87 protein-coding genes, 1 tRNA gene and 1 pseudogene (2 of these 89 only partly in view) are annotated in these 115,343 nt (G+C 39.5%); 54 read left to right on the plus strand and 35 right to left on the minus strand.

Annotated elements, in window-relative coordinates; translation table 11 throughout:
* From metA to AC27JP_RS14385, 3 genes are all read left to right on the plus strand, one after another.
* Positions 1–544, plus strand: the 3' portion of a protein-coding gene (gene metA / locus AC27JP_RS14375; RefSeq protein WP_487116255.1) for a homoserine O-succinyltransferase MetA. It extends 407 nt beyond the left edge of the window; the window shows 544 of its 951 coding nt (coding positions 408–951); its start codon lies off the left edge, out of view; it ends in the stop codon at positions 542–544.
* Positions 545–578: 34 nt separating this feature from the next.
* Positions 579–4,271, plus strand: coding sequence for a methionine synthase (gene metH, locus AC27JP_RS14380; protein ID WP_487116539.1), 3,693 nt, complete (start codon positions 579–581; stop codon positions 4,269–4,271).
* A 539-nt stretch (positions 4,272–4,810) separates the two neighbouring features.
* Positions 4,811–6,658 carry an SUMF1/EgtB/PvdO family nonheme iron enzyme gene (locus AC27JP_RS14385; RefSeq protein WP_487116257.1) on the plus strand — a complete coding sequence of 616 codons (1,848 nt, stop codon included), beginning with the start codon at positions 4,811–4,813 and terminating at the stop codon, positions 6,656–6,658.
* A 139-nt stretch (positions 6,659–6,797) separates the two neighbouring features.
* Here AC27JP_RS14385 and radA read toward each other — a convergent pair whose 3' ends face one another.
* Complete coding sequence (radA, locus tag AC27JP_RS14390) at positions 6,798–8,183, minus strand: DNA repair protein RadA (RefSeq protein ID WP_487116259.1); 1,386 nt, start codon at positions 8,181–8,183, stop codon at positions 6,798–6,800.
* Between the two features lie 578 nt (positions 8,184–8,761).
* Here radA and AC27JP_RS14395 point away from each other — a divergent pair.
* The gene (locus AC27JP_RS14395) at positions 8,762–11,233 is read left to right on the plus strand and encodes a PilZ domain-containing protein (protein ID WP_487116261.1); all 2,472 of its coding nucleotides are present in this window, start codon (positions 8,762–8,764) and stop codon (positions 11,231–11,233) included.
* Between the two features lie 29 nt (positions 11,234–11,262).
* Here AC27JP_RS14395 and serB read toward each other — a convergent pair whose 3' ends face one another.
* Positions 11,263–12,309, minus strand: coding sequence for a phosphoserine phosphatase SerB (serB, locus tag AC27JP_RS14400; RefSeq protein ID WP_487116263.1), 1,047 nt, complete (start codon positions 12,307–12,309; stop codon positions 11,263–11,265).
* A 125-nt stretch (positions 12,310–12,434) separates the two neighbouring features.
* Here serB and AC27JP_RS14405 point away from each other — a divergent pair, with 125 nt between their 5' ends.
* Entirely contained in the window at positions 12,435–13,043 is a 609-nt protein-coding gene (locus AC27JP_RS14405) for an AhpA/YtjB family protein (RefSeq protein WP_487116265.1), read from the plus strand.
* Between the two features lie 13 nt (positions 13,044–13,056).
* Here AC27JP_RS14405 and AC27JP_RS14410 read toward each other — a convergent pair whose 3' ends face one another.
* The 4 genes from AC27JP_RS14410 to prfC all read right to left on the minus strand — a co-directional run bounded on the left by AC27JP_RS14410 (position 13,057) and on the right by prfC (position 18,491).
* A complete protein-coding gene (locus tag AC27JP_RS14410) occupies positions 13,057–13,860 on the minus strand; it encodes a TatD family hydrolase (protein ID WP_487116267.1) in 804 nt (267 codons plus the stop codon).
* A gap of 33 nt (positions 13,861–13,893) precedes the next feature.
* Positions 13,894–15,009: an HDOD domain-containing protein gene (locus AC27JP_RS14415; protein ID WP_487116269.1), complete on the minus strand. Its 1,116-nt coding sequence runs from the start codon at positions 15,007–15,009 to the stop codon at positions 13,894–13,896.
* A gap of 34 nt (positions 15,010–15,043) precedes the next feature.
* Complete coding sequence (argS, locus tag AC27JP_RS14420; RefSeq protein ID WP_487116271.1) at positions 15,044–16,783, minus strand: arginine--tRNA ligase; 1,740 nt, start codon at positions 16,781–16,783, stop codon at positions 15,044–15,046.
* 127 nt (positions 16,784–16,910) lie between these two features.
* A complete protein-coding gene (prfC, locus tag AC27JP_RS14425) occupies positions 16,911–18,491 on the minus strand; it encodes a peptide chain release factor 3 (RefSeq protein ID WP_487116273.1) in 1,581 nt (526 codons plus the stop codon).
* Positions 18,492–18,745: 254 nt separating this feature from the next.
* Between prfC and AC27JP_RS14430 the strand changes: the two genes are divergently transcribed.
* The 10 genes from AC27JP_RS14430 (at position 18,746) to AC27JP_RS14475 (ending at position 26,963) form a co-directional block, all read left to right on the plus strand.
* Entirely contained in the window at positions 18,746–19,132 is a 387-nt protein-coding gene (locus AC27JP_RS14430) for a BlaI/MecI/CopY family transcriptional regulator (protein WP_487116275.1), read from the plus strand.
* A complete protein-coding gene (locus tag AC27JP_RS14435; RefSeq protein ID WP_487116277.1) occupies positions 19,125–20,417 on the plus strand; it encodes a M56 family metallopeptidase in 1,293 nt (430 codons plus the stop codon). The genes AC27JP_RS14430 and AC27JP_RS14435 overlap by 8 nt, the downstream gene beginning before the upstream one ends.
* 328 nt (positions 20,418–20,745) lie before the next feature.
* Positions 20,746–21,249 (plus strand): ferredoxin-type protein NapF, encoded by a 504-nt coding sequence (gene napF / locus AC27JP_RS14440; protein ID WP_487116279.1) that lies wholly within the window; start codon positions 20,746–20,748, stop codon positions 21,247–21,249.
* Positions 21,242–21,379, plus strand: a complete 138-nt coding sequence (locus tag AC27JP_RS14445; RefSeq protein WP_487116281.1) for a TIGR02808 family protein — start codon at positions 21,242–21,244, stop codon at positions 21,377–21,379. Before napF ends, AC27JP_RS14445 begins: the two co-directional genes overlap by 8 nt.
* Positions 21,380–21,443: 64 nt before the next feature.
* Complete coding sequence (locus tag AC27JP_RS14450; protein ID WP_487116283.1) at positions 21,444–21,746, plus strand: chaperone NapD; 303 nt, start codon at positions 21,444–21,446, stop codon at positions 21,744–21,746.
* Positions 21,743–24,232, plus strand: coding sequence for a nitrate reductase catalytic subunit NapA (napA, locus tag AC27JP_RS14455; RefSeq protein WP_487116285.1), 2,490 nt, complete (start codon positions 21,743–21,745; stop codon positions 24,230–24,232). Before AC27JP_RS14450 ends, napA begins: the two co-directional genes overlap by 4 nt.
* 49 nt (positions 24,233–24,281) lie before the next feature.
* Positions 24,282–25,043, plus strand: a complete 762-nt coding sequence (napG, locus tag AC27JP_RS14460) for a ferredoxin-type protein NapG (protein ID WP_487116287.1) — start codon at positions 24,282–24,284, stop codon at positions 25,041–25,043.
* Entirely contained in the window at positions 25,043–25,909 is an 867-nt protein-coding gene (gene napH, locus AC27JP_RS14465) for a quinol dehydrogenase ferredoxin subunit NapH (protein WP_487116289.1), read from the plus strand. Before napG ends, napH begins: the two co-directional genes overlap by 1 nt.
* A gap of 20 nt (positions 25,910–25,929) precedes the next feature.
* Positions 25,930–26,361, plus strand: a complete 432-nt coding sequence (locus AC27JP_RS14470) for a nitrate reductase cytochrome c-type subunit (RefSeq protein ID WP_487116541.1) — start codon at positions 25,930–25,932, stop codon at positions 26,359–26,361.
* Between the two features lie 26 nt (positions 26,362–26,387).
* The gene (locus AC27JP_RS14475) at positions 26,388–26,963 is read left to right on the plus strand and encodes a NapC/NirT family cytochrome c (protein ID WP_487116291.1); all 576 of its coding nucleotides are present in this window, start codon (positions 26,388–26,390) and stop codon (positions 26,961–26,963) included.
* Positions 26,964–27,107: 144 nt separating this feature from the next.
* Here the strand turns inward: AC27JP_RS14475 and AC27JP_RS14480 are convergent, their stop codons facing one another.
* The 6 genes from AC27JP_RS14480 to aceK form a co-directional block, all read right to left on the minus strand.
* Positions 27,108–27,965 carry a delta-class carbonic anhydrase gene (locus AC27JP_RS14480; RefSeq protein ID WP_487116293.1) on the minus strand — a complete coding sequence of 286 codons (858 nt, stop codon included), beginning with the start codon at positions 27,963–27,965 and terminating at the stop codon, positions 27,108–27,110.
* Between the two features lie 224 nt (positions 27,966–28,189).
* Positions 28,190–28,462: a hypothetical protein gene (locus AC27JP_RS14485; protein WP_487116295.1), complete on the minus strand. Its 273-nt coding sequence runs from the start codon at positions 28,460–28,462 to the stop codon at positions 28,190–28,192.
* 109 nt (positions 28,463–28,571) lie between these two features.
* Positions 28,572–29,033, minus strand: a complete 462-nt coding sequence (gene rimI, locus AC27JP_RS14490) for a ribosomal protein S18-alanine N-acetyltransferase (RefSeq protein WP_487116297.1) — start codon at positions 29,031–29,033, stop codon at positions 28,572–28,574.
* Complete coding sequence (locus AC27JP_RS14495) at positions 29,030–29,491, minus strand: hypothetical protein (protein WP_487116299.1); 462 nt, start codon at positions 29,489–29,491, stop codon at positions 29,030–29,032. The genes rimI and AC27JP_RS14495 overlap by 4 nt, the downstream gene beginning before the upstream one ends.
* A 111-nt stretch (positions 29,492–29,602) precedes the next feature.
* Positions 29,603–29,679, minus strand: a tRNA-Trp gene (locus AC27JP_RS14500).
* Between the two features lie 156 nt (positions 29,680–29,835).
* A complete protein-coding gene (gene aceK / locus AC27JP_RS14505) occupies positions 29,836–31,566 on the minus strand; it encodes a bifunctional isocitrate dehydrogenase kinase/phosphatase (protein WP_487116301.1) in 1,731 nt (576 codons plus the stop codon).
* A gap of 345 nt (positions 31,567–31,911) precedes the next feature.
* Between aceK and AC27JP_RS14510 the strand changes: the two genes are divergently transcribed.
* From AC27JP_RS14510 to AC27JP_RS14550, 9 genes are all read left to right on the plus strand, one after another.
* Positions 31,912–32,436, plus strand: coding sequence for a type II secretion system protein (locus AC27JP_RS14510; protein ID WP_487116303.1), 525 nt, complete (start codon positions 31,912–31,914; stop codon positions 32,434–32,436).
* A 178-nt stretch (positions 32,437–32,614) separates the two neighbouring features.
* Positions 32,615–33,670, plus strand: coding sequence for a tRNA preQ1(34) S-adenosylmethionine ribosyltransferase-isomerase QueA (gene queA, locus AC27JP_RS14515; RefSeq protein ID WP_487116305.1), 1,056 nt, complete (start codon positions 32,615–32,617; stop codon positions 33,668–33,670).
* Between the two features lie 120 nt (positions 33,671–33,790).
* Positions 33,791–34,933, plus strand: a complete 1,143-nt coding sequence (tgt, locus tag AC27JP_RS14520; RefSeq protein ID WP_487116543.1) for a tRNA guanosine(34) transglycosylase Tgt — start codon at positions 33,791–33,793, stop codon at positions 34,931–34,933.
* Between the two features lie 58 nt (positions 34,934–34,991).
* Complete coding sequence (gene yajC / locus AC27JP_RS14525) at positions 34,992–35,327, plus strand: preprotein translocase subunit YajC (RefSeq protein WP_487116306.1); 336 nt, start codon at positions 34,992–34,994, stop codon at positions 35,325–35,327.
* Between the two features lie 161 nt (positions 35,328–35,488).
* Complete coding sequence (gene secD, locus AC27JP_RS14530) at positions 35,489–37,336, plus strand: protein translocase subunit SecD (protein WP_487116308.1); 1,848 nt, start codon at positions 35,489–35,491, stop codon at positions 37,334–37,336.
* Between the two features lie 15 nt (positions 37,337–37,351).
* On the plus strand, positions 37,352–38,299 hold the full coding sequence (gene secF, locus AC27JP_RS14535) for a protein translocase subunit SecF (RefSeq protein ID WP_487116310.1): 948 nt from the start codon (positions 37,352–37,354) through the stop codon (positions 38,297–38,299).
* Between the two features lie 335 nt (positions 38,300–38,634).
* Complete coding sequence (locus AC27JP_RS14540) at positions 38,635–40,305, plus strand: hypothetical protein (protein WP_487116312.1); 1,671 nt, start codon at positions 38,635–38,637, stop codon at positions 40,303–40,305.
* 76 nt (positions 40,306–40,381) lie between these two features.
* Positions 40,382–43,075 (plus strand): TonB-dependent receptor plug domain-containing protein, encoded by a 2,694-nt coding sequence (locus tag AC27JP_RS14545; RefSeq protein ID WP_487116314.1) that lies wholly within the window; start codon positions 40,382–40,384, stop codon positions 43,073–43,075.
* Between the two features lie 231 nt (positions 43,076–43,306).
* On the plus strand, positions 43,307–44,062 hold the full coding sequence (locus AC27JP_RS14550) for a hypothetical protein (protein WP_487116316.1): 756 nt from the start codon (positions 43,307–43,309) through the stop codon (positions 44,060–44,062).
* Between the two features lie 61 nt (positions 44,063–44,123).
* Here the strand turns inward: AC27JP_RS14550 and AC27JP_RS14555 are convergent, their stop codons facing one another.
* From AC27JP_RS14555 to AC27JP_RS14565, 3 genes are all read right to left on the minus strand, one after another.
* Positions 44,124–44,759 (minus strand): MAE_28990/MAE_18760 family HEPN-like nuclease, encoded by a 636-nt coding sequence (locus tag AC27JP_RS14555; protein WP_487116318.1) that lies wholly within the window; start codon positions 44,757–44,759, stop codon positions 44,124–44,126.
* A gap of 2 nt (positions 44,760–44,761) precedes the next feature.
* The gene (locus tag AC27JP_RS14560) at positions 44,762–45,838 is read right to left on the minus strand and encodes a DUF262 domain-containing protein (RefSeq protein ID WP_487116320.1); all 1,077 of its coding nucleotides are present in this window, start codon (positions 45,836–45,838) and stop codon (positions 44,762–44,764) included.
* Between the two features lie 433 nt (positions 45,839–46,271).
* Entirely contained in the window at positions 46,272–46,583 is a 312-nt protein-coding gene (locus AC27JP_RS14565; RefSeq protein ID WP_487116322.1) for a hypothetical protein, read from the minus strand.
* Between the two features lie 70 nt (positions 46,584–46,653).
* Here AC27JP_RS14565 and AC27JP_RS14570 point away from each other — a divergent pair, with 70 nt between their 5' ends.
* Positions 46,654–46,833 carry a hypothetical protein gene (locus AC27JP_RS14570; protein ID WP_487116324.1) on the plus strand — a complete coding sequence of 60 codons (180 nt, stop codon included), beginning with the start codon at positions 46,654–46,656 and terminating at the stop codon, positions 46,831–46,833.
* Between the two features lie 75 nt (positions 46,834–46,908).
* Here the strand turns inward: AC27JP_RS14570 and AC27JP_RS14575 are convergent, their stop codons facing one another.
* Both AC27JP_RS14575 and AC27JP_RS14580 read right to left on the minus strand, forming a co-directional pair.
* Positions 46,909–48,711: a sensor histidine kinase gene (locus AC27JP_RS14575; protein WP_487116326.1), complete on the minus strand. Its 1,803-nt coding sequence runs from the start codon at positions 48,709–48,711 to the stop codon at positions 46,909–46,911.
* 24 nt (positions 48,712–48,735) lie between these two features.
* A complete protein-coding gene (locus tag AC27JP_RS14580) occupies positions 48,736–49,431 on the minus strand; it encodes a response regulator transcription factor (RefSeq protein WP_487116328.1) in 696 nt (231 codons plus the stop codon).
* 321 nt (positions 49,432–49,752) lie between these two features.
* Between AC27JP_RS14580 and AC27JP_RS14585 the strand changes: the two genes are divergently transcribed.
* The 4 genes from AC27JP_RS14585 to AC27JP_RS14600 all read left to right on the plus strand — a co-directional run bounded on the left by AC27JP_RS14585 (position 49,753) and on the right by AC27JP_RS14600 (position 55,216).
* Positions 49,753–50,916, plus strand: coding sequence for an efflux RND transporter periplasmic adaptor subunit (locus AC27JP_RS14585; RefSeq protein WP_487116330.1), 1,164 nt, complete (start codon positions 49,753–49,755; stop codon positions 50,914–50,916).
* Positions 50,917–50,925: 9 nt separating this feature from the next.
* Positions 50,926–51,696 (plus strand): ABC transporter ATP-binding protein, encoded by a 771-nt coding sequence (locus tag AC27JP_RS14590; RefSeq protein WP_487116332.1) that lies wholly within the window; start codon positions 50,926–50,928, stop codon positions 51,694–51,696.
* 14 nt (positions 51,697–51,710) lie between these two features.
* On the plus strand, positions 51,711–54,221 hold the full coding sequence (locus tag AC27JP_RS14595) for an FtsX-like permease family protein (protein WP_487116334.1): 2,511 nt from the start codon (positions 51,711–51,713) through the stop codon (positions 54,219–54,221).
* Between the two features lie 176 nt (positions 54,222–54,397).
* Positions 54,398–55,216, plus strand: coding sequence for an alpha/beta hydrolase fold domain-containing protein (locus AC27JP_RS14600; RefSeq protein WP_487116336.1), 819 nt, complete (start codon positions 54,398–54,400; stop codon positions 55,214–55,216).
* Between the two features lie 51 nt (positions 55,217–55,267).
* On the opposite strand, the gene AC27JP_RS14605 is transcribed toward AC27JP_RS14600, so the two are convergent.
* The 5 genes from AC27JP_RS14605 to AC27JP_RS14625 form a co-directional block, all read right to left on the minus strand.
* Positions 55,268–56,542 (minus strand): sensor histidine kinase, encoded by a 1,275-nt coding sequence (locus tag AC27JP_RS14605; RefSeq protein WP_487116338.1) that lies wholly within the window; start codon positions 56,540–56,542, stop codon positions 55,268–55,270.
* Positions 56,532–57,233, minus strand: coding sequence for a response regulator transcription factor (locus AC27JP_RS14610; RefSeq protein WP_487116340.1), 702 nt, complete (start codon positions 57,231–57,233; stop codon positions 56,532–56,534). Before AC27JP_RS14610 ends, AC27JP_RS14605 begins: the two co-directional genes overlap by 11 nt.
* A 66-nt stretch (positions 57,234–57,299) precedes the next feature.
* A complete protein-coding gene (locus tag AC27JP_RS14615) occupies positions 57,300–58,418 on the minus strand; it encodes a type 1 glutamine amidotransferase domain-containing protein (RefSeq protein WP_487116342.1) in 1,119 nt (372 codons plus the stop codon).
* 78 nt (positions 58,419–58,496) lie between these two features.
* A complete protein-coding gene (locus AC27JP_RS14620) occupies positions 58,497–60,980 on the minus strand; it encodes an ABC transporter permease (protein WP_487116344.1) in 2,484 nt (827 codons plus the stop codon).
* Entirely contained in the window at positions 60,974–61,672 is a 699-nt protein-coding gene (locus AC27JP_RS14625) for an ABC transporter ATP-binding protein (protein WP_487116346.1), read from the minus strand. Before AC27JP_RS14625 ends, AC27JP_RS14620 begins: the two co-directional genes overlap by 7 nt.
* 383 nt (positions 61,673–62,055) lie before the next feature.
* Here AC27JP_RS14625 and AC27JP_RS14630 point away from each other — a divergent pair, with 383 nt between their 5' ends.
* From AC27JP_RS14630 to AC27JP_RS14710, 17 genes are all read left to right on the plus strand, one after another.
* A complete protein-coding gene (locus AC27JP_RS14630) occupies positions 62,056–62,691 on the plus strand; it encodes a hypothetical protein (RefSeq protein ID WP_487116348.1) in 636 nt (211 codons plus the stop codon).
* A gap of 234 nt (positions 62,692–62,925) precedes the next feature.
* Complete coding sequence (locus tag AC27JP_RS14635; RefSeq protein ID WP_487116350.1) at positions 62,926–70,752, plus strand: RHS repeat-associated core domain-containing protein; 7,827 nt, start codon at positions 62,926–62,928, stop codon at positions 70,750–70,752.
* Positions 70,746–71,159 carry a hypothetical protein gene (locus AC27JP_RS14640; protein WP_487116352.1) on the plus strand — a complete coding sequence of 138 codons (414 nt, stop codon included), beginning with the start codon at positions 70,746–70,748 and terminating at the stop codon, positions 71,157–71,159. The genes AC27JP_RS14635 and AC27JP_RS14640 overlap by 7 nt, the downstream gene beginning before the upstream one ends.
* A gap of 132 nt (positions 71,160–71,291) precedes the next feature.
* Positions 71,292–71,621, plus strand: a complete 330-nt coding sequence (locus tag AC27JP_RS14645; RefSeq protein WP_487116354.1) for a hypothetical protein — start codon at positions 71,292–71,294, stop codon at positions 71,619–71,621.
* Between the two features lie 42 nt (positions 71,622–71,663).
* Positions 71,664–72,008 carry a hypothetical protein gene (locus tag AC27JP_RS14650; RefSeq protein WP_487116356.1) on the plus strand — a complete coding sequence of 115 codons (345 nt, stop codon included), beginning with the start codon at positions 71,664–71,666 and terminating at the stop codon, positions 72,006–72,008.
* Positions 72,009–72,603: 595 nt separating this feature from the next.
* Complete coding sequence (locus AC27JP_RS14655) at positions 72,604–72,819, plus strand: hypothetical protein (protein ID WP_487116358.1); 216 nt, start codon at positions 72,604–72,606, stop codon at positions 72,817–72,819.
* Between the two features lie 58 nt (positions 72,820–72,877).
* Complete coding sequence (locus tag AC27JP_RS14660) at positions 72,878–73,219, plus strand: hypothetical protein (protein WP_487116360.1); 342 nt, start codon at positions 72,878–72,880, stop codon at positions 73,217–73,219.
* A gap of 120 nt (positions 73,220–73,339) precedes the next feature.
* Positions 73,340–73,654, plus strand: a complete 315-nt coding sequence (locus tag AC27JP_RS14665) for a hypothetical protein (protein WP_487116362.1) — start codon at positions 73,340–73,342, stop codon at positions 73,652–73,654.
* A gap of 46 nt (positions 73,655–73,700) precedes the next feature.
* Entirely contained in the window at positions 73,701–74,036 is a 336-nt protein-coding gene (locus AC27JP_RS14670) for a hypothetical protein (RefSeq protein ID WP_487116364.1), read from the plus strand.
* A 33-nt stretch (positions 74,037–74,069) separates the two neighbouring features.
* Positions 74,070–74,387 carry a hypothetical protein gene (locus tag AC27JP_RS14675; RefSeq protein ID WP_487116366.1) on the plus strand — a complete coding sequence of 106 codons (318 nt, stop codon included), beginning with the start codon at positions 74,070–74,072 and terminating at the stop codon, positions 74,385–74,387.
* 150 nt (positions 74,388–74,537) lie between these two features.
* Positions 74,538–74,870 carry a hypothetical protein gene (locus AC27JP_RS14680; RefSeq protein WP_487116368.1) on the plus strand — a complete coding sequence of 111 codons (333 nt, stop codon included), beginning with the start codon at positions 74,538–74,540 and terminating at the stop codon, positions 74,868–74,870.
* A 45-nt stretch (positions 74,871–74,915) separates the two neighbouring features.
* Positions 74,916–75,263: a hypothetical protein gene (locus AC27JP_RS14685; RefSeq protein ID WP_487116370.1), complete on the plus strand. Its 348-nt coding sequence runs from the start codon at positions 74,916–74,918 to the stop codon at positions 75,261–75,263.
* A 119-nt stretch (positions 75,264–75,382) separates the two neighbouring features.
* Positions 75,383–75,724 (plus strand): hypothetical protein, encoded by a 342-nt coding sequence (locus AC27JP_RS14690; RefSeq protein ID WP_487116372.1) that lies wholly within the window; start codon positions 75,383–75,385, stop codon positions 75,722–75,724.
* A 209-nt stretch (positions 75,725–75,933) separates the two neighbouring features.
* Entirely contained in the window at positions 75,934–76,092 is a 159-nt protein-coding gene (locus AC27JP_RS14695) for a hypothetical protein (protein WP_487116374.1), read from the plus strand.
* Between the two features lie 371 nt (positions 76,093–76,463).
* Positions 76,464–83,696 (plus strand): toxin TcdB middle/N-terminal domain-containing protein, encoded by a 7,233-nt coding sequence (locus tag AC27JP_RS14700; protein WP_487116376.1) that lies wholly within the window; start codon positions 76,464–76,466, stop codon positions 83,694–83,696.
* Positions 83,697–84,599: an SEL1-like repeat protein gene (locus AC27JP_RS14705; RefSeq protein WP_487116378.1), complete on the plus strand. Its 903-nt coding sequence runs from the start codon at positions 83,697–83,699 to the stop codon at positions 84,597–84,599.
* Between the two features lie 165 nt (positions 84,600–84,764).
* Positions 84,765–85,523: an ABC-three component system protein gene (locus tag AC27JP_RS14710; RefSeq protein WP_487116380.1), complete on the plus strand. Its 759-nt coding sequence runs from the start codon at positions 84,765–84,767 to the stop codon at positions 85,521–85,523.
* Positions 85,524–85,555: 32 nt separating this feature from the next.
* Here the strand turns inward: AC27JP_RS14710 and AC27JP_RS14715 are convergent.
* From AC27JP_RS14715 to AC27JP_RS14725, 3 genes and pseudogenes are all read right to left on the minus strand, one after another.
* Positions 85,556–86,407: pseudogene (locus AC27JP_RS14715) on the minus strand (IS3 family transposase); the annotation flags it as partial.
* A gap of 10 nt (positions 86,408–86,417) precedes the next feature.
* Entirely contained in the window at positions 86,418–86,702 is a 285-nt protein-coding gene (locus AC27JP_RS14720; RefSeq protein WP_487116382.1) for a transposase, read from the minus strand.
* A 95-nt stretch (positions 86,703–86,797) separates the two neighbouring features.
* On the minus strand, positions 86,798–87,619 hold the full coding sequence (locus AC27JP_RS14725) for a mechanosensitive ion channel family protein (protein ID WP_487116384.1): 822 nt from the start codon (positions 87,617–87,619) through the stop codon (positions 86,798–86,800).
* Between the two features lie 347 nt (positions 87,620–87,966).
* Between AC27JP_RS14725 and AC27JP_RS14730 the strand changes: the two genes are divergently transcribed.
* From AC27JP_RS14730 to AC27JP_RS14750, 5 genes are all read left to right on the plus strand, one after another.
* Positions 87,967–88,704 (plus strand): SIMPL domain-containing protein, encoded by a 738-nt coding sequence (locus tag AC27JP_RS14730; protein ID WP_487116386.1) that lies wholly within the window; start codon positions 87,967–87,969, stop codon positions 88,702–88,704.
* A gap of 44 nt (positions 88,705–88,748) precedes the next feature.
* Complete coding sequence (locus AC27JP_RS14735; protein ID WP_487116388.1) at positions 88,749–89,276, plus strand: AAA family ATPase; 528 nt, start codon at positions 88,749–88,751, stop codon at positions 89,274–89,276.
* A 220-nt stretch (positions 89,277–89,496) separates the two neighbouring features.
* The gene (locus AC27JP_RS14740) at positions 89,497–90,396 is read left to right on the plus strand and encodes a DUF2167 domain-containing protein (RefSeq protein WP_487116390.1); all 900 of its coding nucleotides are present in this window, start codon (positions 89,497–89,499) and stop codon (positions 90,394–90,396) included.
* A gap of 159 nt (positions 90,397–90,555) precedes the next feature.
* On the plus strand, positions 90,556–90,762 hold the full coding sequence (locus AC27JP_RS14745; RefSeq protein ID WP_487116392.1) for a hypothetical protein: 207 nt from the start codon (positions 90,556–90,558) through the stop codon (positions 90,760–90,762).
* Positions 90,763–90,954: 192 nt separating this feature from the next.
* The gene (locus tag AC27JP_RS14750; protein ID WP_487116394.1) at positions 90,955–91,737 is read left to right on the plus strand and encodes a 3-hydroxybutyrate dehydrogenase; all 783 of its coding nucleotides are present in this window, start codon (positions 90,955–90,957) and stop codon (positions 91,735–91,737) included.
* A gap of 106 nt (positions 91,738–91,843) precedes the next feature.
* Here AC27JP_RS14750 and AC27JP_RS14755 read toward each other — a convergent pair whose 3' ends face one another.
* Both AC27JP_RS14755 and AC27JP_RS14760 read right to left on the minus strand, forming a co-directional pair.
* Positions 91,844–92,815, minus strand: a complete 972-nt coding sequence (locus tag AC27JP_RS14755) for an alpha/beta hydrolase (protein ID WP_487116396.1) — start codon at positions 92,813–92,815, stop codon at positions 91,844–91,846.
* Between the two features lies 1 nt (position 92,816).
* A complete protein-coding gene (locus tag AC27JP_RS14760) occupies positions 92,817–94,001 on the minus strand; it encodes an MFS transporter (protein WP_487116398.1) in 1,185 nt (394 codons plus the stop codon).
* Positions 94,002–94,165: 164 nt separating this feature from the next.
* Here AC27JP_RS14760 and AC27JP_RS14765 point away from each other — a divergent pair, with 164 nt between their 5' ends.
* Positions 94,166–97,642, plus strand: a complete 3,477-nt coding sequence (locus AC27JP_RS14765) for a PAS domain-containing hybrid sensor histidine kinase/response regulator (RefSeq protein ID WP_487116400.1) — start codon at positions 94,166–94,168, stop codon at positions 97,640–97,642.
* A 162-nt stretch (positions 97,643–97,804) separates the two neighbouring features.
* Complete coding sequence (locus AC27JP_RS14770) at positions 97,805–98,197, plus strand: VOC family protein (RefSeq protein WP_487116402.1); 393 nt, start codon at positions 97,805–97,807, stop codon at positions 98,195–98,197.
* A gap of 209 nt (positions 98,198–98,406) precedes the next feature.
* Here AC27JP_RS14770 and AC27JP_RS14775 read toward each other — a convergent pair whose 3' ends face one another.
* The 6 genes from AC27JP_RS14775 to bglX all read right to left on the minus strand — a co-directional run bounded on the left by AC27JP_RS14775 (position 98,407) and on the right by bglX (position 108,361).
* Positions 98,407–99,075, minus strand: a complete 669-nt coding sequence (locus tag AC27JP_RS14775; protein WP_487116404.1) for a response regulator — start codon at positions 99,073–99,075, stop codon at positions 98,407–98,409.
* Between the two features lie 75 nt (positions 99,076–99,150).
* Complete coding sequence (locus AC27JP_RS14780) at positions 99,151–101,433, minus strand: TonB-dependent receptor (RefSeq protein WP_487116406.1); 2,283 nt, start codon at positions 101,431–101,433, stop codon at positions 99,151–99,153.
* A gap of 206 nt (positions 101,434–101,639) precedes the next feature.
* Positions 101,640–102,560, minus strand: a complete 921-nt coding sequence (locus AC27JP_RS14785; protein WP_487116408.1) for an extracellular catalytic domain type 1 short-chain-length polyhydroxyalkanoate depolymerase — start codon at positions 102,558–102,560, stop codon at positions 101,640–101,642.
* Positions 102,561–102,834: 274 nt separating this feature from the next.
* A complete protein-coding gene (locus AC27JP_RS14790; protein WP_487116410.1) occupies positions 102,835–104,160 on the minus strand; it encodes a glycoside-pentoside-hexuronide (GPH):cation symporter in 1,326 nt (441 codons plus the stop codon).
* 44 nt (positions 104,161–104,204) lie between these two features.
* Positions 104,205–106,040: a glycoside hydrolase family 3 protein gene (locus AC27JP_RS14795; RefSeq protein WP_487116412.1), complete on the minus strand. Its 1,836-nt coding sequence runs from the start codon at positions 106,038–106,040 to the stop codon at positions 104,205–104,207.
* Positions 106,041–106,138: 98 nt separating this feature from the next.
* Complete coding sequence (gene bglX, locus AC27JP_RS14800) at positions 106,139–108,361, minus strand: beta-glucosidase BglX (protein ID WP_487116414.1); 2,223 nt, start codon at positions 108,359–108,361, stop codon at positions 106,139–106,141.
* Between the two features lie 413 nt (positions 108,362–108,774).
* On the opposite strand from bglX, the gene AC27JP_RS14805 reads away from it, so the two are divergent.
* A complete protein-coding gene (locus tag AC27JP_RS14805; protein WP_487116416.1) occupies positions 108,775–110,307 on the plus strand; it encodes an MFS transporter in 1,533 nt (510 codons plus the stop codon).
* Between the two features lie 778 nt (positions 110,308–111,085).
* Here AC27JP_RS14805 and AC27JP_RS14810 read toward each other — a convergent pair.
* Positions 111,086–114,088: a TonB-dependent receptor gene (locus AC27JP_RS14810; protein ID WP_487116418.1), complete on the minus strand. Its 3,003-nt coding sequence runs from the start codon at positions 114,086–114,088 to the stop codon at positions 111,086–111,088.
* Between the two features lie 89 nt (positions 114,089–114,177).
* Positions 114,178–115,343, minus strand: partial view of a family 16 glycosylhydrolase gene (locus tag AC27JP_RS14815; RefSeq protein ID WP_487116420.1) — the final stretch only. Its footprint extends 2,023 nt past the window's final position; the window shows 1,166 of its 3,189 coding nt (coding positions 2,024–3,189); its start codon lies off the right edge, out of view — the gene reads right to left on this strand; the stop codon is at positions 114,178–114,180.

Consider the following 115,343-nt stretch of genomic DNA (forward strand, 5'->3'; position numbering starts at 1 on the left):
CTCTACCATGTTTTCCTGTTGGGCAGCGCATGCAGCTTTATACCACCATTACGGTTTGAAACGACACTTACGTGAGCAAAAGCTATCCGGGGTTTATCAACATCGTTGCTTAAAGCCAAAAGAGCAATTAACCCGAGGCTTTGACGAAAGCTTTAATGTGCCTCATTCTCGTTATGGCTATATTGATAAAGCTGATTATCAAACCTTAGATAATTTAGAAATACTGGCAGAGTCAAAAGATGCGGGCGTTTATCTTGTTGCCAGTAAAAATAAGCAACAAGTCTATTTAACTGGCCATCCTGAATACGATGCGTCAACGTTAAGCGAAGAGTATTTTCGAGATCTTGAGTCAGGAGCTAATCCTTCTCTGCCTGACAATTATTTCACCTGTGATGATCCAAACACAGAGGCCGCAAACACTTGGCGCAGTCATGGCAGTTTATTATTTACCAACTGGCTAAATTATTACGTTTATCAAATAACGCCGTATCAATTAGATGCAGACCATATTCAAGCAATTCATCCGGGAAAATCACGTGGCTAAGCAAGTAAACTCTCATTCTTTATCATCAGCAAAGGTGCTGAAATCGCCGTCTTACTCTTTGTTACAGGCTCAGCTAGAAAAGCGTATTCTAATTTTAGATGGTGCTATGGGCACTATGATCCAAGCGTATAAATTTGAAGAGCAAGACTATCGCGGCGAGCAATTTGCTGATTGGCATTGTGATGTCAAAGGTAATAATGACATGTTGGTGCTGACTCAGCCTGAGGTGATTAAAGCAATTCATCGCGAATACCTAGAAGCTGGCGCTGATATTCTTGAAACCAATACCTTTAATGCCACCACCATTGCTATGGCTGACTATGATATGGAAGCTCATAGTGCCGATATTAATTTCAAAGCAGCGCAACTAGCCCGTGAAGTTGCAGATGAATTCAATGCCCAAAACCCAGCAAAACCGCGCTTTGTTGCTGGTGTGTTAGGACCGACTAACCGCACGTGTTCAATATCGCCTGATGTTAATGATCCAGCATTTCGTAATGTCACCTTTGATGAATTGAAAGACGCATATATTGAGTCAACCAGCGCCTTAATTGACGGTGGTAGCGATATTATTTTAATCGAAACTATTTTTGATACCTTAAATGCCAAAGCCGCTATTTTCGCGGTTGAAACGGTATTTGAAACACGTGGTGAACGTTTGCCTGTGATGATCTCAGGTACTATTACTGACGCTTCGGGCAGAACCTTATCGGGGCAAACCACCGAAGCTTTCTATAACTCGCTACGTCATGCCAAGCCTATTTCCTTTGGTTTGAACTGTGCTTTAGGGCCAGTTGAGCTTAGGCAATATGTTGAAGAATTAAGCCGAATTTCAGATGTTGCTGTTTCTGCCCATCCAAATGCTGGTTTGCCTAATGCCTTTGGCGAGTACGACTTTACCGTTGAAGACATGGACAGGCATGTTGCCGAGTGGGCAAATGCCGGCTTTTTAAATATTATCGGTGGCTGTTGTGGTACTACGCCGGCGCATATTAAAGGTATGGCAGATGCCGTTGCTAATATAACCCCCCGTGAAATTAAACCAAGAGAAATCGTGTGTCGTTTATCTGGTTTAGAGGCGCTAACCATTAAAGACGATACCTTATTTGTTAATGTTGGTGAGCGTACTAATGTTACTGGCTCGGCTATTTTCAAGCGTTTAATTACCGAAGAAAACTATGACCAAGCTATAGCCGTTGCGCTGCAACAAGTTGAAAACGGAGCACAAATTATTGATATCAACATGGATGAAGGCATGTTGGATTCAAAAGCCGCGATGATCCGATTTTTGAATTTAATTGCTGGTGAGCCTGATATCGCGAAAGTACCGATCATGTTGGACTCGTCTAAATGGGATATTTTAGAAGAAGGCTTAAAGTGTATTCAGGGCAAGGGCGTTGTTAACTCGATAAGTTTGAAAGAGGGCGAAGACAACTTTCGTCAGCAAGCTGAGTTGTTACGTCGTTATGGCGCTGCGGTGATTGTTATGGCTTTTGATGAAACTGGCCAAGCTGATACCCGTGCCCGAAAATTTGAAATTTGTCAGCGTGCCTACCATATTCTGGTTGATGAAATAGGTTATCCGGCAGAAGATATTATTTTTGACCCGAATATTTTCGCCGTCGCTACCGGTATTGATGAGCACAATAATTATGCCGTAGACTTTATTGAAGCGGTAGCTGATATTAAGCAAAATTTACCGCACGCTATGATCTCTGGTGGCGTTTCTAATGTCTCATTTTCATTTCGCGGTAACAACCCTGTTCGTGAAGCAATTCACGCGGTGTTTTTATATCATGCAATAAAAAATGGCATGGATATGGGCATTGTAAATGCGGGTCAACTCGCCATTTACTCTGATATTCCTGAAAACCTGCGCTTAGCCGTTGAAGACGTTATTCAAAATTCGGATGATGGCGCAACTGAACGCTTACTTGATGTTGCTGAAGAGTATCGAGGGCAAGCGGGCAGTAAAAATAATAAAGCCGATTTAAGCTGGCGAGAACTGCCGATAAATAAGCGTTTAGAATATTCACTGGTAAAAGGCATTAATGAATTTATTGTTGAAGATACTGAAGCAGCAAGACTAGAAGCAACTCGACCACTCGATGTTATTGAAGGGCCATTAATGGATGGTATGAACGTAGTCGGTGATTTATTTGGCGCCGGTGAAATGTTCTTACCACAAGTGGTGAAATCAGCGCGGGTAATGAAACAAGCGGTTGCCCATTTAAATCCATTCATTGAAGCTGAAAAAACGGAAGTAAAATCTAACGGCAAAGTGTTGTTAGCAACGGTAAAAGGCGATGTACACGATATTGGTAAAAATATCGTTGGTGTAGTTTTACAGTGTAATAATTATGACATTATTGACTTAGGCGTGATGGTGTCGTGTGAAGATATATTACGGGTTGCCCGTGAAGAAAGCGTCGATATTATTGGCCTATCAGGTTTGATCACGCCATCTTTAGATGAAATGGTGCATGTTGCTAAGGAAATGACCCGACAAGAGTTTGATTTACCTTTGCTAATTGGTGGTGCAACAACTTCAAAAGCACACACTGCGGTAAAAATTGAACCACAATTTCAGCACCCAGTTGTTTATGTTCCTAATGCCTCGCGCTCGGTATCAGTTGTTAGTACCTTATTGTCTGAAGAACACAAAGCTGCTTTTGTCGAGCGCCAAAAAGCGGAATACGTGAAAGTTCGTGAACGTCACTATAAAAAAGGCCCGCGTTCAAGCTTAATTCCTTTAGCTGAGGCGAGAGCAAATGCAGTACCGATAAGCTTTGACAACTATACCCCTAAAGTACCGAATAAATTGGGTGTTACGGTGTTAGACAATATTGATTTAAATATTGTTCGCAATTACATCGATTGGACGCCATTTTTTATGACTTGGCAGTTATCAGGTAAGTATCCGTTAATATTGCGACATGAAGTGGTTGGTGAAGAAGCGACTAAATTGTTTAACGATGCTAATGCCATGCTTGATGATGTTATCAACAATAAAAAGCTAGCGGCTAAAGCGGTATTTGGTTTATTTCCAGCGAACCGTGAGCAAGATGATTTACAGCTTTATACTGATGAGTCACGTACTGAACCGCTTATGAAACTTCATCAGTTGCGCCAGCAAAGTAAAAAACCTGCAGGGCAGTTCAATCGCTGTTTGTCTGACTATGTGGCAGATAAAGACTCAGGCATTAATGATTACGTTGGGGCATTTGCGGTGTCAGCAGGCTTTGGGGTTGAAGCCTTGGTAAAAGCTTTTGATGCTGAGCATGATGATTACAATAGTATTTTAATTAAAGCGGTTGCTGATAGGCTAGCAGAAGCCAGCGCTGAATATTTGCATGAACAAATTCGCAAAGAATATTGGGGTTATGCGCCAGATGAAAGCTTAGATAACGACGATTTAATACGAGAAAAGTACCAAGGCATTCGCCCCGCGCCAGGTTATCCAGCGTGCCCTGAACATACAGAAAAAGGCTTGTTGTGGGAGCTGCTCAATGTTGAAGAAAATATAGGCATGGAGCTCACCTCAAGTTTTGCTATGTGGCCGGGTGCCGCTGTTAGTGGTTGGTATTTTGCTCATCCTGATTCTAAGTATTTTGCTGTGGCAAAGGTAGCGGAAGATCAAGTGGAGAGTTATGCCGCGCGTAAAGAAATGACCATGCCACAAGCAGAGCGTTGGTTGTCTGCTAATTTGGATTACGAGCCAAGTTAATTAGTCGGTATATTGTTATTAAAAAGCGTGGCTTGATGGAAGTCACGCTATTTAGTTGCGAATGAAATCTCGTCTCGAATGCATTTGAATCCACTGAAAGTAGTAATGCAGCCTAATGTATACCGTCCTCGGGATTCTCTTATTAATAAATATTCTCATCAAATAATAAATATTCTCATCAAATAGTGCTGAAAGGGCCCGTATTGGTGAGATAAATGTTTATTATGTTGTGTTTAGGATATTATGCTCGTCGATTTATTTTGCTTAGGTAGTTATCGACAGTGCTAGTCTCTTTAAACATGCCCAAGCTGATTTTAATCAAGTTAATCATTAGGAAACCGAGTTTTCCACTTGCGATTTTACCGTTGAGCAAATATGATGAATGTATTAAAATTATATTAATAATAAATTGAAATAAATCTTTATATATTCAGTGTTTTTTTATTTGATAGGTCACTGAAATTAAAACTAATTTCTATTGTTTGGGAATATTACACATGCGCTTGGCTGTACTCGCTCTTACCATAAGTTGTCTTTCAATGAGTTCGTATACTCATGCATTTGAAAGCACTCCACTAAAAAGCACCACTGTTGAAAGTTTAGAAATTGAATTAAGTAATAAAGAAATTGAATATGACGCTTTTGTCGCTTCTTTAAATAACTTGAACTCGCAAGTTGCCAATGAAGAAGCTAATTTAGGCGATTTACGTGCTCAAGGGAAAAAGCTGCAAATACTTCGTCAAGAAGCTCTACTCAGTATGAATGAGCAGTATGAAGCTATGGTGGATAATCCTGATCAAGATATTGCACAAGCACAAAATAATTATCGTCAGTCCATTTTAAATCAAAAGCTAAATAAAGATGCGATAAAAAATAGTGTTGAAAATTTATCGTTAGCGAAAGCCGAATTTGCACAAGCAAATATTGACCTATTTACTTTAGCCAATGCTAGAGAAGGCTTAGTAGAAAGAATACGTTTAGCGCGAGTGAAACGTTTACGCAGTGAGTTTGAACAGCAAGATGAGCTAGAAGTACATCAAGTTGTCACATGTGATAATCAGGAAACTTTTAATAAGTGTATTACACGAGCTAATCGATTAGCGAAACAAAAAGCCTCAAAGATTTTCTTAGATAAGTTGTTTAATGCGGCCACAGAGTCAAAGTTAATCAATCAAAATAAAAGTGATTCAGCAGCGCATGTGCGCTTAGTAAAACATAAAGTGAATTCAGGTGAATTTAGCGGCCAAGGAAACTACGGCACTAAAGTTCTGGTTGAGTTACAAGCTTCGTTACCTAACAATGAAGCTTGTGCGTTATTAGATCTTTCTCCGCGTTATTGTGGCCAGCAAAAAGGGCAGCCTGAAGTTTCTGTAGTTGATGTTGATGCCAACCCAATGACAGATGAAGGTTTGAATGACGACACCTTATTGTATGAGTTAACGGTACGTTCTGATCAGTATGATGATGAAGTTTTCATTGATGGAGTAAGCTATGGCTCTACAAAACTTTCTGTCATGTTGTCAGCGGGTCATCACGATATCAGTGTAACTAAGCCAGGTTATACGGATTATCAAGAATCTATTCGCTTATCAAAAAATACGCTGATAAAAGCAGAATTAGTAAAAGCAGCACTTAATTTTGCTAATGGTGAAAAAGTACAAGATATTCTTCCGGGTGATGAATTAGGTCCTGAGCTTATTGGTATTCCTACTGGCCGTTTTCAAATGGGCGATTTAAAGGGCTCAGGTTTAAGTAATGAAAAACCAGCTCGCGATGAGCAGATCTTAAAAGCATTTGCCATTGGTCAAACGCAAATTACCGTTGGTGACTTTAAACACTTCGTTAAAGAAACAAATTATGTTACTGAAGCGGAAAGTGACAATGGTTGTGCGGCATTTGTTGATGGTGAGCCAAAATATAATAGTGTTTTGAATTGGCGAAACCCTGGTTTTAGTCAATCAGACGAGCATCCTGTTGTTTGCATTAGTGAAAAAGACAGTAATGCTTATTTATCTTGGTTATCGAAACGAACTGAGCGTAAGTATCGCTTACCGAGTGAAATTGAGTGGGAATATGTTGCTCGTGCCGGCAGTGCTGATAATTACTGGTGGGGTAATGATATTGGCAATGGAAAAGCAAATTGTGCTTATTGTGGTAGCAAGTGGTCAAATCGCAGTACCGCGCCAGTTAAGTCATTTCGAGCAAACAAGCTAGGTTTATTCGATACCGTAGGCAATGTATGGGAATTAACCAATGGACAAAAAATCGTCGCTCGTGGCGGCGCTTGGAACTTTGCTCCAAAACTTGCCAGAACCTCTGTTCGCTTAGAGTTATCTCCTAACTTTCGTTCTAATTATGTTGGTTTTAGAGCATTACGCGAAAATTAATTGGTTATGTTAAAGTCATTAAAAAAGGAGCTTAATAGCTCCTTTTTTATTTTCGATGGGCTGAAACTTAATGTGTTGCGTGTTAGTGAATAGTTTAGATAACGGTTGAACAATTAAATGTTGATATTGGCGTTAACTACTAAGCTTTTATTAGTGCTATTAATTCATGAATAGTCTTAACAGGATTAATTTTTACGCCTAATTCTTCCATGGATTTATGGTAATTTCGAAAAGGAATAAAAATCTCGGAAAAACCATGCTGGGCGGCTTCTTTCACTCGAGGTACACCGCTGTCAATTGGACGAACATCACCATTTAAACTTAATTCCCCCATAATGCAGGTTGTTCGTGGGATAACAAAGTCATTTAAACTGCTTAATAACGCGGTCACTAGTGCTAGATCAATACAGGTTTCTGACTCATCTATTTTTAAGCCGCCGACAATATTAAAGAAGGTATCGTGGTAGATTTTTGTTTTGGTATGTTTGCGTAAAATGCCGGTTAACATCTTAATGCGGTTCATATTGAGGCCAACACAGACTCTTTGAGGAAACTCTGCTTCTGTTTCTGTGGTTAGGCACTGGATTTCTAATAACAGGTTTCTGTTACCTTTGCGTATGCAGGTGATGGCCGAACCAGGTGACTCAGTTGTTGAGCCAGATAAGAAAATCTCACTTGGGTTGTCGACACTTAACATGCCTCGTTCGCACATTCTAAATATGCCAACAGTGTCAATGTCACCAAAGCGATTTTTGTTGGCTCTTAAGGTACGTATTTGCCCATCGTTAGTATCAATATGAAGTAAGGCGTCAACGATATGCACTAAGGTTTGTGGACCGGCAATTTCATTGTTTTTATTGACGTGGGCAATAATAAACATGGTGACGTTATTTTGCTTACAGTATTGTGTTAACGATTGTGCGGCACTTTTTACTTGCGAAGGTGAGCCAGGGCTGCCGTTAGCGTGCTCAGTTACTACCGCCTGAATTGAGTCAATAACGGCAAACTTGATCTGATTTTTTTGTAATTCTTCGATAATCGCTTCAACACTTGTTTCAGATAACAGGTGGAGCTCATCAGGGTTATAACTTAGTTTAAGGCGATGTACTCGATTTTTGAACTGAGAGAGTGACTCTTCAGCAGTACAGTAAAGTGATGGTGTGCATTTTGACATGCGAGCAACTAAATCAGAAAGTAATGTTGTTTTTCCTGCTCCGGGGTCTCCAGAGATGATATTCACAGACCCTGTTGTTACCCCTCCACATAACACCCGGTCAAGCTCCCCGATACCCGTTAGTTGTTTTTCAGCTTCTGTTGTTTCTACATCATTAATTTTTTTTGAACCACCACCTATGCCACCCGCGTAACCTGAAGTGATAGCTCCTTTTTTGACTGACTTTTGATTGGCTGAAATTTTCATCTCCGCCAATGTATTCCATGCGCCGCAACGACACTGGCCTTGCCAGCGCGCATAATTCATTCCACAATCTGTGCAAACAAACTCTATTTTTGAAGACTTTGCCATCTTGGTTTACCTACTCTTTATATGTTGCTGGGAGTTTGTTAACTATTAGTTGTAACGATAATAACTGAAAATGCTGGTATGCAAATTAGTGAGCAACTGAATTTTTATCATAATCTAGGCTGGCGGGGAACTACCCTAAAAGCCAGTACATTGTTATATGGTAGAAATACTAAGTATTTTACTGGAAGCATTTCTAGCTTGTGCTCAATCGCCGCGAAACTATAACCTAAATGCTTAACAAGCCCTAGTCAAAATTATGACAAAATATACAAAGTAATTAAGCACATCGAGTCATTTTATTCGCTTATCCTTTTTAGGTTTCATCTGTGCAGCCCTCATTTTTCCTATCTTTAGACGATAACTTTATGGCATAGTCTCTAGATGAATAAAAATTTTCTTAACCGGAAGTACCTAAATAGGTATAGTTTTTGCCTCCATAAACAGCTAAATACTAAAATTAGTATACTTATCGACAATAATCTCAATGTGGTATTAGTGTTAATTTTTAACTAACACATTTATACTTAAGGTTGTATACGGTGAGTAGTTTTCTTTATTGTAAAGATATTAAAGCGTAAATGAATAAAGATTTTTCAAAATACCAAAAAATTATTGATGATTTTAGTGGCCAAGTTTTAAATACTGACTTTGAAGCCCGGTTTGCTGCTGTTGCTAAAAATATGCCGCAAACAGAACGATTTTTACTTAAAATGGAGTTAAAGCGCCTTGCTGCACCTTGCACACGATTAATTGACTTGCGGGGACATGTTGATGGCGAATGTAAGCCTTTTGTTCATGAAGAAAGAACGCACTTTTTAGATGAAGTGGCGATCAATGTTTTTACCGAGGCTTTTGCTCGTTACGCTAGTTATACCTTTGGTGTTTATGAAGCGGTAATGAATACCGAGAATAATTTTCGTGTTATTTATCAAAAAGAAAAAAATGCCGTTAGTAGTATAAGCCAGGAAGGTACCTCCAAGGTTTTTGAAAAAACGCAATATCCGGCTAAATTTTATAGCTTTGGCCCTTACCATGATCGCAATGAAGAACGGATGAACTTTGCGATACCTTTACAAGTGTCTATTGATAATAAGAAACCCTTTGATTGTACTAGTTCTGATCTAAGTGTTACCGGCTGCAAGTTTAGAATTAATAGCATTAAGCCGATTCATGTTGGCCAACAAGTGACAATACGCTTTGCGGGCTTAGAAGAAGAGTTTCAGTTTGGTCGCGATAGTAACTTCACCTATGAAATAAAAAATCTAACGGTACTAGACAATATGCAGTTAGTAGGTGTACAAAGAGTTTACTCACCAGATAAACGAAAGGACGGCTTTAGCCAGTTTTTAAAGGGCTTTATTCAAGGTAATAAACGTCGTTATAAAATTAATTTAGATAACACCATCAGCGCACTGCAATCGAGAGGATTTGAGCAATTTATTCTGCCTAAGTCTAATGAGTTGCCTGTTTTTATTGAGGATGGTGCAGAAGGTTGTATCCCAAAATACGCGTTGACATGTAATAATAATCAAGCGATATATCAGTATTGGCAAGATGAAAAACGCTATTCAACGTTATATTGTTTGATCTCGCCCGAGCGATTAGCAAGGTTAAAAAAAGCTACTGTTTCTGGCAAACAACTATTGGTTTTTAGTTTTATTCATAAAAGCCAAGGAAAATTATATTTTTATACCGCAGATGAGCAACAGCTCGCTGAAGATAAAGAATTTATGCAGCAATTTTTAGGCTTTGCGGCATCAAAAGAAAATTTTTCCATTAGTCAGCTGTCCTTGTTAGATGTTTATCCTAAGCGTGCAGATTCGCCGTTAACCTTATCAAATAGCATTGCCAAAAAAGATGAATATTTGAATGAGCCAGTACCAGACGAAATCAAGCTCATACTTGAGAATATGCCGTATATAGTCGTTGTTAGCGATGTTACTAAAAATGAATCATTGCAAGCTTATCAAAAACTGCCTTTTGAAGGCATTAATACCAGCAAATTGAAAAACTTTGGTCATAAACGTTTAAGTAAGCCCTATAGTGTCGATGAAATAGGCATCAATTACAGAAACCAACGTCAAGAATTGCGTTTTAAGTATAAAACTCCCACCAAAGTTGAGATAGATAAAGTGCAATGGCAGGGGGTTTCACATGACTTCTCTACTTCTGGCCTTAAAGTTGAATTAGATGAGAGTACCGTATTAGTTAAAGGTGACATTGTTTACATTAGCTTCCCTGGGCTACAAAAAATCACCTCGGCATTTGAGTTAAAAGCTTTACCTTATGAGGTGATCCGAGTTAACCGAAGTAAAACGATTGTTAATTTACGAGTTTTTGTCGAACGGCATCAACATATTGGTCGTAAGTTTTTCAAAGCCTTGATTGATAAAAATCGTGATAAGTTGACACCTGATGAATATGCCATGTCTAGTCCTGGGCTAGCCAAAGCATTACGTAATATTTACAGCTCTTCCTCGAAAATTCCATCTATGGTAATTCAAACCAGTGGTAGCCGATACAAGTTTGAAGCGATTGCTGGGGGAGAAAGTAGCGGAAAATTAATGGCGGAAATGCGCAGGTTAAGTGACCGGAGTCAGCACCTCAACTTATATCCGTTAATTGGCCATGCTGGCGTAGTAACTAGACTCACGGCCAGTTTAAAGAAAATGCAGCGTACTGATATCGCGAAAACTGAACTACTTTACATTGCCATTAATCACAGTGTTGAAATGGTTGATGAAGCGGTGACAACAAAATTAGCGTCAGAGTTAGGCTCAGACAAGCTGAAGCAGATATTCATTCACCAAGCATTGAAAAAAGGCGACTTTTTTTGTGTGATGATAAAGTTATCACGAGCGGCTGAACCTGATATGGAACACCTGAATCATGAACTTAGCTATATTGGCTCATACGCGATACATCGGGGTAAACAAATTGAACAAGAAATTTGGAGTGTTGCCGGGGTAGCGCAAATATTTGACGCAACTCAAGAAGTGCTTTTTCGCCATCAATTAACTCGCCAAGGTAGCGTTAGCCAATCAGCCTAATTGTCTAACGCCGGTGGTTAACTAACTTCTTATGCCAACCAATGGATGAGGCAATCTAAGCCTTGAGTCGTGATGCAAGAGTCTGCTTGTGCAAGTACCAATGGCTTGGCATGAAAAGCTACGCCTAAATGTGCAGCGGCCATCATCACTAGGTCATTAGCACCATCGCCCATGGCAACGGTTTGTGTCGAAGCAATATTAAATTCTTGTTGTAAGCTGGCTAAACAATCCGCTTTTGCTTGAGCATCGATAACCTCACCAAGCACGTTACCGGTTAATGTTTGATTTTTGATTTCCAAAACATTGGCAACCGCGGCATCTAACTTAAGCAGGGCTTTAAGATGATCGGCAAAATAGGTGAAGCCACCTGAGGCTATTGCGACACGCCATTGATGTTTTTTAAGCTCTGTTATTAAGCTTTCTAAGCCTTCCATCAGAGGGATGTTTTTTGCCACCTCAGCAAGTATATCTTCCGATGCACCAGCAAGTTTTCCGACGCGTTGGTGCAAGCTTTCGCTAAAATCTAACTGTCCCTGCATGGCAAGTTCAGTCACCGCTGCCACTTCTTCACCAACATCTGCAAGTGCGGCTATTTCGTCAATACATTCAATTTTGATGGTTGTTGAATCCATATCCATAACCAACAAGCCCGGCTTGGATAATGTTGGTGCATTGACCAATAACGCTGCTTCAATATTTTTAGCGACGGAGAATTCGGCAAGTTGTTTTCGGGCATGTTTTAAATCAGTTACTTGTACTGAAAATCGATAACTTATTGCATTATTGCGCTGGTTTATTGCTTGTAATTGACATTTTTCGAGCTGACAAGTTGTCATTAACTTGGCGAAGTTTGCTATTTTTATATCACTAAAGACAACGAGTTCTATCGACTCTGCAAGCGAATTTGGCACTAAGTCTTCGGCGATGTTATCATTCGTTGTTGAACAAATAAATGCTTGTTGGCTCTGATCAAATGCGAGCGTTAAACCGATTAAGTTGGCCTCAAGAGGTAACCATTGCGTTAATGTAAACTGCTGGATAGTGCTTAAATATTCAACTTCTTTTAGACTCGTCACTGCATTGCCTTATGTGAAATAGGGTAACTTATTTAAAAACATGCTATAAAACATTTTCGTCAGGACAAATAGTCATTATCTCGTTCTATAGTTTAGTTATAGAAGTATCAGGACCATAATATTTTATGAAGCAAATAGAACAGCCTTTATACCCTAAATTATCATCGATTTATAATAAAATATTGCAATTAGCTATAGCTATTTTTTTGATCATAGTGGTGATGAATTTTTGGGTGACTAGCCGTGATGCACAGCAAGTACAAATTCAACAGCATGCTGATACTATTGGTAAAATGTATTTAGCACAGGCGGCGGCAAATTCTTATGCTCATTTAACAAAACCACAAGCTGAGCTGCAAGACTACGTAGATAGCTTAGCACAACAACCTTTAGTAAAAAGTGTCCATATTTATGGTAAAACAGGGCAAGTAATCGCTGCTTCTGAAAATAATGAATCTATTAATGATTTGTTTGGCTTATCTGCCATGAAGGTAAACCAAACCAAAGGCATAACGCCATTTGTACAAGAATTACGACTAGGGGAATTACAGGGCTATATTCGTTTGTCTTTGCATCGCTCTTTATTAGCCGATGAGTTAGCGGCAAACAGCACATCACAATACGATATTATGCGTTTATTGATGATAGTGACGGGGATTATCGGTTTTTTATTAACCCGAGGATTGAACCGTTTTAGCCGACAAGGTTTTCGTTTACCGAAAACCAGCAAGTAAGTTTAGGTTGCAGCTATTGTGTTAACAGCGGTTGAATATTCTGTTCTAGTACTCTGGCTATATAATCAGTTGTTTCGCTACGAATATTGACTAAAGTTTGGAAGACTTTACTTACTTGTAATGGCGAATTATCTTGCCCTTGAAAACCATAAAGCGGCATTGAAGGTGCGTCGGTTTCCAATACTAAGCTCTCAAGTGGTAATCGTTTTATTGCTTTAATGGTTTTTTCTGCTCGAGGGTAAGTAATAGTGCCGCCAACACCGAGCTTAAAGCCTAAATCAATATACTGGCATGCCTGTTGGTAACTACCAGAGAATGCATGGATTATTCCCGCCTTATTGAGCTGATACTTTTTTAGTAATGGCGTGATATGTTGATGAGAGCGACGATTATGAATAATTATCGGTAAGTGATATTTTTCTGCTAACTGTAGTTGCGCTTCGAAAACATCAAGTTGCTGATTTAGGTTATTTTGCTCTTTATCAATAACGCCATCAATGCCGGCCTCACCTACTGCAATAATAGTTTTACGATGTTGTACGATTAATGCTTCTAGGCTTGCCAAACTATCTGATTTCAATGCATCGAGAAACCAAGGGTGTATGCCTAAACAAGGATACAAGCTAACCGGTTTATTGTTATAGCGTTTGCTCAGCTCAATCACTTTTAACCAGTTGCTTGGACCTATGGTGGGAATGATAATATTATGAATATGCGCTTGCTGGCACTGGTCTAGTAAATTTGGCAAGCTGTTAGAAAAAGCATCAAAATCAAGATGACAGTGACTATCGGTAAATTGTAAGGTCTTTGTCATCATCTGCTCCTATCTAAAGAGAATTTCTTGCTTTGACTAAATGAGTTTATCGGCCCTTTTACTTAGCGCTTCAATAACATTTTCGAGCTTAAAGTGCTGAATAAACTCTGGCGAAGGAGCTTGTTTGTGAATCAGGACATTTGCGAGGTATACCGCCTGAGCTATGCCAAAATTATTCTGCAGTAACTTTTCAGGTTTATGATGCAAAATAATTGCTTCAATAATTTGATAAGAAAAGCCCCAAGTATGCAATAAGTAGCCGCCAACATGACAATGATCTATGGCAAAAATTTTATTTTCCAATGCCATATTGTTGCCATTTTTTACACGATGTTTAAAAAACAAAGCAGTAGACTTTTCATTGACTTCAAAGAGAACCACTTTCCCCAGATCATGCAAAAGTCCGGCGATCATGGCATCTTGCTTTAACTCAGGTTTTACCATTGAAGCAGCAAGCTTAGCCGTTGCTAAGCAATGTAGCTGCTCATCAAGTATCGAGAAGTCTTTAATTTTAGGGTTGTAGGAGAACAACTCCGCAGTCATTACGATACAGCATAAAGTATCTAGGCCCATTTTAGTGATGGCATCACTAATGTTCAGCATGGGCTTGCCGGCTGTGGCAAAGGTGTTATTTGAAAACTGTAATACTTTTGCCGTTAATGCCGGGTCTTGCTGGATTATCTTGGCAATTTTACTTGAGTCAGTATTGGTTTCTTTCAGCACGGCATTAAGTTGCATATAGACTTTTGGTGGACTAGGCAGCGTTTTAATACTAGCAACGGTTTTTACAATAATATCTTTAGTGATTGATTGGTTATTATTAGCCAACTTACCAATAGTGCTGATAATGGTTTTACTCTCTATTGGTTGAGCAAAACTATAATGTGCAATGCTATGCGCTTTTTGCTCGTCATTATCAATTAATATTCTGACTATTTTAGGAAACTTTTTCGCCACCATTTCCAGTACCGCGCTACCATCGTTTCCGTCAATTTCCGCAATGCAAACAACAATATTGAATTGGTGCTGCGATAATGCAGAAACGGCAGCGTGTAGGCCAGTCACATGGGCAAATTTTGCCCGTGACTTAAGGAGTTCCTGCTTAAGGTCGAGCAATTGGTTTGCTAAATTATCAATTAATAAAATTTTCATTTACAACACTGGTTCCTGAGTGTTTATTTTATGATTACATGCGTTCCATAACGTCGATGCCTAAAATATCTAAACCTTGTTTCAAGGTACTGGCGATAATTTGACAAAGGGCTAAACGAGACTGTTTTACTTCAATGCTAATATCGTCTTTTAAAATAGGGCAGGCTTCATAAAAGCTCATATATAGGCTTGCTAGCTCGTATAGGTAATTACATAGCAAGTTCGGCGTACATTCGCTAATAACAGCGTCTAGTACGTTTTCCAATTGCAATAATTTTAATGCTAAGGCTTTTTCTTGTGGTTCGATAATCGCAATCGTTTGCGCGTTATCAGTAATGCTGTAACTTGCTTTGGTAAAGATACTTTGAATACGAGAGTAAGCATATTGCAAGTAAGGTGCTGTTGCACCCTCAAAGCTCAACATGGTTTTCCAGTTGAAGATGTAGTCACTGGTGCGGTTTTTTGATAAGTCAGCGAATTTAACTGCGCCAATACCCACTTTTTCAGCAATTTCAGATAATTTTTCATCTGAGTAATCCGGGTTTTTCTCAGCGATAACATCTTTCGCACGAACAATCGCTTCATCAAGTAACTCAGCAAGCTTAATTGTGCCGCCGGTGCGGGTTTTAAACGGCTTGCCGTCGTCGCCCATCATCATGCCAAATGGGCAATGATCGTAACCCACGTGCTCAGGTAAGAAGCCAGCTTTACGGGCAACAATTTCTACTTGTTTAAAGTGTAATGCTTGACGAGCATCGGTGAAAATAATGATGCGATCTGCATTTAGCTCGCCACTACGGTAACGACATGCTGATAAATCGGTTGTGGCGTATAAGTAGCCACCGCCAGATTTTTGTACGATAAATACCGAAGGGTCGCCGTCTTTATTTGCCATCTCGTCAATAAAAACTACCTTCGCACCTTGGTCTTCAACGGCAATTTTTTGCGCCATTAATTCATCAATAACGTTTGATAAATCGTCGTTGTAAGCACTTTCACCCATAATGTCATCACGGCTTAAGGTAACATTTAATTTTTGGTAAATATCTTCACTGTGAGCAATTGAAATATCAATAAACTGCTGCCAAAGTTTTGCACACTGTGCTTCACCGCTTTGCAGTTTCACCACATAATCACGGGCACGGTCAGCAAAACCGTCTTCGTCATCAAAACGAACTTTAGCTTCACGGTAAAAGTTTTCTAAATCAGCAAGGGCTGTTTCTGCTACTTCGTTCGAAGCAAGTTTGTCGCTTAAGTGCGCCAGCAACATGCCAAATTGTGTACCCCAATCGCCCATATGGTTTTGGCGAATAACATGCTCACCGCGAAATTCTAATGCACGTACTACGGCGTCACCAATAATGGTTGAACGTAAGTGACCGACATGCATTTCTTTGGCTAAATTTGGCGCTGAGTAATCGACAACCACGTTTTGTGGTTTAACCGCTTGGCTTACACCGAGCTTTTCGTCATTTGAAATTTGGTTTAATTGGCTCGATAACCACTGTTGATCTAAATGAATATTGATAAAGCCTGGGCCAGCGAGTTCAACTTTTTCCGCAATACCTGCTAGATCAAGTGCTGCAACAACTTTTGTTGCTAACTCTCGAGGATTAGTTTTTAGCTTTTTAGCTGCACCCATAACACCGTTTGCTTGGTAATCACCAAAGTTGGCGCGGTTTGACAAGCTAATTGCTGGGTTTGTCCCTTCAGGTAAACCTGCTGCCGTCATGGCCGCACTAACTTTTTCACTTAGGATGTTACTAATATTCATGTAAATAAACTCTTTATTAGGTTGTCAACTCAAGCCTAGCTTTAAGCTTGAGAATATAAGCGTAACTTAGATGATTACGCTTATGAATAAATTACTTGATAGATTCTTAATTGTCACGGCTAGGCAGTTAATGCTCGCGAGTTTTGTGAAATTCAATATCAGGGTGACGCTCTTGCGCTAAACTTAAGTTAACCATAGTTGGTGCGATGTAAGTTAAATTATCGCCACCATCAAGTGCTAAATTATCGTAAGCTTTCTTTTGGAACTGCTCTAAAGTGCGTTCGTCGTCACAGGTACACCAGCGCGCAGTTGCCACGCTGATCGGTTCATAAATAGCGTCTACATTGTATTCAGTTTTTAAACGCTGAACCACCACTTCAAACTGCAATACACCAACGGCGCCAACAATCATATCGTTTGAGTTGAACGGTCTAAATACTTGCACTGCACCTTCTTCAGATAATTGAATTAGGCCTTTTTGCAATTGCTTAGCTTTCAGTGGATCACGTAAGCGAATACGGCGGAACATTTCAGGTGCGAAGTTTGGTATGCCGCTAAATTTCATGTTTTCACCGGCAGTAAAAGTATCGCCAATTTGGATACTGCCATGGTTATGTAAACCAATAATATCGCCAGCGTAAGCTTGTTCTACGTTGGAACGATCACCCGCCATGAAAGTTACGGCATCGGCAATTTTTACGTCTTTACCAATACGAACTTGTTTCATTTTCATGCCTTTTTCGTATTTGCCTGAACAAATACGCATAAAGGCGATACGGTCGCGATGTTTTGGGTCCATATTCGCTTGAATTTTAAATACAAAACCTGAGAATTTTTCTTCCTCTGCGTTGACTGTGCGAGTGTCGGTTAAGCGCGGTAAAGGCTTTGGTGCCCATTTGGTTAGGCCGTCAAGCATATGGTCAACGCCAAAGTTACCTAATGCCGTACCAAAAAATACTGGTGTTAATTCACCATTTAAAAACTCTTCATGGTTAAATTCGTGTGACGCGCCAACAACAAGTTCAAGTTCTTCTCGTAAATCTTCAGCATAGTTACCAATTTCAGCATCTAATTCTGGATTATCTAGGCCTTTAATAACGCGTTTTTCTTGAATGGTATGGCCTTGGCCTGACTGATACAAAAATACCTCATCGGTCAAAATGTTATAAACACCTTTAAATTCTTTACCCATGCCAATTGGCCAAGTAATAGGTGCACATTTTATTTTTAATACGTCTTCAACCTCATCCATAACTTCCATTGGATCACGTACATCACGGTCCATTTTGTTCATAAAGGTAATAATGGGCGTATCGCGTAAACGGGTAACTTCCATTAATTTAATGGTTCGTGCTTCTACACCTTTTGCCACGTCAATTACCATCAAACATGAGTCAACTGCCGTTAAAGTACGGTAAGTATCTTCCGAGAAATCTTCATGGCCGGGAGTGTCGAGTAGGTTGACTAAACAATCGGCATAAGGAAATTGCATAACTGAGGTGGTAATCGAAATACCACGATCTTTTTCCATTTCCATCCAATCAGATTTTGCATGTTGGCCTGATTTTTTACCTTTTACGGTACCGGCTTTTTGTAACGCTTGACCAAAAAGTAAAACCTTTTCAGTGATCGTCGTTTTACCCGCATCAGGGTGACTAATAATTGCGAAGGTGCGTCGTAAGTCGACTTCCTGCTGTTGTACAGACATGCAAATTACCTGTTAGTAAGTGGATGAAAAAAATTAGCTTAAATTTTAAAGCGCAACATTATAGCGAAAACGAGGGCGAAGGGCAGTAACTATATCTTAAGAAATGCGCTTTATTTTCTATTTTTCTCTGCTGAATGGAAAATTAGTCGATGAAAGCTTGACTTTAATGATTACGGCTGTAATTCTTTAGCTATGGATTACATTTGTAATCAATGTGTTTTTTGTTTCTCAATATAGTTTTGGAGTTAGGTTTAATGGAACAACAAATGGTCGATATCAGTAAAGCAGAATTTGAAGTGTTGGAAGTGCTATGGCAAGAACATCCTGCGGCGGCAGCTGATATTGTCACACGCTTAAATGAGAAAAAAACTTGGCATGAAAAAACGGTGAAAACCTTATTGAATCGTTTAGTGAAGAAGCAAGCGGTAAGCTTTGTTAAAGAGCAACGACGCTATCTGTATTCGCCATTATTTGAACGAGAACAATACACGCAACAGGCCAGCAAAAGTTTAGTTGAGCGCTTATTTAGTGGTGAAATATCTCCTTTGGTCGCTGGATTTGCTAAAAACAAAACGCTTAAGCGAGATGATGTAGAAGCCCTTAAATCCTTAATCGATCAGTGGGAAAATGAACATGATTGAATCGATATTGAGTCGTGTTGTTGAGTCGTTAGTTCCGTTAACGCTAGTGTTAAGCATTTTATTAGTTATGCGGCCATTATTGCTCAGGTATTTAGGCGCTAATACTATGTATTTTACTTGGTTGATTGTGCCAATCACACTGGCTAGTTATCACTTTTCTCCTATGCTATTCCCTGCAACAGAAACGTTGTTAGTGGCAAGTGAAATTGACCGAGTCATTGTTACTTCTAAACAAACATTGGCACAGATAAACGATGTTAATTGGTTGATTATTTTAAGTATTTTTGTCTCTGTGTTTTTATTACTACTTACCATGATAGATCATTGGCAGTTTAGACGAACATTATTACCCGCACCTAAGTATTTAGCTGCTGATATTACCAAAACGTTGAAAACCACTATTGGTGCTCGTAGATTAACTCTAGTTGTAAGTGACAATGTCGAAAGCCCAATGCTTGTTGGTTTTGTTTCAGCCAAATTAGTACTACCGAGTAACTTTCTTAATTTATATAACCATGAACAACAGCAACTTATTGTTGCCCACGAAATTTGTCATTTTGATCGCAATGACATTTATTGGAACCTAGCCGCATTTATATTAATCGCGTTATTTTGGTTTCACCCTTTGGTTTGGCTAGCTTATATAAGATTTCGCCGTGACCAAGAACTTTCCTGTGACCAAACCACGCTGGCGCGCAAGCAGTTAGATAGCAGGATTAACTATAGTCGAGCATTGTTAATTACCGCTCAACAAAAGCAGCGATTCGCTTTTGCTCACTTATCGTTTAATGAATATGGAGATAAAACTGTAATGTTAGAAAGAATAAAGCAAATAAAAAACCTTAACGCACTAGGTAAGCCAGCACTGAGCCTTTATGGTGTTGTGATGGCAGCATTGGTAACCAGCGTAAGCTATGCAGGTCATGTTGGTCAGCAAGGCATAGCAGGAGATAGTGCCAAACATAAGAAATCGGTAAACGATGTTTATCCTATTATGCGGGTTGAGCCAAAGTACCCCATTCAAGCGGCAAAAGATGGTGTAGAAGGTGCTGTGCTGCTTAAGTTTGATGTTGATAGTCATGGTATGACAAATAACATTCGTGTTGTTGCGGCAGAGCCTGAAAATGTTTTCGATAAAGCAGCCATGGATGCACTGGCAAAATGGCAGTATGGTTCGAAGAATAGCATGGCGAAATCAGGACTGGTTGTGCAACTTGATTTTCGAATGGAAAAAAACTCTGATAAAGTTTTTCATCTCATTGAACGCATTGAAGTTTCTAAATAAGAATCATTAGCAATTAGGTAAAAAAAGACCACATAGTTGGTCTTTTTTTGTTATTGGACTATAAAAAAGTAACGGCTTTGTCTTTTTGATTAAATAAAACAAAAAATGATTAAAAAACAATGGATAGTCTATGCTTTATATTGATTGATTTTTGTTTTTAAATGTTAACCTTAGTTTAAATAGGGTTTTATTTGTAACGTACTTAAGTATTTTGATTTACATCAAGTTATTTGACTAATAGATATTGTATTGTCGTCACATAATGTTTGGCATTGATAAGTTCTGGTAAGGATAAAAGCCTTACAGGCAAATGTAGTAATAGGTTTCCATGGTTGATTTACGTCGTCGCAACTTTATGCGAGCAAAAAAAGTTTCAACTCCTCCTGCAATTAGGCTGCCTTGGACAGCTGACGAAGCTTTATTTACTCGCGGTTGTACGCAATGTGGTAAATGCCAAACTGCTTGCGAAGAAAATATTATTATCAAAGGTGATGGCGGCTTTCCAGAAATAAACTTTAACGCTGGTGAATGTACCTTTTGTCAACAATGTGTTTTAGCTTGTGATGAGCCATTATTTAACGCTTTCGATACCTCTCCTTGGCAACTTAATATAGAAATTAGCTCAGGTTGCCTAGCAACGAAGCAAATACATTGTCAAATCTGCCAAGATAGCTGCGAAACAGAAGCTATCGTTTTTAAATACCTTCAGGCCTCGGTGCCTCAACCCAATATTATTTTAAATGACTGCAATGGCTGTGGCGCTTGTGTTTCGGTATGTCCCGAGTCTGCAATCAAACTATCAACGTCTTCTTTAGGAGCACAAAATGAGTGAATTAGAACAACTAATATGGAATGTATTGGGGTACTCCTCAATGCCATTTATTTTCTTATTTGGTTTTATTGCCACGGCGATTGTTGCAGTAATTATTTTGAAAATGTTTGGTGCCAAGCCAACCGAGTAACACAGTTTATCTAGGTTTTTGATAAACCTAACAGAATAGAATTTAAATAAAGAGGGCGAATAATGTGATTAATCTTTTAGAAGAAAGCCCCGTAAATATAGCAGGAGTTATGTTTATGGCTCATCCAGAGAAGGCAGAGAAAGTGGCTGCTGATTTGGGCGAGTTCCCTGGCGCAGAAGTTCATGTCAAAGGGGAGAATGGTAGCTTAGTGGTTACTGTTGAATCGATTGAAGGCGAGAAAAATCAAGCACAACGTATTATTGAGACGATTACTGACATGGGTAATGTACCTGGTGTTATTTCATCATCATTAATATTTCATCACAATGACGCTGGCTTACCTCAGCATCAGGGGGAAAAACAATGACTTTAACAAGACGTGATTTTATCAAAGCAAATGCGGTTGCAGCGACAGCTGTTGCGGCAGGTGTTGCGATTCCAGCTTCGGCATCGAATCTGATCACAAAATCTTCAGACAGTGCCATCAAATGGGATAAAGCACCGTGTCGATTCTGTGGTACCGGTTGTAGTGTCTTAGTGGGGACGCAACAAGGCAAAGTAGTTGCTACACAAGGTGACCCAGATGCGCCAGTAAACAAAGGCCTTAACTGTATTAAAGGTTATTTCTTATCAAAAATTATGTACGGTAAAGACCGTTTAACTCAACCGTTATTAAGAATGACCGATGGTGAGTTTGATAAAGAAGGTGATTTTACCCCAGTGAGCTGGGATAAAGCCTTTGATGTCATGGCGGATAAATTTAAAGCGGCGATCAAGAAAAAAGGCCCTACTTCCGTTGGCATGTTTGGCTCAGGCCAATGGACAGTGTGGGAAGGCTATGCTGCTTCTAAATTAATGAAAGCAGGTTTCCGTTCAAATAACATCGATCCCAATGCCCGTCACTGTATGGCGTCTGCTGTTGGTGGCTTTATGCGTACCTTTGGTATCGACGAGCCTATGGGCTGTTATGACGATTTAGAACATGCTGACGCATTTGTGCTTTGGGGCTCAAATATGGCAGAAATGCATCCTATTCTATGGTCACGTTTAACTGATCGTCGTTTAAGTGCACCGCATGTCAAAGTACATGTATTATCTACCTTTAAACATCGTAGTTTTGAACTTGCTGATAACGGTATGGTATTTACGCCACAAACCGACTTGGCCATTCTAAACTTTATAGCTAACTACATTATTCAAAATAATGCCGTTAACGAAGACTTCTTGAAAAAGCATGTCAATATTCGTGAAGGTGTTACCGATATTGGTTATGGTTTACGTCCAACGCATCCATTAGAGCAAGCTGCGAAAAACCCAGGTAAGGGTGGTTCTAAGCCGATGAGCTTTGAAGCTTATGCTAAATTTGTTAGCACCTATACGGTTGAGTATGCCTCAAAACTATCGGGTGTACCTGAAGCTAACTTAATTGAAATGGCGAAACTTTACGCTGATCCAAAAGTAAAAGTCACGTCTTTCTGGACTATGGGCTTCAACCAGCATACTCGTGGTGTTTGGGCCAATAACCTAATGTATAACGTGCATTTGTTAACCGGTAAAATTTCTGAGCCAGGTAATAGCCCGTTCTCATTAACCGGTCAACCGTCAGCGTGTGGTACCGCGCGTGAAGTAGGGACCTTCTCACACCGTTTACCGGCTGATTTAGTGGTTAAAAACCCTAAGCACAGAGCAACGGCTGAGAAAATTTGGAAACTTCCAGAAGGTACTATTCCACCAAAACCAGGTTATCACGCGGTATTACAAAACCGTATGCTTAAAGACGGTAAGTTGAATGCTTATTGGGTGCAATGTAACAACAACGTGCAAGCTGCGGCAAACATGAATGAAGAAACTTTGCCGGGCTATCGTAATCCTGAAAACTTCATTGTGGTTTCTGACCCATACCCAACCGTTACTGCACAAGCAGCTGATCTGATTTTACCAACAGCAATGTGGGTAGAAAAAGAAGGTGCTTACGGTAATGCCGAGCGTCGTACGCAATTTTGGCATCAACAAGTTAGTGCGCCAGGCGAAGCTCGTTCTGATTTATGGCAGTTAGTAGAATTCTCTAAACGCTTTAAAATTGAAGATGTTTGGCCTGAAGAGTTAATTGCTAAGCAACCAGAAGTACGTGGTAAAACCATGTATGACGTACTATACGCTAACGGTAGTGTTGATAAGTTCCCAACGTCTGACTGTAAAGGTGATAGCAACCAAGAAGCTGACCATTTTGGTTTTTATATTCAAAAAGGTTTATTTGAAGAATATGCTAGCTTTGGTCGTGGCCATGCTCATGATTTAGCTGATTTTGACGTCTATCATGAAGCACGTGGCTTACGTTGGCCGGTAGTTGATGGTAAAGAAACATTATGGCGTTTCCGTGAAGGATATGATCCATATGTGGCTAAAGGCAGTGAAGTGCAGTTTTATGGTAAAAAAGATAATAAAGCGAATATCTTTGCCTTACCTTATGAGCCACCAGCTGAGTCTCCAGATGAAGAATTTGACTTGTGGTTAAGTACCGGTCGTGTGCTTGAACATTGGCATTCAGGTTCAATGACTGCTCGTGTACCTGAGCTGCATAAAGCCTTCCCTGATGCGGTGATATTTATGCACCCAGAGGATGCTAAAAAACGTGATTTACGCCGTGGTCAAGAATGTATTATTCAATCTCGTCGTGGTGAAGTACGAACACGTGTTGAAACCCGAGGCCGTAACCGTCCGCCTAAAGGCTTAGTATTTATGCCTTGGTTTGACGCTAAGCAGCTAACCAATAAATTAACACTTGATGCAACTGATCCGCTTTCAAAAGAAACGGACTTTAAAAAGTGTGCCGTTAAAATTATCAAAGCTTAATTACTTTGATGTTTAACGAATCATTTTAATCGGATAACAGAGACGTAACATGACTGCTGATAAACGCCACCAACCAAGGAAAATGTCTAGACGCCAGTTTATAACTGACGCTGGCCGTGGTGTTTGTGGCACTAGCCTTTTAGGGCTAGGGTTGGCTGGCTATGCCAAGCAATCACAAAGTTTATCAGCACAATGTTTACGTCCGCCAGGAGCATTAACAGAAGAAGATTTTCTAGCCGCGTGTGTACGTTGTGGCTTATGTGTAGAAGCCTGTCCTTACGATACGTTAAAGTTAGGCAAGATGTTTGAACCAGTAACCACTGGAACACCTTATTTTGATGCGAGTTTAATTCCGTGCGAAATGTGTGAGGATATTCCTTGCCAAACCGCATGTCCAACCGGGGCAATTTCGCCTGAGTTGGAATCAATTAACGATGCAAAAATGGGGCTTGCCGTCCTTATCGATAGGGAAACATGTCTTAATACGCAGGGCTTACGTTGTGATATCTGTCATCGGGTTTGCCCCTTGATTGATGAAGCCATTACGTTGGAAATTGAGCGTAATACCCGCACCGGCCATCATGCGATGTTTATTCCGACCGTGCATTCAGATTTGTGTACTGGTTGTGGTAAATGTGAACATGCTTGCCCGCTAGAAGATGCTGCGATAAAAGTACTACCACGAGAAATAGCTAAAGGTGAATTAGGCCATCATTACCGTTGGGGTTGGATTGAAAAAGACAAAGCCGGTGGTTCATTAATAGATGAAGTGCTTGATTTGCCTGATCGCTTACCTGGCGGAGGTTCATAATGAAAGCCTCAGTCGGACAAGAAGCTATTGAGTTAAAAGGTTGGTTTGGTGCGCATAAATTTTTGCTGCTACGAAGACTTAGTCAACTCGGCATACTTGCCCTGTTTTTATTAGGTCCTCTGGCTGGGATCTGGATTTTAAAAGGGAATTTGAGCGCAAGTGTTTTATTGGACACTGTGCCCATGACCGACCCTTTTATGTTGTTGCAATCATTTGCAGCAGGTCATATTCCAGAGCTAACGGCAATTATTGGTGCTGTTATTGTTGCCGCTTTTTACTTTTTTGTCGGTGGGCGCTTTTTCTGTGCTTGGGTTTGTCCGGTCAATTTGATTACTGATAGTGCGCATTGGTTGCGTAGAAAGTTAAAAATTAGAACGTCAACTAAGCTATCTCGTAAAACCCGTTTCTGGGTGTTAGCTATGTCATTAGTGCTACCAATTATACTCGGTACTATGGCATGGGAACTGATAAACCCAGTATCAATGTTTCACCGCGGTGTGATTTTTGGTATGGGCTTTAGTTGGATAGTATTAATTGGCATTTTCTTCTTTGATTTATTGCTCGTAGAGCACGGTTGGTGTGGTCATGTTTGCCCATTAGGCGCATTTTACAATATTTTAGGTCGTTATAGTCCGGTTAAAGTTTCTGCTTATCAACGTGAAAAGTGTGATAAGTGCATGGATTGCTTTACCGTATGTACTGAGCCGCAAGTATTGAAAATGCCACTGTTTGGCGAAAATAAGGGTTATGGCCCGATGATCACCTCAGCTGATTGTACAAATTGTGCGCGTTGTATTGACGTGTGTTCGCAAGATGTTTTTAAAATAACGACAAGATTGCCTATTAAGGCGGAGGTAAAACAATGAGAATATTACCGATTATAGTGATGGCATTAGCTACATTCTTAACGGGCTCATCATTAGCTGAAGAAGTTAACCCCGGCGGTTTAGCGACCATTCGTGGGGCTGCAACCCTAGATGAAACCCGTAAAGCAGAAAACCTGAAACGTGTACCAAAAGATTTAAATCCTATAGCGCGTAATTATGTTCATCAACCCCCTATGGTTCCGCATCAAACGCGTGGTTATCGTGTTGATTTAAATAGTAACAAATGCTTGAGTTGTCACAGCTGGAAACATGCGGCTGAAACAGGCGCAACAAAAATTAGTTTAACGCATTTTGAAACGCGTGACGGTAAAACACTATCGGATGTTTCTCCGCGTCGTTACTTTTGTTCACAGTGCCATGTAACACAAGCTGATGCCGCTCCTTTGGTTGAGAATACCTTTAAACCGGTTGAATCATTGGGTAATGAATAAGCCGCTATCACGCGAAGGGGTATAAAATGCTAAAGAGTATGTGGACGTTTTTAAAATCGCCAAGTAGTGCCGCTATGTGGTTTATTCTGGCAATCGGTTTTGCTGGTGGGATTATTTTCTGGGGTGGCTTTAACACCGCGTTAGAGGTAACCAACACGGAAGAGTTTTGTATTAGCTGTCACGAAATGCAAGACAATGTTTATGAAGAGTATAAAGAAACTATTCATTATTCGAACCGTTCCGGTGTACGTGCTACGTGTCCAGATTGTCATGTTCCGAAAAAGTGGACTGACAAAATTGTTCGTAAAATTGCTGCCAGCAAAGAGGTTTGGGGCGCGCTGACCGGTTTAATTGACACTCGTGAAGAGTTCGTTGAACACCGTCGTTCTATGGCTGAACGCGAATGGAAACGCATGAAAGATAATGATTCATTAGAATGTCGTAACTGCCATAACTTTGAATACATGGATTTCTCTGAGCAAGGTAACCGTAGTGTTAAAATGCACTCCGATGCTCTGGCATCAGGTGAAAAAACCTGTATTGATTGTCATAAAGGTATTGCTCATGAATTACCTGACATGAAAGGTGTTGAAAACTGGTAGTAGCGAGATTGAATTAAGTTGTTGCTCGTTAAATTGAAAGGCCAGACGCGTTCGCGTCTGGCCTTTTTTGTGCCCTTATTTCAGCTTTCGTTTTGAGGTTAAGCGAAATATAAGGCTATTGTCATTTTACTAGAAACAAAGCGACTATTTGATTACTGAAAGCAGCTCTGTATTGGTGACTAAGTTCCGAACACCATGGGCGTGATCTTCATTAAATTCATTGCCTTGACACCAGTTAGCAACGGAATTGATATCAACCTTTGCTACTTCTGGGCGTACATTCCAAGTGACCTGCAATGGTGAGCCTGCTTCATTGTAACTCGGGCCTGTTGTTGAACCGCTGTAACTTACCGGATTGCCGGTATTGCTAGGAATATTAGTCGCTTGGTAATAGTTACCTTGTTTAGAAAATGACGTTAGGGCGTCGAAATTTAACGCATCGCTGTTGTTGACTAAAACATAGACTTGGGCTTCAACACGTAATTGTGGATTTTTAATCGACTCACTTAAACATGCACCTAAAGTTGCCCCTGGTGTTACTTGAGCTGAAGAGTGCACGTAATGAACTTCTATGGTATCACCAGCTTGCAAGCCACCATGTTTGCTAGGGCAAGCTGGCGCTGCAATAGGTTGGCTTTCTTTTACCGTTAGCGAGCCTGAATAAACATAGCCACTTTGAAAGCCATGGCCGTCGCCATTACCGGCATATTTTGCAAATTGTCCACCGGCATGCTCGGCATTTTTATGAAAGTGTATGTTGCACAAGTTCATACGATTAGATGCTGGTGCTGCGTTAAAAATTCGGGGGTTAGTGCCAGCTTTAACATCGATATTACGTGGTGATTGTGGGCCGAAACCTTTACCTTTTGTGTTAGCAGCGAGAGCAGCTCGTTGTTTGGCAATAACGTCGTCATCAACAGCGGTTAATTGGTTAGACTTTGCCACAGCAGATAGCGTTAAAGCCAATGGGATGATAGCTAGAACGTAATTTACTTTATTCATATGTACTCCAAAACTTAAATTAAGGCAGCGACAAAGCCACTACCTATTCGGTGGGTGCAAACAAGGAACTTAACGAATTTCTAGAACAACACATTAAAGAAAACACGCGCTACTAACTTAGAGGTGAAGACATAATATGTCAAGAGGTGTTGGGAGGATAATATATTGACGCTTTACGCCATTGTGTATCATGCGTACTGATTTATAGATTGCAAAGGAAGTTGTTAGTTGAATAGCTGTCCAATAAATTGGCTCTCATCATTGTTTAGCAAAGGGCTATGATTATTTTGTCGAGGTTTCTCGATTTGACTGGCGTACTTATTGGCTAGTAACTCTATCACTTGGTTTTGTTCTAAACCCGTAAGGGCACTAAGCTGCTGTAGCGCATCAGTCATCACTTGATCAATAATATTGTTGGTGTCGATAACGGCCATATTGGCTCCCGCAGAAAAATAATGACTAACACAGTTATCCGTGTGTGTTTGACTACTTTGCATAATGAACAGCGTAATAGTAAAGGATAATTAAAGTGTAATTTTGTTTGCGACAAAGAAATAGCTTGGCTAGGTAATATTATGTAGTTAAGTGTTATTACAGTAATAGTTGCTAGAGTTTTTTTGACATTACAATGGCATCTTCATAGCCAAAGCCAGTGTTACTAGGGTAGTAGCCGGTTCTGCGTGAAATTTCGCTAAAACCTTGATTGATGTACAGCATTTGCGCACTGATGTTTTTTGCTCGCACTTCTAGAAAAATGCTTTCGGTTGATAGCTGTTTACAGTGTTGAAAAAACTGCAATAATAAAACTTTACCTAAGCCTTTCCCTTGTTGCTCAGGTGCAACACAAATGTCCATTAGCGTTGATTCACCCGCAACATGCTCGCCAACGTAAAACCCGACAATGGTTTTGTCGACGGTTAAATATTCACCAAAGTAACGGCCACCAATACAACTTTTAAATGTTTTTTCACTCCAAGGATGAACATGACATGCAAGCTCGATAGGCATCAGTTCATCAACACTGTCTTGGCTAATAGGCGTAAAAATATGATTTAAATTCTGAGTCATGATGAGCTTAATGGTCCTATTGATTGCCAAAGTGCTTTTTTTAACTGTACTGATTTGGCTAAGGTTTTTAAATTTGGCGTTTTTAGACAATTATGCCCAAACTCAATTTGTTCATTGTCAGTGAATTGCCAATTAATCAGCCCTAAATCAACTTGATCACTTTGCACAGATAAATCTGCTCGGCTTGCCCCAATACAAAGCAACACGTCATTGAACAATTGTTGATTTAATAACTCTGTCAGATTGAGGTTAATGCTCTTATTTGGTGAGGGTTGATGAGCTTCGTCTGTCGCCATTGCCTGTGCTTTAGCATTATTTTCAATAGCCTGTTGAGTAGGTGCAATGCTTGCAATACCTGACTGCTCAGATTGTTGGGCAAGAGTCGATAACTCACGTCTTTGCCAAACGGTAATATCCATCGCTTTTAATAAATCAAATTGTCTTTTGGTAATACTCATATGGTTCTAGGCATCTTAAAAATCATAGATATCATGACAGAATTTAAAGCTAGGAAAAACTAGAAAATTGAAAAGTTTGCTAAAAATAAACAATAACACAAGAAAGGAAAATGGCAGGGGTGGAGAGATTCGAACTCCCAACCGTCGGTTTTGGAGACCGCTGTTCTACCAATTGGAACTACACCCCTGCAACGGATTCGAATTATACTGATGCAAAGCCAAAGGTAAAGACTAATTTAAAAAAAAATGACTGTTCGCTTAAATAAACAGCGGATCAGTCGTTTTTAAAGCAATTAACTCATTTTTTGCTCTTTTACATCATGTTGTTATAGCAATGCAAAGCTTTAATTATTTTGCCAATGGCAAAATCGTGATTGTTCAGGGTAAGGGTAAACATCGGCGACAATCCCTTTGGCAACATCACTTTGACATGCTTGCCAATATTTTGCTTCTAATAAGTTTGCATGATGGCGCAAAAATGCTTCCCGATAACGTTTGTTTGCTAACGCGAAGGTCGCAATTTCTTCAGGAAAAACATCGCCGGGATCGACCGAATACCATGGCTCAGACGCATAAATTTGCTCTTCCGTCATAGGCTCAGGTTTAACACGAAAATTCACCTCGTTCATATAGGTAATTTCATCGTAATCATAAAATATGACTCGACCATGACGGGTAACACCGAAATTTTTTAACAGCATATCACCGGGAAATATATCGGCGGCAATCAATTGCTTAATCGCTTTACCGTAGCCATACATAGCATTATCAACTTCTTCATCGCTGGCTTTGGCAAGATATAAGTTTAGCGGTGTCATTTTGCGTTCAATATACATGTGCTTGATGATCACTAAACCATTTTCAAAGCGCAGCAGTGAAGGTGCTACGGTATTAAGTTCGGTTAGTAGTTCTTCACTGAACCTGTCTTTAGGGAAGGCAACTTCTGAATACTCCATAGTATCTGCCATGCGACCAACGCGATCATGGAGTTTTACTAAGCGATATTTTCCCTTTACATCTGCGCGGGTCATGTTCTTACTGGGCGAAAATTTATCTTTAATAATTTTAAATACATAAGGGTAAGAAGGTAAGGTAAATACTGACATTACCATGCCCTTGATGCCCGGAGCGAGATCTAGCTTGTCTTCACTGTTGTCTAAGTGATTTAAAAAATCACGGTAGAATTGAGTTTTGCCTTGCTTGTGAAAACCAATAGCGGAATACAAATCCGCTTGAGTTTTGTGAGGAATTAAGCGATTTAGAAATTCAACCAAGGCATGAGGATGCTGACAATCAACAAAGAAATAGGCGCGGGCAAAACCAAACACTACCGCCATATGCTCACCTTCAGTGATTAACGCATCTATAAATAGGCCGTCTTTTTCATTATTGAGCAGTGAAATAATAAACGGCGTTTCACCAGCAGGAGAAATGACTCGGCCAATAATGTAGGCACCTTTATTGCGATAAAACACAGAATCTAAAATATCAAATTGCAAGTCTGATAGTTGATAACGAGTTTTATGGGCTTGCTGACGAAATTTTGCAATTAGGGTATTAACGTCTTTTTTCAAATGCGTAAATGGCACGGAAAAATTTTGCTTTTTCATGATGTGGCTAATGGTTTGAAAAAGCCCATTTTCTGCCGGATGATAACTGGTGAATATTTTCGGCGTTGGTAAAGCATCTAATCGTGTTGCGGTTGATTGCACGAAAATGTATGCGTTGTGGTAGTACTTACGCTCAAACAAATGACAAAAAACTGAGTTATAAAAACTTTCTGCTAACTCAGGTTGCGGATGTTGGTTTAACAATTCGATATAGCAATTTTTAACATATTGCCAAAGTTCGTCGTCGAGTTCAGCGATAAAAAAATCTTGTTTGATGGTATCTAAAGTTTCTTCAACCCGCAGTTCATAAAAGTCGGTGCGGGCTTTTGCCGCTTCCTGTACTTGAGACCACTGGTACTGTTCAAAACGTTGTTTTGCCGTTTGGGTGATTTCGCTATAAAGATAAATATGGCGTTCGAAGCCGTTAATGATGGTTTTAGCTATCGCGAAAGCAAGATTTTTCATGGGCTTACCTAACAGAGTCGTATAGTTTCAGCATACGTTAAAATGATGGTTTTAGGTGATTATTTTTAAATTATAGTCACTATTAATTTTGGTGATAGCGCCTTGGTATTAATGGCTATATTCTTGCTGACTGCGATGAAAGGTTAAATATTAGCTGTTATGTTGGTGCCGTGAATTTTTTCAGCAATAGGCTTACCGCTTAGTGTTAATGGATTGTGTGAAATTGTTATCTTGAGGGAATTTTGCTTTGATGTCGCGGTTAATACGTTAAAATAGCAACCTATTGTTGCCAAAAATATGAACTAAGTTTCGGCAACCAGTTTTAAATATAGGTAGTTAAAGAAGATGGTTAAAAACAAAGGTTTTACTCTGATCGAGCTTGTTGTTGTTATTGTTATCCTTGGAATTCTTGCTGCTGTTGCTGCTCCGCGTTTTGTTAACTTGCAATCGGAGGCTCAGACGGCAGCATTACAGGGATTAAAAGGAGCCTTAGAATCGGCCATAAGTACAACACATGCAAAATTGTTGGTTAAAGGTGTTGATAAGCAAATATTAAACTCTGGCACAACACCAAAAGCGGAAGACATTATTACCGGTTGCGCAGGTTGTACCTTTGGCTTTGGCTATCCGGCACCCGATAATAAAACCTTATCGGTTTTAGTTGATGGCATCGGCCTTAGCTTTGAAGATGATTTTGTCGTCACAACATTTACTGATAATGGTAGTGATAATTATAGTGCTGAAATTACCGTTGCTGACAATGTTGATTCGTCGACTAATAAACTATTGAATAATTTTTGTTATGTAAAATACACCATGAGCATGGTTGGTTTAGATGAACCAAGTGTTGAATTAGTGGAATGTGAGTGATCAAAAACTCTCATTTTTAACTTAATTACTTAGTTTCAAAAAGGTAAACACAAGTGCTATCTGTTGTTACCTTTTTGAATTAGATTATTAGCACAAGCAAAGTGCTATTTTACTTGCTATTCATGGCGTGCAGCACTAAAATTACGCGTTTTTTCATCTTTAAACTAGTTAATTTATCATGCGTGTTGCCGATTTTTCATTTGATTTACCTGAAGAGCTAATAGCTCGATATCCTAAAGCCGATCGTTCAGCCAGTCGTTTAATGACGCTTAACGGTAATAGTGGCGAACTCGCGGATGAAACTTTTACTGATTTAATTGATCATGTTAACGCAGGTGATTTACTGGTATTTAACAATACCCGAGTGATCCCAGCGCGTATGTTTGGCCAAAAGGCCAGCGGTGGCAAGCTAGAAGTTTTGGTTGAACGATTATTAGATGAACAGCGTGTGCTAGCTCATATTCGTTGTAGTAAGTCGCCAAAGCCAGGTAGTGAAATACTACTTGAAGGTAAAGTAAAGGCGACTATGGTAGCAAGGCACGATGCGCTATTTGAGCTTGAGTTTGCGGGTGAAGATTCGGTACTAACGGTACTTGAAGAAATAGGCCATATGCCATTGCCGCCGTATATTGACCGCCCAGATGAAGACAGCGATCGCGAACGTTATCAAACAGTCTACAATGAAAAGCCTGGGGCGGTTGCCGCGCCAACGGCAGGTTTGCATTTTGATGATGAATTAATGGCAAAGCTTAAAGCCAAAGGAGTTGATTTTGCTTTTGTCACTTTACATGTTGGCGCCGGTACCTTTCAGCCAGTTAAAGTTGATGAAATAGCTGACCATATTATGCATGCAGAATATGTTGAAGTGCCAACAAAGGTTGTCGAACAAATTAATCAAACTAAAGCTAATGGCGGTAAAGTGATCGCGGTTGGCACTACCTCGGTACGTTCCTTAGAAAGCGCTGCAAAAGCCGCAAAAGAGCAGGGCAAAGCATTTGGCGAGTTTTATGGCGACACTGATATTTTTATTACCCCAGGCTATGAATTTCAAATAGTTGATGCCTTAGTCACTAATTTTCACTTATCAGAATCAACCTTGTTGATGTTAGTTAGCGCTTTTGCTGGCTACGATAATATTATTGCGGCGTACCAACATGCCGTGGCTGAGCAATATCGATTTTTTAGTTATGGTGATGCGATGTTTTTAACGAAAAAACTACACACCGATAATTAACCTTAAAGAGTAAAACATTATAGTTAGCTAGAACCTCTAGCAGCTAAAACAGAAAACCGCTAGCCTGTTTCGCTAGTAGGTGAAGGAAGTAAAATGACAGACAAAACAGAAAAAAAAGCCATGCAGTACGAACTGTTAACAACTGACGGTAAAGCACGACGTGGCCGTTTAACATTTGCCCGTGGCACAGTGGAAACTCCAGCATTTATGCCGGTTGGTACCTACGGCACAGTAAAAGGTATGAAAACCGAAGAAGTAGCTGATACTGGTGCAGAAATCCTTTTAGGTAACACCTTTCACTTAATGTTACGTCCGGGCACTGAAATTATAGAGCAACACGGTGACTTACATGATTTTATCAATTGGGATAAGCCAATTCTTACCGACTCAGGCGGCTTCCAAGTATTTAGTTTAGGTAAAATGCGAAAAATCACTGAAGAAGGCGTGAAGTTTAGCTCGCCGGTTAACGGTGAAAAAATCATGTTAACACCTGAACGTTCAATGGAAGTGCAACGCAGCTTAGGCTCAGATATTGTGATGATATTTGACGAATGTACGCCGTATCCTGCTAGTCATGAAGAATCAAAAGTGTCGATGGAATTGTCGTTACGTTGGGCTCAGCGCTCTAAAGATGCTCACCAAGGTAACCCCAATGCGCTGTTTGGCATTGTTCAAGGTGGCATGTATGAAGACTTACGTGAAGTCTCGGTCAACGGCCTAACTAGTATCGACTTTGATGGTTATGCTATTGGCGGATTATCAGTAGGTGAGCCGAAAGAAGATATGATTCGCATATTAGATCATACCACCCCCTTGATCCCAGAAAATAAACCCCGATATCTTATGGGAGTAGGCAAGCCTGAAGACTTAGTTGAAGGTGTGCGTCGTGGTATTGATATGTTTGATTGTGTGATGCCAACGCGTAACGCTCGAAATGGACATTTATTTGTCACCAATGGTGTGATAAAAATTAGAAATGCTCGTCATAAAACGGATACAGGGCCATTAGATCCTGACTGTGATTGTTATACTTGTAAAAACTATTCGCGTGCTTATTTGCATCATTTAGACAAGTGTAATGAGATTTTAGGCTCGCAATTGAATACTATGCATAACCTACGTTTTTATCAACGTGTTATGAAAGGATTGCGCGATGCTATAGAGCAAGGCAAACTAGATGAGTTTGTTACCGAATTCTATGCATTACGCGATTTACCTGTACCGCCATTAGCTGGCTCACCAACAGGCAATGAAACAAATTAAAACTTTAACCGGTTTAAATTCACCAAGCATTAATTAGAAAAAATAATAAGAGGAATTTATGAGTTTATTTATTAGCCAAGCCCACGCTGCTGCAGCACCTGCTCAACAAGCTGACGGTACGTCAATGTTAATCATGTTAGCAGTATTTGGTTTAGTGTTTTATTTTATGATTTACCGCCCACAAGCTAAGCGTGTAAAAGAGCATAAAAGCTTAATGGCTGAATTATCAAAAGGTGATGAAGTATTAACGCAAGGCGGCATTGTTGGGAAAATTGTGAAAGTTTCTGACGAAAAAGACTTTATCGTAGTAAGCATAGCTGAAGGTACAGAAGTGACAGTACAAAAAGGTGCTATTAATGCGGTATTGCCAAAAGGCACAATGAAGTCTCTATAACGAGATTTTGTTGTTTTAAGCTGTAGTTATATTAAAAGTGCTTAATTGGTAGATCATCAATTGGCACTTTTGCGTAACTAGAGCAATGAAATACTCATAAACTTTGTTCCGATATTATTGCAATATATTAGAGCGATTCAAAAAGAAGATAGGATGAACTTGTGTTAAACAAATATCCATTGTGGAAGTCACTAATGGTGCTATTTATAGTTGCTATTGGTGCTTTGTATGCGTCTCCAAACCTTTATGGTGAAGACCCCGCGGTACAAATTTCGGGCTTGCGTGGTGTAGAAACCACCATGACAACATTAGATAATGTAAAGTCGCAATTAGATAGTGAAAGTATTTCATACGCTAGCATTGTCTTAGAAAAAGGCCAAATTTTGGCTCGATTCAATGACACTGAACAACAATTACGTGCGCGTGATTTGCTTGACGAAAGCATTGGTGACGAGTATTCAGTGGCGTTAAACTTGACTCCTGCAACGCCTGAATGGCTAGCAAGCCTTGGCGGCACGCCAATGAAGTTAGGTTTAGATTTAAGTGGCGGTGTTAGCTTCTTAATGGAAGTGAACATGAACGAAGCTATTGTTAAAGCACAAGATAGTTTAGTTGATGATTTTCGTAGCGGCTTACGTGGTGAAAAAATTCGTTATCGCTCAGTGAAAAAATCCAATGATTCAATTAATGTTCAATTTCGTAATGCTGAAGACTTAGATAAAGCAGAGTCGTTTCTTGAAAAGCAAAATCGTGATTTATTAATCGAAACGGATGAAAGCACACTAACTTTATCGGCAAAAATGACCGAGCAAAAGTTAAAAGAAACACGTGAATATGCACTGCAACAGAACATTACTATTATTCGTAACCGTGTTAATGAACTTGGTGTTGCCGAGCCGCTAGTGCAGCGTCAAGGTAAAAAGCACATTGTTATCGAATTACCGGGTGTTCAAGATACCGCTAAAGCGAAAGAGATTTTAAACGCCACGGCAACTATTGAGTTTCGTTTAGTTGATACAGATGGCGATTTAAGTGCGGCACTTAATGGTCGTGTTCCTGGCAGCTCACAATTGTTGAAAGAGCGCAATGGCCAACCAGTATTATTGAAAAAACGCGTAATGCTAACCGGTGATCATATTGTTGATGCGGGTTCTAGCTTTGATGAATACAGCCGCCCACAAGTTAATATTACCTTAGACTCTGCTGGTGGCAGCAAAATGTCAAACGGCACTAAAAACAGTATTGGTAAGCCAATGGCAACCGTATTCATAGAGTACAAGCCAACTGATCGTGTTGATGCACAAGGCAATACTATCTTTGAGAAAATTGAAGAAGTGATCAGTGTTGCTACCATTCAAGCCCGTTTAGGTAAAACCTTCCGTATTACGGGGGCGGGTAGCCAAGCAGAAGCACATAATTTAGCGTTATTGTTACGTGCAGGTGCATTAATAGCACCAATTCAAATTGTAGAAGAACGTACTGTTGGCCCAACCTTAGGTGCTGAAAACGTACAGTTAGGCTTTCAAGCAATTATGATGGGCTTCGGCTTAGTGTTCTTATTTATGCTAGTTTACTACCGTGCTTTCGGTGTTGTTGCCAACTTAGCGCTAGGGGCAAACTTAGTGTTGATTATTGGCGTTATGTCGATGATCCCAGGTGCAACTTTAACTTTACCTGGTATGGCAGGTATTGTATTAACCGTTGGTATGGCGGTTGATGCGAACGTACTTATATTTGAGCGTATTCGTGAAGAAATGCGAGAAGGTAAATCAATTCAGCAATCAATTCACCAAGGTTATGACGCTGCGTTTTCAACTATTATTGATGCCAACATTACCACCTTAATTGCTGCATTAATTCTATTTGCAGTCGGCACTGGCCCAATCAAAGGCTTCGCTGTGACGTTATCAATCGGTATCATTACGTCAATGTTTACTGCTGTTGTTGGTACTCGTACCGTTGTTAATGCTGTTTGGGGCGGTAAGCGTCTCGACAAATTGTCTATATAGTAAGGCTTCAAGACTATGCAAATTTTAAAATTAAAAGAAACTGTTGCCTTTATGAGCTACCGCAAGGTAGCCATGTTATTCAGTATTTTGTTGATGGCGGGTTCTATCTTTTCATTAGCAACTAATAAGCTAAATTTTGGTTTAGACTTTACTGGCGGTACCTTAATCGAAGTCGGTTTTGAACAAGCGGCTGACTTGAACCAAATTCGTAGCATAATGGACTCGAATGGTTTTGATGATGCTGTTGTGCAGCTATACGGCTCAAGCCGCGATGTGGTTATTCGTTTAGCAACCCGTGAAGATGTGAAAGCCGAAATGCTAGGTAACCAAGTGCTCGACGTTCTCCAGTCAGGTACCGGACAAGCTATCGATATGCGCCGTATTGAGTTTGTTGGTGCCAGTGTTGGTGATGAACTAGCAGAGCAAGGCGGTTTAGCTATGCTAACAGCGCTTATTTGTATTCTAGTGTATGTTGCCTTTCGCTTTGAATGGCGCTTTGCACTCGGTTCAGTTATCGCACTTTTCCACGATGTTTTGTTAACCTTAGGTTTATTCTCGGTATTGCAACTTGAATTCGATTTAACGGTATTAGCGGCGATACTCGCGGTTATAGGGTACTCACTCAACGATACTATTGTTGTTTCTGACCGTATTCGTGAGAACTTTAGAAAAGTACGTGTTGGTGGCCCAGAAGAAGTAATTAATATTTCTTTAACACAAACACTATCGCGTACCTTTATAACCTCAATTACTACCTTACTAGTATTAGCAGCCTTGTTCTTTAAAGGTGGAGCGCTAATTCACGGTTTTGCTACTGCATTACTGTTAGGTGTTTTTGTTGGTACATACTCTTCAGTTTACGTTGCCAGCTCGGTTGCTTTAGCCTTAGGTATTTCGAAAGAAGACTTAATTCCTGAAGTTATCGAAAAAGAAGGTGCTGATCAGGAAGAAATGAGACCTTAATATTTATTCAATAATCTTTATGTAAATAAAGCTGATTGAACTTTAAAACCGAGCGGTAATGCTCGGTTTTTTATTTTTTAAATTAGCAATGTTATCTATATGACATAACTAACCACGCTTAGCGCTGTCGTCTACTCTCTTTATCATTTGTTGAATTTCTCAAGTTTAGTATGTGTATAAGGCTTACATGCTTTGTCATACTCCTGACTTGTTTTTGTCATCTCTTCGTCAAATTAACGAAATAAAAACTACACATTATTTCAACAATTTTGTCATTTTTGCTCCGTACTATTATCGCAAATTTTTTAATAATAAATCTGCGGAGCAGAACTGTAATGAGTATCAAAAATCTATTTAAAGTAAGTGTAATTGTAAGTGCTATGGCTTTAGTTGGTTGTGGTGGTGACATTAAAATTAAGCCAACCGTAAATGACAATAGTGTTGATAATAGTACCAATAACTCAAATAACACTGATGGCGGTGGTAACACGGGTGATACAAACCCTTGTGCTACTCGTGGCGACTTACAAGGCTCGTATGACGGCCGCGATTGTAATTACACAGCAGCATTTGCCAGTAAGAATATTGAAATAGAAACTGACTTAACCTTCACCGAATTACCTGACGACGGCGTTCATGTATTTAACGGCGCACTGTTGATGGGTAAAGATTGTGATACCACAACCGGTTGTGCAGTGGTAGCTAACGGCCCAACATTAACCGTTGTTGAAGGTGCTAACTTAGCGTTTACGTCTGGTGAAGCGATTATTCGCATTGGTCGTGGTGCTAAAATTAACGCTATTGGTACCCTAGAAAAACCAATTACTTTCACTTCTGCTAATGCTTACGAGCGTTTAGATGTAGTAGGTAACGGCGCACAGTTTGCTGACTGGGGCGGAATTATCATTAACGGTTTTGGTATTACTAACCAATGTACCGACGCACAACGCGCAGCAAGCACGTGTAACGTAACCACTGAAGGTGTTACTAGCTACTTTGGTGGTAACAACAACGCTGACAACAGCGGTACTATTCAATTTGCCAACATTTGGTACGCAGGCTCTGGCCCACGTTCAGGTGGCGAAGGTGATGACCTTAACTCACTCACATTGAACGCTGTAGGTTCAGGCTCAGCATTTGACTACATTCACATTCACCAAGGTTTTGATGACGGCATTGAATTCTTCGGTGGCGCAGCAGACATTAGCCACATTGTGGTAACCGATACTCAAGATGACGCCATTGATATTGATGCAGGTTGGCAAGGTAACGGCCAATACATTTTTGTTAAACACGGCACTGTGCAAACAAAGAAGGAAGTTGTGATCCCTGCCGTAATTGAAAATGGTGTGGTTGTAGAAGCTGAAAGAATAATTCCTGCTGGCTCAGACGTATTCATGGGTAACAATGGTTTCGAAACTGACGGTGAGAAAAACGGCGGTGCAGAATATTCTGAAGCACCAACTTCAAACCCAACGTTTGCTAACGTAACTGTGATAACTACCGACGGTAGCTCAGTACGTGATGATGACCCATCACAAGCATTCAAATTCGATGATGCCATTAAATCAATGTACTACAACACCCTTATCGTTAAAACTGATGGCACTAACGGTACTAACTGTATCGAACATAAGTCAGACGGTGAAATCAACGTTGATGAAGTTTCATTCTCTAACTCAGTAATGGCCTGTGTAAATGAGTTTAAAGGCGAACAAACCTTTGTTTCAGGCAAAGAGCCAACAGCATTAACAGGCACAGCAAAAGCTGATTGGTTCGACAACAGTGGCGCAAACCAACGTATTGCTAGCACTTCAAATGTATTGGCAAATGCTTTCGCAACCGATGTTGATTCAGCCGACATTACAGTAACGGCTAACGACTTATCAGGCTTAGGTGCTTTCTTCCAAGCGGGTAACTACATCGGCGCAGTATCAGAAAACGATACTAACTCAGACTGGTACAAGTGGGTTGAAGCGGCTGTTACAGCAGCAGATCAAGATTAATTAACGGTTTAAAACCAGTTTAGACGCAGTGAGTGCTGCGTCTTTTTTTAACTTGATTTGAAAGCAGGATTTAAACATGACAACTCAACATAGACTTAAAAGAGTTTCTCTTGCCGTTGGTCTGGGGTTATTAGCCAATGTCCCAAGTGTATTAGCACAAGGCACACCAGAAGAGAGCGACGTAATGGAAGAGGTTGTAGTTAAAGCAACCCGATTACAAGGTAGTGCCGCGGCAGTTATTGAAGAACGTCGTAATCAAGCGTTTGTTGCTGATATTTTAGGTTCACAACAAATTTCAAAAACTGGTGATAGTGATGCTGCATCGGCATTACGACGAGTTACTGGTTTAACATTAGTCGACGGTAAATTTATTTATGTGCGTGGTTTAGGTGAGCGTTATTCAAGTGCCCGTTTAAACGGCGCCAATATTCCAAGCCCTGATTTAACCCGAAATGTGGTACCGCTTGATATTTTCCCCGCCAGCATTATCGAAAGTTTGTCAGTGCAAAAGTCATATTCTCCGTCCATGCCAGCGGCATTCGGTGGTGGCGCAATCGACATTCGAACTAAGTCAGTTCCTAAAGACTTTGTTGCCAGTGTTGAAGTGGGCTTAGCTTTTGATGAAAACTCACAAGACGGCTACACCTACAACCGCCAAGGCAATGGTTTACCAAGCGAATTACAAAACGCCATAGTACAATACAAAGGTGACTTTTCGCTGCGTAATATTATCTTAACCGATAACTTAACTGACAACGACAGTGCAACACGTGGTGAACAAGCCACTGCCATTAACCAAGGTTTACTAAAATCATTACCGCGCAATATGGTGATGAAAGATGAATCGCTCGACCCGACGTATAACATCAAAGCGAGCATAGGTAATTCATTTGACGAAAACTACTTTGGCGGCCAAATAGGTTTCTTAGCAGCGGTTTCTTACGATAACAAATGGCAGTTTGCTAATAAAAAATCAGCGGTGGTAAGCGAAAACTTCTCTGACGATTGTAGTGAAACGTTACTGAACGACGAGCAAATCGCCAATGCCTGTTACAACACGGTAAAGTCTTCACAAGTTACTACCGAAAACGAACGCCTAAGCGCAGTATTTAACCTTGGTTATCAGCTTGATAATCACGAACTAGCTTGGACAAATATTTACCTTGAAGACAACGAAGACGAAAGTGTTATCGGCATAATCGAAAGCCCGAACGGCAGTACCGTTGACACTATTTTCGGAAACGGCCAAGCACAGCGTTCACATGAATTTAATTACGAAGAGCGCAGCCTAGAAATTATGCAGTTTATGGGTAAGCATACCTTTACTGACTACGCAGGTTTAGGGGTTGACTGGCAATATACGGAATCAACCGCAGAAACAGAAATTCCAACCGATGTTAAATATAAGTTTATCGACACCTATGTTGATGGCGCTTATCAAAAATCTGACATTACAGGTGATGACAACCGTGTGGTTTATTCATACTTAGCGCTTGAAGATAACGTGAAGTCTTACAGTGGTAACGTAACACTACCGCTTTATTTCAAAGACATCGAACTTGAATTTAAAGCTGGTTACGACTTCTCTGATAAAGGCCGTTACTACACCACCTCAAGTTTTACCGTTAACAACGACAGTGGCGTGAAAATTCCAGTGAATTCAGGTGCTGATTCAGTGCTAGGTGTAACTAGTTATTTAACCGATGAATTGCTTGATAACAACAGCATTTTAGTTGATTTTAACGAACCAACAGCACCAGACGCCGACGATTACTTAGCAGGGCAGAAAATTGATGCTGGTTACGGTGCTTTCGACTTAATTTATCAAGGAAAGTGGCGTGTTAGTGGTGGTGTACGTTATGAAGAATTCAAACAAACTTCATTAGCCACTTCTAGCTTAATTTTCAAAAAAGAAGACTTAGATGTATTCTTTTCAGAAGATAAAATTAAAGACGGCAGCATCATAGCAGATGACTTCTTCAGCGCGTTATCGTTTACCTATATTGGTGGTGACGATTACCAAATTCGTTTCGGTTACGGTGAAACCGTAGTACGACCTGACTTACGTGAAGTGGTACCTGTTGCATACTACGACCCATTAACGGATATTCGCACCATAGGTCGTGTGGGTTTAGAAAGTAGCCCAATTAAAAACTACGATGCCCGTTACGAGTATTACGCTAGCAATGGCGACAACTACTCAGTCGGCTTATTCTACAAAGATATCGAAAAACCAATCGAGTCAGTATTATCAATTGGTGATGAAGACTACACCTTATCGTTTGTTAATGGTGAAACGGCAGAAGTTTATGGTATTGAAGCAGAATGGTTGCACGACTTAACCTGGTTAGCCGATGGCTTCTTTACCTCAGGTAACATTACCTTAAGTGATTCTGAAGTCTCGATTGACCCAGCCTTTGCCGGCAACTTAACCAATCCGAAAAAACGCATGACAGGGCATTCAGAATACGTAGTTAACTTACAGCTAAATTATGACTCTGCCAACGGCAATCATAGTAGCTCATTAGTTTATAACGTATTTGGTGAACGTATTATCGCCTCAGGTGTTGGCGGCAGGGAAGACGCGCTAGAGCAACCATTCCACTCTCTTGATGCGGTTTATACTTATTATCCAGACTTCAACTCGAAAGTAAAAGTGAAGGTGAAGAACTTACTCGGTGAAGACCAAGAAGTTACTCAGTCTGATATTACCGTACGTTCAAAAGAAGTGGGTACTATCTTCAGTGTTAGCTACACCTATGATTTCTAATTGAGTGTTAAAAGTTAAGTGCTTTAACTAAGCGCTCTTGCTTTAAAACCTTAAAAGTCAAATTTTAAAAGCCAGTGAGGAAACTCACTGGTTTTTTTATTGGTGATAAGTGCTACAGATAAAGCAGGGTTTCACAAAGTTTTCACAGCAGCAGCGATAAGCTCTCAGCATTAATCCGGCAGTTAATTACTAAAAAATACTGCAAAATATTGAGAAATACCGTGAGAGTTTATGATGAATACTAAGTGTAGTTTGGCTATTGCTGTTTTTATATTTGCTGTTTCCAGTGCCTTTGCCAATGGTAACAGCGTTGAAAAGCACAACATATTGAAAGAGAAAGTCCATCAGGCAATTGTTAAGTTTGAACAAACCGAACGAAAACATTGGGGCTTTACTGTCAATCGTTTCGAGAATGAAGAAGGCGATATTACCGAAAGTATTGAGCAATTTACCCCAAATACTGATATCAATAAACGATGGTTATTGATCAGCGCTAATGGTGAAAAAGCGACAAAAAAACAGCAAGAGAAATTCCTTAAAACCAAGCGTGAGCAAGCTAAGGGCAGCAACAGCTATACCGTTAAACTAAGGGAAATCATTAATCTAAACACACTGGCCTTTCAATCTGAAACTAGCAGCCATATTCAAATAAGCTTTCAGGTTACCTTAAGCCAATTTGGTGATGAAACCAAAGGCAAGCTAGACGGCTTATTGTCGTACAACAAACAAGGCGCATTTATTGAAACCATCACCATCACCAACAATGCGCCATTTTCGCCGATGTTTAGCGCGTCGATTAATGAATTGCACTTAACCTTTAGCTTTGCACAAATTGATGACGCTATTTTGTTTAGTGAACATGCCTTGCAAATGAAAGGCACTTTTGCTTATTTTGTTGAGATAGATGAAGTGTCTAAAGATACTTATTTTGATTATAAATTTGGGCAGCGCGGCTGCTCATCAAATGGATTAAAAAGTTGGTTATAATCGTGAAGAGATAATTAACTGTATTTTATTCAGCCTAGACACTAACAATGAAGTTTTTCATTTAGGTTTCAATCATGTATCTACGTTCTCTCAAAAAAGCATCAACAAGTTCAATGAACTTTTCAAGCATCCTTTCTAAACTATCACCTAACTCTTGCAACTCTGATAGAGTATATTGTCGGCAAGAATCTCTAAATGACTCTTCACCATGGGCTAGTTTATTTCTTTTATTTTTTATAGTTAGAATATTTTCAGGATTCCTTCCTCTAAGATCAACCTTACCAATTCCATAGTTTTTACTAATATCGTTTAATGATCTAAGGTCAATATTTCCAGAGAATACTGTAATTCGCTTACAATATTCCTCAAAATTAGGGAATTTAAACTCACCGCTAACGGTGCTGTCTAAATGGTCTTTTACTTTTCGCTTAGAAATATCAAAGTGATAAAAACTTGCATACAACTTTTTAAACTCTTCAGATAGTTCCTCATACTTACAATGGGAAGCTCTGTCATGAATGTTAGTTATTGATGAAGATACTGTTGCTTCTAGATTGTTATAGAGTAATAACGTATAGCTAGACTTTAAGATTGAAGATTCAATAACCCCACCGTTTTCGGAAAGTAAGGCAATATGCTCTAACAGTTTTTTAGCCTCATCATTTCTATCTCGAAAGGCTGACTTTACTGATAGCATAATTAAAGCTCCAACACCTTGTTTTTGACAAACTCTATACGTTGCCTTACTTTATCTGGATTGTGGCTTCGATATTTTCCAGATATAAGAGTTTTAAATTCATAGTTTCTTAACCATAATCCTGGGTTTGCTTTCTTTGATAATTTCAGCTTATCATTTTCACATAAAGCCTTTGCAACGCCTACAGATAAGGCTTCAAAGAACATTCGAGAAACGCCTTGATTAGCCTTTTTGCAGAATCCATTTATAAAATTATTTTCTACAAAGTTCAAAACACTATCTAATTGCTGTTTTTTAAGCGCCATTTCCTCATCTGGAAAATCCTCGTTTTTTTCTGCCATATACTGATCTAGAATCGAAATTATTCCTGAACTGAAGCCCTGATATTGTGGAAATGCATCGAATAAAGCAAAAAACCTTAAGACCAACTCCTCATGCTCTTGCCGTTTAGCCACGGTTTTTGATAATGGTGCAATTTTATTCAATAATTCTTTATTTTCTAATGTGTACGAATAAATGAAGTCAGTAAAACTACCTGAATAGATCCCCTTTCTTTTTTCCATATTCCTTAATAGGTCACTGCCTTTATTGATTCTTTCAAATAAATCATTTTTTACTTTTTCTGTTGCTGATTCTGATAGAACTATTGTTCTTATAGAAGTATTGACTATTTTTCTCTGTCTGGCCTTAGGTAAATATGAGAATTTTACTTCATTCATATTTTTTAATTTTTCAAGCCCTTTTAAAGTTAATTTGTCTTCAACAAAGGCTACTATTGTTCTAATCCTTTGAGAGCCATCCACTATTTCTAATCTTCCCTCACTATCCTCGGCTAGAAAAATAACTGGGATAGGTAAGCCTAAAACTATGGATTCAATTAATGTTGATTGTCTGATATCATCCCATACGAATTCTCTCTGATAATCAGGTACATAAATGTCATTTTCATCTTTTTCAATACCATTTACATACTTTTGAACCAAGTGCTCGATCGTAAATTCTTTTGTATCAAAGTCTACAGTTTTTTTCTCTTCGTATATCTCATTTTCAATTAGCTCAATTTGTTCTATTTGTAACACTTATTTTTCTCCAGATTTATGCTGGGATATACTATATTTAAGTATTTGCACAACAACTCATTACGAGGGAATAACCTATGTTTAAATGTAGATTATGTCCATCTGTGAGCTTTATTTTTATCACGTCACTGAAATATACCAGAGTCATCAAATAATTAGTGTTACAGAATTGAAACAAGCTTGCGCAAAATCATGAAATAACTTCTTAATTGCAAGCAAGGTTTTATTCACTTCAACTGCAAGTTGCCACATAAGGGAATGTCACTTTAGGACACTAGTTTTATAAGTTACATAATGAAACAGAAACACTTGGCTTAGTATTTCTTTAAGCGCGGCTTTCAGTATGTTTTAGTTGATTGTTACCAGCTTCATTTTCATAAACTGGTGCTGACAATATTGAAAAAGGTAGGTTGTTAACTTGTCCTAATTAATTTTAGCTTTCTTGCTTTTCTCGACGATAAACCACCGCCCAAAAGTAGACTAAAATCGCTATCCAATGCAGAAAAAATAAACTCAGACCGATTAATATGCGGTGCTGTTTAGTTTTGTTTTCAATAAAGTCTTCTAACATCATTATCCAAAAACCAATGAAGGTAATAAAGGTTAGCGGAATGCCAATTTTTGCCAACAATGGCGCGTTGTTCCAGCCACCGACATAATAGAATTGCTGAATGGTTCCTGTTAAGAAGCCTATCGATAATACAACGACAAGGAAGGTATACCAAAAACCTGCAACAATTTTCATAACTACTTAATAATATAAGGACGAAATTAAGGGTGCGATATTACCAGTAGTATTGGGCAATTTACAGCCCATGTTTAGTGCTTTGATTAGTGAACTGTTATTAACCTTTAGCTTTATCACCATTGGTAATGCTATTTTGTTTCGCGAACAAACATTAGCAATGAAAGGTCGTTTTGCAATATTTGTTGAGATAGATGAAAACGCTATCGACACTTGTTCAAATTACCCATATCAGCCACTTGAAGAATAAATGTCGGCTAAGCTAACAAGGTTGATGAAATGAGTCCCTTTAGCTTAGCTAAAGTATGCTTTTCCGGTGTGAGGTTTAGTCTTTAGTTTTAAATGACAGCAGCATCGAGAGACCAGGGTCTCGCCTTTGTACTGCTATTGTTCCTTTTTGCGCCAACATAAGTTCATTAACTAAGGCTAATCCTATGCCTGTACCTTGGGTGGTACGGGTTAATTCATTACCGCCACGGTAGAACAGCTCAAAAATTTTACTTTCTTGCTCTGGCGTTATCCCTTCACCATAATCACGAATTTCCATTTGGATCATATGTTTGTGCTTGGGATGCTGGCGAAATATAAAATCAATTTTTTGTCGGTTAATATTGTTGATTTTTGCTGAATCAAAAAATTTCACAGCATTGTCTACAATATTAATAACTACTTGGGAAAAGGCATCTTTCTCAACCCAAATAAGCGTGTTCCCGGCGTCCGAAATTTCTAAAACTATATTTTGCACAAAATTATTTTTATCAATTATCGACGATGTTTTCGAACGAATGATGTCGAGTAAAACGCTTAGTGGTACACATTCCGACTGGACATTTTGTTGTTGATTGCCAAGTTTGGCTAACTGCAAAATATTATTGATCAGTCGTGTTAGGCGTTCACTTTCACCAAAAATAAATTCGTAATATTCTTGCTGATAGTCTTTAGAGATGACCGTGCCTTCTTTGAGCATTTGTGAATACATTCGAATTGACGTTAATGGTGTTTTTAGCTCATGACTGACTGATGAAACAAAGTTAAGTCTTTGTTCTCCCAATACTAACTGTTTAACTCCTAAGCGATAAAAACCATAGCAAGCCGATAGTATTGCGGCAATTAAAACTAGCATAAGTATGGCGCTATACAGCATTGCTGGCGTCATAGGTAGTGAGTCTGTTGTCAGTGATACGGAATAACCATCAAAAGGCCATTGAAGTTTTGTTTGGTAAATAGCTTGCTGTTGAAAAAGTGTATTTAATGTTGGCGGTTGGCTTACTTGTACCTGACCATCAGGAAGCTTTTGGTAGAAAAAATATTCCTTGTGATTAGCACCATTTAGCTGTTCTAAGGTCATTAGAATCGGGCTGTCAAAGTGCCTTTGTGCTAATGATTCTGAGAGTAATTTTGATAGGTAAGCATTTCGCTCTACCAGATAGCCTTGTAGGTGGTTGTTTTTACCGACAGTGGCAATTCGATAAAAAATGAGGTGATCAGAGACATCAAAAACAACGCTGAATAAATGTTTCTTTTCTTTGAAGCCTTGCTTAATTAATTGTTGTATTGATTTTGATTGTGACAAAAGTTGCTTGATTTTAAGTGCGGTTTTTTTTCGGATCTCAAGTTCTGATGCTATGTCAGGCATATTGCTCTGAGCTGAAAACTCTTGCTGAGCGTTTTCAGTAAGTTGTTTGGCTGTATCGCCACTGTCAGTTAAAGGGGACGGCCAAATAGGACTGTTAAAATGCCCTTGGCTATTATATTGAAAGAAGCCAACTAACCCTTGTACTTGCTGAGATATTTTAGGCAGCGCGAAGTCTATTTGAGAAAGAGGCGAGAGCACTTGTTGTGACTGGCCGGTGATCGGGTTATGCCGGTGTTGATAATAGCTAAATGCGTCAGCCGATAATGCGTTGGTTAATAATCGCCTTTTGAATAAATTTTTATCAATGGTTTGCACTAGGTTGTTTGCTTCACGTTGGTATTCAATCAGTAAATTCTTTTCTATTTGTTGAAAACCGAAATATAACACTGTTGCTAGAGGGATTAATAAGCACAACAAGAAACCTATGGCTAAATAGCGTAATTGCTGCAAACGCTGAGCGTAATTTAATAAACCTTTATCTGAGAATTGCATATTTAACACTCGTGACCATAAAAACTAAATCGCATGGAGCTGATATCCTTCTCCGCGATAAGTCACTAAATGCTTAGGCAGTTTAGGCTCTATTTCGATTTTCTTGCGAATTTTTGCAATATGTATATCAACCGTACGAGTATCTAATTCGCTGCTTTGCTGATATCCCCAAACTTTACTAAGCAATTCATTTCGTGAAACGGGTTTATTTTGCCGCTGCAAATAACTCAAAATTTCTACTTCACGGCGTGTGTATTTGGTTTTCTGTTGGTAAGAGCTTCCGGTTAAGGTTTGCGTGCAAATAGAAACATCGTCACTTAATACAATTTTGCTATCTGTGCCTGTCCAGCCAGAGCGTCTGATCAAAGCATTGACGCGCAGTACAAGTTCAGAGGTAGAAAATGGTTTAGCGACATAGTCGTCTGCTCCAAGTGTTAAGCCATTAATAATATCTTCTTCTGCGTTTTTAGCGGTTAGCATCATAATAGGCTGGCTACGAGACTGTTGCCTTAGTAAGTTGCAAATTTCAAAACCATTTAGCGAAGGCAGCATAACATCTAAAATTATACAGGTGTATCGTCCATTTAAGGCTTGGTCTAAGCCTTTTTTTCCATCGCTTTCGCTGTCAACGTCGTAACCATGAAATATAAATAAATCTGTTAGCCCTCTTAAAATTGCAGGCTCGTCTTCTACTAGAAGAAGCTTAGGTTTGATAGTCAATTTTTCTACCTTAGTGTGCTTATTTATGTGTTCTGTTTCGAGTTGAAAGTAATTTTTTCGCCATACTCACGATACAGGATTACCGCAAAATCGCATGTAAACTTTTGTAAAATTTTCGTCGGTTATTTTTACTTAAGATGCCTATTTTAATGTTCAACAGATTTCTATATTAGTCATACAAACTCACCGCTTAACCACAAGCATAAATATTAATGCATTGAGTCGTTTATGGATATAGTTCGAGCGAATAAGAAAAAAAAATTAACTACCAAAAACAAGCTAATAGTTAGTTTTATAGTTATTTTAGCGCTGGTTTTATTCTTGTTATTTAATAAAAGTAGTGCCTCATTTTTGGCAAATAAGAACAATATTTTAGTTGATACCGTGCAGCGTGGCGAACTTCATATTTCTGTTCGTGGTACGGGGGTTTTGGCGCCTAGCGATATTCGCTGGATAGCGACTAATGTCTCTGGTCGGGTTGAGCAGGTGTTAAAAAAAGCGGGGGCAAAAGTAAAAAAGGGCGACTTGCTGCTGGAGTTAAGTAACCCTCAATTACAACAGGAGTTAACTGAAGCTCAGTGGGAGCTACAAGCACTAGCAGCAGAAACGCGAGCAAGGAAAATATCTTTAGAGTCTGATTTATTAGATCAAGAAATTGCCGTGATTAATGAAAAACTCAACTTTGAGCGCAGCCAATTAACACTAAACGCCCAAAAGGAGCTGCTAAATCAGGGCATAGTTGCGGTATCTAAAATTGACTTTGAAGAAGTAAAAATTGATGTCCAACAGTATAAGCGACGTTGGCAACTAGAAGAAAAACGTTTAGAAAAAAGACGGGAAAATCTTACTGCCCAGATAGAGGCTAACGAAGCCCGGCTGATTAGCATGCGCAAAAGCGTACAGCGTATTCAGCAACAAGTCGCTAGTTTAAAAGTTATGGCAACAATGGACAGCATAGTGCAAGAAATGCCGCTGGAATTGGGGCAACAGGTCAGTGCCGGTACTAATTTAGCTATGCTTGCTAGAAGTGATTTATATATCGCTGAGCTGAGAATTCCAGAAAAACAAATCAAAGATGTGATGATAGGGCAAAAAGTAATACTCGATACCCGCAGTAGTAAAATATTAGGCGTTATTCAGCGTATTGATCCGGCAGTTGTTAATAGTTCTGTACAAGTTGATGTTGAATTACTTGGTGCTTTACCAAAAGAAGTTCGCCCTGAGTTAACTGTTGATGGCGTTATCGAGATTGCGACCCTTGCCAATACATTATTTGTTAAACGCCCTATGTTTGCTAGCAGCTTTAGCCAGTCCAGTGTCTACCTGCTAGATCCCGAGGGCAGCAATGCCAATAAACAAAGCTTAACGTTTGGCCATATGTCTAGCCAGTATATTGAGATTGAACAAGGTTTGGAGGAAGGCGACAGCATTATTATTTCGGATACCTCAAGCTGGGAAAACCATCAGCAAATTCGTATTAATTAGGAGCACAACATGAATGAGAATACTAACAATAAAATATCTGTTAAGGCCACTAAACGACAGGTGTTGGTAGAGTTAAAAAATGTAGATAAGGTTTTTCTCACTGATGAAGTTGAAACTAAGGCGCTACATAATATCAACTTAACCATAGTTGAAGGAGAATACTTAGCCATTACTGGGCCTTCTGGCTGTGGTAAATCCACTTTGCTTGCTTTGCTCGGGCTGTTAGATACACCTAGCGGTGGCATGTATCAGCTGGCTGGTCATAATGCCTCGAATATTAATCGTGATGAACGCGCTAGGATCAGAAATAAAGAGATTGGTTTTGTTTTTCAATCGTTTAATTTGATCAGTGATTTAACCGTGGCAGAAAATATTGAGCTGCCTTTGACTTACCGCGACGATATAAACCACAGCCAACGACAAGCGCTAGTGCGTTCGGCACTGGAAAAAGTTGACTTGGTTCATCGCATTAATCATTACCCATCTCAGCTTTCTGGTGGACAGCAACAACGGGTTGCCGTTGCTCGCGCCATTGCGGGCAAGCCTGCCATTATTCTTGCCGATGAGCCGACAGGAAACTTAGATTCTAAAAACGCCCAATCAGTGATGTTATTGCTGGATGAGCTACATCAGGAAGGCGTAACTATCTGCATGGTGACTCATGATCCCGCTTCCGCCGTTCGTAGCCAGCGAGTGATAGAAGTGTTTGACGGGCAGGTGGTCTCGGATAAGTTAACTGATGTTGGCGAATCTTTAGCAACCTCAGCCATTGCGGTATAAGTTAAGGAAAATTTATGTATTTTTGGATTGATATAAAATATGCCGCTCGGCTGTTATTGAAAAAACCATTATTTACCTTGGCGTCGGTGTTGATTGTTGCTATTGGCTTAGGACTAACCATTTATACTTATGCGTTACTTAACCAACTAATTTTTAAACCACTTACCCTGAATGGTGATACGCCAATAATTGCCATTGAAGGTGAATATAGAGAATCTTATGGTCGTGGACAACGTGCGGATCCGTACCACCTGAATCAAATCAGCGCTGAAACAGAACTTTTACAAAATATGAGTTTATATCAGCCAGAAGTAAGAACTATAAGTAGTGGTGAATTGGGCGCGGCTTCGAGAAAAGTTCATCTTACTTATAGCCAATGGAATTTATTTGAAGTCGCTGGTGTTCAGCCAATATTGGGTCGAGGGTTTACACCACAAGATCAAGCGGTAGGGGCTGAATCTGTTATCGTATTAAGTTACGAAGTATGGCAAAACCAATTTTCTGGTGCACAGGATATAATTGGAAAAGTGCTTCGCGTTGAAACAATTCCCAAACGAGTTGTTGGTATTATGCCGGAAGGTTTTGCTTTTCCTGCGATAACACAGGTTTGGCAAAGTATATCGGAAGAAAGAATAACACCGACTCAGCCGTCAAATAGCAATGCGATGTATGGCGTTGGACGTTTAAAACAAGGTGTATCACTCGCGCAATTTCAACGTGAGATACGGGGAATATTGCAAAAACATTTTCAAGACTTACCTCAGGAGTTTGCTTGGCGTGCGTCATCTCCTGATGGCTATATTCGAGCTTTCCCATTTAAGTTAACCAGTGATGCTGTATTTCATCACTACGCGGTTTTTGTCGCCATGCTTATTGTTGTGCTGCTGATCTTACTATTGACCTGCATTAATGTTGGCAACTTGCTTTTGGCTAGAGTCAATGAGCGCATTAAAGAAGTTGCGATTCGCATTGCATTAGGTATCCCGAGAAAGCGACTGGTATTGCAGATGTTATGGGAAAGTATATTCATTTGTTGTCTCGGCGGTGTGGTGGCTTTCTTTCTCGCCAGCTGGGGTGTTGTCATTACGAATAATGTTTTCGAGCAAATTTTTTCAGTAAACGGAGAACGACCATTTTGGTGGCTGCTTAGTGTCGATCAAGATGCCATTGTTGTGCTGTTGATTACCGTTGTTTTTATGGTGTTAATCACAGGGTTCATTCCTGCGTGGCGGGCACTGTCAGGCGAGTTGAATAGTGTGTTGAGAGATGGCACCCGTGGCGCGCTAGGGGAAAAATCAGCTCGAGCAAATAAAGCGCTTATTGTATCTGAAATCGCCTTATCTTGTGTGGTATTAGTGATTGCTACCATGCTACTGAGTACCAGTTACTCTGCGGACAATGCAGATTATGGTGTCGATACCGACAGCAGACTAACAGCTGCCGTGCGCCTCGCTTGGGGGAGTTATCCTTGGAACAATGGTGAACCAGAGGCAAGAAAAAAGCGCAATGACTTTTACTACCAATTAAAGGACGAACTGGAACAATTACCTAATATTCATAGCGTCGCCTATTTTAGTAGTTTACCTGGCACTGGCGGTGGTAGCTCTCATTTTGAAATTCAAGGTAAAGCGGCTGAAGTATTTAATGAAAACCCCGTGTGGAATTTTGATGTTGTTAGTCGAGATGCTTGGTCTGCCGTTGGTATGAAGCTGATTGAAGGGCGAAATTTTGATCTAAGAGATACTGGCAGTGATTCTAGAGAGCTTGCTGACACTGCTTCTCCTGTGATTATCAATGCTGCCATGGCTAGCGATCTTTTTCCTAATGGCGATGCTATTGGTCAGCGCGTGCGCACTGTTGATGGTGAAGGCTGGCAAACGGAATGGCGCACTATAGTCGGGATTGTTTCTGATAGCGTTCATGGTTCAACGATGCAATCCACCAGTGCTCAGCACACTGGCTATGGTTTGATGGATAGGCGCAATTGGCGGGTAAATATCGTTATGCATTACTCTGGTACTCAGTCTCAAGCTGAAACCCTGTTACAGCAAACCATCAATAATATGAATGCAGATGCGACTATTCATCATATTCAAAGTTACGATAATTTGATTGAGCAGCCAATGATGTTAGTCAATGCCGTTAACAAGATATTTCTATGGTGTGGCCTGATTGCCTTATTTCTAGCTGCCAGTGGCATTTATGCGGTGTCGGCTAATAGCATTGCCATACGCAGTCACGAGATTGCAATGAGGCGTGCTTTGGGAGCCAGAGATGGCCAAGTAATTAAATTATTTTTGAGTCAAGCGAGTGTACAGCTATTTGTTGGCCTCTCTTTGGGCATTGTTTTGTCGCTTTGGGTTGTTAATCAGTTATCACAATCTTTGATAATAAATGGTAGTAGTTATGTTGTTGGCCTGCTTGGGATACCAACATTTATTACGGCGATGGTGTTAGTCGCAACGTATATCCCAAGTCATAAAATAACCAAGGAAGAGCCGAGCGAAGGATTACGGCAAAGCTAGTTCAGTATTATTGTCTGGCGCTGAAACTTAGCGCCGCTATTCATAAAGTACTCATATAACAACAAGCCAACTCGGCTTTAACATACCGGAAGATAATTATGTTTTATTATACTAAATCACTCATTTTACTATTGTTAATTATAATTGCCTCAAATGGCTATGCACATGCTACAGAAATGAAAATATTATCTGATATATCGTATGGTAAAGATGCAGATCAGACGCTAGATGTTTATGCTCCTATTGATGTAAAAAATGCCCCAGTAATATTTATGGTACACGGCGGTGCGTGGAGCGGCGGAGATAAAGCCAATAAAGCCGAATTTAAAAATAAGGTGGCGCATTGGGTGACTAAAGGGTTTATCTTTATATCGATTAATTACCGCACGTTACCGAAAGTTAGACCGGTTGAGCAAACAAAAGATTTAGAAACCGCATTGATTTTTTCTCAAAAAATCGTGCGTGAATGGGGAGGCTCGCCAGAACAATTTATTTTGATGGGGCATTCTTCGGGAGCGCACTTGATTTCCCTAGTATCTTCTAACTATCAGACTATCGTCAAAAATGGTGCTATACCTTGGATCGGTACTGTTTCGTTGGATATTTCTGGCTACGATATTGTGAAAAAGGTCACCGGAGCAAAGCCATCTGAATTCTATATTGAAAAGTTTGGTGAAAACCTTTTGCAATTGCAAAAAGCATCTCCGTTTCATGCCTTGACGGATAAGATACCGCCATTTCTAGCAATATGTTCACTACGAAGTAATGACGCATGTACACAAGCTGAAAATTTTATTGAAAAAGCGAAAAGTTTTGGTGGTTATGCGTACGTGATGCCGGTGGATATGTCGCATCGAGAAATTAATTTAGAGCTTGGCAAAGACGCTTGTTATACCAAAGCTGTTGATGACTTTTTCAAAAAGTTGAATTCGAGTGTAAAGTCAATGTTTACAGGGCAAGATACTCAGCAACAAAAAATGTGTATTGATAGCTAGGCACGTGCTGTATCGCAAGGCCAAGCTATTTGGTGCATAATTAACTATTAGTTATGCACCAAAAGAAATTGAAACCACTGTGCCCTTGTTGCTTTCCACCGTCAGTTGCCAACCTTGGTGTTCGCATAATCGTTTAACTATCGATAAACCAAAACCATAGCCGGTACTTTGGCTACCTTTTACTGCTGGCGCAGTAATACATGAAGAAATATCTTGTTCAATACCTGGACCTGTGTCACTGATCACTAATTGATTGTTGAGGAAGTCGACGTTAACTTCGCCAATGTCGGTGTATTGAAAAGCATTGCTGAGTAGGTTATCAAGCAACACTTTTAACATGCCAGATTGTGCATGTATTTGCGTGTTGCAGTTGTTGGTAACGTCGACTTCTACCGCTTTGCCGTTAAGCATATAGCTGTGATCTAATATTGATTGTTCAACCAAGGGCAAAAGTTGAATTTGGGCTTTGTTCTCACTGTTATGTTCTTCTCTCGCGAGAATTAACAGTGTATTTACCGTTTGTTCCATTTGCATAGCGGCGTCTGAAATACGGCTAATTAATTGGTTGTTGTCATCATCCTCGGTATTTTTACTGTGATAGACCTCAACGGCATTTTTAATGATGGCGACAGGCGTTCGTAATTCATGGCTGGTATCGCGGGTAAAGCATTTCTCTCGCTCAAGTGCTTTGCTAATTTGCTGCATGGAGTTTTCGAGTGTGCGTGCTAATACGCCTATTTCGTTATTGGGGAAGTTATGGGCAAAGGTGTTGGGGATATTTTCCGGCGCGACTCCGTCGACTAAGTCGGCTAGTTGTTTAAGTGGTGTCGCGGTTTTTCTACCAAGTCGCCAAGCGATAAAAAATGCCACCAGTGAAAGTATGCCGCCACAGATTAAAAAGAACTGAATTACGCCATTTCTTATTGGACGAACCAGTAGGTTTTGACTCACTTCGGCAATTAAATAAATGTTGTCGCTTTTAGACAGCGTGTACAAATGATAATGCCGACCTTCTGCGCCATAAAACTCTATACGTTGCGGCTCTTCTAAAAACTGTTGTTGCATATCTTCAGGTAAGGTATTTTTTGAAAAATACACCGACATATGTGACGGGCGGGCATTTGGCCATTGACCGTTTTCTTTAAACTGTGCGCGCAAATATTCTGCTTCGTGTGCTACTTCACGTTCAATAAAACTGTCTTCTAGGTTATATAAAAGGATCAGACAGAAAAAACAATATATGGCTGAAATGACTAAGGTGAAAATACAAAATTGCGCGACAATACGTCGGCTCAAACTGTGCGGCTTACTGTTTTTATTGTTCATTTTTAACCTCTAGGGTAAAGCCAACGCCATGTACGGTTTTTAATATTGGGTAATCAAATGGTTTGTCTAAAATATTACGTAGCTGATAAATATGAGAGCGCATCGCGTCAGATTCTGTCGGTTCATCACCCCAAATTTTTTGTGTAAGCATTGAGCGACTCACCACTTGCGGATAGGCTTCGGCAAGAATGGTTATGATGCGCACGCCCATGGCATGTAATTCCAGCGGCATGTTATCTCGAGAAACTTGCTTTCGTTGTCTATCAATAGCTAACGGGCCAATAGTTAACACATCAGATGTTTGCAATAAATGACGTCTTGATAATGCCAAACAGCGTACTTCTAGTTCTTGTAGTGAAAACGGTTTAGTGAGGTAATCGTCAGCGCCGGCGGTGAAACCAGAAACTTTGTCTTCAATGCTGTCGCGCGCGGTCAGCATTAATATTGGAATATGGCGGCTCGATAATTTTCGTATTTGCTGACAAACCTCAAGCCCGTCCATTTTCGGTAAGTTCAGGTCGAGTATGATCAAGTCGAAGTGGTTTTCTAGCGCAAGCTCAAGCCCTTGCTTTCCTTGGCTGGCAAAGTCGAAGGTATGGCCTTTGCTTTCCATGTATTCGGCAATATTTTTAGCAATGCTTTGTTGGTCTTCAACGAGCAGAACATTGAGTGAAGTCGCTTTTGTTTTCATATAACTACCAAATGACAAACAACACCACAATTATTTTATTGCGGTGTTGTTTGATGATTTAATTTCCTATAACGTTTTTAACATGTCTAATGCGGGTTTGTAATCAGGTTTTGCTACGAGTAGTTGATTTAAGGTGTTTTTTGCCTCAAGAACGCGTCCTAATTTATGTTGTGTTGAGGCAATTTTCATATCCAACATTGGGTTGTTAATGGCTTTTTGTGCAATGCTCATTAACGATAATGCTTGCTCAAACTGCGGGTTGTTTTCTGCAACTTTTAAATAATAAAAACCGTACATGCCAGCGAGGGCAAGGTGATATTGCTCAGGCGTATCAGTCATAATATTTAACGCGGTTTTATCACCAGCGAGAAAGCTTGCAATAACCGCCATGGTGTTGTCTTCATTATCTTTTTCTTTTGCGGCTGGTGTTAGGCCTAACGTTTTCACCAGTGCTGTTGCCACATCAACCGTTGATGTTGGATTTTGTCCGGTTATTAAACGCTCGTCAACGGCAACATGGCTTAGCATTATTTCGCTAGATTGAAATTTAGCGCCACGCTCGGTGAGTTTATCTTCTAACATAAACTCGAATTTGCTTAACCACTTTTTACCAAATAACTTTTCTTCTTGATTGGTAAAACCATTAACAGCTTTGTTGGCGACTAAGTAGCTGCCGTCTTTTAGTTTTACATCAACTAAAGCCGCAGGGCCATGACATACTGCGGCAACAGTGCCTTTGCTTTGATAAACATCGGCAATAAAAGCTTGTAGGGCCGTGTCTTTTGGTAAGTCAAACATGGCACCTTTACCACCAACAATAAATATTGCATCGTAATTGCTGGCGTCTAAATCAGCTGTTGATAAGGTATTGTTTAACTTAGCCATAATAGCTTGGTCGGCTAATACTGCGGCATTGTATGACTTTTTGGCGTCGTATTTATCAGCTTGTACTTTTCCGCCGTTTGGGCTGGCAATATCTACCGTAATGCTATTGGCTTTAAATACCAAATAAGCTTTGGCAAATTCATCGAATTCATAACCGGGTTTTTCTTCGCCTTGTTGTTCGCCGTAGCCGCTAACCACCATAACCACTTTTTTCGGCTCTGCTGCATAAGCATGAATTGATAGCGTTAATAAAACTATTAACGCTAAGAGTTTATTTATCGTTTTTACTAAACTTGTCATTGATATTCTCCTTATCATTTATGCCAATAATGCCGTGTGTGCTGTGAAACAGATGTGAAATATGGGCTGAAATTTAGTTTAGGTGTCAGCCATTAATTGCTTAACCGAACTTTGTAAGCTGTGTCTGCTGGCATATATACCTAAGCCTGTTACTAACGACAAAATAATCACTAAGGTGGTGCCTAACCAAATGAAGTCGGGCTGATAAGTTAATGAAAATTGAGATTGATAAATGAGCACACCGGAAAAGTAAGTACCTAAAATAGCACCAATGGCGGTAATACTGGCGGTAACTAACCATTCAATGATGTTGAGTTTTAAGCAAGTGGCGCGAGTAAAGCCAAAGCTCATAATAATGCTGTTCTTTTTCTTTTCTTGCGATTCTAAAGCGCTAATAGAAGCGAGAATTACCACGCTGGCTAGAATAATGATCATCAACGAAAAGCCGCTGATCACTTTGGTGATCATCGCTAGCATGCTATCAAAGCGTTCGGTGACTTCTTTTAGCGATACCATGCGTAAGGTAGGAAACTTTTGCCATAGCGCTGGCAGTAATGTTTCTTGCTGCTGATTTAACTCGATACTTGCCATGCTGTAATGTGCTGATTGAATATGAGCGAGGGCGGTTGGCGGCATTTGCACCCAAAAGGTAATAGAGCCCGCGCCGGGTTTAAATACGTGACTCGCTACTATCTGCAGTTTTACTTGTTGTTGGCCGATAAAAAAGGTTAGCCAGTCATCAAGGGCTAAACCTAAGTCAGTCATCACTTCTTCTTCAATCGATATTTGTTGCCAGTTTTCGCTATCGGCTTGCCACCATTGCCCGTCAATAACCTTGTTATTTGTCGGCACAGTTTCGCTCCAATGCAAGCGAATGGCGTTGCTAAAGGTTGCCATACTGTCGCTAGGTTTATCGCTAAATTCCGCCAGCGACTGATTATTCACCGCGATTAATTTGGCGTACATATATGGCTTAGCTTGACGAATGTCGATGGCGTGCTCGTCGGCCCAATTCTCGATAAATTGCATTTGCGGTTGTGTTGCTTGCGAAACAATAATATTGCCATCGTGCTGGCGCTGATATGAGGTCATGGTGGCACCTAAATCTTTTAACAGCATTAAGGTAAATAGCAGTAAAAATGCGCATAAGCCGACCCCTAGAATTTGCGTACTTTTGCTGATCAAACGTTGCTTCATCATAAATAATGAAAATGGCATTAAACCGGAAAAGTTTTGGCTGAGCTTTTCGCCAAACGTTAAGGAACTCCAGCTGATCACTATCATTATGATAATGGTAAATGCGATTGCTGCGACCATCATCAAGGTTAACAGGGCATTGTCTGAGTAACTTACAACAACCAAAGATAATACGACTAAGCTACTTAGCTTGCTTAACCAGTGGCTTAAGCCTTGTTTGTTGTTGGTAAATAATTTTGCAACTGAGTTATTGCGCAGTGAAAGCCAAACAGGGGCGTGGAAAATAGCGAAGATGGCGGTTACCGCAAGTATTGAGTTAACCATTGATGTTAAGTGCCATTGCCAGACTATGTTTGCAAAGGTGTCGTTTAACCAGTTGATGATCAGCCAATGGCTTATTGCTGATAGGGCAATGACAACAGGCATTATCAACAGCAAACCAAATAACCACTTTAAAATTGACACTTGAATGCCGTTACTTTTTGTTGCGCCAAAGCTCATGCAAATTGCTGAGAAGTATTGGTCTTTTTTGATGTGCACTTGGGTTAATTGGTTAATAGCAATGGCTGCCATAAAGAACAAAAGAATTGATGCCAAGCCCATAAAGTTTTCGGTTCTTTGCCAAAACAGCGCTAATGGATGATTACCTTGTTTGTGGTGTATTTGCGCCGCAGGCAGGTTTGTTTGTTGCCAAGTTATTAATGTATCAATTTGGCTGTTAGATGCTGCAATTAAGTAACGGTAATGGATAAGCTCAGGCGCAAACGCCAATGACTTTATGTCAGCACTATTAATCATCGCTCGCATGTCAACATTATGACCTTCCATTAGCCTGTCGGGCTCGTGATGTAATACCCGAGCAACTAAAAATGTTTGATTTGCTATTTGTAAATAATCACCAATATTGATTGATAAGCCAGCCAGTAGTCTAGCGTCGAGCCAAATATGCCCTTGCTCGGGGCCAGAAAAGGTTGCAACTTCTTCATCATTTAATGACTTTGATGTTAGTAACTGACCTTGCAGCGGATATTGAGCGTCAACCGCTTTTAATTTGACGCGTTGCCATTGCCCGTTATGGGTTAATGTTGTTTTTATATCTTGAGTTTGCACAATGTTGCTGGTAATTGCTGCTAGCTCGTTGTGCTGCTTTGTGGTTAAGGCGCTCGCTTGGCTTAGCACCGCATCAGCACCTAACAAGCTTTGTAAATTATCGTTTAAATACCCTTGTATGCTTTGGCTGGTTTGGCCTAAGGTTAAAATGAATAACAATAAAATACCTTGAGTCCAACGTAATAATCGTTGATGAGGTGAGCTAAACTCTTGTTGATAAAAATGCCAGGCAAGTTTGCTGTTGCTAATTAACATGATGCCACCTTTAAAATATTATTTTCTTTTAGACTAAGCTCTCCTTGAGCAAGGGAAAACCTGTGCTGTGCTCGCTCGGCCAGTACTTCACTGTGAGTCACCACCACTAAACCAGCATTATTTTCTTGGCAGCAGGTAAACAGAATGTCGGCGATTTCGCTGGCACTTTTTTGGTCTAAATTACCTGTGGGTTCATCTGCGAATATGAATTTTGGCTCGAACACTAGGGCTCTCGCTATTGCTACACGTTGTTGTTCGCCGCCACTAAGCTCACTGGGCTTATGATCGAATCGATGTTGTAAACCCACTTTCTCTAGCCAATGTTTTGCTTTTGATAACGCATTTTTATCACCTCTTAACTTTAGTGGTAAGGCAACGTTATTTAACGCCGTTAATTCAGGTAACAGGTGAAACTGTTGGAATATAAAGCCGATATCGCTTCTTAATTCTGATAATGGTTTCTCATGTTCGCCGTTGACATAAGTACCTTGGCCTGTTGTTGGTTGTTCAAGGCCAGACATCAACATTAGTAAACTTGATTTACCCGCGCCAGAAGGGCCAGTAATTGCGTATGATTTACCGCGCGATATCGTTAAGTCGAGATTTTCAAATAAGGTAACGTTTGACTCGATTGTTTGAAACGACTGACTGATGTTTTTAAGTTCAATGTAGCAGGGCATAGCAGTGCTCACTTTTACGCTATTTAATAGAAATTACTGATCAGCTTAAAAGCGGGCTTGTGAAATCAATGTGAAATTGACCAGAAAAGTCAGCGCTATTTAAAATATTATTTACGCAGAAATGGGTAGGCTATACCGTAAAAATGTCAGTGATAAAACTTGCAAGCTACGTGTGTATTTTATTTTATTTTATTTTTGATTTAAAATGCCGCAAATAAACTATTTACAATAGATTGTTATAAAAGGGATTAAAAAAAACGTGGCATGGAAGTCTAGCTTATTCTCCTCCCATTATTTTTATTTCTATAAAGGCATATCCGATATTTGTTAGTGCAATAGCATAAATAATTTTGATATGGCTCATCCTCAACTTAAACTTAAAAAAAGAAATGAAAATGCCTATTAAATTATTATCTATCTTTATGTTAGTTATTGTCAGTTTAACAAGCTGTAGTTCAAATAAGATTAATAAAGATAGTTTTGATGTAAAAACTTATGTAACTGAACCCAATAAAATGCGTTTTTCGGGAAAAGGGGCCGGCGCGGGCATGATGTTAATGTCATCAATGGGACCTATGGGAGTTGCGATAGGAGTGGCTATTGACGAAGGCATCGCAAATGATATTGATAAAACTGCGAAAGCGTCAGGGTTTAATATCGAAACGTTAATTTTACAGAAACTATCTTCTACACTAAAAGCTAAGGCACAAGCAGGAATAAATGAAGAAAAGTTAGCTAATGTAATTACAATCAATATCTTGCGTTATGGTTTTGTCATTCAACCGGGCGGAGATGACCTTGTTACCCCACAACTGCATATGAACATTAATTTGAATGATCAACATTGGTTAACCATAAAGTACCCCGAACAACCTATCGAATTGCAGCGAAAAGAAATCAAAACCGATACCTTAGAAAACGTAAAGGTTGATAGCGAGATTATTAATGGGCTTTTTAATCATGCTTTTCTTGGTATAAAAGGCATTATTAACGCAATGGATAAAGATGTGAATGATGCTGAAGAGTTTTAAAATAACGATAAATTTTCAATGATAAATAAAATTAATTTCTTGTTACAAAATTGCTGATATAGGCTTAATTTTGTGCTACATTTCTCCGCTTAAAAAGTATATGGAAATCTTTAAGATATGGAAGTCCAACACCGTTCTTTAGTAAAGTTAATTACTAAAGCTAGTTTGAACGTCGTTATATCCTCAATTTTATTCTTATATTTACTCTCAATTTAACTATCATCAGGTAGGGTTATGTCTAAAAGAATTTATTCACTGCTCTGGGGCGCATTATTGTCGTGCTTTTCAGTATTTAGTTTTAACGCAATAGCATTTGTTGAAACGTTAACCCCCGAACCTGTTGACCCCGTGATTATTGGCGGTAGCTTATTTCCAGTCCCCGTGCCGACAAATTTCATCGTACCTACAAGTAACTCGTCGGGTAACTATTTTATCCAGTGGAGTGGTGGCGATGATAATTCTGTAATGGCGGCAAGCAGTGTTAGCAATGATGATGTTGCGACTAGTCTTGCTATCGAGCCACCAATATGTGCTGGTGGATGTGTTCGAGAGTATCAGTATACTTTAGAAGAGTCCGAAAATGGTGTTGATTTCAGCGTTGTATATTCAGGAAGCAATAAGTCACATTATGTAAGAAATAAAGAATCTAATATTTATGCCTATCGATTGAAAGCTGCTGAATTACAAAGTGGAAAATATTTTTACAGTAATTATACAAATTTACATTATATAAATGTAATCAGAAAGTACTCGGCCCCTGCAACTATTAGTGTGCCAACAGCAACCGTTACATCTAAAACTATTACTATTAGCTGGGCAGCTCACGAGAAAGCAACTTACTATGCATTAGAAGAACGAATAAATGATGGCACCTGGACGGCTTTAACTCTTAACGGAGGCTCACATGTTACGAATACTAGTTACACCCGAGCTATTCCTCATAATGGTCGTTATCAGTATCGTATTAAAACGTGTACCAACTTAGCGTGTGGTGACAGTTGGAATACATCGACCGAAGTCTTGGTATCATGGCCCAAGAGTAATATACCTAGCTTTACTTGGATACCAATTAGTGTCTCTGATATCACTATTATGGTGCCTCATACCCCAGAGTCGATTGTTTATGAGGATGAGTCAGGCAATTTGTATGTCAAAGTAAACTCTGCACACGGTAGTAAATACCTGAAATTCACTCCAGCTAGCAATGGTGGAGGCATTATTACAGAATTAACGCCAGAAGAATGGCGTAATATTTCGTTAACAATTAGCGATTTTTCAATTAATTACGGAGAGTTTACTGGCGACTCATATGAAGATTTTAAGTTGTTAAACTCTACAGGGACTTTAACTTACCTGGTTGAACGAGCAGGTAGTGTTAATGGCTACTTTATTAAACCTTCTGGTAATGTTGAAGGAGCAGAATGGAGCCCTAACCGAGTTATCGGAGGAAACGAAGCAATATTTTCTTGGAGTATTTCTGGTGGTTCATCTTGTAAAAATGAACAAGGGAATGTCGTGCAAGCGCATGGCAGTATTGCTATTAGTCCATCTAGTAATTTAAAAAAATCGATTATTTGTAATGGTAAAACATATTCAGATGAACTAATCCTACTCGATCAACCAACACTTACTTTACCTACCGCAATCTCGAACCCAGTAAATGAGCCCGCTACTGTAGTTGGAGCAATACCCGCTAACTTTTCGGTTGGTGCTATGGGGAATGCACAGTACATTATGCCAATAGCTACTGCACCTGGTTCAGCTGGTTTAGTACCTGACATTTCCTTAAGTTATGACAGTGGCTCAAACAACGGGGCGCTGGGCGTAGGTTGGTCTATAAACGGCATTTCTATGCTGCAAACGTGTTCAAAAACCATTGTTCATGATAATGAAGCAGATATTGAAGAATCACGCTTGTGCCTAGACGGCAAACGCTTATTCGCAATAAGTGGCGATTACTGGGGAGCAGGTACCGAGTATCAATTGGCTGATAAGTCACCAATAAAAATTGTTGCAGGTAGCTCATCTACAACTATCGAAGATATAGACAGAGTTGATACCTATACAGTAATTAAGACTGATGGCACCTCTTATATTTATGGTGGTGGTGATATATACCATAGAAATGGAAAAATCAGTTGGCCATTGATAGAGCAGCAAGATGCAGCTAGTAATTACATTTTGTTTAAATATTCAAGTAATCGTCTAACAGAGGTTCGTTACACGGGTAATAAAAACTCTGGCGTAGAGCCCTACAATGCTATTTATTTTAACTACGAATCTCGTTCTGACTCGGTAAGAACACGGTTTACTTATATTACACAAAGGTTAGAGTCTATCGTTTCAAAAGTAAATTCAACTTCAGAAAGTAACGGTGACGAACTACGTACATATGATATTACCTATAAAAAAGCGGATATTTCAGAACGAAGCCTAATTGAAAGTATTAGCTCATGTAATGGCAATACCTGTTTAAAAGCAACAGAGTTTGAATGGCAGGAAGGAAGTTTAAACTTTGCCGATAACGTGCATACCAAAATGCATGATAATGGCGACAACAAAGGCGGCAATAAAGCATTAGACGCTAATGGTGATGGTATTACTGATTTTTGGCTTGTTCGAGATGATAGTGGTCATTCAGATCATATTCGTGTTGTTCAAGGTGGGATCACTCCTAAGGTAGTGCAAACAAGAGATAATCTTGCAGGTAAAGGTTTTAGAGCATCGTGGGAAGTCATTGATTTTGACAACGATGGCCGAGACGACATTATTCATGAAAGTGGTGATAGCTGGAAGATTATTCGTTCTACAGTGATTAATGATAACGCCTCATCCATTAATTATGATTTTAGTAATACGATTCCCGTCAATATTGATGGCAAAGTGCAAGACATAAAAATAGCCGACTTTAATGGTGATGGTTATCCAGATATCATCTACTATTTTAATGATAAAATTTATATTAACTTTAACCAACGAGATAATGAGGCTCCATTCTCTATAGCGACAGATGTTACACCGGATGAGCTAACTGAAATAAGTGATTATAGTCATTATAGTGGCGACCTTACCATTGAAGAACGTCTTGAGTATATCAAGGATAAAGACATTATAGATGACACAATGCGTGTTGCTGACTTTGATGGTGATGGTATTAGCGAAGTGGTGTTCGTAGTACCTGAACAAAAAGAAACGTTATCTTTTTCATTACATGAAAATTATGACCAGTATAAGGGGCGTTGGATACGGTTTGAAATTACGGAAAATGGTTTAAATAGTAAATACGGTTCTTCGCTTGGCAAGTGGGAGTCTATAAACTTTGTAAAAAGTAAAGATAGAGCTGATACCTACTATAGAAGTAGTAACAAAGTATTGATTAGTCTATTCCCTATTGATACTAATTTTGATGGTCTTAGTGAAGTTGCCTATTTAAACATTACAAACAGTAATGGAACACGTTCACCAGAGAAATTTTCTATTGATATAAATATAAAGGACGGCTTTAATGACGGGTTAGGAGATCGCATTATTGGTCTTTATTATGGCAATAAAGACAATTATAATGACGATATCAACTACCTATTCACTGACTATGATGGAGATGGTGATGTAGAGTTACTCTATTATGATGAGTCATCTAATACTCGTGATGTGTGGTCTATTCACTCTTTATACGGCAATAAATATGATGATGATTTAACCAATATCAAATATACAGTCAATAGCGGTGATACCACTGTTTTTGGAGAAGTAGACGGTAATGGTGTTGCTGATTTTATTAGTTTTAAGGGGCGAATTAATTATCAATTATCGGAAAGTAAGAAAAGAGATTTGCTCACAGGCATTACCAATGGTGTTGGCCAAAATACTACCATAAGCTATAAAAGCTTATCTGACGTAAATAACTATGGCTTTTATACTCGAGAAGCTGACGCTCAAGATTTAACCGATAGTCGTTGTTTAGCAAACGGTGATTATTGCGCGTCAATTATTGATTTTCAGCAACCGATTAACGTAGTTCAAAATGTTATCGTGGCGAACAAGTCAAATACCAATTACCAATATAAAGGCTTAAAAGCACAGTTTGGTGTCGGGTTATTAGGTTTTAATGAAGTTAAAGCAATAGAAACTAAAACTAAAATAAAAGTAACCTCAAACTATCATCAATTATTCCCATTCACAGGGAAGTTATATAAAACTTCAACTAAATACCTTAGCACTATTGAAGAGGAAGATTGTCGCCTCTTACCAAATGGTGAAGAATTTATTTGTAATACTATAGTTACGCCGACTGAACAGCTGTTAAATGCAACCGAAATTAACTATGCCCAATATAGTAGAGATTCAATCTGTTCAACTGATGGTCAGCAATATTGCTTTGCGCCAGCTGCGGGTTATGTTTATCCTAAAGTCATCACTGAAACCAATTATAATGTTGATGCAAGTGGGGTATTAAGTACTAAAGTTACCACCAATAGTGATGCTGACAGCTACGGTAATATTGGCACTACGGTTACTGAAACAAGCAACGCTTCAGACGTTGTTTCTACTATAACCAGCAATAAACGTTTTAATGACTATAGCGGTAATGCATACGGTGGCCGATTAGAGCGAGAGCAAGTTACTTATTCTCGACCAAATGAGTCAGATATCTCTCAAATTATTAATTATACCCATGATGCCAATCAAAACTATTTAACCGAAAGTAAAACGGTTGATAAATCAGGTGATACCGGTAATGCATCATTTGATTCTTTATCTGCAAACTTTTTTGCTTCAGAAACATATAAGCGAGATGACTTTGGTAATATTACCTTACTCGTTAAAGCGGCGGCTGGAGCACCAACACAGGCAACGGGCTTTGTTTATGATGATTATGGTCGTTTTGTTGAAGAAGAACATCAATATCTAGATTATCAAGCAGGTTCCGATAGTAGCCAAACAGCTGATTTATTTAGCCTTACTACGTATACAGATTACGATGATGTTTTAGGTTTACCAATAACAATTACCTCAGCAAATGGGCAAGTTACCACTAATGGTTACAATTCGTTAGGTCGCTTAAATTACACCTTTAATCCGGATGGTAGCTATATTACGGTGCAGCAAGCACAGTGTAGCAACGCTAGTGGATGCCCAACTGGCGCGTATTATGTTGAAACAACAGAAGTGTCTAATGGCCCAAATACTAAAGTTTATTTCGACAATAAAGGCTTAAAACTATTAGCGCAAACTCAAACCTTAGCCAATGCAGAAAGTAACCAAGTAAAGTGGGTTGATAAACGTTATTATTACGACGAACTTAATCGTTTAATTGCTGAGTCTGTGCCGCATTTTTCAGGTGATTTATCAGTATATTCAGGTAGTGGTATGCCATCTTTGGGGTATAGCTATTCAATTTATGATGACTACCACCGAGTAACTTCGCAATATAAGCCTGATCAAGGTTTATGGACAACGAGTTACGATGGTTTATCTTCCACCATTACCAATCCAAATAACTACAGTACAACAACAGTTAAGAACGTACTGGGTGAAACGGTATCAACAACTGACGCAAATAGCCAAACGGTTAATTATTCCTATGATGCTTTAGGTAATATGCGCTTGGTTCGTCGAGCTGGAAACTACGGTAACATTGACACTGTCGTGAACTTTGATCACTTAGGCCGAAAAGTGCGCTTAATAGACCCTGACTTTGGCACCATAAAATATCGTTACGATGGTTTAGGTAATTTATTATGGCAAGAAGATAACAAAGGTTATCGCAAGTGTAATACTTACGACGGCTTAGCTAGAACGACACAAGAAATTCATGTTAAGGCCCAAAGTTGTGCAGTTACCAGTTCTGTTGATACGCATACCGAGTATTTTTACGATCAAAATATTAATGGTGCAGGCTTATTGAGCTATGCACATGATCACGTAAACAATATCATGAAAGAGTATTCTTATAACGAGTTATCCCTTGTTCATCGTGTAAAAACAACAATTGACAATAAAGCTTATTATCAAGACACCATTTACGATAATGACAATGAATTCCGTGTCAAAAAGACATATGACGCTAGCCGTGGCAATAGCGGTATTGAATATCATTACAACGACAATGACTATTTAACTCATAAAACTGATATCGCTACCAATGCCACTATTTGGCAGTTGCTAAAAACCGATGCTTGGGGCAACGCCACACAATACCGCTATGGTAATGGCGTAACCACCACCAATACGTACGATGCTTACGATGGTACCTTTGACTCTATTTTAGCTACCGACCGTTATGGCGGTGCAATACAGCATAGTGAATACAACTTTGATGTTATCGGTAATTTAACATTTCGTAAAAACCACATTAATAATTTTGATGAACAATTTAGTTACGATAGTTTAAATAGACTTGATGACTGGACCAAGTCAGGCGCGGGTGCCAGTGGTACTATCGATATAAATTATGACCATTTAGGTAATGTAACCAGTAAAACGGGTATTGGCACTTATCATTATTCAAGTTATCGTCCGCATGCGGTTAGCCGAATTTCTAACGGAAATTTAGCCGGTAGTTTTGCTTACGATGCTAACGGCAATATGACTAGCGGTGGTGGCAGAAGCCAAATTACTTACAATGTTAATAACAAACCAACTTACATTAAAGCTGGCAGCCATACCACGGAGTTTGTTTATAGCATAGGTGGTAGCCGTGTTAAACGTTTTGACAGTAAAGATGAAACTTCAACTTTGTATCTTGATAATGTTGAGTTTGTGCGTAAAAAAGGCAAACTGTCGCGTATACAACGCACCATTGAAGGTATTGCTATTGAAACGCGCTTTATCGCCACCAATGAAACTCGCATAGAGTACTTGCATTTTGACCATTTAGGCTCTGCTGAGTTAATCACTAATGGTGAAAGTGTTGGTATTAAACACTTTAGTTTTGACCCTTGGGGGCAGCGCCGCAGTGTTGATAACTACAACACTACCTTCGGTATAACTGATGCAGTAGCCTTATCGTTAAATTACTATAATAAGGGGTATACGGGTCACGAGCATATGGACGAAGCTGGTTTAATCCATATGAACGGCCGTATTTATGACCCACGTATTGCGCGCTTTTTAAATGCTGACCCGGTTGTACAACAAGTAGAAAACTTACAAAACTTAAATCGTTATAGTTATGTACTCAATAACCCATTAAATGCCACCGATCCAACCGGTTATTTTTGGAATTCAATAGTTAACGGTGTGCTAGCCTATTTATCAGGCGCAAGTGTTGAGCAGTCGCTAGAAATTGCCGCCGCCAGCTATGCAACAGGTGACGTACAATTTACCTATAGCAGTGCTAGTGGCTTTTCTGTCGGTGAGGGCCAAATGCAGTCCATTGAATCGCAAATGTTTGACAGTTTTGAGCTCGGTGAACAAGGCTCAAAAGGGGTTGAGCAAGCTAAGGCTGAAGCACGAGTTGATGGTGGAAGTGTTACTAGTGGGGTTAGTGGTGTTTCTTCTTATCGAGAGAGTGAAGCATCGTTTAGTCTTCCTCAAATACCTAAAGCTAATGAAGATAATTTCATGGGCTATATGTGGAATAGAACATTAGATGGTACTGTAAGGGATAGATTATTTGAAATTGCTAACTCTAAATGGCGAGGGGCAATTATTGGAGTTTCTTACGGCTATTCTGGTGGCGAATATGGGGTAAATGGTACTGGATCTGCGACACATGTGCTTGGCACTGACGGAAGAACAGCTACAACTTTGAACGTTGAAGCGGGAGCGCAATTGCCGACCAAAGGTGATGAGATGTATTTTAGGTTTGTTATTGGAATGAATAATACTGTTGATGATCTAGAGGGGCCTGCTTTATCTATTAGTGGGTCTGGGGCAAAGAATAGCTGGTCTGTTACTATTCCACAAACGGCAACCTTTGTAGATGGGCAGTTTATAAATGACCTGAACCATGTTACTTATCCTATTGTAGAATTTGGTTGGTCTAGTGGTAAATCTATAAGTGGTAGTTTAACTGAGGGAGTTGGTACAAAAATATCGGAGGATAGGTTTTGGTAGTTTTTTTCTTATTTGTTGTAATTGTTATTCTTTTTAAGTTAGATAATTATAGGGCAGACAAAGGTAATATTATACTCAACAAATTATTTTCGCGTTATATAACAAATGATACTTTGGCTACAGATCGAGTAGATAGGCAACTGTTTTATTTTTGGAGTATCGACTTCCCATCAAAAAAGGATTATATCAATGGGATGTACATATATTCAGATGATAAGGGGATTTATATACAGCCTACATTATTGAGGTTTTGGTTGAGAAAGTTATTTATACCTTGGTCAGACTTGATTAAAACAGGGGAGATGAAAAGGTATTTTGAGCATAAAGAAATATATTTAATAGATTCGATAGGTGTAGTGATTGCATTTACAAATGTGCCTAAAAAAAATAAAAAGAATAATAAATAAAAAGAACACCCTAGTTAATAAAAGGGACACCCCTAAATTGGTTTTATAAAAAATAAAAGGAGAGTCGTTTTAAAAACAATTAAACGATTCTCTTTTTTGAATGAAAATAGATATGGATATTTTGAAATAGATATGAAGAAAATTATTTTATTAATAGGTTTGCTGTTTGCAGCAAATCTTGCTGAAGCAGCTGAAGCCAGTTCCGTGACCACCATCTCTCGCTTCATTTCATACAATCAATACGGCGGTGGTGATGTGGTGTTTCGTGTTGCTAACCCAACGAGCAGTTGTTATGGCTATTGGATAACCAAAGAAGACGCTGGTTTTAATGCCAATTTAAGCGCTATTGTTGCTGCGTATCACGCAAAAACCAAAGTGAAAGTGTATGGGCTTACCGATCAAAAATGGTCTGGTAGCGGTAACTTTTGGTGCAAGTTATATGCAATCGAGTACCCAGAATAATTTCAACCGGAAAATCTAGGACATAACAAAAAAGGAATTTAAATGATGTTAGTTAAAAAAACTATTTTGGCGTGCTTGAGTTTTATTGTCTTTTCATGCTTTGCAGCTGCACCAGGGCAATGGACACCGGCAAGCAAAATTCAAAACCTATTTATTGAAGGGGCAGAAGATAGTCCGCGTGCCATTGTGGTATTTGCGAGTGCTATTGATAGTGGCTTTAAACCGAGTAGTTGCCCTTCAATTTATACCACCATTGACCTCTCTACAGAAAAAGGTCAGTCGATTTATGCCATGGTGCTTGCTGCGAAAATGGCAGACCAAGCCATTTCATTTACATTTTTACATTGTACCGGTGATAGGCCATTAGTGTGGCAAATTCGCATGTAAGAAATAAAAAAGAAACAGCCCTAAATTGGTCTTATAAAAATAAAAGGAGCGTCGTTTTAAAAACAAACGACTCTTCTTTTGAATGAAACTGATATGGATATTTTGCAATAAATATGAAAAGAATTATTTTACTAGTGGCTTTGCTGTTTGCAGCAAACCTTGTTGAAGCCGCCGAAGCCAGTTCGGTGACGACTATTTCGCGTTTCAGTTCATAAAGACAGCGTACATGCATCTATAGTGTTAACAGCATTTGCCACAGGAAAGACGCTCGCAAATGATAGAGGGTTAGGCACTTGCAGTTTATGGGGAAACTCTGAAGACGTTAGGTGGATAGAAATTTGCCCCTTAAATGGCTGCTAAATGTATTAGGTATTTATGGTAAATTAACTTCCTCGTAAAGAAATGACTATTTACTTTTACGTAAAAAACAAAAGCAGTTAACTTGCCTACCAATATATATTAAAAGGACGATAAAACAATGAAGTTTATTAATGCTATTTTTCTCTTGAGTTTGTTTACTATTTAAGCATTTGCTGGCGAAATACGATCGGCAAAAATTGACACACTAATGGTTGATAGAGCGCATGGCGAAAAAGTGTTTATTAAGCTGGATAAAACGCATCCTACGCCTATCAGTTGTCACGCTAATAACTGGCAGTTCGTGTTAGATATTAGCGATGATCTTGGTAAAACACTGTATTCAAATTTGCTCACTAGCTATGCTGCAGGTAAAACTATTCATTTAAAAGGAACATCAAGTTGCAGCTTATATCCTAATATCGAAACGTTGAGACGAATTGAGCTAATTTAGCGCGTGTTGGGCTGAGCTAAATTAGTTGAGTAATGGGTAAGAGTAAGGAAAGAATATTATGAAGAAATTAATTTTAGTATTGTTGATCTTATTGCTAAGTCATAAGGCGCAAGCAGCGTATGACAATTGCATGGGAGTATATGTAGGGCGCATTAGCGTTCATTACCAATACGGGCTTGATAAGGTAGTGCTTATGGCTCATCCAGACAATAGTAGCGGTTCATATTGGGTGTTTTTTACTGGCTGGAATGAAGATGCAAAAAAGCAAGCGCTAGCCGTTTTAATGGCCGCTAAAGCCTCGCAACATAGGGTTGATATAATAACTGGCGCTGAAAACGGTTGCAATATTGGCCAACCAGGGCAGGTAGTGAGAGAAGTGCACTTATCAACTAATCGGTAAAAATGACTTGATTGTTACTTTTGCAGTTACAACCTTTAATTGATTGTGTGAGATAAAGTACAAAGTCGATATAGCAAATTATTCTACGCAAGTTAGATAAAACATAGGAAATTAAGATAAATGAAAAAGTTATTACCTTTTATTTGCTTATTGCTTATTTCAAACGGTGTGTTTGCTTGGGCTACCTGGGTGCAATCAGCAAATACAACTATTAAAGAATTTGTGCAATGGGAAGCAAACGACGGTAGTGGTTACGCAGTTATAAAGCTAGAAAGCAATGTTAGCTGCTATGTACCTCTTAAGGAAAAAGAGTTGTATTCCTTTATTCTTTCGCTATATATGGCACAAAAGAAAGTTAGTGTTCATTGTCACGCTGTTGAAAATAATATTGGCGGCTACCTTTCTCATAAGTTGCACAGAATTAACGCTTTTTAAGCGTGAAATGAATGTTTTTTAATTTATAACCAACAAGGATGTACAAATGTTAAGAATATCTTTATTTTTAATTGCCGTTTTTGTATCTGCACATACAAACGCTGGCCCAGGTTTAGGGGCAGTGACATTAAAAGAAGTCAGGGTTGAGAGTGGTATGGTGTATTTGTATTTAACGACGTCACCTAATAACCCTTTGGGCTGCGACTTGGCAAGCCCAATTAAGTTAGTGCCTACCGATGCTGGCTTTGACCACATGTATAGCGCAGTATTAACTGCTTTAACTACAGGTAATAAAATTCAGCTTTGGCTACGTAGTTGTGATTCATCACCGTGGGGAAAAACCATACCTAAAGCTTACGCTACCGGTCTATTAGCAGAATAATTTAAAAAGAACATAGGGTGTAAGGAGAAGAAAATGAAACGGATCTTTATTGTCATTAGTTTATTAATGCTATCAAATATGGCACATGCTGTGGCTAATTGTACTGGTACCATTAGAAATATTTATAAGTGGGATCATTTCGAAACCATTTCTATTCGTCTTAACCTAGACGGTGGTGGTATGAGTAATTATATCAGTCTACCCACTAAGTCTGACGAAAGCATGGCGTTAATGGCATTTGCATCAAAGGAAACTGTAAGCATTAGGTGGCAAGTAGAAGATATTACGACTTGTGTAAATGGCTGGGATCACAACAAAAGGCTTATCGGCTATTTTGTCATTGGCGGCTAATCTTGTTGCTAGCTGTACGTGTTTTACCTAAAGAAGCTATTTTCTAGTGTGGCACCCCCAATATTTGATCACTTATCCATTTGGGTTTTACGTATAGAGGCAATGTCTGTTGCGGTAAATTAGGCCTACTTAACTAGAGGGATTTTAAAAATGAAAATTAAATGGACTATATTACTTATATTTAGCCTTTTGCTTTTAAGCTACGGTGCACACGCCGAGCGTTTAACGGGTAAAGTAAAGTTGATTAACTTTTATGGCGGCAACTGGTCGACATCATGGAAAAATGGCATGTTGTTCCAGTTAGATACAACTGCTGCAGGTGTTCATTATTTCGGTATTCGTTCGTCTGATACCTCACAACAACAGTTACTTTCTATACTACTTGCGGCAAAGCATGCCGGTAGTCAAGTGATTATTCACTATGATAGAGCTGAAATTGATGCCAATGGTTATGTCGTGGTCAAAGCAGTAACCACAATGTAATCTGTGAAAACGCGATTTTAATGTAATTAAATAAAAGGATTTATAATGTATAAATATATTTTGTTAGCATTGTTGCTAGCTTCACCAAGTGCATTTGCAAATTATACTTGTTCAGGGAAAGTTCAAGGTGTTGCAATTCACCCCAAAAATGGCTGGGTTCAAGCTGAGCGAATAGGGCCGCTGGTATGGCCGGCACTTTGCTCTGTCAACACTGAAACTTCCGGGGTTTCTGCAGAAGCCTGTAAGGCGATATTTTCAACACTACTCACTGCGCAAATGGCAGGTAAAACCATAACCCTTTGGTTTAATAACGGTAATGATTGTTCGGTCGATAGCCATAAACCATGGACCTTATTAACAGGTTGGTATTTCGGGCCTAAAATAAGTGATTAATTTCTTATTCAGATATTCTAGTACGCATATTATGTGTTCTTTCTGCAAGTTAAAAACTGATATAGGAGCCAGCATATTTGCAAGTTTTGTTTCCAATAATTTATTCATAAAGGACGACTATGAGAACTAAACTTATAACTTTTCTTATTTTGATTTTACCGTTGCAAGCTTTTGCTGCTTTTCACTGTGAAGTCGACGTTTCAAGAGTGCTGATATACAACAGTGGAAGTGTCAATATTTTACATACGGGGCGAGGGGATTATACCGTTATATGTAACCTGAAGGATGAACGCCAAGGGGTTAGTATCACCACCTGTGCAATGTGGACCAGTATGTTACAAAATGCTCAGAACAATGATGTAAAAGCTATTTTTTACTATGATAGTACAGGGGCGTGCTCAACACTTCCAACATATAACTCTACTCCCGCGCCTCTTTATATCGGAACGGTTAAAAAATAATATGACAATGACGTAGGGTATCGATAATGATATTTAGAATGTTTTTTATTAGTTTATTCTTTTCTAGTTTTTGTTTTGCGGGAGTTGATTTATCTTCAACTATAGAACGGATACAACTAAAAAGTGATGGCAAGCTCTAGCTTAAAATGACAAGTTCTGCGTTCGACACATACTGCAAGCCCGGCTGGTAAGGATTTAACCTTTATATTTTGGAATCAGAGCCATCATATCCGTATTATTATGGTTTAGTGACATCAGCACTTGCTAAAAACCAAAGTATAAGAATTTCAAATATTAGTTACTTTGACGGCACAACGGCTTGCGATATTGTTAAAACTGGCTACGGCATAGTGGTGAGTAAGAATTAGTCGTAAGTGGCTTTATAAATTTTGGCGTTAAAAAAATTGGTAATTCATTGAAAAATGATTTATCCAACTTTTTGGCAAAATCATATAGAACAACATGGATTAGCAGTGCCATTAGTTATTTTAACTCGAAATAACATTATATTTATAGATTGATTATTGAACAAATTCTTGAATGAAGTTGTTTAATAATTAATACTGTGTTGGATTGAAATTATACAAAATGGAATTTATTAAAGAGCAAGGAAATAGCTGCCTTATCATCTAGCTCCTTATTTCCTTCGTTTTAATTGACCTTCCAGTGAAAAATAATATTTTAAGAATTTAAAAACATCACACTTGCCGGTAGCATTATTTGCCAAGGACTGCATAACATGAACGTTATAACTCGCCATATACTTGTTTGTATTACTATATTTTTCTCTTCGTTAAGCCAAGCGGATACAACGTGGGTACCAATAAGCGTTGGCGACATCACAACGTTTGTGCCTTATGTTCCAGCAGAAAGCTTAGCAACTCCAACAAATGTTCAGATATCTATAAACGATGATGTATCAATGTTGTCTTGGAATAATGTTGAGCATGCAAGCCAGTATGAAATACAAGCATTAAACGAAGCGGGTGAGTGGGTTAGTATACTTACCACCGAACTGTTAACTACGGTTCTTGATGAGCGCTTTGCGGGTTATGTCAGTATACGGGTTGTTGCCTGTACCTATAACTCTTGTGTTAATACGGGGAGTTGGTCAAATAGCGTGAACATTGTTAAAGCGGATGTATTAGCTGTTGACGTAAGTAACCTAGACTTGATTAATTTAAGTGTAAAAGTTGTATGGAAAACTAATTATGTCAATGCTGATTTTGAACTACAACGAAAATTAGGCGATGCTAGCTGGGGGAACACACAAACTATTTCAAACAGCAATTTTTATTTAGATGAAAGCCTTTCAAGTGGACGATATAAGTATCGTGTCAGAAGCTTACAAAATGGTGCTTATTCAGACTATAAAGAATCCGCATATTTTGATGTCATCGAATTTAATGGCAGTGCTTCTATAGACGACACATTTAACGCGACAGGTCTCAGTAATAACGTAGGACTAACCGGTGGGCAATTTCGTGTTAATGAGTCTGGTGCAGCGACCTACAATGTTCCCCTTAATCTCCCTGCCGGCGTTGCTGGTGTTAAGCCTGAGGTTTCTTTAAATTACAATAGCCAAGGTGGTTCTGGGCTGCTTGGACATGGTTGGTCTTTAGGGGCTGGTGGTGCAATAACTCGTTGTCCCAAAAATATGGAACATAATGGGGAGATTGCTGGAGTAGAGTATAACGATAACGATTTGTACTGTTTAAACGGTCAACAGCTAGTATTGCTTTCAGGTAATTATGGTGGCGCCAATTCTACTTATGCTACGCGCGTTGCCAGTTTTTCAACTATTACTGCCATTGGCAGTGCTGTTGATGCAGGACCAGAGTATTTTACCGTCGAAACTAAGTCTGGTGATACTTATTATTACGGTAGTACCGAAGATTCATTTGTTGAGCCAAATAGGGCGTCAGGTGACAATGAACTGGCTAAATTTTGGGCATTGGCAAAAATTATAGACGTTGCAGGTAATCTCATTGAGTATCACTACAGTGAAGATACAACGAGTGGCAAGCATATTTTAGCCTCGATAGAATATGGCAAAAATGAAAATGTCAGCGCTTCATCTCATTTTAATCAAATTATGTTTAATTACCGTACTGAGGGGCACTATAAACCCAAAGCGGGCTACACATCGGGTAGCCCAATTCTATTAAATGATTTACTCGAAAGTGTCGTCATTACTTCTGATGGTGATGCACATCGATACTATGACCTTGAGTATTTTGGTACTGACGTCATCGACGAGAAAACCTATCTAGATAGCATTACGGAATGTATATCAGCCAACCAAAATTGTTTGGCTCCATTGTCGTTTACTTGGCAACGTCCTGCAGCTGTTGTAACAAGTACTGAGGAACAGCAAGAATGTGAACCCAGTGGCAATGGCACCACAGATTGTCACACATTTTCCGTAGCAACATCAACAGACTATAGTCCTTTTCATTCGAAAGTTTCAAGTTTAACATCGACCTCAAAAAATAGAGACTATGTACGTGTTCTAGATATAAACGCAGATGGCTATAGCGATATTATCTATGAAGATAATGGCTGGAAAGCATTCTACGGACCTAGCTTTAATAATGCTCCTGATTCTTTGTCAACAATTGGCTCTGGTGATAGCGATCGCCCGTACGCGTTAACTATTGATTACAATGGTGATGGCAAGCAAGATTTTCTCGTTGCTAATGGCGATAGTGCTAATTGGCATGTGCTCACATATAAACCTCATACATCTACTAGAGAGTTTTGTGAGGAAGGGTTTTGTGAACAAATACCATATGAACGTACATACTCTACAGTTGATCTAGGTATAGTTGCAAAAGGCTTTGAGGGTGACGCCAAAGTACTTGATGTTGATGGCGATGGTTTACAAGATATTGTATTTAAAGATGGCAATTTAAAAGTTTATTTTAATGATGATAATAATGATGGTTTTGGTGGTGACTTTAGCAATGCTAAGGCTATTAGCATTCCCGCAACGGTGACAGATTTAACGTTTGATAATAAAACGGTTGCGCATAGCCCTCATATGAAAAGCTCCTCAGCCATTGATATGAATGGTGATGGGCGTAGTGACTTACTAACTAAAGTTTCTACCACCACCACATTCGTAGGGTGCCGAAATTCACGTACCGGTGAAACACGAAGTATTATTGCAGGTGAAGATTGCGGAGATTTATTTGGTATGAACTGGGGGGCTTATAGTTCGTCATCAACGGTTAAAAATTGGAAGTTATACTTATCATCGGGGACCAGAGCAGCCCCAACACTGACTTATAGTGATACCTTAAGTTATAGCGGTGATGACCTAAGAGTAACTGACTTAAACGGCGATGGTTTAACGGATGTGGTTTATCGCCTAGACAGCAACGACACTTGGTACTACGTGTTATCTAATGGCATAGATTTTGGTTTTGAACATCAAACGAACCATACCAGTCCAGATGATGAAGTTAATGAAATTTACTTTGTCGATCTTAATCGAGATGGTCGAGCTGATATTTTAAAACCCACCAGCAATACCAGTTGGAGCCTTTTGTTATCTACACCATATACCAATGCAGAGAGTATTGCGTGGCAATATCGAGGTTCTCTAGCTAGAGATAATGACGACGCTGTGCGATTTGGTGATGTTAATGGTGATGGCAAACTCGATCTTTTAACCACTGATGATAGCAACGGCTGGGACGTGCAGTACGGTGAAAATATGGAGGTTTTCGAGCATGTTATTACCGGTATTGACAATGGTTGGGGGGTTAATACCAGCATTGAATACGACAACATGCTCAATGACAGTGTGAATCTCGGAATAAAATCGCCCTACGAATCCAGCGATACATTAGCATTAAATTCGCCAATGACGGTAGTTAAAAGGGTTGTTAGTGATAGCAACAACGACAGTCATGTTGCGATAAGTTATCAGTACGGCGGCTACCTATTACACCGTAAAGGACTGGGTGCGTTAGGTTTTAGAGCATTGAGAACCACCGATGAGCAAACAGGTATCGTGACTCAAACCTACTATAGCCAAAATACCGATAGTTTTGCCACTATCGGAATGCCGGAAAAAACTATTCAAATAGCTCCAGACGGTGTGTCAAGGTTAAGTCATTCCGTCAATATGTTAGCAACAACAACCAGTGAAAATGGTCGAGTTTTTCCTTATGTTGCAACGAGTGAAGAAACCTCTTATCAAATGGGCACGGATGGTGGTTATTACCAGTTATCTACAACTGTTACTAACAATGAATATAACGACAATTGGGGTAATCTTACTGAAAGTAAAGTGAACATATATGAAAGCGCTACGTTTGATAGTAATGACGAAAAAACCGGGGGCACGTTAGTTCATTCAACGCTAACCATCAATGTATATAATGGCAGTGGTGGTGGTGCTGAAAAAGGACGCTTATCAAGTTCACAAGTAACAAAAGCATTTAGTGATGTTACAAGCCAATGCTCGGGAACAAATTATATCTGTCGTAGTTCAGGGTTTACCTATACTGCCAATGGCTTATTGCACACATCAACCGTAAATGGTTTAACTACCACCTTAGGTTATGACAGCTTTGGGCATAAAAACTCGATCAGTAAATCCGGCTTGCTTAATGACGGAGACGATGAAAGCGTTACTATTGTATCAACAACCGTTTACAGTGCCGACGGTCGAGTTGTAGTCAGCCAATCATCTCCAAACATGACCACCACGTATAACTATAATGGAAATAGTGCCGATCAGCTTTCAGGCCGCATTAATTCGATTACGATAACGGATGAAAACGGTGTTAGCGCTATTAAACACCTTGATGTTTGGGGGAACACTATTGCTGAAAAATCGTCAGCATCAGCGTATAAATATACCATTAGCAATTATTGTGTTTCGAATTGCTCTACTGATGGAGTTAGTACGGGGTACTATTATGTTGAAACTCAACAGATTGGAACACCAACACAACGCGTTGTGTTTGATAAGTTTGGTCGAGAAATAGTCACTAAAGTTAAAGCATTTGGCAGTGGTTATAATTACACATTTAAAGAGTATGACGCACAAGGGCGGATATTTAAGCAATATTTAGCGAGCAACTCGAGTAATAGCAGTAGCACGGAATTTTCGCAATACAATTACGACATTTATGGTCGAGTAGCAAGCATCAGTATTCCTAATGTTAGCAGTGAATATGAAGGGGAACTGATAAACCCAACGAGCACCTACCGCGGGTTTATTACTGACAAGTCAGACAGTAAAGGTAATACCACCACCCAAACGGTGAATGCGCTAGGGCAAGTTATTTCGGTACAAGATGCCATTGAAGGTAGTTTAGTTTATGAATATGATGCCTACGGCAATTTAAAAACTGTCACAAAATCTGCTGACAGTATCAACATTGTTCAGGTAACAAATACTTACTCTTCCTATGGTGTCAAAACTCGAATGGTTGATGTTGATAAAGGCACTTGGAATTATCGTTACAATGCTTTTGGTAAGCTTATTTGGCAAGAAAATGCCAATGATGACAGCGTAACCACTGAGTTTGATAGTACGGGTCGTAAAGTTCGACAATCTAGCTACGACTACACCCAATGCTGGATATACGGTACAGACACGTCAAAATTCAGTAAAAATAAAGTGCAGGCCACCAAGTACTTTGATGGTGAACAAGGTGCAGAATGTACAAGTGAGGACTTTATACAAGGAACTGAAGTTGAGTACGACAGTGCCGGTAGAGCATTTCACAGCAAAAAAATAATCAACGGCTTAATAAATCCACTGAATGGCGAATACCATAGTTATTCAACTTTTTTGGCAAGCAATGGCAAACTCGATACGCAAAGCTATCCGAGTTTGGGTTTGACGATACGCCACGAATACAACACTAATGGCTACCCTTATCGCTTGGTAAATACGGCTAATAACAAAGTTTACCAAGAAATTATTTCAATGAATGCAAGTGGGCAAACCACACAGGTAGATTATGCCAATGGCACCTCTGAAAGTATTGGTTATTATGATAGTACAGGCTTGGTCAGTAGCCATGTTGTTAGTCAAGGTAATACCTCACATCATGCGCTAAATTATAAATATGAAAGTAATGGCAACCTGGCATTTCGACAGCATCAATTCGGCAACTTAGCCAGCAGCTCTGACTACTCGGTTGACTATGTTTACGACGCGCTTAATAGGTTAACTGAGCGTAATATTGATATTACCACACAAGGTAATGCGCCAGCGCTGTTCACTATGAGTGAAAACTATGGCTATGATGGTTTCGGTAACTTTACCAGTAAAGGAGCGAACAGTAGTTATAGTTACAATAGCAGTACTAAGCGCTTAAACAGTGCCTCGCTAGCGGGTAAAAACTATAGTTTTGATTACGACAATAACGGTAATATTACTACCGATGGCAATCGTACCATAGTGTACAGCAGCTTTGATAAAGTTGTGCAGATAATGCAAGGTGATATTCAAACTGACTTTATTTATGGCATGGGGCATAAACGTTTTTATCGTCATGATCAACGCCTAAATGGTGATGCCACTGTTAATACCCATACGGCTTATTTAGGCAGCCATGAAAAGGTTTTTCGTACCGGTAAAAATGATGACTTAATAGAATATAAATTCTATGTTGGCAATACGGTTATTACTGAGCGTACCAACGCACTTGGCAGTAGCGCGACGGAAGAAAGTTATTTACACAAAGATCATTTGGGCTCACCGCTGTCTATCACCAATAAGAACGGCGAGGTAATTCAGCATAAAATTTATGATCCTTGGGGTAAAGGTCACGATGTTTATTTAGCTTCTGATATTTCATTAGCCAGTATTATGCCGCCAACCAATCGTGAATTTACGGGGCATGAATCCATTGCTGATGTGGATATTATTCATATGAACGGTCGGATCTACGATCCAACTTTAGGTAGATTCTTACAGGCTGATCCTAATATTCAAGCACCGATGAATAGTCAAAATTATAACCGCTATAGTTACGTGCTGAATAATCCGCTTTCTTATACCGACCCTAGTGGATACTTCTTTAAGAAGCTTGGTAAATTTATTAAGAAGTATTGGCGGACAATCGCGGCAATTGTTGTAACAGTATACTTGGGACCAGCAGCTAGTGCATTTTTTGGTAGCACGGTTGCCGGTGGAGCTGTAGCAGGATTTGTTGCTGGCGGAATAGCCACAGGCTCATTACGAGGTGCGTTAGTAGGTGCATTTACGGGGGCGATGTTCGGACAACTCCATAATATGGCAGCAGGAGCAGGGAAAGTCGTTGCGCATGGTGTGGCTGGTGGAATCGGTAGTGTTCTCAATGGAGGTAAGTTTGGGCATGGGTTCTTGTCTGCTGGTTTTACTCAAGCAATGGGAAATGTAAAAGGATTGTTTACTAATGCTCCTCAAGGTATGGCTCGAATAGGTAATGCAGTTAAAGCCGCTGTTATCGGTGGCACAGCTTCTGTTATAACAGGAGGTAAATTTGCGAATGGTGCTATGACAGGTGCGTTCTCTAGGTTGCTCAATGATGATGCTCCGAATTTTGAATCAGTATCAGATAAAGATATACTCCAATTAAGTGATGGAAAAATTGATGGTTCTATTAAAGTTGCAGGGCAAAAGCTAGTCGGGCTTGATAGTGATGGAAATGTATCTGGGCCAGAATTAAGCAAAGATGGCGTTTCCATCAGCTCGGAAGGTGCAAGTGTATCAACTCCGGGAGTTGTGGCACTAAAAGTAGATCAGAATGCAGATGTAACTGTTGCTGTAGAAGGCTGTACACATGGCAATTCTGGTTTGTGTGCAGGAGCATCAGCTAAAATATCTAGTCCTGCTGCCAAAGCTGTGAGTAATAATATATATAAAGCAATGACTCCTGTTCAGAATCCATCAACAGGTAATTATTCATCGTGGCTTGAAAGGCAACTTGGTAAGTTAGATTTTGGAGGTATGCGTTAAGTGAAACGATTTAGTTTTATTTTTATATGTACTTATGCTATCAGTATTGGTGCTTTGGCTGAAACATCGTTAATAGAAGAGCATGTTTGCTTAGACTATATTGAAGTATGCAGTGATGAGAACATTGAATGCTTTCAAGCTCAAGTTGATTATGCAATTAGCAACCCAATATCATTGGTTATTGACAATGCTATTAGAGTAGTCAATACATCTAAGCTAAGTGATAACTGGAAAAATAATGCTCTTGGAGTTCTTTTGATGTTAAAGAGAGATGATGAAAGCCTAAAGCAGGCGGAAGAAAAGCTAGTTATTGCATTTAAAGCAGGAGTAGAGTCGGCAGCCCAAAATTTAGCTGAATTATATTTTACAATGGATGATCATAATTCTAGTTTAAAGTATCTCCTAATTGTAGAAAAACAGGGACATGAATTTCCTTCATACAAATATGTAAATTGGGCAAGGTTATATGCTCAAATTTTATTTCTCAATGAAGCAAGTAAAGCTGATAAAAAGAGAGCATTAGGCTTGTTTAATGAGATTAAAACTAATGATGATAGTGGAACTTCATATTACTTTATGGGGTTTCACGAGTTTGAATCAGATAACATTAATAAGTCGTTAGAGTTGCTTAATTTGGCTGCAATTTCAGGGAATATAGATGCCATAATGTTGTTAGGTGACATCTATGCAACAAGTCAAAAGGTTAATCAAAGCCTTGAGCTAGCTAAAACCTATTACAATCAAGCAGCTAAGAATAATTCAAATCGTGCTCATTATAATTTAGCCATGATTTATCAAGGTGAGAAAAATGTAGTTAAAATGAAAAAGCATCTTACTTTAGCTGCTAAATTTGGAAATCAGAAAGCAATTGATTTATTTAACAGGTTAAATAATAGAAATTGACAAGCTACTCCCTATATCTTGGTTTAAAATCCCCATGACTAGTTGCCCGAAGGTTTGGCTTCTTTGGGAGCAAAGGAAATAACACAGACGAAAACCAGCGGGAGCTGGTTTTCGTCTGATAACAGGAAATAATAATGGAATTGCAGTATTGCTAATCGAGGATGTATGGCAAAAGATAGAAAAAGTATTACGCCAAACAGAAAGGAAATATTAATTAGTCAGGTTAATGGCTTATGTCCATTATCTAGTACCCCACTATTTTACAAAAAAAGTGAGGTGAATTATAAAGACTATGAAATAGCTCATATCTACCCGTTACATCCTAAACCTGAAGAGGAAGTTCTTTTAAAGGATGTAAAACGCCTCCACGAAGATCCTGAGCATGATGATAACTTAATACCACTTTGTACAAGCTGCCATAATAAATTTGATAAACCCCGTACCGTTGATGAGTACAATCATTTGTATCAGGTCAAAAAAGGGCTGATCAGTAAAGCTAAGCAAGCTGAGCTATGGAGGCAACACTCCATCCAGTCAGAAATTAATGTGTTGATTGATTCGTTGGCTACAGGTGCTTTAGATACTGAAGATGGTGATACTAAGTATGAACCCAAAAAAGTAGAAGAAAAAGCAGATGATACTTTGCTTCCATTAACTAAAAATCGAATCAAAAACAACGTAAGAGATTATTTTCCTCATGTAAAAGCTAAGCTAGCTTCTATTGAGAAAATGTCTCCTACAACCTCATTAATTATTGCTCAGCAAATTAATACTTATTACCTTATCCAGAGGCAAATGGAAGATAGTCAGCAAAAGATTTATGAGAACATGGTTGATTGGGTAATGGTTCAAACACATACCAAAAGTAAAGATGCTGCGGATATAGTCGCTTCTTATTTTGTTCAAAATTGTGAGATTTTTTAATGTGTAACGGTCAAATAAACTTGGAGACTTTGTTAGGCACTTTTTCTTAATTTCATCTCATATTCTGCTGGAGAGACATTCCCCAATTTATAATGTCGCCGTCTCTGATTATAAAATGGCTCGATGTAATCAATAATATCAGCCATTGCTTCACGCCTTGTCTGATAACGACGATAGTTAACTCGCTCTGATTTTAAGCTGCGGAAAAATCGCTCGGTAACCGCATTATCCAAGCAATTTCCTGCTCTACTCATACTTGAGACTAAACCATGTTCTTTCAGGGAACGCTGAAATGCCTCACACGTATATTGCACACCCTGATCTGAATGGAATAGCACGCCATCAGTTGGCTGTCGTTTATTCACGGCTAACCGTAAAGCACGTGTTGTTAGTTCGCTATTGGGCTTATCCGAGAACGCCCAGCTAATTACCTTACGAGAGCATAAATCCATAATCACTGCTAGGTACAACCAGCCTTGCTGTGTGCGTATATATGTAATATCACCCGACCACAACTTGTTGAGGCTTTGCGGATTAAACTGACGATTTAAATAATTAGGTGCAATCACCGATGGCCTACCTCCAGCCGGATATTTATGCTGTTTAGGTCGTTTAGCGACTAACCCTAATCGTTTCATCGATGTACGCACACGGTGAAGACCAATATCAAAGCCTAATGCTTGCAACTCACCGTGCATACGTACTTTACCGTAAGTGGCATCCATATCAACATGGATTTGCTTCATCGCAGCATCAAGCTTCACACGCTCAGGACAGATAGGCTTAGGCTTGGCTCGATAATAAAATGAGCTAAACGGAATCGATAGACAACGGCATATTTGCCTAACTTTACTTCCTGCCTTTTTCAGCTTGGCAGCTACTTGCTGCCGTTGCTCATTTCCATAGCGAAAAAGGCTGAAGCTTTTTTAACAGCGCATTGTTACTTTGTAGCTGCTTAACTTGTTTCTCTAGTTCTTGGATGCGGATTTGCTCTAGCGTTAATGCGCTAGCTTTGGGTGTATAACCTTTTTGCTCTTTTCTATATTGGCTTACCCAGCGCTGAATTGACGATAATCCAACATCCATTGCTGCTGCCGCATCTTTATGTTTATAACCGTGAACAATGACTAGCTCAGCACACTCACGTTTAAATTCTGCTGTTAATGTTTTCTTTGGCATTTTGACCTCGTTAGTTAATGGTATTTTACCTCTAACAAAGTCTCTAGTTAAATTATACCGTTACAGAGCAGTCGCGAAGCTAGTTTTGCCAAGAGTTACGGGTGGCTTTTGGCACTAAACCAAAAGTTCATAAAATCAGCGGTAAGTTTATTTTCTATTTCCATTGCCCGCTCTGTTGGGCAAAAAATGGTAAATATAACTTGGGTATCACCTAAATTGGAAGTTGCCACTTCAATGCTAGGCTCAGGCCCTGCAATATTAATGTCTAGCCGATTTTCAATGACTTGGTTGTACCTTACCGCAACGTCATTAAAGTCAGCACAGTAGTTGTTGGCTTTTTCTTTTAAAGCATCAATAAAATCAAACGGATTGACGCTACCATCTCGTGTAATGGTGAAATTATGGACGGCATAACGTTTTAAGAAGTTTAAATTTTTAATGGCAGAGGTTACTAACTGACTATTGGGAATATATACCGTTTTACCGGTAAATTGATAGTTGTCGATATTTAATTCGAGAATGGTTAAATTTGCCCAGTCGATAGAGTTAACTTCGCCATAATGTTTACCTACTTGGATCCAGTCGCCAATGCGAAATGGGCGATTGGAAATCACATAGATAAAACCAATAAAGCATTGAATAAATTCGCGAGTAGCTAAAACAATTGCGACAATAAAGGCCGCAATAGAGAAGGCAAACTTTTGAATTTCCACTGACCAAATATTAAAGATCATGAAAATCAAAGCAAAGTTAAATATATTATTGAGTAAATTTACCGTAAAACGTTTATCGATTTTTTTCTTTTTCGCCCGACGCTTAATAAAGCGAGTAATAAGCAATTTAAGCGTAATGATGAGGAAAGCTAACACCACAGTTATAATGGTTTTATTCTGTAATAAGGTCTCAATTAAGTACATGCTTGCTGGTTCTCACGTTAAGCCAAGTATAAATATTTTAATTTAATTGTTGTGCGCAATGAAAGCTGAACGGTAGATGATTTTCTTCAACAAATCGAGCGTTATATTGTCAAGTAGCTAACTATTCAAAAATATATTTTTATACTAAGGGCTGTTCAGCTAAGATTAATATTCAATGGTTTATGCTTAACCTATCTATTAGAAAATATAGCTAATTGAGAAACTTAATCTTTGTTGAGTAGTCAAATTTAGGCTGAATAAACCTACTCTTGTTTATCAGATAATAGTTTATTTCAATTTATTGCATTAGTTATGCAAATTTATCAACTGTTTTACTAGGAACGCATATGAAACGATTTACTGCCATTGCCTTGATCGCAATTTCAACCCTTTCTATTTCGACTTTCTCTTTTGCCAATAATAGTTTGCCAAGTAATCGCCATATTGCCGTAACAGGGACGGCAGAAATGATGGCTATGCCCGATATCGCTATTGTGCATTTGAATGTTGAAAGTACCAAGAAAACCAGTTTAGACGCTAAACAAAATGTTGATGAACGGGTAAATAATTTATTAGACGGTTTGGCGCAATTTAATATTGATGAAGCCAATGTTTCTGCTTCTAATATTTCCACTGAGGTTCGCTATGCATACGATCGTGGTGAGCGTAATAAAATTGAAGGCTATATCGCAAGACGAGCGTTGAAAATCACCTTGAATGACATAGCAAAGTTAAATGCTTTTATGGACTTTGCGTTAAGTGTCAAAATTGATGCTATTAGAAATATCGAGTTGAAATCTTCTCAAGAAGAAGCCTTAAAAGCTGAGGCAAATGCGCTGGCGGTTAAAAATGCTAAAGCCCAAGGTAAAGTGCTGGCGAATGCTTTTGACGCAAAATTGGGCGCTATCTATAGTATTAATTCTAATAGTAATCGTATTCATCATAGATACGGCGCTAATAGTGATGCTGAAACCTATGCTGTAAGTGCTCGAATGGGCAGCAGTAGCGCCAAACCTGGCCGTTATTTACAGGAAAATATTGTTTTTTCTGCCTCGGTGAATGTTGTTTTTGATCTAGAGCTTTAAATTATTGCTGAATAAAGTCAGCGTCAATTGATTGTATGGCTTAAGTGAATATTCTTATTATCGGAGCCTCTGGCTCTGGGCAAACAACGTTAGGAAAAGCGCTAGCGCATAAACTAGCGTTTACGTTTTTCGATGCCGATGACTTTTATTGGCTACCAACAATACCCGCCTATCAGAAAAAGCGTGATACGGATTCAAGGCTAGCGTTAATATTACAAGCAAAAAAATCTAATTCCTGCGTTATTGCTGGCTCTGTTTTAGGTTGGGGTGATGTATTAGAAGAGTGTTTTGATTTAATTGCATTTTTATCTTTAGACACGGAAATAAGATTACGTCGATTAAGAGCTAGAGAGCAAGAAGAGCTAGGCTTCGTTGATGAAGAATTTATAGCTTGGGCAAAAGAATATGAAAACCCCAATTTTAATAGTCGCAATCGCGTTAAACATCTTAACTGGTTAGCTAATAAAAAAGCAAAGGTGCTAACAATTGATGGTGATCTTACCGTAAAGCAACGCTTAGCGGCAGTGATGGCAGCACTAAATGAAAGACTTGATAATAGCGAACAAAGTTAACTAACCGCTATTAGAACATAGATTTTCAGGTTTTAAGTGCATATCATCAACATGCTATATTTTTCATGTTAACATTTAAAATCAAACGCTTAATTGTATTTTCTTAGTAATTTATCTACAGTAGAACTCTAGTTTGCTCTGAGGTAAGGTTTACGCTCAGAGTACAGTTTATTATTAAGCATATGATCATTAAAAGGATGTATTCATCAAAGGATATGAAATGAAAGCGATAAAACAATTATTGACAATATTAACGTTTGTGCCGTTATTTTTATTTGCGCAAGAGCAAGTTACTACTCAAACAGAACTAAGCGAAGAGGAAAAATATAAGCAGTGGGCGCAACAAGTTTGGGATTCACTGAATCGTTTAACGGGTGAAATTAAACTTGATAATGCGGTTGCCACGTTAAATGTGCCGGAAAGTTTTTATTATTTATCTCCGGGTGATGCTGAAAAAGTATTGGTTGATGTTTGGGGAAATCCTCCCGGGCAAAAAACATTAGGCATGCTGTTTCCCGCTAGTATGACGCCGTTTGATGCAGATTCATGGGCGGTAACCATTGAATATGAAGAAGATGGTTATGTTTCAGATGCCGACGCTGAAGAAATTGATTACGACGAATTATTAGAGCAAATGAAAGAAGATACTGCAGTTGTAAGTCAGGAAAGAGTGCAACAGGGTTATGCTGAAATAGCTCTTGTTGGCTGGGCTTCGCAACCCTTTTATGAGAAGGAAACTCATAAGTTGCATTGGGCGAAAGAGCTTAAATTCGGTCAAAACCAAGTTAATACCCTCAATTATAATATTCGAGTTCTCGGCCGCAAAGGCGTTTTAGTTCTGAACTTTATCGCTCAAATTGATCAAAAAGATCTTATTGCCGCTGAGTTAGATTCAGTGCTAGCGATTGCTGATTTTGACCAAGGTGCAAAGTATAGTGATTTTGATCCTGAGCTTGATGAAGTTGCCGCTTATGGTTTAGGTGCACTAGTTGCAGGTAAAGTAATTGCTAAAACAGGCTTTATCGCTGCCGCCATTATTTTCCTTAAAAAGTTTGGCGTTATATTTGTTATTGCAATTGCCGCATTTTTGAAACGAATTTTTACCCGAAAAAAAGCATAGCTGCTAATATTAAGGTGTGGTCAAAAAATAACCGGTTTGTTTACAGTGTGTAATAGGCGTTATGCCTGAATAATGTCAACAGTTAGCTCTGTAATAATCTGGCTTTACCTAACGTGACTCGGTCGACATGCCCTGATAAATAGGGATTAAGGAGGCAATATGGATATAGTCTATTGGGGCAAGTACTTGATGATGGTGCTATTTGGCATCTTATTGTTGTTACTCTCGTTGCGCGAATGTTTAGACACCCTCAATTTAACTTTTAAACCAAGTAATTTTCTTCGTTATTCTATGCGCTATATGGGACTATTTATTCTGGTTTATAGTGTCTATTGTCTCATTATTGATAGTATTTTAATTCGTTAAAGTTACTTGAATTATCTCTCTTCAATATAAAATCTGGCGATGTTGGCGGCTTTAGAGCTGAATATCTTCCGACAGCATACAAACCTATGTATTTTCCGAGGCTTTATCTAGCCTTTATGGTACTAAGGTGCCAAATATTCGCCAGGTGAAATACGATAATCTTATACATATTTAATAATGTAAGGATTAATTATGCTTAAGGGGAAAGTTGCTTTAATTACCGGTTCGACAAGTGGCATCGGCCTAGCAACCGCACATGTATTAGCAGCTCAAGGAATAAACTTAGTTCTGCATGGTTTAATGTCGGAAACTGAAGGCGAAAAGTTAGCTGGTAAATTTTCCGGTCAATATGGCATAAATGTGTTGTTTGATAATGCTGATTTAAGAAGTGTTGAAAGTATTGAACGTCTTATTGTTAGTGCAATTGACCATATGGGTAGTATCGATATTTTAGTGAATAATGCCGGTATACAACACACAGAAGTAGCCGAAAATTTTCCGCTTGATAAGTGGAATGCAATTATTGCGATAAACTTATCTGCGGCATTTCATACCATTCAAAATTCACTTCCTATGATGAAAAGCAAGGGCTGGGGAAGAATTATTAACGTTGCCTCTGTTCATGGACTAGTGGGCTCGGTCAATAAATCCGCGTATTGTGCAGCCAAACATGGTTTAGTTGGCCTGACAAAAGTACTGGCCTTAGAGTGTGCTGAATCAGGTGTTACGGTTAACGCCATTTGTCCTGGCTGGGTCGATACGCCACTGATTAATGACCAAATATCTGCGGTTGCGCAGCAACAAAGAACGACTTTTGAACAGGCTAAATATCAATTAGTGACGGCAAAACAACCGTTACCTGAAATGATGGCGCCCGAGCAAATTGGCGAATTTATTCTTTTTCTTTGTCGTGACAGCGCTCGAAGTATTACAGGTGCAGCGTTACCTATGGACGGCGCTTGGACCGCCCAATAACTTATTAAACAGAATCAAACTTGATAAAAAAGGGCTGTCTCAAAATTACTGAGGAGCCCATATAGGAAGTGGATAACTTATTGCTCGGCGTTGGCCATTTAAGCCTTTATTCACTGTTAATAAACTTTTTAATGATCATGTATGTTTGCTGATACTGTTCAGGTATCAATTTTGATAGCAACATATAGGCATGGATCAGTTCGTTAAATTGATAATGGTCAACACTCACACCCGCTTGTATGGCTTTATCAGCGTAAAGAGCTCCCTCATCTCGCAAAGGATCACAACCGGCAGTGATAACCAAGGTTTTGGGTATACGATGATCAAACCGGCCAAATAGCGGTGAGTTTTTTCTTACTATTTCTAATGCTTCATTTGATAACGTTTCTGAGAAATTTTTACCTTCAATATTAAAGTATTGTTGAAAATACCAACGTATTTTATGAATTTCTAAGAGAAAGCCATGACCATTTTCTTTGATTGAAGGGCAGCTCATGGTGTAATCAACACTTGGGTAAATTAGAATTTGTTTATTAATCTCAACCATAGAATTGTCGAGGTTATTCATCACTAAACTCGTACAAATGGCGCCACCGGCACTGTCGCCTGCAATATAAAGTTCGTCACTATGCGGATAACCTTTTAATAAGGTTTGGTAGTTTTCTAGTAAGTATTGGCAGTCATCTAAACCACAAGGAAAAGGATGTTCAGGTGCTAAGCGATAGTTGATACAAATAACAATAGCATTGGCTGTTATCGCGAGCTCTCGACTGATAGGATCATACAACTCAATACTGCCACACATATGGCCACCACCATGAAAATGCAGTAATACTGGTAGACTTTGTGTCGGAGCTGGATTATAAATTCGTGCTGCAATTATTGCTCCTTGATTAGTGAAGCTGACATCTTTTATTGTTGCAATGTCAGGTCCTTTTATCATGTAGTTGGATAAGTTTTCTAAATTTTTTCTTACAGTACTTACCTCAAAAAGAGCGTTTGCTTTTGCTGCTTGTGCAATTGCTTCATTAACCTGCTTGAGGAAAGGTTTTAAATTAGTTGATACAACACCGCGCATGTTAGTTTCCTTCTAATTTTAGTTTATTTGTTCTACCAGTTTCTGGCAAAAAGTAACTACCAATAAAGAGTGTCGAACTAAGTGCGGTGATAAGCACAAATGACCAGGTATAGTCACCTTGATTGATATCGACCAAACGTCCGAAAAACCACAAAATTAGTGTCGAGATTAAGTAACTGATGGAATAAAACATGCTAAAGACGATGGTGATGCGAGCAGCTGTCATCTTAGGAAGTTCGTGTGGTATTGAAACTAACGCGGTTACTGGCAGGAAGATAAAAAAACCTAACGCCATGGCAGCAAAAGTTTGCAGCCAATATAACTCGCTAAAGGAAAAAATTGCGGTGCTGATCACAACAACTAAACCAGACCAACGTATAACAGGTAAGCGAAAAGGTACTTTTTTACTGTAAATAATACCGAATATAGTGCCAACAATACCAAAGCCAATAACCCACTTACTTTGCACAATACCGGCTTTGGGGTAAAACGTGAACAAGCAAATGTAAAAAGCTAAAATGCCTGAATAGGCTAAACCGTATAGCCAATTGAAAGCATCTTTTAATCCTTGGCGGTAGCTATAGTTTTCTGCTATTTGATTTTGGCTTTGTGCTAATTTCTCAGGCTGCTCAATTTTTACAAAAAGCCATAGCAGGGCAAGTGCTAAACTGATGATAGAAAATAGTGCCAAACTATTACGCCAGCTACCGGTGAGTTGATTAATACTTTCCATTTGCCACAAAATTATTGCTGTACCTATATTAAAAGCCACCGCGTTTATGCCATTAATAGTGGCCCGCTCTTCTGTTTTAAAAAAGCGTAAAACGATAGGGTTAAAGTACACCACCATAAAGGCACCACCAAGTCCCATCAAAAATCGACTCAGTAGTAGCAATTCATAATTTGCTGCGTAGGGGGTTAACAAACCTATGGTGATGAAGAGGCTGGAAATAAAAAAAGCATACTTAATACCGAGTTTTATTGCGATCCAGGCAGCTACGAAGGTGCCGACTATTTTAGCTAAAGTGACTGCACCGCTGATAAAGCTTGCTGAGGCTAGGCTGTGAACATCAAGAGAAAGCATGATACTTTGCATGCTAGCGGTGCCACCAACCCAGGCCATTGCAAATAATACATAACTAAAGAAAACAATAGCTTCTACTAAATATTTGTTTGTGATTTTCATCTATGATAATTTTTAAACTGATAAGTAACGAATGGCTAGACTACCCTAGGGAATTAGGAAAATAAGTACTACCTTAGTGCACTACAACGTACTGGCGAGCATGATATGCTAAATCATAAATTGCCCATGCTGCGTGCATAACGATATTAAACAAAGGAATAAACTTGTTAGCTTGGTTATCTATTGACACATGGTTAGTCACCATTCTTTCTATTGGTTATCTCTGCCTACTTTTTTTAGTTGCTTATAAAGGTCAGAACCAATCACCAGAACAATGGCGCTGTAAGCCATGGGTATATAGCTTATCTTTGGCCGTTAGTTGTACATCTTGGGCTTTTTACGGCACGGTAGGGCAGGCAGCAACCACAGGGGCATGGCTAGCGCCTATTTATATTGGCTCTATGCTTTGTTTAGTATTGGCTTGGCCAATGCTGTTGAAAATGCTGAATATTATCAAACAGCAAAACTTAACTTCAATAGCTGATTTTATTGCCTTTCGATATGACCGTTCTCCTAAAATAGCCATAACCGTGGTCTTGATAGCACTGGCCGGCACCATTCCTTATATTGCCTTGCAATTACGGGCAATTAGCACCAGCTTTGATTTACTGACCGGCACCTTTCAATCGGGCATCAGTACGGCATTTGTGGTCACTGTAGTATTAATTATTTTTAGCATTATATTTGGTACTCGCCAAATTGCCGCCAGTAAGCAAAACCAAGGTTTAGTGCTCGCCATAGCTTTTAGCTCTATCGTGAAATTATTAGCCTTAACGACTGTTGGTATATTTGCAACGTTCTTTATTTTTGATGGCTTTGCTGATCTTATTACTCAGCAGCAAAGTCGCGCGCTATTCAGCGAAAATAATTCTGTTTACCTCGCTATTGCCCAAGCAATTTTAGGCGCAATAACTATTTTTGTGTTGCCGCAACAATTTCATATGATGATGATCGAGAATCATCACCCACAAGAATTAAAAACAGCCCGTTGGTTGTTTCCACTTTATTTCATTTTAATCAATATTTTTGTTTTACCGATAGCCATTGCGGGGTTGATTACTTTCCCTGGTGGCAGTGTTGATGCTGATACCTATGTACTGACTTTACCTTTATTTTTTCAACAAGCTTGGTTGGGCGTTGTGGTATATATAGGTGGCCTAGCAGCGGCAACTAGCATGGTTATTGTCTCAGCTATCGTGCTAAGCACTATGATTTCAACGGAAGTGATTACCCCGATAACCTTAAAATTTAAATGGTTCACAAAAGCTGCTACCCCGCAATTTGCCGGCGTGTTGCTAAAACAGCGCCGACTCGCTATTGCTGCAATATTGCTATTTGCCTTTGCATTTGAACGTAGTATTAATCAGCAAAGTCATTTGGCCAGTATTGGCTTACTCTCTTTTGTGTTGCTATCGCAGTTTGCCCCAGCAATTATTGGTGCACTGTATTGGCGTAAAGCCAATGCAAAAGGGGCATTAACCGGCTTAATTGTTGGCAGCCTGGTGTGGTTTTTTACTTTATTACTACCTATTATTGCGCCTAACTTAATTTGGATAGAAAGTGGAGTTTTTGGACTTACTTGGTTAAAGCCCACAGCACTGTTGGGTATAGACTTTTTAGATGTCACGAGTCATGGCGTTTTCTACAGTTTATTGAGCAATATTGTCTGTTTTGTCTTGGTTTCTTTATTAACTCATCGCAGCGTTGGTGAAAAATTGCAAGCGGATATTTTCATTAATAAAAGTCAGAGTAAATTTGAGCGAAATCTTAGCACTGAAGATCTCTACAGTTTATTGATGCGTTTTATAGACAAAGACTCTGCCGACGCTTTAATGCAAATAGCAAAATCTAATCAAACGAAAACAGTGCCGGTAAATCTTGTTGAATTTACACGTTTGCAGCTGTCTGGTGTTTTAGGCTCAGCTTCTACCCGTATGGTAATGAAAGCAGCATCGACAGCAGATGAAGTACCATTAGAAGATGTTGTTAGTATTGTTGATGAAGCAAGTCAAATGTTCCGCTTTAATCGGGAACTACTGCAATCAGGTGTTGAAAATATAGAACAAGGTATTAGTGTCGTTGATGCCGATATGAGGCTGGTCGCGTGGAACCAACGCTATATTCAGTTATTGGATTATCCTGAAGGATTTGTTCAAGCGGGATTACCGATTGAAACATTACTTAAACACAATATCGCCAGAGGTATTATAGCGGGCCAACAGAATAATGAGCAGATGATCACTAAACGTATTGCTCATATGCGCAATGGTGATAGTCATCACTTCCAGCGAACAATGCCTAACGGCATCGTATTAGAAATACGTGGGCAATCAATGCCCGGTGGCGGCTTTGTCAGTACCTTCTCTGATATAACCGCACATATTGAAGCAGAAAAATCATTACAAAAGGCTAATGAAAGTCTTGAAAAGCGTGTTGCAAATAGAACGCAAGAATTACAAAAAGCAAAAGCAGAAGCTGAAGCGGCAAATAGTAGTAAAAGTCGATTTTTAGCCGCTGCAAGTCACGACCTTATGCAGCCATTTAATGCATTATCTTTGTTTACCTCAATGTTAAAAAAGAAAGTTCAAGGACAAGAGTTAACCGCACTCGCTGAACATATTGACGACTCTCTTAACGTAGTTGAAGCATTGTTGTCAGACTTAGTCGAGATTTCGCGATTAGATAATAGCTCTGAGAAAGTAGAAAAAAGTCAATTCGCACTCGATGATTTATTAAACCCACTTAACAATGAATTTGCAGTACTAACTGAGCAAGCGGGTATTCATTTCTCATCTCAATTAAGCCAATGTTTTGTGCACTCAGACAAGCGCATGTTAAGACGAATAATACAAAATTTTTTGTCGAACGCTGTGCATTATTGCAATGATAAACAGGGAGATAAAGCTGGCATTGAAAATCGTATTTTATTGGGAGTACGACGCACAAAAACCTCTATTCGTGTCGAAGTTTGGGACAATGGTCCGGGAATTCCATTGCTGAAGCAAAAGGCCATTTTTCGTGAGTTTGAGCGCTTAGCACAAAATCGTGAAATACCAGGATTAGGCCTAGGGCTGGCAATATCGGAGCGGATGGCCCAATTACTCGGCCTTTCAATTGGGGTGAAATCCCAACTGGGCAAAGGTACATGCTTTAGCATTGCTATACCAAGAGTTAATCCTTGTCATGAAAAGAAAGTAATGACTCAAAGTACTAAAACCAAGTTAAATAATGGCTTAGGGGCCTTAGCAGAAGTATCGCTGGATAAGCCATTTAATAACGTTATTGTATTATTGATAGATAATGATGAGCTAATGTTAACAGCTATGGCCTCGCAACTTACCGATTGGGGCTGTATTGTGATTACCGGCCATGATCAGCAATCATGTCAACAAAAGCTGGCTAATATTGATTGTTTGCCCAATATCATTATTGCTGATTACCATTTAGATTATGGCCAAAATGGTGTTGATTTGGTGCTGGCGATGATGAAAATACAACAATGTTTGCAACCGGTGATCATTTGTTCTGCCGATCCTTCAGAGGGAGTTAGGCAACACACTAGCGATGCTGAATTTTTATTTTTACGTAAACCGGTTAAGTCATTAGCGTTAAAGCGCATGATGCGCCAATTGCTTAAGTAAACTGAGCTAGGAAAAGCATTGTTATTAAGGGGACATAAAAGCGCTAGAAAATGATGCACTCGCAGGTCAGCAGCACTTATACTCTTAGTATCAACTTTGCAGTATGACAAATAACAGTTGGTGGTTATTTGGGAGTTATGTGTTTAATTTGAGGCTATGAGAATGTTTAGTCATGTGATGCTAGGTACAAATAATCTTTCCGAGTCTATAGAATTCTATGATCAAGTAATGTCTGTACTCGGCTATGCAAGGGAAGATACTGGGGATACGTTTGCGGGTTATGGAAAGAAAGAGAATATAGGAATTGGCGTTAACTGTCTTTGGATTGGGAATCCTTTTAATGGTAAACCGGCCAGCCCAGGAAATGGTGTTAATATTGCGCTGCTTGCTGAGACAAGAGAGCAAGTTAACAAATTTCACGCAATGGCAATAAATAATGGCGGGCAAGATGAAGGTGCACCAGGAATAAGGGGCGAAGTTCATCCAAATTTTTATGCTGCGTATGTCCGAGATCCTTTTGGCAACAAATTGGTTGCTGTTTGTCATGCTGAGTAAAACATATAACAATCATTCAAAAGGATAATGCCATCCCCACTTTAATGGTCATCTCTTCAATATTTTGACCAGCAACTTCAGCTCTTGATAGCGTGTTAGCAAACTAATATCGCACTTGATACTCCTTTAGTGCTAGTTGCTTAATATCCATTTTCTGAGTGTAGTTAGCACCTTCCAAAATAATAAAAAAGCGTCTAGGTTGGTTAAGCTTAAGAGACATTTAGGTGTTGTGTTGGGCTTAACATTAACTGCTGGTAGGCGAGTCCGGCTAGTGTGCGATTGTTCACTTCTAATTTTAATAATATCGCGGAAACATGTTTTTTGACTGTGGTTTCTTTGATCTCGAGATCGTAGGCGATTTGTTTATTTAATTGTCCATCTGCTATCTGGGTTAACACTATGTACTGTTGTGGGGTTAGCTGACTTAATTGTTTTGCGAGTTTTTGATGTGCCAAATCAGTTTGTTGGTCGGCATTAAACTCTATATGTTTTGGTAACCAAATATCACCTTCTAATACCGTATCAATGGCTTGGGCAATGGTGGTTAAATCGGCTGATTTGGGAATAAATGCCGCGGCGCCAAAGTTTATCGCTTTTTGCATGGTTTCAGAGTTGTCGTCTGACGAAACCATGATCACGACGATATCTGGAAAGTGGTTTTGTAGCTGAGTTAAACCGGTAAAACCGTCGTTGCCCGGCATATGCAAATCGAGAAAAACAATTTCTAAACTGTTATTGCTGGTAACCGCGGTGAGCAAATCGTGAAAGTTATCTACTTCCAATGTTTCGTCATCATCAATACACTCCGCTATCGCTTGCTTTAACGCCGTGCGAAATAACGGGTGGTCGTCGGCGATAATAACTTTTGCTGCTGACATAAAAAACTCCAGTTCTCGGTCTTAATGAAAGAGCTGAATTATTCAGCTCTGATATTCAGACAATAACATAATCAATTAAAATTGATATCCGACAGTGAAGGATACTGTTCTGGGATCACCATAATAGCCGATTAAGGTATTATCTCCGCCTAAGCCTGGAGCATAACCACCATCGTCTAATGGTGCAACGAACTGATAACCACCGACCATATAATCTTCATCTGTTAAGTTTTTAACATGTAATCCTGCGTTCCAATTACCGTCATCACTGTACCAAACAACGCTGACGTTGGTTAACCCATAACCATCTTGAGTCAGTAAGCTATTTTCTTCAAACAAAACATAATCGTCACGATAGTAGTAGCTCGCGTTAACAATAAAATCGCCAACCGTTGATTCTATGGTGTAATTCACACCAAGATTAAAGGTGTAGTCTGGGGTATTTGAAATTGAGAATGAGTCTGACTTGTCAAATTCTTCACCTGTGTCTGGGTCGGTATCGATGACTTCTTTAAAGTCAGTGTCGATAAAGCCAAAACTTGCGGATAACATTAGGCTTTCAGTAGCTAAGTAAGTAAATTCAGCTTCAACGCCGGTTGCATCTGAAGTACCAATATTTCCCAGCCTTTGATTGAGTTCAGTTGCATCTTCACTTGGTAGCACTGAGATGTATTGACGGTCTTTGTGATCAAGCGAGAAAAGTGTGATATTGGCACGTAAGCGATTATCTAGCCATTCGCTTTTCATACCTATTTCAAATGAATCAACTTCTTCAGGATTTGCCGCGGGCTCTGCTGTGGTTGCACGCGGGTTGAATGTACCTGATTTGAAACCTTGCGAGAAACTGGTAAAGAACATTAAATCACTATTAGCTTGATATTCAAGGCCAATACGAGGCGTAAATTTAGACCAGTCATCTTCATCGTCAAGCACAATGGGAACTAAGTCTCCCTCAGGTCGAATATAGCCATCAATCCAGCCCGACTCAGGATAGACAGTGTCAAATATTAACCCGTTGCGTACTAAGGCTGCTTTTTCATCTTTAGTGTAACGTGCTCCAGCGGTAACAGACCATTTCTCTGATAGGTCGTAGCTTAATTGCGCATAAACAGCTTTACTGGTGGAATTGCTGCAACCACTGACTTCTCGTGTTAAACCGGGAGCGCCAAAAGCGCTTTGCCCTAATACTTCTAAAATGGCTTCAAATTGCCCACATGATTCACCATCGTAATAATATAAACCAGAAACAAGTTTATAATTTTCGCCGATGTTATTGAGCTGAATTTCATGCGTTTTCTGTTCGTCGTCATATATCGCAGGAACATCAAAAATTCTCAAAGAGGTGTTGTCAAAGTCGATATTTGTTGGTGAGTAGCTGTCGCGCGATGAAAAAACATATTTTAATGTTGTAGCATCACTAACGTCCCACTTAGCGCTAAAGCTGATGCCTTCTAGTTCGACTTCATTCCATGTTGGCAAACTGGTGTAGGAATCATAAAAACTGTCTGGCACCGGCGCATCAGTGAGTATACTGGGCAGTAATCGATAACCGCCTTTGGCATTTGAGTCGTCTTGGGTTTTATCCCAGTTGAAACTAAAAAGTAAATTATCGCTGGCGTGATATTCAAGACTAACTCTGCTTGCGACAACGTCTTTATTGTAGTTTTCTTTATTTTGATTATCGAGATCAGAGCTTAAATAGTCGCCGAACCCGTCACGTTGTAAGCTGGCTAAACCAAAACCGACATAAAGTTTGTCGGCAATGATCGGGTATTGACCGGTTAGCTTTATGTCTTTTTGATTGTATTGGCCAACGGTACCTTGAATTTTTAACTCAGCGTCACCAGACATTTCTTTGGTGACATACTTAATCGCACCACCTATAGTATTTTTACCATAAAGTGTCCCTTGTGGTCCGCGTAATACTTCAACTCGTTCAATGTCGAGTAAATCGAGTACTGCACCTTGCGGTCTGGCAATATAGACATCATCAATATAAATTCCAACGCCGGCTTCATAACCCCATAATGGATCTTGTTGACCGACACCACGAATAAATGCGGTGATGGTAGAGTTAGTGCCGCGGCTACGTTGTAATGTCGTGTTCGGGGAAAATTGCTGAACTTCGGTGATTATTTCGATACCTTTCTCTGCAAGTTCATCGGCGCTTAATGATGTTATTGCCACCGGAACTTCTTGTAAGCTTTCAACCGATTTTCGCGCGGTGACTTCAATACGTTCTAATGTTGGATCATCAGCTAATTGCTCATTAGCTTGCGCAGCCATAGTGTTTTGGCTGGTGAGTGCCGCTGAAATTGTTAAGGCTAAATAACTCAACCTACCTGCATAACGTTTCATAATTTTTCCCCGTATTTTTATATCTAATAAATAGCTAATTTACGCACTTTATTGTTTTCATTAGTGTGCATAAAACTCTATAGTAAATTTGCAAGAAGATAATTTGTACTATAGTAGTATGCTGTTCGTATTAGTTGTTAAGTCATTGTAATCATTGTTTTATATTGATTTTTTAAATAGTAATTGTAGTTTTTATATTGCTACGGCTAAATTTCCCAAGCATTCAGTAAATACTGAACTGTGCTAATTGGCGCTTTAATAACAAAAGGAGCCTCACTGCCGCCATTGGCTATATCAGGTGTTATCGCGATACCGTGAGTCATATTTTCAATTTCAATGAGTTCGACATCGGGTAGTTTATTTTGTCCTTGCCATTGACTGACTTTATAACCAGGATGGTTTGATACCTTTGGTTGTGGTGACGATTGGCTTAACTCCGCCCAATGTATGGCTAATTGTTGCGCGTTAATAGGATTTACCACTGAGTCTTGAGTGCCGGTCCAAATTGACAATGGCGGCCAATTGTTGTTTGAGCTGTTTTTTTGTTTTACTAACTGGGTTAATTGCGATGATTGTTGCGATGGGCCGCTGCGCATACAAGCGATGGCGGTGATTAAATTATCCGCACAAGGGTAAGGTATGCCAGCAACAATTGCACCAGCAGTAAAAATTTCAGGATAATTGACCAACATCGAACTTGCCATAGCACCGCCAGCAGACAAGCCTATGATGTAGATATTAGTGATATTTTGCTGAGTATTCAGCGTTGAAATCATGTTTTTTATCGACAGGCTTTCACCTTGGTTTTTTTCAATATCTTGTTTGGAAAACCAATTAAAACAGCCTTTAATGTTGTTACTTTGGCTCTGCTGTGGAATGAGCAGGGAAAACTGTTTTTTGCTTGCTAAAGCGTATAAACCACTTTGTTTTGCAAGTACTTCACCTTGTTGAACGCAACCATGGAGCAAGACAATAAGGTTTGTATTGTCTTTTGCACCTTTCAAGTAGCTCGCGCTTAGTTCTCCGGGGTTAGTGCCGAAGTTATTTAGTGGTAAAAAGTTGGCGTGGCTGAAAGTGCAAAATAATGTTGATACAACTGCGATAAAAGTACAGATATGTTTATACATGACCAGTTTCCATGTTAAATAAGATAAAAGTTATAGACCAGAGCATGGCGTAACTATGGTAATTATTGAATGGTACTTTAGTTCCAGAGGAATTGTTAAACTATTATTTTATAAGATAAATTGCTTAAAAATAACTTGGTTTTTATGGCGTGACTTTACATGCCAACTGAAACCGAAACTGAAAGGGTGTTTAAAAGGTTTAGCTTTACGTGTTATCAAACTAATCCGTACTTCTTAAGGTGAATAAATAAGTACGGATATCGCTTAAAAATAATTAATGACTTGTTTTCAGTTCTAGATGTATATCGATAACCTTTTTATTATCTAAAATATACCAGCGCATGACCCAAGCAACCAGAAATGAACCAATGGCGGGAAATAGCGTAAACGATATTTGAATACCATGCTTTGCTGTGTTGCTTTGTTCGACATCGGCTTGGTAGCCATAATAGGCCAATAGCCAGCCTGCAAATGCTCCGCCAAATGCCACACCTAGCTTGATGAAAAATACCACGGATGAAAAAACTAATCCGTTTAATCTTATCCCCGTTTTCCAATGACCATAATCTATGGTATCGACCATTTTTGCCCACAGCAGTGGCGTTGCCATTTGCAAAAAGAAACTCCATAAAAAGAATAGTGTAAATGCTAGTTCTAATTGCTCTGGTCTTACCCAATAACTAACCACACAAATACAGGCGGCAATAAACTGCAGGCAAATATAAGCTCTAATTTTGCACATTCGCTTGGCTAGTTGTTGAGATAAAGCACAACCAAGAATACTGCCAATCATACCTAAGGTCATAAAGTTGGTAATTTGCTCAGGCACGCTAAGGTAATATTTTACATAGTAAACAGCCAATGTTGCTCGCAGTACTTGGCCAGTCAGTAAAAATAGCCCCGCAAGTGATAAAATACGCCATTGATCATTTTGCCATAGCAGCTTGATGTCTTCTTTAAGTGGAGCCTGCTTGGCTCTAGGTTGATGTACTCGTTCTCGAGTACCGTAAAAACAGAGTAAAAATAGAATAACCCCGAAAGCACTCATGGCTGTCATGGTTAATTGATAGCCTTTCGCCGTATCACCTTGACCAAAATATTCGACTAGTGGCAAAGTTAAAGCTGCAACAATAAGACCACCTAACATTCCGAAAACAAAGCGATAAGATTGCACAGAAACTCGTTCGCTTGGTGAAGCAGTAATCACGCCACCAAGTGCAGAATAAGGTATGTTTATTGCGGTATATACCAACATTAACAGAATATAGGTAACGGCGGCGTACAGTAGTTTACCGTTAGCTGAAAAGTCTGGTGCGATAAAGGTGATCACACTGACGATGCCGAAAGGAATGGCTAACCATAATAGGTAAGGGCGGAATTGTCCCCAACGAGTTTGAGTTCTATCAGCCCAAGATCCCATCAGAGGGTCTGTTATCGCATCAATGACTCTCACCGCTAAAAATAAACTGCCAACCCAAGCCGGAGATAAACCGACAACATCAGTATAGAAAATGAGGAGAAACATCATTACGGTTTGAAATATAATATTACTAGCTGTATCCCCTAAACCATATGATATTTTTTCTTTGATACTGAGCATTTTTACCTCTGTTTCTTGTTGTTGATTTAAAAACTAAAACTCGTCTAGTTGTGTTGATAGCGTAAGCCAAAACCATATGGAAAGAGGGGCTTGTATAAAATATCACTTTGCTTATTGCTTGTGTATGTTTGATCTGGCCAGCTAAAAGGCAGTTTGCCGGTAAAGTTGTAATCACCAAAAATCACATCTGCGATACCTTGTCCTTCTGAGCCTGGCAACCAAGCAGCGATAAACGCATTTGCACTAGATAGTTCCTTATTGATGATTAATGTGCGGCCAGATATAAGCACTACAATAACAGGGATGCCATTGGCTTTTATGTTAATGATGGTTGCCAAATCTTCTGGGTGCAGTAGCGCTAGTTCAAGAGAGTTACCGTAAGGTTTTAATAGCTTCATTTGCCCGTCCATTTGTGAGCCTGTCTCTACCAAGGTGTTTTCACCATCTCTAATATCGCCAAGTCCTTCGGCATAAGGCTTTTCACCAATTACAACGATAGCTACATCATATAAGCTGGCATTTGCATCTTGGGCAAAGTCCGCAGAAGAAAGTACCGCATTGGCGGCTACTTTTTTAATACCTTGCCAAATTGATGTACCGCCTTCTATATCATCACTATTTGAAGTCCCTTGCCAATCGAGGGTAAAGCCGCCACATTGGTGACCTATATTATGCGCATTTTTACCAGCAACAAGTATGCGAGCCTTTTTACTGAGCGGAAGCAGGTTGTTGTCATTTTTTAGTAGCACTAAAGATTGTCGTACAGCATCTTGAGCAAGATCTCTATGCATTTTACAGCCAAAACTTTGGTGATTAGCCCACGTGCGCTTTGAGGGTTGTGACTGGACAAATAACCCTAAGGCAAATTTGACAGAGAGGATGCGTGCAACAGCATCATTGATGCGGTTTATTGAAATCGTCCCAAGTTCAACATGACTATGAACATGATCAATAAAGGTACGCCAGTTTTGCGGCACCATAAAAACATCAATACCAGCGTTTATTCCTTTACTGACCGCGAGGTAAAAATCAGTGCTAAGGTCATCTATTCCTTCCATATCCGAAATTACAATCCCCGAGAAGCTCATATCTTCTTTGAGTGTTTCAGTGATCAGTTGGTAACTGCCATGGCACTTGTCTCCATTCCAACTGCTAAATGACACCATTACTGAAAGAGCACCGGCCTCCAGAGCACTAAAATATGGTCGCATGTGGGTGTTTTTTAGCTCTTGAAAAGATAACTTAGTATTTCCCTGATCTATGCCGTGTTGCGTGCCACCATCGCCAACCCAGTGCTTTATACAGGCGACAAGTTGTTGCCCACTTTGTTCTTGCTGTAACCCCGTTACTACATAGGGAGCATATTGACTAACTAGTGCAGGGTCTTCTGAATAGCTTTCATAGCTTCGCCCCCAGTGGCAGTCTTGTGCTACAGCTAGGTTTGGTGCAAACACCCAATCTATACCGGTTGTCATGACCTCTTTGGCCGTTACTTGAGCAATGTTGTTAAGTAATGTTGGGTTCCGGCTAGCACCAAGTGCAATATTATGAGGGAAAATTGTCGCGCCAGATACGTTGTTGTGTCCATGTATGGCATCGACACCATACATAACCGGTATTCCTAAGTATTGCTTGTCGCTGTCTCGGGATGCTAGCCAATATTCATCGAGCATTGCTAACCAGTCTTTGGGTCGGTTGTTAGCGGGAAATGAACCTGCAGCACTAAGTATCGAGCCAATATGATAATTTTTAACCTCATCTGGTGTGCAGGTAAGTCGCTCTACTTGGGTCATTTGGCCAATTTTCTGTGCGAGTGTCATTTGAGATAGCAAATTATCTACTTGGGCGATAATTTCGGACTGTTGCAACAATAGGGTCATAGTGGTATCTCTACAGCTATTAAAGATAAGTGATTTTCTTGTCTACTAAATTCAAAAATCATTAGGTTATAATCCAAAGTGCAACTCAAAAGTTTACTTTATTTGCTTAAAGTGAAAAAACGGCTTAATGTAGCGTCAGAGCTATTACCAAGCCAAAGTTGAAACTGTCCAGTTTCCGCGCCAAATTGCATCTTCCGATCATAGAAAGCTAAGTCTGATTTTGTTAGCGAAAATGAGATGGTTTTTCTCTCTTTTGCTTTAAGTGCTATTCGTTGAAAACCTTTAAGTTCTTTGACTGGGCGGGTTACATTTGCAACTAAGTCACGAACATATAGTTGCGCAACATCTTCACCGGCAAGGTTACCGATATTTTGCACTTCGACGGTAACAGTGAGAGTGTCATCAAAGCCGAGCACTTCTTTACTTAGCTGAATGTTTTGGTAACTAAAATCAGTATATGACAAGCCGAAACCAAATGGAAAAAGCGCAGAAAAATGTGTATCTAGGTGGCCAGCAACCATACCCAATGAAGTTTGGGGAGACCGCGCGGGTATATCATTCATGTGAACGAATTCGTGATCAGTAATGGGTTTCCCTGTGTTCTTTTGGGCGTAATATAATGGGATTTGGCCGACATTTCTCGGAAATGTTACTGGTAGCTTTCCTGAGGGTATTGCTGCACCAAAAATTAAATTGCAAATAGCCGGGCCAGCCATTGTGCCAGGGTGCCATGCATATAATAGGGCATCAACCTGAGGTAGCACCTTAGTTAATGTTAGGGGACGACCGGCCATGATAACTAACACAATGGGCGTCGCTGTTTTTGCAATTTCGCTGATCAGTTCTTCTTGGCAGCCAGGTAAGTCGATTGAGGATCGGCAATGAGCTTCTCCTGACAATATTGACTCTTCACCTAAAAACAATATCGCCACGTCGGCCTGTTGCGCCGATAATATCGCGTCGTTAAAACCTTCTTGTGATGTTGCTCGTGATGTTTCTAAGGCACGGCAATAGTCGATTTCTACTTGGCTATCGACATAATTTTGTATTGCCTCTAGGCAGGTAACGCTGTGTTTTTCTTCTCCGTCAAATATCCAGGTGCCTAATTGCTCATAACCGTCGTTTGCTAGCGGGCCAATAATAGCAGCGCGCTTTATTCGCTTAGCTGCTAGTGGCAGAAGGTTTTGTTCATTTTTTAATAGTACGCAGCTTTGCTCGGCGGTTTTTTGCGCTAAGGCGAGATGCTCTTGGCAAAGCAAACTTAGTTGTTTTTCTGCCGAGGTATATGGACAGTTAAAAAGATTTAATTGAAATTTTAAGGTGAGAATGCGAGCAACCATGGTATTGATGTTTGCTTCGTCTATTTTGCCGTCAGTAATTAGCTGCTCGACATTTTCTGCATAGGTGCGACTAACCATTTCCATATCTATGCCAGCATCTATTGCTTGGTATGCGGCGCTTTTATCATTTTCAGTAAAGCCATGAGTGCTTAATTGTGAAATGGAATCCCAGTCACTAACGACAAAGCCTTGATATTGCCACTCTTCACGTAGAACATCATTCATAAGCCAACGGTTTCCAGATGCAGGAACGCCATTCAAGTCACTAAACGCCGCCATAAATGTCGCGACACCGGCTTCTGCTGCCGCTTTAAACGGCGGTAAGTAAACATTGCGTAGTTCATGCTCACTTAAGTTAACACTGGCGTAATCACGACCACTTTCTGAAGCCCCATAGCCAACAAAATGTTTTGCACACGCGGCAATACTATCGTCACTTGCAAGCGAATTTCCTTGAAATCCGTTTATCATGGCGACGCCTAGTGTGGAACACAGATATGGATCTTCGCCTAGGCTTTCTGCGATTCTTCCCCAACGAGGATCACGACTAATATCTATCATAGGAGCAAATGTCCAATTAACTCCTAAACTTGAAGCTTCCTTGGCGCTAACTTGCGCTGCTTTTGTTACTAGCTCAGGCGACCAGGTTGCCGCCTGGCCTAATGGAATTGGAAATATTGTTTTGCAGCCATGAATGACATCTCTACCGATCAGTAATGGAATTCCTAGTCGACTCTCTTCTATAGCAATACGTTGCAGTTCATTAACGGTGTTTAGGTCAACCTCGTTTAATATTGAGCCAACGTGTCCCGCTTGAATTGCGCCTGCTAACTCATCATTAATATACCCTGCTAATCCTGATAGCTGACTCATCTGGCCTATTTTTTCTTGCAGCGTCATTTGCGCTATCAGCGCAGTTATTTGTGACTGATATTGAATTGAATTAGTTTTTCTGGATTCACTAATTGATGCAGTTGGCATTTTTATCGTATTTTTATTTAATTTTATCTTTACTCTAGAATTTATGCGCACTGTTGCAAGTAAAACGCGTTGAAGTGGACTAATGTTGAGGTGATGCGGGCAGTCGTTAGTTGCAATGTATGAAATTTCACTAAATAAAAAGTTGTTGATTATATAAGCTATTTCTTAATTGCTAAAGATTCCTTGTTGCTATATTTATGATTGCTCTCATCGCAATTGGTATTCAATGTAAATATTGTGATGGACCACTTCATCGTGTACAGATGACCATCTCATCGTATTTCTATTGTGCCGTTTACATTTCCAGATAAGGTCAAAGTAACATTTATAAATTTAGTCACAACAAACAAGTGCCGTTCATGCTTTTAATGTCACTGTTTTAGAGGCTAAATCAGCCAATGGAATACCTTGTTATGAGTTCAGCGCAAAAGTGCCAAACTGCAGCAGAAGATAGAATTTCTTTTACTAAGAAGTTTATTTATGGCCTAGGGGGATTAACCAATAATTTGCTTGGTGCGGCTATTGGCTCGATGCTAATCGTGTTGAATTTAGGCCTAGGTATGAATCCTGCTTTAGTTGGACTCATTGGTGCATTGCCTCGTTTGACCGATGCAATTACCGACCCTTTAATGGGCTATATTTCTGATAATACTCGTTCAAAATGGGGCCGTCGTCGTCCATATATATTCTTTGGTGCAATATTTTCAGGTGTTGTTTTTGCTTTACTATGGCAAGTACCTTTGGCACAAAGCGAGAACTTTTATTTTTGGTTTTTTCTAATTGGCTCTATCATCTTTTATTTAGCCTATACGGTGTTTGCCACACCTTGGGTGGCATTAGGGTATGAACTAACGCCTGATTATCATGAACGTACGAGTTTAATGGCTGTTCAAAACTTTATGGGGCAAATGGCATGGTTAGTTGCGCCTTGGTTTTTATGGTTTATGCAGTCCGATGTTATGTTTGACGATATGATGGAAGGTGCCAGTTGGTTAGCGATAATCATAGGTATTTTCGCTATCGTAGTTGGTGTACTGCCAGCAATATTTTTAAAAGAACGGTTCACTTTGTCTAGTGAAAAAACGCTCGAAAAAATTGATAATAAGCATAACGCAGAGAAACCTGAAGGTGTTGCAGCTCAGGAAGAGTTTCCTAGTGGCCTGGCTGATTTCTTTAAGGGCTTTATTGCTACGATTAAATTCTCTCCGTTTTTACGACTTTGCGCAGCAACATTTTTAGTCTTTAACGGCTTTATGTTAGTCGCGTCATTTCAAACCTATGTCATTATTTATTACGTTTTTTCCGGTGATCAGGCCTTAGGTGCTGAGTATGCCGGCTGGTCTGGCACTGTCTCCGCCATATCGACGTTTTGCGTCATTTTTTTAGTGACTAAGCTGTCGGCAGCCGTCGGCAAGAGAAAAGCTTTTTTTATTGTAACCAGCGTGTCGATTTTTGGTTATGGCTTAAAGTGGTTTTGCTATAACCCAGACTACCCATTGCTGCTACTTGTGCCTCCCGTGTTTATTGCATTTGGCTTAGGTGGCTTGTTTACCTTAATGGGCTCTATGGTTGCTGATGTTTGTGATTTTGATGAGCTGAAAACGCGTCAGCGCCGAGAAGGAATGTTTGGGTCAATATATTGGTGGGTGGTCAAACTTGGAATGGCGCTGGCGTTAGCTGTTGGCGGATTTTTATTAAATGCTACCGGGTTTGATGTTGCGCTTGGAGGCGCACAGTCGGCTGATACCCTATATATGATGCGTCTTTTTGATGTCTTGATCCCAATGTTGAGTTCAGGTATAGCGATTTGGATGATCGTTAAATATCCGATAACGGAAGATAGGGCGCTTGATATTCGCCAGCAACTAGAAGCTAGGCGGGGTAAAAGTAACCCAGTACCGGCATCAGATGCTGATGCTGAACTTTCTGTCGCCGAGCAAAGTTAAGTCTTTATACGTTAAGTTTCAGTTTCCAATCAGACCTCCCTGTACTGATGGTTGCACTCAAGTTTTATGACGGTATAGCGCAGAAAGTTAGCGACTATGGTATTACTCATAAACCTTGAGTGCTTTTTTCTTCTTTGAATAACTGCTGATAGTGGTTTTCCTAAATATATAATCTTTACCTCGCCTAATCGAAAGCATATTTTAATATCATCATTAGAACTTGTTTTAGTTCTTAAAAGTTATGCTTAGCTTGGTGCTTTGGCAAGTATAGTCCCTAAAGTTCTTTGTTTAAGGGGTAACTAATAGTTCAGCATCACCAATCAGTTACAGCCGCTTTAGGCAAATGAAGCATATAAATAACTCATCGCATCAAATTACCCGGAACGGTGTTCTGGCCTTTATAGCTATTAGATAATAAAAGAAAATTTGTGACATAGTTGTTGATAATGATGATTGATATAACAAGGGATTGAAAGTGCTCTTAGGTCAGCATTAACAACTTGTGTGCTTAATAACTGCCGGTATTAAGGTTGGTTGCTATTTGCCGTAAACTGTAAATAAAATAAATGAGCGCATAAAAAAATCGCAGCCTAATTGACTGCGATTTTTAAATTTAATATTAATACGATGATTTAGTTAACGCTATCACGAACATCTAAGATATAACGAAGATTAGTTTGCCAAGAAAATAAGTATTACTACGCATAACAACCTTAGCTACCGCATCAAATGTTCGCGGGCTGTTTACTTTAATAAGCAGCCCTTAAGTCACTAATGCTTAGTCACCCATAGTGTATCTAAATCCAAGCACATACCTTGGGCCATATTGTGCGGCACTGACAAATTGATTTTCGAAACGGCTATATTTGCGTTCAGTTTCGTTGGTCAAGTTAACACCATCAAAAAACACCGTCATATTGTCAGTGACTTCATAGTTAACACTTAGGTCCCATTGCAGGAATTCTTCAGCATATAGAGGTGCTGAGTCACCACCTGTATCAGGCAGGCCTAAACCCACTAAGTATTCATCACGCCATGCGCCAGTGACTTTGACAGACAAGCCGTCCTTTTCATAGAACATTTGTAAGTTGGCAGAATCACTTAGTCCTTCTAGTACCTTTTGACGACCAATGAAGTAATTATCGACATCAACATCACCGCCAACAAAGGTGGCATTAACACCAACACCAAAACCAGTTTCACCAAATAGATGTTGAACAGCAAGCTCAATACCATTAACTTTACGCGCTTCAACATTCTCTGGTGAATCAATAGTCCACTCGATTAAAGGGTCAGTTGCAGAGTCGGGTAATACTCGATTGTTCTCACCAATACCAACACCATTTGCAACAATTTCATTGTAAATAGCAGCATCAGTAGCTTGTTCACCACGTCCTTCAATAGCAGATACGGCATTATTCCAACGCTGACCTAAGTAAACGTCATGTAAACCTTCATAAGTTGTCTTTACTGAAGAGCCGGCAATCCAGTCATCAACATCTTTCCAGAATAAGCCAACAGAAGCATAGCTTGCATCATCGTAGTAATACTCAAGCGACAGATCTAAGTTGGTTGATTTAAATGGTTGCAAGTTAGTGTTACCGCGACTACCACTTCTTGAACCGACTTTAGGTGAAGGGGTTAAATCTAGGTTACCCAACATATCGCCTAAAGAAGGTCGAGTAATGGTTTGACCTATAGATGCCCGTGCTACTAGGTCGTCACTTAGGTCAACTTTAATGTCTAGCATAGGTAGTAAAAAGTCGTATTCACCCTCAAATTCAACTTCAACTTCGCCGCCACTAGCAAATTCAGTGATCCATTCTGAGCCACCGGCCCAGTATACTTGCTCCGCCACGCGACTTTTTGCTGGGCTAACAGCGTCAGTTTGTTCATAACGTAAACCAAGGTTCACTTGCACGTCATAACCACTGATTTCAAATGCCCAATCGGTAGCAACATATAAGCTGATAGTTTCTTCTTCAACTTTCTTGATTGGGAAGTTATCAAAAGTGCCAATTTGATAAACGTCACTACCAACTACATCTTCGGTTAGAAATAGGGCTTGTCTGGTATAGGCTTCATCAAGGTCAAATGTGTAAGCGTAACCAGGTGAAACACCACCTGAGCCAAAAGAAAACTCGTCAAGAAAATCACTTAAATCAACTCTTTCAAACATACTATCAGGGAATATTTCAGCAAAAGTTCCGTTGTTGAAACCCGGAGCATTGGCATTGTTCGAGCCGCCCCAACCGGTCAATGTTTGTTTGGTGTAGGCGGTACCAAATTTAATGGTTTCTAAGCCAAAGTCAGTGTCGACGATTAACTTACCGTCTAACTGCACTTGAGATACTTCAGACTCGGCCGGCGTGCGGGTAAAAATACTAAAGTTAGAGCCAATTTGGTTCGGATTAATTTCTTGCGTGCCATTATTCCAGTTAATGTTAAAACCAGGAATATCACCTTCTCTAAAGAAGTATTCTTTGCTTGATAAGTCGGCTGAGCCTAAAATAACGCGAGCATTGGCGCCTAAGCCCTTATCTTTACCGTTATCGGTTGTAGTTTTTGAGGTATGGGCATCTAAAGTAAAACTTAAATTATCATTGGCATACCACTCAACATTAATACCTGTGGCTTTTGAGTCAACTTCAGTTGTTTCGCGAAACGACGTAAACGAACCATCATCACCCGCAGAGTTGTAATAAATAGCGGTGCCATTCTCATCTAACTCATAAGAATTAGCATTGCCGCCAAATGAGCCGTTCCATACCCCCCAAGAAAGCGAGTTATTGCCGGTTACTGCATTCGATATGGTGTGATCAAGGGTGAACACTAAATCATCAGTCGGCGCAAACTGAAAAGTCACTTGGGCATTGGTACGTTCACGTTGAACGTCATCACGTGCATAGCTTATTTCTTGCGGAAAGAATGAAGCGGCAATAGGTGAAACATTCCCGTTCTCATCAAGTATCGTATACTGTTCAACAACATTACCTTCAGCGTCAAGAGGGCGGTTATCAATGACATTTTCAGGATCTAAACTGATATTATGATTTCTGATCCATGAACGTACATTGGCTGATTGTCGTTGAAAGTCACGACGATGATAAGAAAAATTAGCCGACACACCAAAACGATCATCATCAAAGGTATTACTATAAATACCGGCAATTTCCGGCGTTACATCATCACCTGCTTCTACCGAACTGTCATGAATGCCTTTTGCCATAAAAGAGAATTTTTGCCCTGGGTTTTGCAACGGCTTTGAGGTAACAATGTTGACCGTTGCCCCTAAACCACCGGTAGGCATATCGGCACGTGCGGTTTTAATGGTTTGTAGCTCACTAACCCCTTCAGACGACAGGTTTTCAAAATTGAATGAACGGGTAAAACCTGTGCTCGCCATTTGGCGACCGTTTAAAGTGACTAAGTTAAACTCTGGGCCAAAACCACGAGCAGTAATTTGGCTACCTTCACCATTTTCACGGCTAATCGTAATACCAGTAATACGTTGTAAAGACTCCGCCAAGTTGGTATCAGGAAATTTACCCATTTCTTCGGCGGAAATGGCATCAACGACACCCGACATATCACGTTTAATATTCATTGAACGCACTAAACTACCGCGAATACCCGATACTGTGATCACTTCAATGTTTTCTTCTTTTTCTGTTAATGCGGCGTCTTCTTCCGCAGCAAAAACTTGTTGGCTAAAGCCCGAGCTAATAATTGCTGATATACATACAGCTAAATGTTTTTTTGAGAATGTTAAATGTTTCATGTTAACCCTACTTAGTTAAAATTAGTTTTATTTATGGCGGCTAAGTATCAATAACCGCACATTTAAAATTAGGTTTTTAAAATGACGTGTTACGGGGCTGTTATTGCGACATTATCAAGTCGATAAACTGCTCCGTCACCCGTTCCCCAAGCAGGGAAAACCATAATTACATCAATTTCACTAACATCTAAGCCAGCATCAAATAGGTCTGAAAGTGTATAAGTGTATGTTTGCCATTGGCCTAAAACTGGCGCTGCACCTTCTTGGCTTGCGGTTAAATCTAATTCAACAGCCGATGTGGTATCGCCAGATTCAATTTTAAACTTCCACTCCGCACTCGCATCATTTGGCGCACTTACCATTTTCATATCAAACTTCACAACACCGTTTTGTAGTAATGCGCTTGCATCATAATAAACATTATCGTTTGCCAAGAAGCCCATTACTGTTGGCGTTGCACCAATAACAAATTCCGCTACCATGCCATGTGCTGCATCATCTTCTTCTTCAGTTGGTGTTGAGCCTGCACAACAATCCCAAATTGGCCATTCGGCATTTTGTGCGTTGTCGTATAAAGTTAAGCCTTGAGCCGTTGGCACACTAGTTGGATCAAATATCATCACGTTGTCTAAACGGTAAACCGCACCTTCACCCGTTCCCCATGTTGGGAAAACCATCACCACGTCAATCGCACTTAGGTCTAAACCTGCGTCAAATAAACTCTGTAGCGAATAAGTGTAAGTTTGCCATTGACCAACAACAGGAGCTGCACCTTCTTGGCTAGCCGTTAGGTCTAATTCGACAGCAGACGATGTATCACCAGCTTCAATTTTAAATTTCCATACCGCGTTGGCATCATTTGGCGCATTAATTACTTTCATTTCAAATTGCATTACGCCAGAACTTAGCAAGCTCGAAGCGTCCAAGTAAACATCATCATCAGCTAATAAACCCATTACCGTTGGTGTTGCTCCAATGACAAATTCTGCTGTCATACCATGGTCTGTGTCATCATTTTCAAGCGTAGGTGTTGAGCCACCGCAACAATCCCAAATACTCCATTGCTCTTTGGCGTCATCTGCAAATAAAATGTGACCAGTAAAGTCAGTAGAGGCATTTGAATCATAGATTTTTACATTGTCGACACGGTAAACAGCACCGTCACCAGTACCCCAGGCCGGGAATATCATTAGCACGTCAATTGCGCTTGCATCTAATCCGGCATTGGCAAGGTCAGCTAAATTGAAGGTATAGG

It is taken from the genome of Colwellia sp. SU-HH01172 (assembly GCF_057553355.1).

Excerpts from the sequence above, each read along its gene's own strand:
- AC27JP_RS14385 (WP_487116257.1), top strand. The coding sequence starts at position 4,811 with ATGAGTTCGTATACTCATGCATTTGAAAGCACTCCACTAAAAAGCACC.
- radA (WP_487116259.1), bottom strand. The coding sequence starts at position 8,183 with ATGGCAAAGTCTTCAAAAATAGAGTTTGTTTGCACAGATTGTGGAATG.
- AC27JP_RS14395 (WP_487116261.1), top strand. The coding sequence starts at position 8,762 with ATGAATAAAGATTTTTCAAAATACCAAAAAATTATTGATGATTTTAGT.
- AC27JP_RS14405 (WP_487116265.1), top strand. The coding sequence starts at position 12,435 with ATGAAGCAAATAGAACAGCCTTTATACCCTAAATTATCATCGATTTAT.
- AC27JP_RS14410 (WP_487116267.1), bottom strand. The coding sequence starts at position 13,860 with ATGATGACAAAGACCTTACAATTTACCGATAGTCACTGTCATCTTGAT.
- AC27JP_RS14415 (WP_487116269.1), bottom strand. The coding sequence starts at position 15,009 with ATGAAAATTTTATTAATTGATAATTTAGCAAACCAATTGCTCGACCTT.
- argS (WP_487116271.1), bottom strand. The coding sequence starts at position 16,783 with ATGAATATTAGTAACATCCTAAGTGAAAAAGTTAGTGCGGCCATGACG.
- prfC (WP_487116273.1), bottom strand. The coding sequence starts at position 18,491 with ATGTCTGTACAACAGCAGGAAGTCGACTTACGACGCACCTTCGCAATT.
- AC27JP_RS14430 (WP_487116275.1), top strand. The coding sequence starts at position 18,746 with ATGGAACAACAAATGGTCGATATCAGTAAAGCAGAATTTGAAGTGTTG.
- AC27JP_RS14435 (WP_487116277.1), top strand. The coding sequence starts at position 19,125 with ATGATTGAATCGATATTGAGTCGTGTTGTTGAGTCGTTAGTTCCGTTA.
- napF (WP_487116279.1), top strand. The coding sequence starts at position 20,746 with ATGGTTGATTTACGTCGTCGCAACTTTATGCGAGCAAAAAAAGTTTCA.
- AC27JP_RS14445 (WP_487116281.1), top strand. The coding sequence starts at position 21,242 with ATGAGTGAATTAGAACAACTAATATGGAATGTATTGGGGTACTCCTCA.
- napA (WP_487116285.1), top strand. The coding sequence starts at position 21,743 with ATGACTTTAACAAGACGTGATTTTATCAAAGCAAATGCGGTTGCAGCG.
- napG (WP_487116287.1), top strand. The coding sequence starts at position 24,282 with ATGACTGCTGATAAACGCCACCAACCAAGGAAAATGTCTAGACGCCAG.
- napH (WP_487116289.1), top strand. The coding sequence starts at position 25,043 with ATGAAAGCCTCAGTCGGACAAGAAGCTATTGAGTTAAAAGGTTGGTTT.
- AC27JP_RS14470 (WP_487116541.1), top strand. The coding sequence starts at position 25,930 with ATGGCATTAGCTACATTCTTAACGGGCTCATCATTAGCTGAAGAAGTT.
- AC27JP_RS14475 (WP_487116291.1), top strand. The coding sequence starts at position 26,388 with ATGCTAAAGAGTATGTGGACGTTTTTAAAATCGCCAAGTAGTGCCGCT.
- AC27JP_RS14480 (WP_487116293.1), bottom strand. The coding sequence starts at position 27,965 with ATGAATAAAGTAAATTACGTTCTAGCTATCATCCCATTGGCTTTAACG.
- AC27JP_RS14485 (WP_487116295.1), bottom strand. The coding sequence starts at position 28,462 with ATGCAAAGTAGTCAAACACACACGGATAACTGTGTTAGTCATTATTTT.
- rimI (WP_487116297.1), bottom strand. The coding sequence starts at position 29,033 with ATGACTCAGAATTTAAATCATATTTTTACGCCTATTAGCCAAGACAGT.
- AC27JP_RS14495 (WP_487116299.1), bottom strand. The coding sequence starts at position 29,491 with ATGAGTATTACCAAAAGACAATTTGATTTATTAAAAGCGATGGATATT.
- aceK (WP_487116301.1), bottom strand. The coding sequence starts at position 31,566 with ATGAAAAATCTTGCTTTCGCGATAGCTAAAACCATCATTAACGGCTTC.
- AC27JP_RS14510 (WP_487116303.1), top strand. The coding sequence starts at position 31,912 with ATGGTTAAAAACAAAGGTTTTACTCTGATCGAGCTTGTTGTTGTTATT.
- queA (WP_487116305.1), top strand. The coding sequence starts at position 32,615 with ATGCGTGTTGCCGATTTTTCATTTGATTTACCTGAAGAGCTAATAGCT.
- tgt (WP_487116543.1), top strand. The coding sequence starts at position 33,791 with ATGCAGTACGAACTGTTAACAACTGACGGTAAAGCACGACGTGGCCGT.
- yajC (WP_487116306.1), top strand. The coding sequence starts at position 34,992 with ATGAGTTTATTTATTAGCCAAGCCCACGCTGCTGCAGCACCTGCTCAA.
- secF (WP_487116310.1), top strand. The coding sequence starts at position 37,352 with ATGCAAATTTTAAAATTAAAAGAAACTGTTGCCTTTATGAGCTACCGC.
- AC27JP_RS14540 (WP_487116312.1), top strand. The coding sequence starts at position 38,635 with ATGAGTATCAAAAATCTATTTAAAGTAAGTGTAATTGTAAGTGCTATG.
- AC27JP_RS14545 (WP_487116314.1), top strand. The coding sequence starts at position 40,382 with ATGACAACTCAACATAGACTTAAAAGAGTTTCTCTTGCCGTTGGTCTG.
- AC27JP_RS14550 (WP_487116316.1), top strand. The coding sequence starts at position 43,307 with ATGATGAATACTAAGTGTAGTTTGGCTATTGCTGTTTTTATATTTGCT.
- AC27JP_RS14555 (WP_487116318.1), bottom strand. The coding sequence starts at position 44,759 with ATGCTATCAGTAAAGTCAGCCTTTCGAGATAGAAATGATGAGGCTAAA.
- AC27JP_RS14565 (WP_487116322.1), bottom strand. The coding sequence starts at position 46,583 with ATGAAAATTGTTGCAGGTTTTTGGTATACCTTCCTTGTCGTTGTATTA.
- AC27JP_RS14570 (WP_487116324.1), top strand. The coding sequence starts at position 46,654 with ATGTTTAGTGCTTTGATTAGTGAACTGTTATTAACCTTTAGCTTTATC.
- AC27JP_RS14575 (WP_487116326.1), bottom strand. The coding sequence starts at position 48,711 with ATGCAATTCTCAGATAAAGGTTTATTAAATTACGCTCAGCGTTTGCAG.
- AC27JP_RS14590 (WP_487116332.1), top strand. The coding sequence starts at position 50,926 with ATGAATGAGAATACTAACAATAAAATATCTGTTAAGGCCACTAAACGA.
- AC27JP_RS14595 (WP_487116334.1), top strand. The coding sequence starts at position 51,711 with ATGTATTTTTGGATTGATATAAAATATGCCGCTCGGCTGTTATTGAAA.
- AC27JP_RS14600 (WP_487116336.1), top strand. The coding sequence starts at position 54,398 with ATGAAAATATTATCTGATATATCGTATGGTAAAGATGCAGATCAGACG.
- AC27JP_RS14605 (WP_487116338.1), bottom strand. The coding sequence starts at position 56,542 with ATGAACAATAAAAACAGTAAGCCGCACAGTTTGAGCCGACGTATTGTC.
- AC27JP_RS14610 (WP_487116340.1), bottom strand. The coding sequence starts at position 57,233 with ATGAAAACAAAAGCGACTTCACTCAATGTTCTGCTCGTTGAAGACCAA.
- AC27JP_RS14615 (WP_487116342.1), bottom strand. The coding sequence starts at position 58,418 with ATGACAAGTTTAGTAAAAACGATAAATAAACTCTTAGCGTTAATAGTT.
- AC27JP_RS14620 (WP_487116344.1), bottom strand. The coding sequence starts at position 60,980 with ATGTTAATTAGCAACAGCAAACTTGCCTGGCATTTTTATCAACAAGAG.
- AC27JP_RS14630 (WP_487116348.1), top strand. The coding sequence starts at position 62,056 with ATGCCTATTAAATTATTATCTATCTTTATGTTAGTTATTGTCAGTTTA.
- AC27JP_RS14635 (WP_487116350.1), top strand. The coding sequence starts at position 62,926 with ATGTCTAAAAGAATTTATTCACTGCTCTGGGGCGCATTATTGTCGTGC.
- AC27JP_RS14645 (WP_487116354.1), top strand. The coding sequence starts at position 71,292 with ATGAAGAAAATTATTTTATTAATAGGTTTGCTGTTTGCAGCAAATCTT.
- AC27JP_RS14650 (WP_487116356.1), top strand. The coding sequence starts at position 71,664 with ATGATGTTAGTTAAAAAAACTATTTTGGCGTGCTTGAGTTTTATTGTC.
- AC27JP_RS14660 (WP_487116360.1), top strand. The coding sequence starts at position 72,878 with ATGAAGAAATTAATTTTAGTATTGTTGATCTTATTGCTAAGTCATAAG.
- AC27JP_RS14665 (WP_487116362.1), top strand. The coding sequence starts at position 73,340 with ATGAAAAAGTTATTACCTTTTATTTGCTTATTGCTTATTTCAAACGGT.
- AC27JP_RS14670 (WP_487116364.1), top strand. The coding sequence starts at position 73,701 with ATGTTAAGAATATCTTTATTTTTAATTGCCGTTTTTGTATCTGCACAT.
- AC27JP_RS14675 (WP_487116366.1), top strand. The coding sequence starts at position 74,070 with ATGAAACGGATCTTTATTGTCATTAGTTTATTAATGCTATCAAATATG.
- AC27JP_RS14680 (WP_487116368.1), top strand. The coding sequence starts at position 74,538 with ATGAAAATTAAATGGACTATATTACTTATATTTAGCCTTTTGCTTTTA.
- AC27JP_RS14685 (WP_487116370.1), top strand. The coding sequence starts at position 74,916 with ATGTATAAATATATTTTGTTAGCATTGTTGCTAGCTTCACCAAGTGCA.
- AC27JP_RS14690 (WP_487116372.1), top strand. The coding sequence starts at position 75,383 with ATGAGAACTAAACTTATAACTTTTCTTATTTTGATTTTACCGTTGCAA.
- AC27JP_RS14700 (WP_487116376.1), top strand. The coding sequence starts at position 76,464 with ATGAACGTTATAACTCGCCATATACTTGTTTGTATTACTATATTTTTC.
- AC27JP_RS14710 (WP_487116380.1), top strand. The coding sequence starts at position 84,765 with ATGGCAAAAGATAGAAAAAGTATTACGCCAAACAGAAAGGAAATATTA.
- AC27JP_RS14720 (WP_487116382.1), bottom strand. The coding sequence starts at position 86,702 with ATGCCAAAGAAAACATTAACAGCAGAATTTAAACGTGAGTGTGCTGAG.
- AC27JP_RS14725 (WP_487116384.1), bottom strand. The coding sequence starts at position 87,619 with ATGTACTTAATTGAGACCTTATTACAGAATAAAACCATTATAACTGTG.
- AC27JP_RS14730 (WP_487116386.1), top strand. The coding sequence starts at position 87,967 with ATGAAACGATTTACTGCCATTGCCTTGATCGCAATTTCAACCCTTTCT.
- AC27JP_RS14740 (WP_487116390.1), top strand. The coding sequence starts at position 89,497 with ATGAAAGCGATAAAACAATTATTGACAATATTAACGTTTGTGCCGTTA.
- AC27JP_RS14745 (WP_487116392.1), top strand. The coding sequence starts at position 90,556 with ATGGATATAGTCTATTGGGGCAAGTACTTGATGATGGTGCTATTTGGC.
- AC27JP_RS14750 (WP_487116394.1), top strand. The coding sequence starts at position 90,955 with ATGCTTAAGGGGAAAGTTGCTTTAATTACCGGTTCGACAAGTGGCATC.
- AC27JP_RS14755 (WP_487116396.1), bottom strand. The coding sequence starts at position 92,815 with ATGCGCGGTGTTGTATCAACTAATTTAAAACCTTTCCTCAAGCAGGTT.
- AC27JP_RS14760 (WP_487116398.1), bottom strand. The coding sequence starts at position 94,001 with ATGAAAATCACAAACAAATATTTAGTAGAAGCTATTGTTTTCTTTAGT.
- AC27JP_RS14770 (WP_487116402.1), top strand. The coding sequence starts at position 97,805 with ATGTTTAGTCATGTGATGCTAGGTACAAATAATCTTTCCGAGTCTATA.
- AC27JP_RS14775 (WP_487116404.1), bottom strand. The coding sequence starts at position 99,075 with ATGTCAGCAGCAAAAGTTATTATCGCCGACGACCACCCGTTATTTCGC.
- AC27JP_RS14780 (WP_487116406.1), bottom strand. The coding sequence starts at position 101,433 with ATGAAACGTTATGCAGGTAGGTTGAGTTATTTAGCCTTAACAATTTCA.
- AC27JP_RS14785 (WP_487116408.1), bottom strand. The coding sequence starts at position 102,560 with ATGTATAAACATATCTGTACTTTTATCGCAGTTGTATCAACATTATTT.
- AC27JP_RS14790 (WP_487116410.1), bottom strand. The coding sequence starts at position 104,160 with ATGCTCAGTATCAAAGAAAAAATATCATATGGTTTAGGGGATACAGCT.
- AC27JP_RS14795 (WP_487116412.1), bottom strand. The coding sequence starts at position 106,040 with ATGACCCTATTGTTGCAACAGTCCGAAATTATCGCCCAAGTAGATAAT.
- bglX (WP_487116414.1), bottom strand. The coding sequence starts at position 108,361 with ATGCCAACTGCATCAATTAGTGAATCCAGAAAAACTAATTCAATTCAA.
- AC27JP_RS14805 (WP_487116416.1), top strand. The coding sequence starts at position 108,775 with ATGAGTTCAGCGCAAAAGTGCCAAACTGCAGCAGAAGATAGAATTTCT.
- AC27JP_RS14810 (WP_487116418.1), bottom strand. The coding sequence starts at position 114,088 with ATGAAACATTTAACATTCTCAAAAAAACATTTAGCTGTATGTATATCA.